This is a genomic window from Streptomyces justiciae, assembly GCF_015163075.1.
Taxonomy (GTDB): domain Bacteria; phylum Actinomycetota; class Actinomycetes; order Streptomycetales; family Streptomycetaceae; genus Streptomyces; species Streptomyces justiciae.
This window is the reverse complement of record NZ_JADDXU010000006.1, coordinates 115344-229622: the sequence shown is the minus strand read 5'-3', so window position 1 is coordinate 229622 and position 114279 is coordinate 115344. Positions and strand designations below refer to the sequence as shown.

Below are 114279 nucleotides of genomic sequence, written 5' to 3'. Positions count from 1 at the left end.
CTCCTCCTCGGGGTAGTGCTTCGCGAAGAACTCGCCCGCCAGCGCCACCGAACGGTCGCACGCGGCCGGCGTCAGCGGGCCGAGGAAGTCGGGGATGTGCAGGTCCAGACAGAGCGTGCCGGTGGTCGCCGTCATCCCCGCCGCCGCAAGCCCTCGTGCCGCACCCGACCAGAGCCGCGCCCGTTGGAAGTGCAGTCTCCCCAACTGGTAGAGCTCACCGCGGAGATGGAGCACCAGCCACTGCGGGGACTGGACTCCCGTCGTCCCGTGCCGCCTGCGGTGGACGGCCATGTTCCGCCCGAGGTCGGTGAGGGTGCGCCGGGAGACGTCGGCGGGGACACCCCGTGCCCGGTGGTACGCGCGCGTGTGCGGCAGCGCCGCGACGAACACGTACGCGGGGAAGATCCGGCGCAGCGCCGCCGGTGCCTCGGCGGTCCGCGCGATCAGCTGCAAGCCGTCGCCGTACTCGACGATCTCCCCCATGTCGCGCACCAGCGCCTCGACGCACTCCGCCACCAGTCGCATCGCTCCGGCGTCGGCCGTCAGCGTCCGCCGCTGGGCGACGAGCGCGTTGATGTCCTCATGGGGTACCGCGAGGTCGAGCAGCACCTCGGCGAGCTCATCGGTGTCCGGCAGCACGCGCCCTCCGGCGAGGAGTACTAGGGGGACGAGGAGTACGTTGGCAGAGAGGAGTGATGATCCCGATGCGTACGGGCAGTGAGCCTACGACCGCGCGCAGTGCGCTGCGGGCCCGGTTCTGGCTGAGCGTGTGGGGGCTGGTCTGGGCGATCTTCGGGACGGCCGCGTTCGCCCTCGCGGGCCGACCCGGGTGGGCCGCCGCCTGCGGGGTGCTCTGGCTGGTCATCACCGTCGATCTGACCCTGATCCTCCGGCACATCCGACAGGGCCCGCACTACCAGCCGGGCCCGGACGTCCCACCGTACCGGCCGGCGGAGCACCGGCCACCGCGCGGGTCGCCGGGGCAGCGGCCGCCGTACGCACGGCCGGAGGACCGGCCTCCGGACCGGCCCGCGCCCTGAGCCGTCACGAGTCGAACCGCGCCGCCTTCAGGTACTGCGGGTTCGGGTCCAGTGCGGCGGCCAGCCGGAAGTGGCGTTTGGCCTGGTCCGGGCGGGCCTGGCGCTCGTAGGTGCGGGCAAGCGCGAAATGCGCGAACGCGTTGTCCGGCTCACGCTCCAGGACGATGGTGAACTCCAGCTCCGCGGGCCGCAGTTGCGCGGCCGCGAAGAAGGCACGCGCGCGCAGCAGGCGGGCGGCGGTGTTCTCGGGGTGCGCGGCGATCACCTGGTCGAGCAGCTTCACCGCGCCCTGCGGGTCCCGTGCGGCGAGCAACTGCTCGGCGGCACGGAAGTCGATGACATGCGTCTCCGGAGTACGTCCGGTCGAACCGCTGGTCTCGGGCACGGCAGAGTCCTTCCCTCACTGGAAGGGTTCAACGCCCGGACGAGGGGCTGCTATTCCTGAGACGCCTGGGACGAACTCCGAGACGCCTGGGACGCGTCACGGGGCGCGCCGGCTCTTCGTACGAGCTCGTCCCATACCTCCGTCACGCGTCGCCGCAGGTCTTCCAGGGGTACGTCGTTGTCGATGACGATGTCCGCGATCTCCCGGCGCTTCTCCCGCGTCGCCTGGGCGGCCATCCGCGCACGTGCGTCGTCCTCGGTCATGCCGCGCAGCCTGACGAGGCGGTCGAGCTGGGTCTCGGGACTGGCGTCGACGACGACCACGACGTCGTAGAGCGGGGCGAGGCCGTTCTCGGTGAGGAGCGGGACGTCATGGACGACGACCGCGTTCTCGTCGGCGGCGGATTCGAGGGCGCGGGAGCGGGCGCCCACCAGGGGGTGGACGATCGAGTTCAGCACGGCGAGCTTCTCGGGGTCGGCGAACACGATCGACCCCAGCTTGGGCCGGTCCAGGCTGCCGTCGGCGGCGAGCACGTCGGCCCCGAAGGCCTCCACGACCGCGGCCAGTCCGGGCGTACCCGGCGCGACGACCTCGCGCGCGATGCGGTCCGCGTCGATCAGCACGGCCCCCCGCTCGACGAGCAGCCGCGACACCTCACTCTTGCCGGCACCGATCCCACCGGTCAGGCCCACCTTCAGCATGAGCCGCAGCTTAGGCGGTGCCGCTGACAACGCACCCCACCGGGCTCAGTTGTCGCCCTCCCGCTCCGCCAGGAAGCGCTCGAACTCGAGCCCGATCTCGTCGGCGGACGGGATGTCGGTCGACTCGGCGAGCATGTTGCCGCGGGTCTCGGCGCCCGCCGCCGCGTCGTACTGGTGCTCGAGGCCCTGGACGAGCGCCACGAGGTCCTCGTCGCCCTCCTGGATCTGGCGGTCGATCTCGGTCTGCGTGCGGTGCGCGTCGGTGCGCAGCGCGTGCGCGATGCCCGGCAGCACCAGACCGGTCGCCGCCGTGATGGCCTCCAGCACGGTCAGGGCCGCGTCCGGGTACGGAGAGCGCGCGATGTAGTGCGGAACGTGCGCGGCGACGCCCAGGACGTCGTGTCCGGCCTCCATGAGCCGGTACTCGACGAGCGACTCGGCGCTGCCGGGGACCTGCGCCTCGTCGAAGGGGCTGCGGTGGCCGGGCACGAGGTCGTTGCGGTTGCCGTGCGGCGTGAGGCCGACGGGGCGGGTGTGCGGGACGCCCATGGGGATGCCGTGGAAGTTCACGGAAAGCCGGACGCCGAGCCGCTCCACGATCTGCTGGACGGCCGCCGCGAAGCGCTCCCACTCCACGTCCGGCTCGGGGCCTGACAGCAGCAGGAAGGGCGCCCCGGTGGCGTCCTGGACGAGTCGCACCTCGATCGAGGGGACCTCGTAGTCGGTCCAGCGGTCGCGCTTGAAGGTGAGCAGCGGACGGCGGGCGCGGTAGTCCACGAGCCGGTCGTGGTCGAAACGGGCCACGACCTGGTGGGGCAGCGAGTCGAGCACCCGGTCGACGATCTGGTCGCCGGTCTCGCCCGCGTCGATGTATCCGTCGAAGTGGTAGAGCATGACAAGGCCGGCCGACTCCTGGGCGAGCGCCATGTCGACGACGGCCAGCCCCTTCGGCTCCCATGCGTACAAACCCTGCGGATCAAGCACAGTGACCGCTCCTCCTCGTGTTCATACGCTTCAACGCCCCCTGGAGCAGGGGCATTCCCACGAGGACACCTGATCAGCCGTCTCTTACGGCCTTTTCATAGGCCGGGGGGAGGGCCAAGGCTTTTAGGGGCGCGGGGAACTGCGCGCCAAGCCCCCACCGGCCTGCACCCGAAGAGCTGGCCCGGGCAGCACTGAGGGACCGCACCTCGAAAGGTACGGCCCCTCAGTTACCGGCTAAGCCTCAGCGAGCCAGCGTTCAGCTCTGGCCACCCGCGAGCTTCTCACGAAGCGCAGCGAGCGCCTCGTCGGAAGCCAGCGCACCGGAGGTGTCCGCACCCTCGGAGGAGTACGAACCGCCACCCGCGGCCGGAGCCGCACCCGCGGCGTCGCCACCCTCGGCGGCAGCAGCGGCGTCGGCCTCGCGGCTCTTGATGACCTGCTGCTGGTGCTGCTCGAAGCGGGTCTGCGCCTCGGCGTACTGGCGCTCCCACTCCTCGCGCTGCTTCTCGTAGCCCTCGAGCCAGTCGTTGGTCTCGGGGTCGAAGCCCTCGGGGTAGATGTAGTTGCCCTGGTCGTCGTAGGACGCGGCCATGCCGTACAGGGTCGGGTCGAACTCGACCGAGGCCGGGTCGGCACCGAAGGACTCGTTGGCCTGCTTCAGCGAGAGGCTGATGCGACGACGCTCGAGGTCGATGTCGATGACCTTGACGAAGATCTCGTCGTTGACCTGGACGACCTGCTCCGGGATCTCCACGTGGCGCTCGGCCAGCTCGGAGATGTGGACCAGACCCTCGATGCCCTCGTCCACGCGGACGAACGCACCGAACGGAACCAGCTTCGTGACCTTACCCGGGACGACCTGGCCGATCTGGTGGGTACGGGCGAACTGCTGCCACGGGTCCTCCTGCGTCGCCTTCAGCGACAGGGAGACACGCTCGCGGTCCATGTCGACGTCGAGGACCTCGACGGTGACTTCCTGGCCGACCTCGACAACCTCGGACGGGTGGTCGATGTGCTTCCAGGACAGCTCGGAGACGTGGACCAGACCGTCGACGCCACCCAGGTCCACGAAGGCACCGAAGTTGACGATCGAGGAGACCACACCGGAACGGACCTGACCCTTCTGGAGGGTCGTGAGGAACGTCTGGCGGACCTCGGACTGGGTCTGCTCCAGCCAGGCACGGCGGGACAGGACCACGTTGTTGCGGTTCTTGTCCAGTTCGATGATCTTCGCCTCGAGCTCCTTGCCCACGTAGGGCTGGAGGTCGCGGACACGGCGCATCTCGACCAGGGAGGCCGGGAGGAAGCCGCGGAGGCCGATGTCGAGGATGAGACCACCCTTGACGACCTCGATGACGGTACCGGTGACGATGCCGTCCTCTTCCTTGATCTTCTCGATGGTGCCCCAGGCACGCTCGTACTGGGCGCGCTTCTTCGAGAGGATCAGGCGGCCTTCCTTGTCCTCCTTCTGGAGAACCAGGGCCTCGATCTCATCGCCCACGGCGACGACCTCGTTGGGGTCGACGTCGTGCTTGATGGAGAGCTCACGGCTCGGGATAACGCCTTCGGTCTTGTAACCGATGTCGAGCAGGACCTCGTCCCGGTCGACCTTCACGATGACGCCGTCGACGATGTCGCCGTCGTTGAAGTACTTGATCGTCTCGTCGATCGCGGCGAGGAAAGCTTCCTCGTTACCGATGTCGTTGACCGCAACCTGCGGGGTGGTGGCGGTGGTCTCGGTGCTGCTCGTCATGTGGGAAAGGGCTCCGGTTACGGACAGAAAGTCGTAGGTACTGCTACGCCGGGAGCCCGTATCGCTCTGATGAAGCCGGACAGCCAAGGAAGCGCCCCACCAGTGACTGGTGATGGCGCCTCGAGAACCGAGGGGACATACAACAGATGCGAGCGCAGCCTGCTACGTCTGAGGTGCGCAGGCCCGCAGCGCAACTTGTAGCATACGGGGGCAGCCGGGCAGGGTCAATGCGCGAAGGCGCACACCCGGGGCGGATCGCCGCATACCCGGCACAAGAACTGTCTCTGGAGGCCACGCAGGCCTGAGACACCTCTTCCGTGACACCCGTGGGGACGGGTTGGAGGGAAGAGTACGACGAGGGAGCCGATCATCCAAGAGCCCACTTCTTCCGAGTCCGCGGCCGAGTCCGACTTCGAACCGGAGGCCACGCGGCGCGACGCGGGAGCCGCCGAGAGCTCCCGGGCCAACCGGGGCTGGTGGGACCGGAACGCCGACGAGTACCAGGTGGAACACGGCACGTTCCTCGGCGACGACCGCTTCGTATGGGGCCCCGAGGGCCTGGACGAGGTGGAGGCCGAGCTGCTCGGTGCGCCGGAGGACCTGAAGGACAGGCGTGTCCTGGAGATCGGGGCCGGCGCGGCCCAGTGCTCGCGCTGGCTGGCCGCGCAGGGCGCCCGCCCGGTCGCGCTCGACATCTCGCACCGCCAGCTCCAGCACGCGCTGCGCATCGGCGGCTCCTTCCCCCTGGTCTGCGCCGACGCCGGCGCCCTCCCCTTCGCGGACGCCTCCTTCGACCTGGCCTGCTCGGCGTACGGGGCGCTGCCCTTCGTCGCCGAGCCGGTGCGGGTCCTGACGGAGGTGCGCCGGGTACTGCGCCCGGGCGGCCGCTTCGTCTTCTCGGTGACCCACCCGATCCGCTGGGCGTTCCCGGACGAGCCGGGCCCGGAGGGGCTGTCGGTGGCCGCCTCGTACTTCGACCGCACGCCGTACGTCGAGCAGGACGAGCAGGGCCGCGCGGTGTACGTCGAGCACCACAGGACGATCGGCGACCGGGTGCGGGACATCGCGGCGTCGGGCTTCCGTCTCGTGGACCTCGTCGAGCCGGAGTGGCCGGCCTGGAACACCTCGGAGTGGGGCGGCTGGTCGCCCCTGCGCGGGAACCTGATCCCGGGGACGGCGATCTTCGTGTGCGTACGAGACTGAGTGCGTGATCCGTTACGACGCCCTGGACTCCCTTCCCGTACGCAGTGCCCTTCCCGGTCTGAACGAGGCCCTGGAGGGGCACGGCACCGCCGTCCTCGTCGCGCCGCCCGGCACCGGCAAGACGACCCTGGTGCCGCTGGCCCTGGCGGGTCTCCTGGACGCCGACGCCCCCGCGCGCCGTGTGCTCGTGGCCGAACCGCGCCGCATCGCCGCCCGCGCCGCCGCCCGGCGGATGGCATGGCTGCTCGGCGAGAAGGCCGGGGAGAGCGTCGGATACACCGTGCGCGGCGAGCGGGTCGTCGGCCGGCACACGCGCGTGGAGGTCGTCACGACCGGTGTGCTGCTCCAGAGGTTGCAGCGGGACCAGGAGCTCACGGGCGTCGACGTGGTGGTGCTGGACGAGTGCCATGAGCGGCATCTGGACGCGGACACGTCCGCCGCCTTCCTGTGGGACGTACGGCAGACCCTGCGGCCAGAGCTGCGGCTGGTGGCCGCGTCGGCGACGACGGACGCCGAGGGGTGGGCGCGGCTGCTGGGCGGGGCGCCGGTCGTCGAGGCGGCGGGGGTCTCGTATCCGGTGGAGGTGGTGTGGGCGCCGCCGGTACGGCCGGTACGGCCGCCGCACGGGATGCGGGTCGATCCGGCGCTGCTGGCGCATGTGGCGTCGGTGGTGCGGCGGGCGTTGGCCGAGCGGGCGGGGGACGTGCTGTGCTTCCTGCCGGGCGTCGGGGAGATCGCGCGGGTGGCCGGGCAGCTCGGCGGCCTGGGTGACGTCGAGGTGCTCCAGGTGCACGGGCGGGCTCCGGCGGCCGTGCAGGACGCGGTGCTGGCTCCCGCGGAGCGGCGGCGGGTGGTTCTGGCGACGTCCGTCGCGGAGTCCTCGCTGACGGTGCCCGGGGTGCGGGTGGTCGTGGACTCCGGGCTGGCTCGGGAGCCTCGGGTGGATCACGCGCGCGGGTTGAGCGCGTTGACGACGGTGCGGGCTTCGCGGGCTGCCGGGCGGCAGCGGGCGGGGCGGGCCGGGCGTGAGGCGCCGGGGGCGGTGTACCGGTGCTGGGCGGAGGCCGAGGACGCGCGTCTGCCTCTGTTTCCGTCGCCGGAGATCAAGGTGGCCGACCTGACGGCGTTCGCGCTCCAGGCGTCCTGCTGGGGCGATCCGGACGCGTCCGGGCTGGCGTTGCTCGATCCGCCGCCGGGTGGGGCGATGGCGGCGGCGCGGGCCGCGCTCGTGGCGGTGGAGGCGGTGGACTCCGTCGGGCGGGCCACGGAGCGGGGGGTGCGGTTGGCTCGGATGGGGGTGCATCCCCGGCTGGGGCGGGCGCTGCTGGACGCGCCGGGGGACGCGGCCGAGGTGGTGGCGCTGTTGTCGGAGGACGTTCCGCGGGAGTACGGCGACGATCTCGCGGCGGCGCTTCGGGCTGCTCGGCGTGGGGGTGACGCCTATGCGGGACAGTGGCGCACGGAGGTACGGCGGCTGCGGGCCGTCTCCACGGGGTTTTCCCACCCGCCCACCCGTGACCCTCTTCCGGTAGGGGTGAACGCCGAGGCCGATGAGGCGAACGGCGCTGAAGAGGCTGACGCCGGGCAGGGCCAGGCTGGGCGGGGGCAGAGCGGCACGCGGCGCGGGCAAGGCGACGCCCAGCGGAGGCAGAGCAACGCCCAGCGCGGGCAAGACGACGTCCAGCCCGGGCGAAGCGGCACCCGGCGGGCGCAAGAGGGCCCCGGGCTGGGGGTGGTGCGTGGCGGGCGGAGTCATGTCGGTGGTGATGAGCGGCTCGTCGGGGTTGTTGCTGCTCTTGCTTTTCCTGAGCGGGTTGCCAAAGCGGACGGTGGTTCCTATCTCATGGCGTCCGGTACTCGGGCCGAGTTGCCGGACGGTTCCGGGCTGCGTGGGGCGCCCTGGATCGCTGTGGCCGTCGCCGATCGGCCCGTCGGGAAGGGGCACGCGCGTGTGCAGCTCGCGGCGGTCGTCGACGAGGAGACGGCGCGGTCGGCCGCGGCCTCGATGTACTCCGAGGCGCAGGAGGTCCACTGGGCCGACGGGGACGTCGTCGCGCGGCGCGTCGAGCGGCTCGGGGCGATCGAGCTGACGTCGCGGCCGCTGAAGGACGCCGACGCCACCCTCGTACGCGAGGCGCTGCTCGAAGGGCTGCGGCAGGAGGGGCTCGGGTTGTTGCGCTGGTCGCCCGAGGCCGGCGTACTGCGGCAGCGGCTCGCCTTTCTGCGGATGCATCTCGGCGAACCTTGGCCCGACGTGTCCGACGACGCGCTCCACGCGCGCGTGGACGAGTGGTTGGAGCCGGAGCTCGGGCGGGCGCGGCGGCGGGGGGATCTGGCGCGGATCGATGCCGGAGAGGGATTGAACCGGCTGCTTCCGTGGGCCTCGGGTGAGGCGGGGCGGCTCGACGAGCTCGCGCCCGAGCGGATCGCGGTGCCGAGCGGGTCCAGGATCCGGATCGACTACTCCGAGCCCGAACAGCCCGTTCTGGCCGTCAAGTTGCAGGAGATGTTCGGGCTGCAGGAGTCCCCGCGGGTCGCCGGGGTGCCCCTGCTCGTCCACCTCCTCTCCCCCGCCGGGCGGCCCGCGGCCGTCACCGCCGACCTCGCCTCCTTCTGGAAGGACGGCTACAAGGGCGTACGGGCGGAGCTGCGCGGCCGGTACCCGAAGCACCCGTGGCCGGAGGACCCGGCGACCGCTGAGCCGACGCGGCACACGAACGCGCGCCTCAGGCGGTGACCGGTTCCGGTTCGTCGGCCGTCGTGGGCACGGGGTCGTCCGGGCGGCGGCTGCGGGCCTCCAGCCACAGGGCGAGGGCGAGGAGCAGCACTGCGAGGGTGAGGAAACCCCAGGGGAGATACGTCGTCATCAGCAGGACCAGCAGGCGGTTGGACTTGACCAGGTCGACCGTGTGCTCGATGTAGTCCTCGCGCATCTTCACGTGGCCGGCGAACGCCGTGACCTTCTCACGGTCGCCCAGGAGGGTGCCGCCGCGGAGTTCCTCCTTGTGGATCTCCTCGCCGTAGACGGGGGCGCCGGTGACGGGCTCGACCCAGAACTTGCGGACCGTGGTGTACCAGCGGGTCATGCCGGTCTTGGCGATCTGCTCGGGGGTGATGCCGGCGACGGGCAGCTTCTTGGGGAACTTCACCTGGGTCCAGGGGATGGTCTGCTCGAAGTAGTAGACCTCCAGGCCGCGGAAGTTCTGCGTCCCCTTGTAGTGGATGGGGTTGCTGGTGCGGGTCTGCGCGTCGAAGTACTCGTAGTCCCGTTTCTCCGTCTGGAAGGGCCACTTGAACTCGATGCCCTCGCGTTTGACCGGGTCGCCGTCGACCATCTCGCCGGTGGCGTGGACGGGGTCCTGGCTGTGGGCGTCGAAGATGTAGCGCTCGGGGATGTAGGCGACCATCTTGCCGTCGGGGTCCTGGGCGTAGGACAGGCTGTCCCAGACGACGACGTCCCGGCCGAGCGTCTTCTCGATCTTCTCCGAGGCCTCCACGTTGCCCTTGAGGGTCTGCACGATGGTGATCTTGGAGACCTTCTTCTCCTGGAGGGAGTTGTCGACGAGGGTGGCGTCCTTGGCCTCCAGGACCATGTCCTGGTACTGGTTCGCCGGGATCTTCGCCAGGCGCGGGAAGGCGTACCAGCGCAGCATCGGGGACAGTGCCGCGAAGAACACGGCGAGGGCGAGCAGGATCAGGCTGGCCTTGCGGCGCATCTCGGCCTCCCTCCCGGGCGGTTACGGGTGTGACGGCACGGTCGTGAGCAGCGGCTTCGGCGATGTCCTGCCGGTCGGCGAGCCCATCGCGGTGATCGTGAACACCAGCGCGAGCGCGACGGCCAGGCCGATCGCGGCGGCGATGAGGGCACGCATGACGGCCTCCCGACCGGATCCCGTGAGCCCGGAACTGATACATCGTCAGGTCCGGCACCGTAGCAACGGGCGGCCGAGATGAGAACACGTTGCACACGACGACGGCGCCCTTCCGGAGAAGGGCGCCGTCGCGGTCGTACGGGAAAGTGCGCGAACTTACGCGCTGGGGCTGGCCGATGGGCTCGGTGACTCGGTCGGCTCGGCGGCCGCCGCCACCGTCAGTTCGACGGTCAGGGACGCGCCGCCCGCGGTGTTGATGCGGAGCAGGAACGTGCCGGTGGTGTCGTCGGCGTACAGCTTCGGCAGCTTCAGCAGGCCGTTCGCGTCCGTCTCCAGGCCCTTCAGGGTGCGTACGGTCTTGCCGTCCGCGTCCTTGAAGTAGGGGCCCTTGGTGTTCTCGGTGGTGTCGTCCGCGGAGGTAATGAGGGTGGCGGTGGCGGCAACGCCGTCCGCGACGGCGCCGTCGTACGTCGCCTTGACCTCGACCTGGTCGGCGAACTCGCCGCCCGGGGTGCAGGTCAGCGCGGTGTCGCTGGTGCGGGCGAGGGTGTCGGCGACGCGCTCGGTGACGGTGGCCTTGTAGTCGAGGCCGGCGACCGCGCGGCCCACGACGGTGGCGCGGACGGTGAGGTCGCCCGTCTTCTCACCGGCCTTCAGCGCGGGCGCGACGGCGACGCCGGAGCTGTTGGTGACGATGGTGGCGACGCTCTCGCCGCCGGTGAAGGTGGTGTCGGTGTCGCCGACGATCGTGAAGCGGATACGGACCTTGCCGACGGCCTTGCCGGCCGAGGTCTCGGCGCGGGTGCTGATCCGCTTGCTGAACGTGTCCCCGGCCTGCGCGGTGAGCTTCGCGGTGCCCGCGTCCTCCAGGTGGTCGACCGTGTCGGTCGGGGTGGGGGTGGGCGTGGGGGTGCCGGGCGTGGACGGGGTGTCCGACGGGGGCGGGCTGCTCGGGGTGGCGGGCGTGCTGGGCGTGTTGGGCGTGTTGGGCGTCGACGGCGGGGTAGGCGACGGCGACGGGCTCGCGGTGTCGTTGTCGTCGCTGCGGTGGCTGGGCAGGCTGCCGGTGCCGTCGGGGATCTCGTGGGTGCCCTTGCGGTAGTACTCCAGCCACGACAGGACCGTGTGCAGGTAGTCCTGGGAGTTGTTGTAGCTGAGGATCGCGCGGTTCATGTCGGCCTGCGCGGACAGGTCCCAGCCGTTGCGGCACAGGTAGTGGCCGGCGGCGAGGGCCGCGTCGTAGATGTTGTTGGGGTCCTTCTTGCCGTCGTCGTTGCCGTCGCGGCCGGCCCACTCCCAGGTGGAGGGGATGAACTGCATGGGGCCGACGGCCTGGTCGTAGGTGCTGTTGCCGTCGTAGACGCCGTTGTCGGTGTCCGGGATGAGGGCGAAGCCGTTGCCGTCGAGCTGGGGGCCGAGGATCGGGTCGATCGTGGTGCCGTCGGCGGTGACGCGGCCGCCGCGGGCCTGGCCGGACTCGACCTTGCCGATGGCGGCGAGGAGCTGCCAGGGCAGGTTGCAGCCGGGCTTGGACTCCTGGAGGGCCGCCGCGGCCTGCTTGTAGGCGTCGAGGACGGTCGCGGGGATGCCGGCCTCGCCGGTGCCGGTAGCGCCGGTGCCGCCGCTGCCCGCGCTCGGGGCGGGGCTGGGGCTGTTGAGGGGCGGCAGGTCCATGTAGAACGGCGAGCCGCCGGTCGCGCCGTCGTCGTCGCTCGCGTCGGGAGTGGGCTGGGCGTCGGCGGTGGTCGATCTGCCGTTGTCGTCGACCGACACACCGGGTGCCTGGGACGCGGACAGTGCCGCGACCGCCGCGGCGGCGACGGTGGTGGCCACCGCCCCCTTGCGCAGCCGCCTGCCGAATTGCGCCGACATAAAGTGAACCCCTCCCGTGGACGCCGAGCGCCCGTCTCCGTCCGACATGCTCGCCATGGTGTGACGATCGACCCGCGGCGCGGGTTGCCCTCGTGGAGCTTTTCCCTGCGTTCTTCTGCTGTTCGGTTCTACTGTTTGGTTCTGCTGTTCGATGTTGCCGTTCGCCCCGCTCCCCGGCGGGGTGACCCAGGCGACCCTACGACAACTTCCTTTGCTCGGGCACCCGTTCGTGCCCGGTTTTCACCAGTTGGCCATACTGGGCCGGTCCGTTTCCTGCCTTGGGAGGCCTCTTGCCGTTCACCCTCAGTCACGCGGCCGCGGTGTTGCCTGTTGTGCGTGCCGACGGAACCGGGCGGGGGCGGCTGGTTCCGGCCGTTCTCGTGGCGGGTTCCTTCGCTCCCGACATGACCTACTTCGCGGCGAGCGCGTTCTCCGAGGCGATGGAATTCGGGGACGTCACGCATTCGTTCCCGGGCGTCTTCACCGTCGACGTGCTCGTCGCGTGGGCGCTGGTGGGGCTCTGGCTGCTGATCCGGGAGCCACTGGTGGCGCTGCTGCCCAGGGCGCGGCAAGGGCGGGTGGCGGCGCTGCTGCGCTGCGGGGCGCCACGCGCGCGTGTACGGCCGGCGCTGGTGGCGCGGTGGTACGTGTCCGCGGCGCTCGGGGCGTTGACGCATGTCGTGTGGGACGCGTTCACGCACCTCGACCGGTGGGGGATGCGGCTGTTCCCGGTGCTGGGCGAGACGATCGCCGGGTCACCGCTGTACTGGTACCTGCAGTACGGCAGTTCGGCGGTGGCCGCGGTGGTGATCGCCGGGTTCGTCGTGTACGCGGTACGGCGGGTGCCGGCGAGCGAGCCGGTGGGCGTGCCCGCGCTGTCGGTGCGCGACCGGTGGTGGGCCGCCGTCGGCATCGGCGGCTGTGTGCTCGTCGCGGCGGTGCAAAGGGCCTCGCGGTGGTGGGCCTACTGGGGGTCCTCCGCGAGGCCGTGGGAGCTGATCCCGACGCTGTGCTTCGGCGTGGGCGCGGGGCTGGTGCTGGGGGTGCTGGGGTACGCCGTGGCGGTCAGGGTGTGGCGTCCGGTCCGGGCGCCTGAACGTGCCGGGCGGGAGCCGAGCCGTCCGGGGCGTCGGTGACGGTGCTGCCGGGGGTCGGGTCGCCGGAAGGGTCGGTGACTGTGCCGACGGTCGCGATGAACACCGTCATGGTCCGCATCGGGCGGGAGCGGGGGACCGCGCTGAGGAGCAGCGCGAGGTAGCCGCGGGCCTGGTCGGCCCAGAGGCGGAGGTCCCTGCGGTGGAGCCAGTCCCTCCGGGTGAGGCGGTGACGGACGTCCGTGGCCGCTCGGCGGAGGGTTGTGGCGAAGTCCGTGGGGATGCGGGGAGTGCTGGCCGCTGCCGAGAAGGGCGGGACGTGCACGGCTGGGGTGGACGCGGTCGCATCGGTGGTCGCCTGCGCCGGAGCCGTCTGGCGGTGGAGCGTGCGTATACCCATGTCCGCATCTTTACGGGCGAGGGGGTGGGGGGCGTCTTGTCGGGGACCACGTGGGTGACGGTCGGGTGGGCGGGGGTTGTTCTCGCCCCCGCCGCCCCTACCAGTCCCCTGACCAGGGGGGTACGCCCCCTGTGCCCCCCTCGCGGCAAGTGAGGGGTTGGGCTGGTGCGGGCGAGTGGGGGCTGGTCGCGCCCGACTCGGCGGAGCCGCACCAGGGGGCTGCGCCGCCTGGGACCCCCTCTCGCGGCACATTGGGGGGCGGGTCGGGGCAGGTTGGGGGGCGGGCTGGTCGATGGGCGAATGCGGGGCGCCGCCGGCCATGAACCCGACCCGTCACGCCGCCCGCATCCCCGCCCCACCGCCGGAGGCTAGTGCGCCGCCGACTCCCAGTCCGGACCCACGCCCACCGAGACGTCCAACGGGGCGCGCAGCTGGACCGCGCCCGCCATCTCCCGGCGGACGATCTCCTCGACGCGGTCGCGCTCGCCGGGGGCGATCTCCAGGACGATTTCGTCGTGAACCTGGAGCAGCATGCGGGAGGTCAGCTCCGCCTCGCTCAGGGCCTTGCCGACGTTGAGCATCGCGATCTTGACGATGTCGGCGGCCGTGCCCTGGATCGGCGCGTTGAGGGCCATCCGCTCGGCGGCCTCGCGGCGCTGGCGGTTGTCGCTGTTGAGGTCGGGGAGGTAGCGGCGGCGGCCGAAGAGGGTCGCCGTGTAGCCCGTCGCCCGCGCCTCGTCGACCACACGGCGCAGATAGTCCTGGACGCCGCCGAAGCGCTCGAAGTACGTGTCCATCAGGGCACGCGCCTCACCCGCCTCGATGTTCAGCTGCTGGGAGAGGCCGAAGGCGGACAGACCGTAGGCGAGCCCGTACGACATGGCCTTGATCTTGCGGCGCATCTCCGCGTCGACGGCGTCGCGCTCGACGGCGAAGACCTGCGAGGCGACCGTGGTGTGCAGGTCCTCGCCGGAGGTGAACGCCTCGATGAGGCCCTCGTCCTCCGACAAGTGGGCCATGACGCGCAGTTCGATCTGGCTGTAGTCGGCCGTCATCAGCGACTCGTAGCCCTCGCCGACCACGAAGCCGCGACGGATGGCCCGGCCCTCGTCCGTGCGCACGGGGATGTTCTGGAGGTTGGGGTCGGTGGACGAGAGCCGTCCCGTGGCGGCGACCGTCTGGTTGAACGTGGTGTGGATACGGCCGTCCGCCGCGATGGTCTTGATCAGGCCCTCGACCGTCACGCGCAGCTTGGCCTGCTCGCGGTGGCGGAGCATGATCACCGGCAGTTCGTTGTCCGTCTGGCCGGCGAGCCAGGCCAGGGCGTCCGCGTCCGTGGTGTAGCCGGTCTTCGTCTTCTTCGTCTTGGGCAGCCCCAGTTCGCCGAAGAGGACTTCCTGGAGCTGCTTGGGCGAGCCCAGGTTGAACTCGTGCCCAGCGGCCGCGTGGGCCTCCTTGACGGCCTGCTGGACGGCGCCCGCGAACATCTGCTCCATGGCTTCCAGATGCGCCCGGTCGGCGGCGATGCCATGCCGCTCCATGCGGGCCAGCAGCGCGGAGGTGGGCAGCTCCATGTCGCGCAGCAGGTCCGCTGCGCCGACCTCGGTCAGCCGGGCCTCGAAGGCCTCGCCGAGGTCGAGGATCGCGCGGGCCTGCACCATGAGGGCCTCGGCCTCGGCGCCGTCGTCCGCGCCGAAGGCGAGCTGGCCGTCGGCCGCGGCGGCGGGCGCGAGCTCCCGGCCGAGATACTCCAGGGACAGGGCGTCCAGGTCGAAGGAGCGGCGGCCCGGCTTGACGAGGTAGGCGGCGAGCGCGGTGTCCATGGAGACGCCCGCGATGCTCCAGCCGTGCTCGGCGAAGACGCGCATCGCGCCCTTGGCGTTGTGGAAGACCTTGGGCCTGGCGGCGTCGGCGAGCCAGCCGGTGAGGGCCCTCTCGTCGGCCTCGTCGAGCTGGGTGGGGTCGAGCCAGGCGGCCGGTCCCCCTGCTGCCGCGAGGGCGATCTCGGCGACCGAGCCGGTGCCGAGGCCCCACGTGTCGACCGTGGCGACGCCGAGGGTCTCGGTGCCGTGCTCGGTGAGCCATGCGGACAGCTCGCCGGTGCCGAGGATCGTGCCGTCGAGTTCCACGCCGGCCGTCACGACCGGTGTCGACTCGGCCTCCTCGGCGCCCGGGTCGACGGCCAGGAGGCGCTCGCGCAGCGAGGGGTTACGGATCTCGAGGGTGTCGAGGATCATCGCGAGCGTCTTGCGGTCGTACGGGGCGCGCTCCAGGTCGGCGACCGTCTTCGGCAGCTCTACGGTGCGGACCATCTCGGTGAGGCGGCGGTTGAGCTTGACCGCCTCCAGGTGCTCGCGCAGGTTCTGCCCGGCCTTGCCCTTGACCTCCTCGACGCGCTCGACGAGGTCCGCGAACGAACCGAACTGGTTGATCCACTTCGCGGCGGTCTTCTCGCCGACGCCGGGGATGCCGGGCAGGTTGTCGGACGGGTCGCCGCGCAGGGCCGCGAAGTCGGGGTACTGGGCGGGGGTCAGGCCGTACTTCTCGAACACCTTCTCCGGGGTGAACCGGGTCAGCTCGGAGACACCCTTCGTGGGGTAGAGCACGGTGGTGTGCTCGCTGACGAGCTGGAAGGAGTCGCGGTCACCGGTGACGATCAGCACCTCGAAGCCGGCGGCCTCGGCCTGGGTGGCGAGCGTGGCGATGATGTCGTCGGCCTCGAAGCCGTCGACCGCGAACCGCGAGACGTGCATCGCGTCCAGCAGCTCGCCGATCAGCTCGACCTGGCCCTTGAACTCGTCCGGGGTCTTGGAGCGGTTGGCCTTGTACTCCGTGAACTCCTCGGAGCGCCAGGTCTTGCGCGACACGTCGAAGGCCACCGCGAAGTGCGTGGGCGCCTCGTCGCGCAGGGTGTTGGCCAGCATCGAGGCGAAGCCGTAGATCGCGTTCGTCGGCTGGCCCGTCGCGGTCGTGAAGTTCTCCGCGGGCAGCGCGAAGAACGCGCGGTACGCCAATGAGTGCCCGTCCATGAGCATCAGGCGCGGGCGGCTGCCGCCGGGACTGTTGTCGGTCTTCTTCGATGCTGTCTCTGCCACGCCCCCGATCCTGCCACGCCCCACTGACAGTCGTGCCACACCGCGGAGGGCCACCACGGACGGCGGGGAGGATCGGGGCGGTGGAGGGGGAGGACGCGGGCGTTGGTTGGGGTGCGGCAGAGGGGCGCGGGTCTTGCCTGGCGTCGTGGGCCTTGCCCGGGGCGGCAACGGAGGCGCGGAATGAACAGCCAGCCCCCACCGGAACTGGCAACCGCAACGGTGGGTCGTAACGCGCGCGAGCCGCCTCAGGGACGGCAGCCACCCGCAAGCGGGCCGCACGGGAAGCCACCGCGCCGAACCGTCGGCGTCCCTCCCCTCTGCCGCACCCCCAGGCGGAGGGCGCCTCACCCCGGTTCTCAGAGCGCCCTCTCCCCGTTGCCCCTTCCGCAACCATTGCTCAATACGCAACCATGGTCTCCGTCCTCCCGCGCCCGGCCCCCTCACTGTCGGTGTTGCGTGCGAGGATCGGAGACGTAGTTCACATGTGCACGCGAAGGAGAGCGCCGCGATGGCAACGAAGCCGCCCAAGGGTGATCCGGTCCAGGACGCTCCGCAGGTCGCCGAGCCGAAGCACGCGGCGGCGGGGCTGCCGGCCGTGGGTCACAGCCTGCGCATCTCGCAGCAGCAGATGGGGCTGAAGCGGACCGCGCTGACGCTGCTGCGGGTCAATCAGAAAGAGGGCTTCGACTGCCCTGGCTGCGCCTGGCCGGAGCCCGAGCACCGGCACACCTTCGAGTTCTGCGAGAACGGCGCGAAGGCCGTGGCCGAGGAGGCCACCCTGCGCCGGGTCACCCCGGAGTTCTTCGCCGCCCACCCCGTCACCGACCTCGCGACGCGCAGCGGCTACTGGCTGGGCCAGCAGGGGCGGCTCACCCACCCCATGTACCTCCCCGAGGGCGGCACGCACTACGAGCCGGTGACCTGGGAGCGCGCCTTCGACATCGTCGCCGAGGAGATCGCCGCCCTCGACTCCCCCGACGAGGCCCTCTTCTACACCTCGGGGCGCACCAGCAACGAGGCCGCGTTCCTGTACCAGCTGTTCGCGCGTGAGCTGGGTACGAACAACCTGCCGGACTGCTCCAACATGTGCCACGAGTCCTCCGGCTCGGCCCTGTCGGAGACCATCGGCATCGGCAAGGGCAGCGTCCTGCTGGAGGACCTCTACAAGGCCGACCTGATCATCGTCGCCGGCCAGAACCCCGGCACCAACCACCCCCGCATGCTCTCCGCCCTGGAGAAGGCCAAGGCGGGCGGCGCGAAGGTCATCAGCGTCAACCCGCTGCCCGAGGCGGGCCTGGAGCGGTTCAAGAACCCGCAGACCGCCCAGGGCATGCTCAAGGGCGCGGCCCTCAACGACCTGTTCCTCCAGATCCGCATCGGCGGCGACCAGGCCCTCTTCCGCCTCCTCAACAAGCTGATCCTGGAGACCGAGGGCGCCGTCGACGAAGCGTTCGTCGCCGAACACACCCACGGCTTCGAGGAGTTCGCCGCGGCCGCCCGCGCCGCCGACTGGGACGAGACGCTCACCGCGACCGGCCTCACGCGCGCGGAGATCGAGGAAGCCCTCTCCATGGTGCTCGCCTCGCAGCGCACCATCGTCTGCTGGGCGATGGGCCTGACCCAGCACAAGCACTCCGTGCCGACCATCCGCGAAGTGGTCAACTTCCTGCTCCTGCGCGGCAACATCGGCCGCCCGGGCGCGGGCGTGTGCCCGGTGCGCGGCCACTCCAACGTGCAGGGCGACCGCACCATGGGCATCTTCGAACGCCCCGCCCCGGCCTTCCTGGACGCCCTGGAGAAGGAGTTCGGCTTCGCGCCCCCGCGCGAGCACGGCTACGACGTCGTACGGGCCATCGAGGCACTGCGCGACGGCAAGGCGAAGGTCTTCTTCGCCATGGGCGGCAACTTCGTCTCCGCCTCCCCCGACACCGACGTCACCGAGGCGGCCATGCGGCGCGCCCGGCTGACCGTGCACGTGTCGACCAAGCTCAACCGCTCGCACGCCGTCACGGGCGCGCGCGCCCTGATCCTGCCCACCCTCGGCCGCACCGAGCGCGACCTCCAGGGCGGCGGCGAGCAGTTCGTGACCGTCGAGGACTCGATGGGCATGGTGCACGCCTCCCAGGGCCGCCTGGAGCCCGCGAGCAGCCACCTGCTGTCCGAGCCCGCCATCGTGGCCCGCCTCGCCCGCCGCGTCCTCGGCGACGCCTCCCGCACCCCTTGGGAGGAGTTCGAGAAGGACTACGCCACGATCCGGGACCGCATCGCGCGCGTGATCCCCGGCTTCGAGGACTTCAACGCGCGCGTGGCCCACCCGGGCGGCTTCGCCCTCCCGCACGCCCCGCGCGACGAGCGCCGCTTCCCGACCGCCACCGGCAAGGCCAACTTCACCGCCGCGCCCGTCGAGTACCCGGCACTCCCCGAGGGCCGGCTGCTGTTGCAGACCCTGCGCTCGCACGACCAGTACAACACCACGATCTACGGCCTCGACGACCGCTACCGCGGCATCAGGAACGGCCGAAGGGTCGTCCTGGTCAACCCCGAGGACGCGGCAAGGCTGAAGCTCGCCGACGGCTCCTACGTGGACCTCGTCAGCGAGTGGAAGGACGGCGTCGAACGCCGGGCCCCCGGCTTCCGCGTCGTGCACTACCCGACCGCGCGCGGCTGCGCGGCCGCCTACTACCCCGAGACCAACGTCCTCGTCCCGCTGGACGCCACCGCGGACACCAGCAACACCCCGGCCAGCAAGTCCGTCGTCGTCCGTCTGGAACAATCGGCCACCGACTGAGCGTTTGCTCAGTCACCTGAGTTCGAGTGAGTGTTCCCGACGAACGGAGCCGGGCCCCATGGGCGAGCAGCAGCACGTGAAGTTCCCGCAAGAGGTCATCGACGAGTACGCCGCGCTCGGAGTGGACCTCCAGGCCCTGTTCTCCGCCGGACACCTCGGCACCCGTATGGGCGTCCAGATCACCGAGGCCTCGGCGGAGAAGGTCGTCGGGACCATGCCCGTGGAGGGCAACACCCAGCCGTACGGGCTGCTGCACGGCGGGGCGTCCGCCGTCCTCGCCGAGACCCTCGGCTCGGTCGGCTCGATGCTGCACGGCGGCAGCTCGAAGATCGCCGTGGGCGTGGACCTGAACTGCACCCACCACCGGGGCGCCCGCTCGGGCCTGGTGACCGGCGTGGCCACGCCCGTGCACCGGGGGCGGTCGACGGCGACGTACGAGATCGTGATCAGCGACGAGGAGGGGCGGCGGGTGTGCACCGCGCGGCTGACCTGTCTGCTGCGGGACGTGAACCCGGGCGACGGCGCCCACGTCGGGGCCACCGCCTGACGGTAGGACCTCTGGCCCCGACCGTGCCACAAGGCCTAGCGTCGGGGCATGCGAACGGGAGGAGTCCCGGTGCTCGGGGCCGGGGTCGGGTTCATGGCGGTCCTGCTGACCCTCGGCGGATGCGGAGGGTCCGGCTCCACCACCGCCACCACCCAAGCCCCGTCCACGGCCACGTCCACGGCCCCGGCAGCGACCACCGCCTCCCCCACACCCCCCGAAGACCTCTGCACCCGCCTCGTCGCTCACTGGTCCCGCGAAGTGCTGGACCAGAACACCTACGGGGACTACCAGTCGATGGGCCTGTCCAACGGCCAGTACGACATCCTCATCAAGGTCGTCGACGCCGCCCGCGCCGAGAAGAAACAGCAAGGCGCCGCGGCCGCCGACCGGTTGATCGACCGTCAGGCACGCAGCGGCTGCGTGCGCTGGTACCGCGACGGCGGTCCCGGCGAGGGGCCCTGGCAGTGAGCGGCGTCGGACCGGTCGAGCCGGGCGAAGGCACACATCCCCGGGACGCCCTGGACACCACCGCCCCGCCCCGGCCGCGCGGCCGCCTCACCGAGCTGTACGACCGCCACCGGCGCGCCACCCTCGCCACTGCGACCGCCACGGCCCTCCTCGCGGGCGGCACCTACCTCTACGCGACCCGGCCCCAGCCTCCGGCACCCCCCGCGCCGCCGTACCCGTCTCAAGTGACGGACCTGCACTACCTCAGCGGCGAGGCCACCCCCGCGGGCGCCGCACCGCACAGCTTCAGCTTCGGAGTGGAGCTGAGCGTGCTCGCCGGCCCACCGGTCACCGTGACCCGCGTGTCACAGCCGTACGCGGGCATGTCGGTGACCTCCACGCCAAAAGCCCCTTTCCGGACGAGTGCGGGGACCAGCCGCAAGGTCGTCATCACCATGCATGTGGCGCAATGCAGAAAAGTGCCATGGAACGCCGGACTCCCTTTCCTTGACGTAACTCTACGTAATACGCGCGCAATAGAAGTTCACAGTTTCATCCTCGGACAGCGATACGCCCAGCACCTGTCAGAGGCCCTACAAGTCGCCTGCAGCAACGGTTCTGGGTAATTACCAAAACCCCTGAGACTCCTGAACAAGTTGCATCGGGTCCTGCGGGTTCTCAGAATGTGGACCGGGCGAATCGGCCTGAATTCCGCTGTTCCACCCACTCAGTACCGCTCTGCATTACGACGTGTCATAACAAGAGCGTCACAGCCTCCGTCAGACCCTCCTCCGGGCTCCCCGCACACGCTTAGAGTCACGCCCAGTCACCGCGCCATGGAATCTCACAACAGACCAGCGCAGAGACTCGGCCGCTTCCAGGGGGGAGCGCCGCGCCAGTGAAAGGACGAATCGTGCGTCAACGTTCGCTCATCACCATCACCGCCGCGCTGGCGGCGGGAGCACTCACCCTCACCGCCTGCGGCTCGCGCGACGACGACGGCGGCTCGGACTCCGGTAGCGGCGGCACCAAGGTCGTCATCGGCGTCGACGCCCCGCTCACGGGCGACCTCTCCGCGCTCGGCCTCGGCATCAAGAACTCCGTCGACCTCGCCGCGAAGACCGCCAACAAGCAGAAGCTCGTCGACGGCGTCACCTTCGAGATCAAGGCCCTCGACGACCAGGCCCAGCCCTCCTCCGGCCAGGCCAACGCGTCGACCCTCGTCGCCGACAAGAGCGTCTACGGTGTCGTCGGCCCGCTGAACTCCTCCGTCGCCGAGTCCATGCAGAAGGTCTTCGACGACGCCAAGCTCGTCGAGATCTCCCCGGCCAACACCGGCCCGGCCCTCACGCAGGGTGTCGACTGGCAGACCAAGAAGGTCCGCACGTACAAGTCGTACTTCCGCACCGCGACCACGGACGCCATCCAGGGCCCGTTCGCCGCGCAGTACGTCTACAACGACGCCAAGAAGAAGAACGTCTTCGTCATCGACGACAAGAAGACCTACGGCGCCGGTCTCGCCGCCACCTTCACCGAGGAGTTCAAGAAGCTCGGTGGCAAGGTCGTCGGCACCGACCACATCGACCCGGACACCAAGGACTTCTCCGCGGTCGCCACCAAGGTCAAGAACTCCGGCGCCGACGTCGTCTACTACGGCGGCGAGTACCCGCAGGCCGGCCCGCTCAGCAAGCAGATCAAGGCCGCCGGCGCCAAGATCCCGCTGGTCGGCGGTGACGGCATCTACGACCCGACCTTCGTCGAGCTGGCCGGCGCCAACAGCGCCGGTGACCTCGCCACCTCCGTCGGCGCCCCGGTCGAGACCCTCGACTCCGCCAAGCAGTTCGTCGCCGACTACAAGGCGGCCGGCTACAAGGAGGAGTACGCGGCCTACGGCGGTTACTCCTACGACGCCGCCTGGGCAATCATCCTGGCCGTGAAGAAGGTCGTCGAGGACAACGACGGCAAGCTGCCGTCCGACGCCCGCGCGAAGATCACCGCCGCCACCCAGAACGTCTCCTTCGACGGTGTGACCGGCAAGGTCTCCTTCGACGAGTACGGTGACGCCACCAACAAGCAGCTCACCGTCTACGCCGTCGAGAACGGTGCCTGGAAGGCCGTCAAGTCCGGTACCTACACCGGCTGACCCACCCCCACCCGCACCACCTGAGCCGCGCGGGGCGCTGTTCCACAGGCGCCCCGCGCGGACTCACATCCGGCCCCGGACACACATCCGGTCACATCCGTCGAACATCCGAAACCTCGGAGGACATGCGGTGAACGAACTGCCGCAGCAGCTGGTCAACGGCCTGCTACTAGGAGCAATGTACGGGCTTGTCGCCATCGGCTACACAATGGTCTACGGCATCGTCCAGCTCATCAACTTCGCCCACGGCGAGATCTTCATGATCGGAGGGTTCGGAGCCCTCACGGTCTATCTGTACGTACTGCCCGACGGCACCACCATGTGGGTCGCACTGCCACTGATGCTCGTGGGAGCCGTCATCGCAGCCGTCCTCGTCGCCGTCGGAGCGGAACGGTTCGCCTACCGCCCCCTGCGCACCGCCCCACGCCTCGCGCCCCTCATCACCGCCATCGGCCTCTCCCTCGCCCTCCAGCAGGCCGTCTGGGCCTGGTACCCCGGCGCCAAGGAGTCCATCAACTTCCCCGAGATCCCGGGCGGACCCTTCGAGATCGGCAGCGTCACCATCCAGACCGGTGACATCTTCCTGTTCATCGCCGCCCCCGTCAGCATGGCGATCCTCGCCTACTTCGTCATGAAGACCCGCACCGGCCGCGGCATGCAGGCCACCGCCCAGGACCCCGACACCGCCAAGCTCATGGGCATCAACACCGACCGCATCATCGTGGTCGCCTTCGCCCTCGGCGCCCTCTTCGCCGCCGTCGGAGCCGTCGCCTACGGCCTCAAGTACGGCCAGGTCCAGTTCCGCATGGGCTTCATCCTCGGCCTCAAGGCCTTCACCGCGGCCGTCCTCGGCGGCATCGGCAACATCTACGGCGCCATGCTCGGCGGCCTCGTCCTCGGCCTCGCCGAGACCATGGCCACCGCCTACATCGCCGACGTCCCCGGCTTCGACCTCCTCGGCGGCCAGTCCTGGGCCAACGTCTGGGCCTTCGTACTCCTCATCCTCGTACTCCTCGTCAGGCCACAAGGCCTGCTCGGCGAGCGCGTCGCGGACAGGGCGTGACACCGATGACGACACAGACCACCAAGACCCCCAGCGCCCCCGCCAGCAAGGACGGCGCCACCAAGGGCCTCATCGGCCTCCCCGAAAACATCGGCCGCGCCCTCGCCACCATCGGCGGCGCCCTCGCCGTCGTCTCCACCTTCCTCGCCTGGACCTGGACCTCCGCCTTCCCCGGCGACCTCACCGTCTACGGCTACCCCGGCGGCCTCCAGGTCCTCGTCCTCATCGGCGGCGCCCTCACCACCCTCTTCGGCCTCGCCTCCTACGGCGTCAAGGGCCTGCGCTGGCTCACCCCCGCCGGCGCCGACGGCGCCATCAAGCTGGCCGCGACCGGCACCTTCGCCACCACCTGGTACACCGTCATCGCGATCAGCGACGAACTCGGCGGCGTCGTCAACCTCGAACCCGGCGGCTTCATCGCCGCGGCCGTCACCCTCGCCGCCTTCCTCGGCGCGTTCTCCCTGCCGTTCGAACGGCCGGAGGAAGAACACATCGACGAGGACGAGACAGTCGGTGAGCGCATCGGCCGCATCTGGCGCCACATCGTGGCCCTCCTGAAGTCGGCCGTCTTCACCCCCAGCCCGGTCCCGGCCCGCAAGCTCCCCGCCTTCGCCGAGATCCTCGTCATCGTCGCCGCCATGGCCGTCGGCCTGACCGTCTTCACCTACGGCATCGGCACCGAGTACGACGAACTCTTCGTCGGCTTCCTCATCACCGTCGGGTTCCTCTTCGCCGCCCTCTCCAAGGCCGGGCTCGTGGCCCGGGTCTCGGCGATCACCGGCCGGCACAGCACCATCACCATGTTCGGCGCGTTCATCGCCGCCGCACTGTTCCCCTTCACCCAGTCCGACGACCAGTACGCGACCATCGGCGTCTACATCCTGATCTTCGCCACCGTCGCCCTCGGCCTGAACATCGTCGTCGGCCTCGCCGGCCTCCTCGACCTCGGATACGTCGCCTTCCTCGGCGTCGGCGCCTACACCGCGGCCATGGTCTCCGGCTCCCCCTCCTCGCCGTTCGACCTCCACCTGCCGTTCTGGCTCTCGGCGCTGCTCGGCGCCGCCGTCGCCATGGTCTTCGGCGTCCTCATCGGCGCCCCCACCCTGCGACTGCGCGGCGACTACCTCGCCATCGTCACCCTCGGCTTCGGTGAGATCTTCCGCATCACCGTCCTCAACATGGACGGCACCTCCGGACCCGACATCACCAACGGCTCCAACGGCATCTCCTCCATCCCGAACCTCGACATCCTCGGATTCGACTTCGGACTGGAACACACCATCCTCGGCTTCACCATCGGCCGATTCGCCAACTACTTCCTGCTGATGCTCCTCATCACGCTCATCGTCGTGGTGGTCTTCAAGCGCAGCAGCGACTCCCGCATCGGCCGCGCCTGGATCGCCATCCGCGAGGACGAGACCGCCGCCCTCGCCATGGGCATCAACGGCTTCCGCGTCAAGCTCATCGCCTTCGCCCTCGGCGCCTCCCTCGCCGGCCTCGCCGGCGCCGTCCAAGCCCACGTCACCTACACCGTGACGCCCGAGCAGTACCAGTTCGCCCACGTCGTCCCGCCCAACTCGGCCTTCCTGCTCGCCGCGGTCGTCCTCGGCGGCATGGGCACCATCGCCGGACCCCTCGTCGGCGCGGCCCTGCTCTACCTCATCCCGGCCAAGCTCCAGTTCCTGGGCGACTACCAGCTCTTCGCCTTCGGCGTCGCGCTCGTCCTCCTCATGCGGTTCCGCCCCGAGGGCCTCATCCCGAACCGGCGCCGCCAGCTCGAATTCCACGAAGAGGCCGAAGCGCCCGCAGTCCTCAGCAAGACAGGGGCCTGACACATGACCACCGACACCACCACCGTCACCGGGACCACCGTCCTCGACGCACGAGGCGTCACCATGCGCTTCGGCGGCCTCACCGCCGTACGCAACGTCGACCTCCAGGTCAACAGCGGCGAGATCGTCGGCCTCATCGGCCCCAACGGCGCCGGCAAGACGACCTTCTTCAACTGCCTCACGGGCCTCTACATCCCCACCGAGGGCGAAGTCCGCTACAAGGGCACGGTCCTGCCCCCCAAGTCCTTCAAGGTCACCGCCGCCGGCATCGCCCGCACCTTCCAGAACATCCGTCTGTTCGCCAACATGACGGTCCTGGAGAACGTGCTCGTCGGCCGCCACACCCGCACCAAGGAAGGCCTGTGGAGCGCCCTGCTCCGCGGCCCCGGCTTCCACAAGGCCGAAGCGGCCTCCCGCGAACGCGCCATGGAACTCCTGGACTTCGTCGGCCTCGCGAACAAGGCCGAACACCTCGCCCGCAACCTCCCCTACGGCGAACAGCGCAAGCTGGAGATCGCACGAGCGCTGGCCAGCGAACCGGGCCTGCTCCTGCTCGACGAGCCCACCGCCGGCATGAACCCCCAGGAGACCCGCGCCACCGAGGAACTGGTCTTCGCCATCCGCGACAAGGGCATCGCCGTACTCGTCATCGAGCACGACATGCGCTTCATCTTCAACCTCTGCGACCGCGTAGCCGTCCTCGTCCAGGGCGAGAAGCTCATCGAAGGCGACAGCGCCACCGTCCAGGGCGACGAACGCGTCATCGCCGCCTACCTCGGCGAACCCTTCGAGGGCACCCCCGGCGACGAAGAAGCAGCCGAAGTCGAAGCAGCCGAAGCCAGCGCCCCCTCGGACGCCACGCCCGGCAAGGAGAACGACCGATGACCGCACTCCTCGAGGTCGAGGACCTCCGCGTCGCCTACGGCAAGATCGAAGCCGTCAAGGGCATCTCCTTCAAGGTCGAAGCAGGCGAAGTCGTCACCCTCATCGGCACCAACGGCGCCGGCAAGACGACCACCCTCCGCACCCTCTCCGGCCTCCTCAAGCCGGTCGGCGGCCAGATCAAGTTCGGCGGCAAATCGCTGAAGAAGGTCCCCGCCCACGACATCGTCTCGCTGGGACTGGCCCACTCCCCCGAGGGCCGGCACATCTTCCCCCGCATGACGATCGAGGACAATCTGCGGCTGGGGGCGTTCCTGAGGAACGACAGGGCCGGCATCGAGAAGGACATCCAGCGCGCCTACGACCTCTTCCCCATCCTGGGCGAACGCCGTAAGCAGGCCGCGGGCACCCTGTCCGGCGGCGAGCAGCAGATGCTGGCAATGGGCCGCGCGCTCATGTCCCAGCCGAAACTGCTCATGCTGGACGAGCCCTCCATGGGCCTCTCCCCCATCATGATGCAGAAGATCATGGCGACGATCGCCGAACTCAAGTCCCAGGGCACGACGATCCTCCTCGTCGAGCAGAACGCCCAGGCGGCCCTCTCCCTGGCCGACCACGGCCACGTGATGGAGATCGGCAAGATCGTCCTGTCCGGCACGGGCCAGGACCTCCTGCACGACGAGTCGGTGCGCAAGGCGTACCTCGGCGAGGACTAGCAGTTCTTTCCGGTACTTCCGGTACGACGAGGCCCGCGCCCCCTGCTGGGGACGCGGGCCTCGGTGCGTGTGCCGGTCGGGCGTCAGCCCTTGGACGCCTTCTTCTCATCGGCGTCCTGGATGACGGCCTCGGCGACCTGCTGCATCGACATACGCCGGTCCATGGACGTCTTCTGGATCCACCGGAACGCGGCGGGCTCGGTCAGCCCGTACTCGGTCTGGAGGATGGACTTGGCACGGTCGACAAGCTTGCGCGTCTCCAGGCGGAGGGTGAGGTCGGCGACCTCCTTCTCCAGCTCCTTGAGCTCGGTGAAGCGGGAAACGGCCATCTCGATGGCAGGCACGACGTCACTCTTGCTGAACGGCTTCACGAGATAAGCCATGGCACCAGCGTCACGAGCCCTCTCCACGAGGTCACGCTGCGAGAAGGCGGTGAGCATGAGGACGGGGGCGATGCGCTCCTCGGCGATCTTCTCGGCGGCGGAGATGCCGTCCATCTTGGGCATCTTCACGTCGAGGATCACGAGGTCCGGCTGGTGCTCACGGGCGAGCTCGATGGCCTGCTCACCGTCACCGGCCTCGCCTACGACGCTGTAGCCCTCTTCCTCCAGCATCTCTTTGAGGTCGAGCCGGATCAGTGCCTCGTCCTCGGCAATGACGACACGGGTCGTCAGCGGAGGCACGTGCGACTTGTCGTCGTCGGGCGCGTCTACGGGCTGGGGCGACTCGGGGGCGGTCACGGGGGCTCCTCGTTCAGGGGCAGGGGTGCTGCTGACAAGAGCGTACCTAGCTGCGATAAGGTAGGTGCACAGCGGGTGACCGCTGACCTTTGTTTTAGAGGAAGCCCCGGTAGTCCAGCGGAAGAGACACGGTGCTCAAACCACCGACAGCGTGGGTTCGAATCCCACCCGGGGCACTTTTCCTTCGATTCGAAGGCTAGCTCAAGAAGCGGATGTTCCTATTCTCGTGAACATCCGCTTTTTGCTGCGTGTTGCCGCGATCACTCGCGCAGGGTGAGCTCATGGAAGAGCACAGCCCTTCGATCCGCGCTCAAGCTGTCGCCCTTATGCGCCAGGGCGTCCCCAATCGCATCGTCGCCGAGCGGCTCAACATTCCTCGCGGGACAGTCGGCTGGTGGCGCAGTGAAGATCGCAAAGCACGCGGCGAAACTTACGAAGCCCCGACGGACTGCCCCCAATGCACGGGACGCCCCTTCGACGAAACTGCGTACGCCTATTTGCTCGGCCTCTACCTCGGTGATGGCCACATCATCTCGAAGCCGAAGCAGCACCACCTGTCCATCTTCTGCAACGCAACCCAGGTCGGCCTGATCGCCGCCGCCGAAGAGGCCATGCGCAAGGTGATGCCTCTCCCCAGCGTCAAGCAGCGTTACAAGCCTGGATGCATCGAGGTGAAGTCGTACACGATGCACTGGACCTGCATGTTCCCCCAGCACGGTCCTGGCAAGAAGCACGAGCGCCCCATCATTCTCGAACCCTGGCAACAGGAGATCGTCGACGCCCACCCCTGGGAGTTCATCCGCGGCCTCATCCACTCCGACGGATGCCGGATCACCAACTGGACGACCCGCCTCGTCGCCGGTGAGCGCAAGCGCTACGAATACCCCCGGTACTTCTTCACCAACGTGTCCGACGACATCCGCCGTCTCTACACCGACACCCTCGACAAACTCGGCATCGAGTGGACGCACTGCACCCGCAATGGAAACCCGTACAACATCTCAGTCGCCAAGAAGGCCTCAGTCGCCCAACTCGACACCCACGTAGGCCCCAAGTACTAGCAACCCAGCCCTACTTGGGACTGTCATCCTCCCCCACATGATGCACCCGCACCAGGTTCGTCGACCCCGCAACCCCGGGCGGCGAACCGGCCGTGATGACCACCACGTCCCCCTTCGCGCACCGCCCGTACTTCAACAGCAGCTCATCCACCTGGTCCACCATCGCGTCTGTCGACTCGACCCTTGGCCCCAGGAACGTCTCCACACCCCACGACAGACTCAACTGCGACCGAGTAGCCGCCTCCGGCGTGAACGCCAGCAACGGAATCGGCGACCGGTACCGCGACAACCGCCTCGCCGTGTCGCCGGACTGGGTGAAGGCCACCAGGAACTTCGCGCCCAGAAAGTCGCCCATCTCCGCCGCCGCCCGAGCCACCGCGCCGCCCTGCGTACGGGGCTTGTTGCGTTCTGTCAGTGGGGGCAGGCCCTTCGCGAGGATGTCCTCCTCCGCTGCCTCCACGATCTTCGCCATCGTCCGGACCGTCTCCACCGCGTACTTGCCCACGCTCGTCTCGCCCGACAGCATCACCGCGTCCGTGCCGTCGATGACCGCGTTGGCGACATCCGACGCCTCCGCCCTCGTCGGCCGGGAATTGTCGATCATCGAGTCCAGCATCTGCGTCGCCACGATCACCGGCTTGGCGTTGCGCTTCGCCAGTTTGATCGCGCGCTTCTGGACGATCGGGACCTGTTCCAGGGGCATCTCCACGCCCAAGTCCCCCCGCGCCACCATGATCCCGTCGAACGCCGCCACGATGTCGTCGATCGCGTCCACCGCCTGCGGCTTCTCCACCTTGGCGATGACGGGCAGCCGGCGTCCCTCCTCGTCCATGATGCGGTGGACGTCCTCGATGTCCCGCCCGGAGCGGACGAAGGACAGGGCGATGACGTCGAAGCCGGTGCGCAGCGCCCAGCGCAGATCGGCCTCGTCCTTCTCCGACAAGGCGGGAACAGACACGGCCACGCCTGGGAGGTTCAATCCCTTGTGGTCGGAGATCACGCCGCCTTCGATGACCGTCGTGTGGACGGCCGGGCCGTCGACGTCCGTGACCTCCAGGCACACCTTGCCGTCGTCGACGAGGATGCGCTCCCCGGGCGTTACGTCGTCCGCCAATCCCGCGTACGTCGTCCCGCACTGCCCCTGGTTGCCCTCCACGCCCTCCTGCACCGTGATGGTGAAGGAGTCGCCGCGTTCAAGGAGTACGGGGCCTTCGGCGAAGCGGCCGAGGCGGATCTTCGGGCCCTGAAGGTCGGCGAGGAGGCCGACGCTGCGGCCGGTTTCGTCGGAGGCCTTGCGGACGTGCTGGTAGCGCTCCTCGTGTTCGGCGTAGCCGCCGTGGCTGAGGTTGAAGCGGGCTACGTCCATTCCGGCTTCGACCAGGGCTTTGATCTGGTCGTATGTGTCGGTGGCGGGGCCCAGGGTGCAGACGATTTTCGCTCGGCGCATGGTTCGACCTTAGGGCTTACCGGCGGGTAGAGAATTGGCCGGACATGACCGCCCAACAACCTTTCGGTGAAGGGGTGTTGACAAGGTTTGAAGTGTGCGACTCACAGTTGCGGCGGGCGCATGGTGAAGCGGGCGTTGACCTGGGCGTAGACGCGTTGGCGTTGGGGTTCGAGGTCGAGGGGGGCCGCGGCGGTGTCTTCGGCGGCGTAGGACATGGAGCGCATGCGGCCGCCGGGTGCGGCGGGGGCGAGGGGTTGGGCGTTCTCCGCGCCGATGTCGGCCAGTTCCACCAGCGCCGACAGTGTCGTCCCTAGTGCCTCCGCGTACTCCTGTGCCCGCTGTACCGCTTCTCGTACGGCCTGTTGGCGTGCCTCGCGGTAGGCGGGTGAGTTGAGGCGCAGGGCCCACCAGGGGCCGTCCACGTGGGTGAGGTCCAAGTCGGCTACGCGGGTGGTGAGTTCACCCAAGGCCGTGAAGTCCGTCAGTTCGGCGGTGATGCGGACGCGGCCGTGGTAGGCGTGGATGCGTTCGCCGCGGCCCTTTTCCTTCAGCTCGGGCGTGATCGAGAAAGATCCCGTCTCCAGTTTCTCCACCGCGTCGCCGTACGTCTTGATGAGGTCGAGGACCGTGGCGTTGCGGCGGGTGAGGTCGTCGAGGGCGGTGCGGCGGTCTTTGCCGCGGGCGGCGACGGTGATGCCGATGCGGGCGATCTCGGGGTCGACTTCGAGGCGTGCTTCGCCGCGGACGGCGATGCGGGGGGCGTCGGGGGTGCCGTAGGGCACGGCCGGTGCGGTGTCCGGGGAGGGTGTGGTCATACGACCCACTCTGTCACTTCTTGGCTGGTTACCGGCGGCTGAGGTCACAGGTTAGGTCACCAGATCGAAACCTCTGGGGTCTATTGCCGTTCGGCATGCTCGGGTCAGAATCTACGCGCGTTGTTGACCGTTCCCCAAGGAGATCGAGACATGCCGTTGAACCGCAGGAAGTTCCTGGAGAAGTCCGCCGTGACCGGAGCCGGGGTCGCGCTGGCGAGTGCCGTGGGGGCTCCTGCGGCGCAGGCGGCGGAGGCCGGGAAGGGGAAGAAGCCGGCGAAGCGGTACTCCCTGACGGTGATGGGCACGACCGACCTGCACGGGCATGTCTTCAACTGGGACTACTTCAAGGACGCGGAGTACTCAGACGCGAAGGGCAACGCGCAGGGTCTGTCGCGTATCTCGACGCTGGTGAACCAGGTCCGTGCGGAGAAGGGGCGGTGCAACACGCTGCTGCTCGACGCGGGTGACACGATCCAGGGCACGCCGCTGACGTACTACTACGCGAAGGTCGATCCGATCACGGCCCCTGGCGGTCCGGTGCACCCGATGGCTGCCGCCATGAACGCCATCGGGTACGACGCGGTCGCGCTCGGCAATCACGAGTTCAACTACGGCATCGAGACGCTGCGGAAGTTCGAGGAGCAGTGTGACTTCCCGCTGCTGGGTGCGAACGCGCTGGACGCGAAGACGCTGAAGCCGGCGTTCCCGCCGTACTTCATCAAGAAGTTCCGGGTGCCGGGTGCGCCGGCGGTGAAGGTGGCGGTGCTCGGGCTCACCAATCCCGGTATCGCGATCTGGGACAAGGCTTATGTCGAGGGCAAGTTGACGTTCCCGGGTCTGGAGGAGCAGGCGGCGAAGTGGGTGCCGAAGCTGCGGTCGATGGGTGCGGATGTCGTCATCGTGTCGGCGCACTCCGGGTCCTCCGGTACGTCCTCCTACGGTGATCAGCTGCCGTACGTCGAGAACTCCGCCGCGCTGGTGGCGCAGCAGGTTCCTGGCATCGACGCGATTCTCGTCGGGCACGCGCACGTGGAGATCCCGGAGTTGAAGGTCACCAACACGGCGACCGGCAAGACCGTCGTGCTGTCCGAGCCGCTGGCGTATGCGGAGCGGCTGTCGCTGTTCGACATCGAGCTGGTCTTCGAGAAGGGCCGGTGGTCGGTGGAGTCCGTGGCCGCTTCCGTGCTCAACTCGAACTCCGTCGCGGACGACCCGAAGATCACGAAGCTGCTGAAGGACGACCACGACATCGTCGTGGAGTACGTCAACCAGGTGGTCGGTACGGCGACTCAGACGTTGACGACGGTCGAGGCGCGGTACAAGGACGCCCCGATCATCGACCTGATCACGAAGGTCCAGGAGGATGTCGTCAAGGCGGCGCTGGCGTCCACGGAGTACGCGTCGCTGCCGGTGATCGCGCAGGCGTCGCCGTTCTCGCGGACCTCGGAGATCCCGGCGGGTGACGTGACCATCCGTGACCTGTCGAGCCTGTACGTGTACGACAACACGCTGGTCGCCAAGCTCATGACGGGGGCGCAGCTGAAGGCGTACCTGGAGTACTCGGCGGAGTACTTCGTGCAGACGGCGGCGGACGCGGTCGTGGACGTCGAGAAGCTGACGAACGCGAACAACCGGCCGGACTACAACTACGACTACGTGTCGGGGCTGTCGTACGACATCGACATCGCGCAGGCGGCGGGTTCGCGGATCAAGAACCTGACGTACAACGGTGCGGCGTTGGACGACGCGCAGCAGTTCGTGTTCGCGGTGAACAACTACCGTGCGAACGGCGGCGGTGCGTTCCCGCATGTGGCGTCGGCGAAGGAGCTGTGGTCGGAGTCGACGGAGATCCGGACGCGGATCGCGGAGTGGGTGACGGCGAAGGGTGTGCTGAACCCGGCTGACTTCGCGTCGGTGGACTGGAAGTTGACGCGGAACGGTACGCCGGTGTTCTAGCAGCCATTCGGCGTGTTGGACTCGTCGCGGACCCGGCCTTGAGGCGGTACGGGTCCGCGACGGCTTTTTTTACCGGGCTTCTGTCAGCGGGGTGAGCGCTGCCGGGGCCTGGCGGGCTTGTGGAATCTGGGCTGTCTGTTCAAGTCCGAAGGTGGTGAAGGCCGTTCGGGTGGGCAGGGGGTAGGGGTCCTTGCCGGTCACGGTGTTGAGGATGGCGGCGCTGCGCCAGGCGGCGAGGCCGAGGTCGGGGGTGCCGACGCCGTGGGTGTGGCGTTCGGCGTTCTGGACGTAGAGGGCGCCGGTGACGGAGGGGTCCATGACGAGCCTGAACTGTTCGTCGACGCGGGGGCGGTCGCGGCTGTCGCGGCGCAGGTAGGGGTCGAGGCCGGCGAGGATGCGGTCGAGGGGGCGTTCGCGGTAGCCGGTGGCGAGGACGACGGCGTCGGTGGTGAGGCGGGAGCGGGTGTTCTGTTCGGTGTGTTCGAGGTGGAGTTCGACCTTGGTGGTGGCGACGCGGCCGGCGGTGCGGACGCGGACGCCGGGGGTGAGGGTGGTGTCGGGCCAGCCGCCGTGCAGGGTGCGCTGGTAGAGCTCGTCGTGGATGGCGGCGATGGTGTCGTTGTCGATGCCCTTGTGGAGTTGCCACTGGGTGGTGACGAGGCGGTCCCGGGTGCTTTCGGCGAGGGCGTGGAAGTAGCGGGTGTAGTCGGGGGTGAAGTGTTCCAGGCCGAGCTTGGAGTACTCCATGGGGGCGAAGGCCTCGGTGCGGCCGAGCCAGTGGAGGCCTTCGCGGCCGGTGGGGCGCTGGCGGAGCAGGTCGAGGAAGATCTCGGCACCGGACTGTCCGAGGCCGATGACGGTGACGTGTTCGGCGGCGGCGAGCATCTTGCGGTGGGCGAGGTAGTCGGCGGCGTGGATGACGGGCACGCCGGCGGCTTCGACGAGGGGTTTGAGGGGTTCGGGGATGTAGGGCTCGGTGCCGACGCCGAGGACGATGTTCTTGGTGTACGTGCGGCCGAGGGCTTCGGCTTCGCCGTCCGTGTCGAGTTGGGTGAAGTCGACCTCGAAGATGTCGCGTTCGGGGTTCCAGCGGACGGCGTCGACCTGGTGGCCGAAGTGGAGGCCGGGGAGGTTCTCGGCGACCCAGCGGCAGTAGGCGTCGTACTCGGCGCGCTGGATGTGGAAGCGCTCGGCGAAGTAGAAGGGGAAGAGCCGTTCTCGGGCCTTGAGGTAGTTGAGGAAGGTCCAGGGGCTGGCGGGGTCGGCGAGGGTCACGAGGTCGGCGAGGAAGGGGACTTGGATTCTCGCGCCGTCGATGAGGAGGCCTGGGTGCCAGTCGAAGGCGGGGCGTTGTTCGTAGAAGGCGGTGTCGAGTTCGGCGAGGGGGTGGGCGAGGGCGGCGAGGGAGAGGTTGAAGGGGCCGATGCCGATGCCGACCAGGTCGCGGGGTGCGGCGGGCTCGTGGGGCGGGGTGGGGGCGGGGGTGGGGCTCATCGGGGGGTGGTTCCTTCCACGAGTTTCAGGAGGGCGGCCAGGTCGTCGGGCCGGGTGTGGGGGTTGAGGAGGGTGGCCTTGAGCCAGAGCCGGCCGTCCATGCGGGCCCGGCCGAGGACGGCGCGGCCGGTGGTGAGGAGGTGCCGGCGGGTGGTGGCGATGTCGTCGTCGGTCGCGTGTGCGGGGCGGAACAGGACGGTGCTGATGGTGGGGCGGTCGTGGAGCTCGAAGCGGGGGTGTGCGTCGACGAGGTCAGCGAACTCGCTTGCCCGGTCGCAGACTTGGTCGACGAGGGCGCCGAGTCCTGTCCGTCCGAGGGTTTTCAGGGTGACGGCGATCTTGAGGACGTCGGGGCGGCGGCTGGTGCGCAGGGAGCGGCCGAGGAGGTCGGGGAGGCCGGCTTCGGTGTCGTCGTCGGCGTTGAGGTAGTCGGCGTGGTGCTGGAGGGCGTCGAGGTCCTGCGGGGTCTTGACCGCGAGGAGGCCGGCGGCGACGGGTTGCCAGCCGAGTTTGTGCAGGTCGAGGGTGACGGTGCCGGCGGCGCTGAGGCCGGTGAGCTTGGGGCGGTGCCGGTCGCTGAAGAGGAGGCCTCCGCCGTATGCCGCGTCGATGTGGAGGCGGGCTCCGTGGGTTTCGCAGACGGCTGCGATCTCGGGGAGGGGGTCGATGAGGCCGGCGTCTGTGGTGCCTGCGGTGGCGGCGACGAGGTGGGGGCCGGGGAGTTCGGTGAGGGCGGCGTCCAGGGCGGCTGGGTCGAGGGTGCCTGCGGGGGCGGGGACGATCACCGGGTCGGGCAGGCCCAGGAGCCAGGCGCTGCGCGGGAGGGAGTGGTGGGCGTTGGCTCCGCAGATCAGGCGGACGGCGGGGCCGAGGGTTTCTCTGGCGAGGAGGAGGGCGAGTTGGTTGGACTCGGTTCCGCCGGTGGTGACGAGACAGTCGGGGGTGGCCGGTGTGGGGGGCGTTTCGCTTGCCCGCGCTGGCGGGGTGCCGCTGCGCCCACCCGTGCCGCCCCAGCGGCACGACTGCCCGCAGCTGTGTGGGTCGTAAATCCAGTCCGCCAGCTTCCGCGTCACCAGTTGCTCCAGTGCGGAAGCTGCCGGTGCCTGGTCCCAGGAGTCGAGGGACGGGTTGAGCACGCTTGCCGCCAGGTCGGCTGCCGCTGCCACCGCCAGCGGCGGGCAATGCAAGTGCGCCGCGCACAGCGGGTCCGCCGGGTCCGCCGAGCCCTCCGTCAGCGCCCGCACGACGTGCCGTAGCGCCTCTGGGTCGCCTTCCTCCGGGAGTACGTCGCCCACAGCCGCCCGTAGCCGACCCGCGACCGCCTCCGGCCCTCCCCCCGGCATCGGTCCCCCGCGAGCCTGCGTGCCCTCGCGCAGGGCGTCCAGGACCGTGTCGAGGAGGGGGCGCAGGGCGTCGGTGGCTGACGCGAGCGGTGGGGTGGTCATGGTGGGTCCTCCCGGGCGCGCTCGGCTGAGGGAGTTCCAGCTTGTACGCGGATGCGTGCTCGCGCCCGAAAAGCCCAACGATCGGAACCCGAAAGGGGGTACGTCCGTGCGGGGGATGTGTGTCGGGGTCCGCGAGCAGGGCTCACGGACCCCGTCGGCTACGCCTGCCTCACCCGCAACGCCCGCCCCAAGTCGTCCAGTTGGTCGGCCAGCTTGCGGCGCAGTGCGGGAATGGGGTCGGCGTCACTCAGACACCGCTCTCCCAAGCGGAGCGTCTCCGCGTCGACGGCGTGGGCCGGGAAGGCCCAGCGGCCGGTGGCGTCGGCGATGGCGGGGCCGCGGCGGGCGGCGAGGGTGACGGCGTCCTCGAAGAAGCGGGGGACGTAGTCGCGTACGAGGTCGGCCTGTTCGGGCTGCCAGAAGCCTTGGGCGTTGGCGATGAACAGGTAGTTGGAGAGGTCGTCGCCCGCGAACATCGCTTCCCACGCCTTGGCCTTGGTGTCGGCGTCGGGCAGGGCGGCGCGGCAGCGGGTGGCGCCTTCCTGGCCGGTGGCGGAGGGGTCGCGGGCGAGTTCGGCGGCGATGGCGGTCTCGTCGGTGGCGCCGAGGACGGCGAGGCGGGCGAGGACGCGCCAGCGCAGTTCGGGGTCGAGTTCGGGGCCGCCGGGGACGGTGCCGTCTGCGAGCCAGGCGGCGATGGTGTCGGGGTGGGCGGCGACGTCGATGAAGTGGCGTACGGCGATGAGGCGCAGGCCGGGGTTGTCGCCGTCCTCGGTGCGGCGGATGAGGTCGCGGCAGAGGGAGGAGAGGGTGGCCAGGGCCGCCGGGCGTTCCTCGGGGGTGGCGTAGCGGTCGGCGACCTGGACGGAGGCGAAGGCGAGGACGCCTTGGACGAGGGCGAGGTCGGTCTCGTGCGGGAGGTGGGCGCGGGCGGCCTCGAGGTAGGCGGTGGGCGGGAGTTCGCCGTCGCGGACGGCGTCGCGCAGGGCGTTCCAGACGACCGCGCGGGTGAGGGGCGAGGGCAGTCCGGACAGGCTCGCGGTGACCGTCTTGAAGGACTCGGTGTCGAAGCGGATCTTGGCGTAGGTGAGGTCGCCGTCGTTGAGGAGCAGCAGGGCGGGGCGTTTGCCGATGGGCAGGGGGCCGTCGGTCTGCGGGATGTCGAGGTCGAGGCGTTCGCGCAGGACGAGGTGGCGGCCTTCGTCCGCGACGTCCTGGTCGTAGAGGCCGACGGCGACGCGGTGGGGGCGGCTGCCCTCGTGTTCGACCTGGAGGGTGTAGGTGCCTTCGTCGCCGGGGGTGATGACGGGCTTGAGGGTGTCGACGCCGGTGGTGCGCAGCCAGGTGTCGGCCCAGGCGTGGACGTCGCGTTCGGTGACGCTCGCGAGGGAGTCGATGAAGTCGGCGAGGGTGGCGTTGGCGAACTTGTGGCGGGCGAAGTGGGTGTTGATGCCGGCGAGGAAGTCCTTCTCGCCGAGCCAGGTCACCAACTGCCGTAGTGCGGAGGCGCCCTTGGCGTAGGAGATGCCGTCGAAGTTGAGCATCGCGGAGGCGGTGTCGGGGACGAGCTCGGGGTCGGGGGCGACGGGGTGGGTGGAGGGGCGCTGGTCGGCGTCGTAGCCCCAGGCCTTGCGGACGACGCCGAAGTCGGTCCAGGTGTCGGTGAAGCGGGTGGCTTCGGTGAGGGTCTGGTAGCCCATGTACTCGGCGAAGGACTCGTTGAGCCAGATGTCGTCCCACCAGCGCAGGGTGACGAGGTCGCCGAACCACATGTGGGCCATCTCGTGGGCGATGACCATGGCGCGGGTCTGGCGTTCGGTGTCGGTGACGGCGGAGCGGTAGATGAACTCGTCGCGGAAGGTGACGAGTCCGGGGTTCTCCATGGCGCCGGCGTTGAACTCGGGGACGAACGCCTGGTCGTAGGAGTCGAAGGGGTAGGGCTCCTCGAACTTCTCGTGGTAGCGGTCGTAGCACTGCTTGGTGATGGTGAGGAGTTCGTCGGCGTCCGCGTCGAGGTGGGGAGCGAGGGAGCGGCGGCAGTGGATGCCGAAGGGCAGGCCGCGGTGTTCGGTGCGGACGGAGTGCCAGGGGCCGGCGGCGACGGCGACGAGGTAGGTGGAGATGAGGGGGGTGGGGGCGGCCTGCCAGCGGCCGTCGCCGAGGGCGGTGGTGATGCCGTTGGCGAGGAACGTCCAGTTCTCGGGGACGGTCGCGGTGATCTCGAAGACGGCCTTGAGGTCGGGCTGGTCGAAGACGGGGAAGACGCGTTGGGCGTCGTCCATGCACAGGTTGGAGTAGAGGTAGGTCTCGCCGTCGGTGGGGTCGGTGAAGCGGTGCATGCCCTCGCCGGTGCGGGAGTAGCGCATGCTCGCGTCGATGTCGAGTTCGTGTTCGCCGGCGGTGAGGTTCTTCAGGGGGAGGCGGTTGCCGTCGAGGGTCTCGGGGTCGAGGAGGTGTCCGTCGAGGGTGGCGGAGCGCAGTTCGGCGGGCTTGACCTCGATGAAGGTGTCCGCGTCCGTGCGCGCGGTGAAGCGGATGACGGTCTTCGAGTCGAAGGTGTCGTCGCCGGTGGTGAGATCGAGGTCGATCGTGTACCGGTGGACGTCGAGGAGGGTGGCACGGGTCTGCGCTTCGTCGCGCGTCAGTACGGACATGCACGACATGCTGCCTGATGGCGGGGTCATGGCACAGGGGCGGATCGGTACGCGGCCTATGTCCGGTCCTGTTCGAGGCTGCCGGTGTGCGCCCCTTGTGCGCGTTGGACGGGGACGCGGGGGTCCGGGTGGGGCAGGGCGGGGCGTGGGGGGCGGCCGGGGGGTTCGGGGCCGTCCTTGACGAGGGCGCGCAGGGCGCGGATCTCCTCTTCGAGGGCGAGCCGGCGGCGGTGGGCGTCGTAGAGGTAGCGGACCTTGGTGCGCAGGGCCCAGGGGTCGATGGGTTTCATGATGAGGTCGGCGACGCCGAGGCCGAAGGCGGTGGCGGTGAGTTCCTGGTCGGGGCCGAAGCCGGTGAGCAGGACGACGGGGATGTGCTGGGTCTGTTCGACGCGGCGCATGTAGCGGACGACGTCGAGGCCGCTGACGCCGGGCATGCGGACGTCGAGGAGGAGCAGGCCGACCTGGCCGCGCAGGACCTGTTTGAGGGCTTCGTCGCCGCTGGTGGCCCGGCCGAGCCGGTAGCCGAGCGGGGCGAGGGCGCTCTCCAGCGCGTACAGCGTGTCCTCGTGGTCGTCGACGATGAGGATCTTGGCATCCGACGGCATGGCCCGACGTCCCTCCCGCATGGGACAACCAGCTTATGTCCGAGGCGCTGACCGTGTGTGCCCGTCAGCTGACAAGGAGTGCACAGCGCAGCATGCCCCTGCGGGAGGCGTTCTGTCACGCCCTGGGGGCGTCCGGCGAGGTCAGTTCGCTGTGGGCGTGGCGCCGTTGGAGGTGGTGTCGGCGATGCGCTCGTGGTGGCGGATGACCTCGGCGATGATGAAATTCAGGAACTTCTCAGCGAAGGCCGGGTCGAGTTTGGTGTTCTCGGCGAGGTTGCGCAGCCGTTCGATCTGGCGGGCCTCGCGGGCCGGGTCGGCGGGCGGGAGCTGGTGCCGGGCCTTGAGGTGGCCGACCTGCTGGGTGGCTTTGAAGCGTTCGGCGAGCATGTGGACGACGGCCGCGTCGATGTTGTCGATGCTGTCGCGCAGCCGGGCGAGTTCCTCGCGCACGGCGGGGTCGACGTCACCGGTACCGGGGTTGCTGGTGGTCATGGGCGTCAACCCTACGGTGCCCTGATGGCGGGGGTGATCGGTGGATCCTCCCTACCGTGCCCCGGTGGCAGGGGTGATCGGCGGATCCTCCCTACCGTGCCCCGGTGGCAGGGGTGATCGGCGGATCCTCCCTACCGTGCCCCGGTGGCAGGGGTGATCGGCGGATCCTCCCTACGGTGCCCAGGTGCCGGGGATGATCGGTGGGTCCTCGGGGTCGGGTACCTGGTCGCTCCAGCCGCCGGGGACGACGCGGCCCTGTTGGGCGCGGAAGCGGACGGGTGGGGTGCCGACGCGGCGGGTGAACAGGCGGGAGAAGTAGGCGGGGTCGTCGTAGCCGACGCGGCGGGCGACGGCGGCGACGGGGAGTTCGGTCGTGGCGAGGAGTTCCTTGGCGCGGCCGAGGCGGATGCCGAGGAGGTAGTCCTTGGGGCTGCACCCGGCGCCGCGGCGGACGGCGGTGCGCAGTTCGGCGAGGGTCATGCCGTGCCGTCCGGCGTGGTCGGCGATGGACAGGGGCAGGCAGGCGTCGCGGGCGAGGGCCTTGAGGAGTTGTTCGCCGTCGGGGGTGAGGTCGGCGCGGGCGCGGCGCAGGGCGACGAGGAGTTCGTGGACGGCGGCGCCGGTCTCGACCTCCAGGAGGGGGTTGTCGCGGCGGGCGGCGCGGGCCATGCGGCCGATGACGGCGCGGGGTGCGGAGGCGTCGGAGAGGGGGACGACGGGGCGGTCGGGTTCGATGTAGCCGAGTTCGGTGTAGGAGGCGGTGGCGGGCCCGGTGAAGTCGACGAAGCCCTCGTCCCAGCCGGTGTCGGGGTCGGGTGCGTAGTGGTGCGGGGTGCCGGGGGTGAGCCAGAGCAGGGCGGGTGCGGTGATGGTCGTACGGCGGCCGTCGGGGTGCTCGTACCAGCCGGTGCCGGTACTGATGACGACGGCGACGTGGTGGTCGAGGACGCGGGGGCCGACGGTGGGCAGGACACCGTACTGGAGGCCGACGCCGAGGCAGACCAGGCCGAGGCGGTGGTGGGCGGGGCCGGGGGTGAAGAACCGCATCCAGGTGTGGTACGTCAACGGGTCCCTCCCTTCGGTCCAAGTCCCGTCGATCTTTGTCCATGGACGGTGATCGGCGCCAGCGGTGAGGGTGGGGCGTATGAGCGAGTTCACGGTGGGGGACGAGGAGTTTCTGCTGGACGGGCGGCCGGTGCGGCTGCTGTCCGGTGCGCTGCACTACTTCCGGGTGCACGAGGCGCAGTGGGGGCACCGGCTGGCGATGCTGCGGGCGATGGGCCTGAACTGCGTCGAGACGTACGTCCCGTGGAACCTGCACGAGCCGCGGCCGGGGGTGTACGAGGACGTGGCGGCCCTGGGCCGGTTCCTGGACGCGGCGCAGGCGGCGGGGCTGTGGGCGATCGTGCGGCCGGGCCCGTACATCTGCGCCGAGTGGGAGAACGGCGGGCTGCCGCACTGGCTGGCGGGGCGGGCGCGGACGAGCGACGAGGTGTACCTGGCGCAGGTGGATCAGTGGTTCGGCCAGTTGCTTCCCGAGGTGGTGTCGCGGCAGGTCGACCGGGGCGGTCCCGTGCTCATGGTGCAGGTGGAGAACGAGTACGGCAGCTACGGCTCGGACGCGCAGTACCTGCGGTGGCTGACCTCGACGATCCGCGAGGCCGGTGTCACGGTTCCGCTGTTCACCTCGGACGGCCCCGAGGACCACATGCTGACCGGCGGCTCGGTGCCCGGCGTCCTGGCCACCGTGAACTTCGGCTCGCAGGCCCGCGAGGCCTTCGAGACGCTGCGCCGGCACCGCGCCGAAGGGCCGTTGATGTGCATGGAGTTCTGGTGCGGCTGGTTCGACCACTGGGGCGCCGATCATGTCGTACGCGATCCGCAGGACGCGGCGGCGGCGCTGCGGGAGATCCTTGAGTGCGGTGCGTCGGTGAATCTGTACATGGCGCACGGCGGGACGAGCTTCGCGGGCTGGGCGGGGGCGAACCGGGGTGGCGGTGATCTGCACGACGGGGTGCTGGAGCCGGATGTGACGTCGTACGACTACGACGCCCCGATCGACGAGTTCGGGCACCCCACGGAGAAGTTCTGGCGCTTCCGCGAGGTGCTGACGGAGTACGCGGACGGCTCGCTGCCCGAACTGCCGTCGCTGCCGCCGCAGTTGGCCCAGGGCGCGGCGGTGGAGCTGGCGGGGTGGGCGCCGTTGCCGGACGTGCTGGAGGCCCGGGGCGGGCCGGGCGTCACCGCCCCCGTCCCGCCCACGTTCGAGGAACTGGACGTGGACCGGGGGCTGGTGCGCTACGAGGTGACCGTGCCGGGGCCGCGGCAGCCCTACCCGTTCCTGGCGCGTGGGCTGCGTGACCTGGCGGTGGTGTACGTCGACGGGGAGCGGGCCGGGGTGCTGACGGAGGAGGACGAGCGGCTGAAGGAGCCGGTCGCCGGGCACGCGCGCGTGGAGCTGTGGGTGGAGTCGCTGGGGCGGGTCAACTACGGGCCGCGCACCGGGGAGTCCAAGGGGATCACCGGGGGGCTGCTGCACGAGCGGCAGTATCTGCACGGGGTACGCGCGCGTGGGCTGCGACTGGACGCCTTGGACGACATCGACGACGTACGGCTGCAAGCTCTTCCCGAGGACGGCTCCCCCGGCCTCTACCGGGGGACCCTCGACGTGCGCGGCGCCGGGGACGCGCTGCTGGAACTGCCGGACTGGACCCGCGGCTTCGTGTGGATCAACGGGTTCAACCTCGGCCGGTACTGGTCCGTGGGCCCGCAGCGGTCGCTGTACGTGCCCGGCCCGGTACTGCGGGAAGGCGTGAACGACGTGTGGGTCCTTGAGCTGGAGCGGGCGGCTTCGGCGCCGTACGTCCGGAGCCGATGACCTCGTAGAGTGGAAACGGGTTCTCGGCGTCTTGGGGGTATGGGCGTGGCGAACGACGGACCGGTCGAGCACGGGTATCCGCATCTGGAGACGGTGCGGGCCGCGATCACCGCGCTGTGGAAACGGCTGTCGTACGACACCGTCCAGACGTTCGCGACCAGTGTGGCCCCGGCCGACGTGGCGTTCTGCGACACCGACGATCTCCATCTGGGGGCGCAGCGGGTGGCGCGCGAGATGGTGCGGCACTACCGGCTGCCCGACGCGCGGATGATCGTCGGGTTCCGTGAGATGACGCATGCGGCGAACGTCGAACTCGCCGCCGGGCCCGAGTACTTCGTCGAACTCAACGACCGGTTCCGGACGCATCGGCGGGACATCGGGGCGGCGCTGGCGCACGAGGTGATGCATGTGTATCTGCACCGCCTCGGGCTGTCCTTCCCGGGGACCCGGGACAACGAGATCCTCACGGACACGGCGGCGACCTATCTGGGTGCCGGGTGGCTGCTGCTGGACGCGTACCGGGAGGACTCCGCGTCCTCGCAGAAGCTGGGGTATCTGACGCCGGAGGAGTTCGGGTACGTCCTCGCCAAGCGGTCGCTGGTGTTCGGGGAGGACCCCTCGGTGTGGTTCACCAGCCCGCAGGGCTACACCGCGTACGTGAAGGGCATGGCGCGGGCGCGGGAGGACGAGCAGCAGCCGCCGTTGACCGCGGCGGGGTGGGCGGGCCGGCGGCGTTACGCGCGGGAGCGGAAGCACGCGGCGGCCGCGCCGGCCGGGGTGCCGTACGCGTTCAGTCCGGACGGGGGCGGCCAGCTGCGGGTGTCCTTTCCCTGCCCGACCTGCCATCAGAAGATCCGGGTGCCGGTACGGGGGCGGATGCGGGCGCGGTGCGGGGTGTGCCGGACGGTGCTGGAGTGCGACACGTGACCGTATTGGCGTGCGACGCGTAGGAGTCCCCGGGGGTGGCTCACCCCGGGGACTTCCTGATGTCGCTCACTACCCCTCGTATCCGCTGACCGCCCGCCGCGGCAGCGCCGCGCACAGCAGCGCGCAGGCCACGAATCCGCCGGTCACCCAGGGCATCGCCGTGGTGAGCGCGTGGGTGAGGCCGTCGTCGGCGTGGGCGAAGAACACCGTGCCGATGATCGCCGCGCCGAGTGCGCCGCCGAACTGCTGGGCGGTGGAGAGGATGCCGGACGCTCCGCCGGCCAGCTCGCCCGGCACCGCGGAGAGCACCACGTTCACCAGCGGTACGACGAGGAAACCGAGCCCGGCGCCCGAGACGACCAGGCCCGGCACCAGCGGCCACGCCCCGGTGTGGGTGTCGGCCGCGCCGGTGACCGCCGCCCACACCCAGCCGAAGCCGCCCGCCATCAGCAGCGCTCCGGCGCCGAGGACCCAGCGCCCGTACTTCGTGGCGAGCGCGTCGGCGGCGGGCGCGGTGAGGAACGCCCCGGCCGAGTAGGCGACGGCGACGAGACCGGCCTGGAGAGGCGAGTAGCCCTGGCCGCCCTGGAGCCAGACGATGAAGACCAGGAAGAAGCCCTGCATCCCGACCGAGCAGACCAGTTGGACCACGACGCCCACGGAGAAGGCGGGTGAGCGGAACGCGCGTCCCGGCAGCAGCGGTGTCGTCCCCGCGCGGCGCCTACGCGCCTCGAACACGGCGAGCCCGACGACCGCGCAGACCCCTGCGGCCAGACACAGCCAGCCCCACAGCGGCCAGCCGTTCTCACGCCCCTGCACGAGCGGCAGCGCGATGGCGACGAGCCCGCCCGCCAGCACGACGCTGCCCAGCACGTCGGGCCGCCCGGCCGACCGCTCCTTGGTCGACGGCACCAGCAGCAGGCCCGCCACGAGCGTCGCGATCGCGATCGGCACGTTCACCAGGAACACCGACCGCCAGCCGAGCCCGAACAGGTCGGCGTCGGTCAGCAGCCCGCCCACCAGCAGCCCGACCGCCGAGGCGAACCCGGCCACCGCGCCGTACATCCCGAAGGCGGCGCCGCGTTCCTTGCCGTGGAACAGCGTCCGGAACGAGCCGAGCACCTGCGGCATCAGCACGGCTGCCATCACCCCCTGCACGGCTCGCGCGGCGATCAGCTGCCCGGGCGTCTGGGCGATCCCGCAGCCGAGACTGGCGAGCCCGAACCCGGCGGTGCCGGCGAGGAAGAGGCCGCGGCGGCCGAAGCGGTCCCCCAGGTGGCCGGAGACGATCAGCGTGGCCGCGAAGCCGAGCAGGTAGGCGGAGATCAGCCATTGCAGGTCGGTGGGTGTGGCGTGCAGGTCGCGGCCGATGGACGGGATCGCGACGTTCACGATCGTCACGTCGAGCAGATCCATCAGGGCGGCGATCATCATGACCGTCGCAGCGGCCCAGCGGCGGGGGTGCGGCGGCTCGGCGGTGGCGGGTGGTGCGGTGGTGACGGACGTGGTCGTCATGGCTGGCTCCCCTGTCTACTCGGCGACCATCGGGATTTATTTCGTTCGGCCTAACGAAAGACTTGCACCGACACCACCCTGATCGCAAGTAGTTAGTTCGACCGAACGAAATTTTTGCTAGCCTGGCTTCATGAGCAGCGACACGGCGAGCGGCCCCGTCCCGAACCTCGAAGGGGCCGTCCCCACTGACGACAAGCGACGCGCCGACACCCTGCTGCGCCTGTTCGCGGCCGGCCGGGAGAACAGCGGGGCGACGGTGATGTTCCACACCGCGGTCGCCGCCCGGCAGGGCCTGAACCCCACGGAGACGAAGGCCCTCGACTTCCTGGAACGGCACGGCCCCCTCACCGCGAAGCAGCTGGCCGAGCTGACCCGCCTGGCCCCCGCGTCCGTCACCGGCCTGCTCGACAGACTGGAGGCCAAGGAGCTGGTGCGCCGGATCAAGCACCCCACGGACAAGCGCCGGGTGCTCGTCGAGCTGAACCGCGAGAAGATCGCGGAGCTCTTCGGGTTCTTCGAGGACTACGCGCGTGAGGTCACCAAGAGGTGCGAGGTGTTCACCACGGAGGAGTTGGAGACCGTGATCCGGTTCCTGGAGGTGATGACGGAGCACCAGCGCGAGGCGGCGGCCCGTCTCGCCGAGTAGGAACTCCTACGCCTCGTGGACCGGCCTAGGCGTTCCTACGCCCCGTAGACCGCCCCCGGCGGCTCGGCTCCCGCCAGCAACTTCCGTACGGTGTCCCCGACTTCGTCCGGAGCCCAGCGGGCGCCCTTGTCGGCGCTCGGACCGGGACGCCAGCCCTCCATGACCGTGACCCGGCCGCCCTCCGTCTCGAAGACCCGCCCGGTGACGCCCTCGCTGGCCGCCGAGCCCAGCCAGACCACGAGCGGCGAGACGTTCTCGGGGGCCATCGCGTCGAACCCGGCCGTGGGCGCCGCCATCGTGTCGGCGAAGGTCCGTTCCGTCATCCGGGTCCGGGCCGCGGGCGCGATCGCGTTGACCTGGACGCCGTAGCGGGCGAGTTCGGCGGCGGCGACCAGCGTCAGCCCGACGATCCCGGCCTTGGCGGCGCTGTAGTTGCCCTGTCCCAGCGAGCCCAACAGCCCGGCCCCGCTACTGGTGTTGACGATCCGGGCCACCGGCGTACGGCCTGCCTTCGCCTCGCTCCTCCAGTGCGCCGCCGCGTGCTTCAGCGGGAGGAAGTGGCCCTTCAGGTGGACCCGCAGCACCGCGTCCCAGTCGTCCTCGTCGAGGTTCAACAGCATCCGGTCGCGCAGGAAACCGGCGTTGTTGACGAGGGTGTCGAGGCGGCCGTACGTCTCCACGGCGGTCGCGATCAGACTCCGCGCGCCTTCGGTCGTCGCGATGTCGCCGCCGTGCGCCACCGCCTCGCCGCCCGCCGCGCGGATCTGCGCCACGACCTGGGCCGCCGGGCTGTCGGGGTCGGGCGTGCCGTCCAGGCCCACACCGAGGTCGTTGACCACGACCCGGGCCCCCTCAGCGGCGAACGCCAGCGCGTGGGCGCGGCCGAGTCCCCGTCCCGCCCCGGTGACGACGACGACCCGGCCCTCGCAGATTCCACTCATCTCACGTCTCCCAGTAGCAGCAGTTCACGTTTCCCTGTGGGCAGTTGCGGCATCCAGGAACAGCGGCCGCTCCCCGCCCCCGTGCACCAGCAGCGAGGCCCCGCTGATGTACGCGGCGGCGTCCGACGCGAGGAACACGGCCGCGGCGCCGACGTCGGACGGCTCGGCCAGGCGCCCGAGCGGGACCGTGCGGGAGACCGCGGCGACCGCCTGCTCGTCGCCGTAGTGCAGGTGGGCGAGTTCGGTGCGGACCATGCCAACGACCAGGGTGTTGACCCGGACGTCCGGCGCCCACTCCACCGCCATCGAACGGGCGAGGTTCTCCAGCCCGGCCTTCGCCGCCCCGTACGCCGCCGATCCGGGCGAGGGGCGGCTGCCGCTGACGCTGCCGACCATGACGACGGAGCCCTGCGCGCGCTTGAGGTGGCCGTACGCGGCGAGGGAAACCGTCAGCGGGGCAAGGAGGTTGAGCTCGATCACGCGCGCGTGCCGTGCCGCGTCCGCGTCGGCGAGCAGCCGGTAGGGGCCGCCGCCCGCGTTGTTGACGAGCACGTCGACGCGGGGCAGGGCGGCGAAGAAGGCGTGCACGGCGTCATGGTCACGGACGTCGAGCGGCATGAACTCCACGCCCTTGACCGGGACTTCGGGCGGGCGGCGGGCGCAGACGACGACTTCGGCGCCCGCCTCCGCGAAGGAGCGCGCGATCCCGGCGCCCACGCCCCGGGTTCCTCCCGTGACGACGGCGACCCTCCCCTTCAGCTCCATTCGCCGCTACCCTCCACCTAACAAACGTTTGGTGGAAAGGTAGCTGATGCTTCCATGGGTGTCTCCACCTCATCCGAGGAAAAAGGGATTCGCGGAAACGGGATCTCCGTCGTCACGGTCGACTTCCCGCCGGTGAACGCCCTTCCGGTGGACGGCTGGTACGCGCTGGCCGACGCCGTGCGCGCCGCCGGCCGTGATCCGGGGACGCGCTGTGTGGTGCTGGCGGCTGAGGGGCGGGGGTTCAACGCGGGCGTCGACATCAAGGAGCTCCAGGCACGGGGCGCGGACGCGCTGGTCGGGGTCAACCGCGGGTGCTTCGAGGCCTTTTCGGCGGTGTACGAGTGCGAGGTCCCGGTGGTCGCGGCCGTGCAGGGCTTCTGTCTGGGCGGCGGGATCGGGCTGGTCGGGAACGCGGACGTGATCGTGGCGAGCGAGGACGCCACCTTCGGGCTGCCCGAGCTGGACCGGGGAGCCCTGGGCGCCGCCACCCATTTGGCCCGGCTGGTCCCCCAACACCTCATGCGCGCCCTGTACTTCACCTCGGGCACCGTCACGGCGGCCGAGCTGCACGCGCACGGCTCGGTGTGGGCGGTCGTACCACGCGAGGAACTGCTCGACACGGCCCTGGGGTTGGCGCGGGAGATCGCCGCGAAGGACGGGGAGCTGCTGCGCCTCGCCAAGGCCGCCATCAACGGCATCGACCCGGTCGACGTCCGCCGCAGCTACCGCTTCGAGCAGGGGTTCACCTTCGAGGCGAGCGTGAGCGGGGTCGCGGACCGGGTGCGGAGCAGGTTCGGGAAGGGTGATTCCTAGGTGTCCGACAAGACCATGACCGCCGCCGAGGCCGTCTCCCGGCTGGAGAGCGGCATGACCCTCGGCATCGGCGGCTGGGGTTCCCGCCGCAAGCCGATGGAGCTGGTGAGAGCACTGCTCCGCACCGAGATCACCGATCTCACCGTCGTCTCGTACGGCGGCCCGGACGTCGGCATGCTCGCCGCCGCCGGACGCCTCCGCAAACTGGTCGCCCCCTTCGTCACCCTCGACTCCATCCCCCTCGAACCCCACTACCGGGCCGCCCGCGAGCGCGGCGCCTTCGAACTCACCGAGATCGACGAGGCGATGTTCATGTGGGGACTGCACGCGGCCGCCAACCGACTGCCGTTTCTGCCAGTGCGGGCCGGCCTCGGCTCGGACGTCATGCGGGTCAACCCCGGCCTGCGGACGGTGACTTCGCCGTACGACGACGGCGAGACGTTCGTCGCCGTGCCCGCCCAGCGCCTCGACGCGGCCCTGGTCCACGTCAACCGCGCCGACCGGCAGGGCAACGGGCAGTACCTGGGCCCGGACCCGTACTTCGACGACCTGTTCTGCGAGGCGGCCGACGCCGCGTACGTCTCCTGTGAACGGGTCGTCGACACGGTCGAGTTCGCGAAGGAGGGGCCACCCCAGTCCTTGCTGCTCAAACGGCACGTGGTGACGGGGGTCGTCGAGGCGCCGGGCGGCGCGCACTTCACATCCTGCGTCCCCGACTACGGCCGCGACGAGGAGGCCCAGCGGGAGTACGCGACCACACCCTGGCCGGAGTTCGCCGCGCAGTACCTCGACGGGAGGACGACATGACCGCGACCCGCGCCGAGTACTGCGTGATCGCCTGCGCCGAGGCCTGGCGCGACGCGGGCGAGATCCTGGCCAGCCCCATGGGCCTGATCCCCTCCGTGGCCGCCCGGCTGGCCCGCCTCACCTTCGCACCGGACCTGCTGCTGACCGACGGCGAGGCGATGATCGTGGACGCCGAGGGCACCGTCGAGGGCTGGTTGCCGTACCGGCAGCATCTGGCCCTGGTCACCGGCGGGCGGCGGCACGTGATGATGGGGGCGAGCCAGCTCGACCGGTACGGCAACCAGAACATCTCCTGCATCGGCGACTGGGAGCGCCCGAAACGGCAGCTGCTGGGCGTGCGGGGAGCCCCCGTCAACACACTGAACAACCCGACGAGTTACTGGGTGCCGAAGCACTCCCGGCGGGTGTTCGTGGAGAAGGTCGACATGGTGTGCGGGGTGGGGTACGACCACGCCGGGTCCGACCCCGTTGTGGGCGCCCGCTTCCACCGCATCCCCCGGGTCGTCTCCGACCTCGGCGTCTTCGACTTCGCGACGCCGGACCACTCGATGCGACTGGCCTCGCTGCACCCCGGGGTGACCGTCGAGCAGGTCACGGAGGCGACGGGCTTCGCGCTCAGCATCCCCTCCGACGTGCCGTACACCCGCGAACCGACCGCTCAGGAACTGAAGTTGATCCGCGAGGTCCTCGACCCGTCCGGCGCCCGCGCCAGGGAGGTCGCCGTCTGATGGACACGGCACTCACCCGGCTCGTCGGGGTCCGCCACCCGATCGTGCAGACCGGCATGGGCTGGGTCGCGGGCCCCCGCCTGGTGTCGGCCACGGCGAACGCGGGCGCGCTGGGCGTCCTCGCCTCGGCGACGATGACGCTGGACCAGCTGCGGGACGCTGTACGGGAGGTCAAGTCCCGTACGGACGCACCTTTCGGCGTGAATCTGCGGGCGGACGCGGCGGACGCCGGGGAGCGGGTGTCGATCATGCTCGACGAGGGCGTTCGGGTCGCCTCCTTCGCCCTCGCCCCCTCCCCTGACCTGATCGCCAGGCTCAAGGCGGCGGACGTCGTGGTCATCCCGTCCGTCGGGGCCCGCCGCCATGCCGAGAAGGTCGCGGCATGGGGAGCGGACGCGGTGCTCGTGCAGGGCGGCGAAGGCGGCGGGCACACCGGCGACGTGGCGACGACCGTGCTGCTCCCCCAGGTCGTCGACGCGGTGGACATCCCGGTCGTCGCGGCGGGCGGCTTCTTCGACGGACGCGGGCTGGTCGCGGCGCTGGCGTACGGGGCGGCGGGCGTGGCGATGGGCACGCGGTTCCTGCTGACGTCGGACTCGACGGTGCCGGACACGGTGAAGGCACGCTATCTCCAGGCGACCGTACGGGACGTGACAGTGACCCGAGCGGTGGACGGGCTACCGCACCGCATGCTCCGCACCGACCTGGTGAACTCCCTCGAAAAGTCCGGACGTTCGAGGCGACTGCTGCACGCGCTGCGCAGGGCGGCCGGCTTCCGCGCCCTCTCCGGGCTCACCTGGCGCCAGCTGCTGCACGACGGCCTCGCCATGAAGCACGGCAAGGAGCTCACCTGGAGCCAGGTGCTGCTCGCCGCCAACACGCCCATGCTGCTCAAGTCGGCGATGGTGGACGGCCGTACGGACCTCGGCGTAATGGCCTCCGGGCAGGTCGCCGGGGTGATCGACGACCTGCCGTCGTGCGCGGAACTGGTGGAGCGGATGATGAAGGAGGCCGACGAGACCCTTCAGGTCCTCAGAGCCGCTCGATGATCGTCACATTGGCTTGTCCGCCGCCCTCGCACATGGTCTGGAGCCCGAACCTCCCGCCCGTGCGCTCCAGTTCATGCAGCAGTGTCGTCATCAGCTTCACGCCGGTCGCGCCCAGGGGATGACCGAGGGCGATGGCGCCTCCGTTGACGTTGACCTTCTCCGGATCGGCGCCCGTCTCCTTCAGCCAGGCCAACACCACCGGCGCGAAAGCCTCGTTGATCTCGACGAGGTCGATGGCGTCGATGGACAGGCCGGTCTTCTTCAGGGCGTGGGCGGTGGCCGGGATGGGCGCGGTGAGCATGCGGATGGGGTCCTCGCCGCGGACGGAGAGGTGGTGGACGCGGGCGCGGGGCGTGAGCCCGTGTTCCCGTACGGCCCGTTCGGAGGCCAGCAGCATCGCCGCCGCGCCGTCGGAGACCTGGGAGGAGCAGGCGGCCGTGATGGTGCCGCCTTCGACGACCGGCTTCAGCCCGGCCATCTTCTCCGGCGAGGTGTCCCGGCGCGGCCCCTCGTCGACGGCGACGTCCCCGTACGCCAGGGTCTCCCGCGTGAAGCGCCCCTCGTCGATCGCCCGTACCGCCCGTTGATGGGAGCGCAGCGCGAACTCCTCCTGGTCCTGCCGGCTGATCCCCCACTTCGCGGCGATCATCTCGGCGCCGACGAACTGGTTCACCGGCTTGCCCGCGTACCGCGCCTGCCAGCCCTCGCTGCCCGCGAACGGCCCCTGCGTCAGCCCGAGCGGCTCGGCGGCCTGCCGGGTGGCGAAGGCGATCGGGATCATCGACATGTTCTGCACGCCACCGGCGACGACGAGGTCCTGCGTCCCGGAGAGCACGCCCTGCGCCGCGAAGTGCACGGCCTGCTGGGAGGAGCCGCACTGCCGGTCCACGGTCACGCCCGGCACCTCCTCGGGCAGCCCGGCCGCGAGCCATGCGGTCCGCCCGATGTCCCCGGCCTGCGGCCCGACCGCGTCCAGACATCCGAAGACGACGTCCTCGACGGCGGCCGGATCGATCCCGGCCCGTTTCACCAGCGCGACGAGCACATGCGCTCCCAGGTCGGCCGGGTGGACCGCGCTCAGTCCTCCCCCGCGCCGCCCGACGGGCGTCCGCACCGCTTCGACGATATAGGCCTCGGCCATGACAACTCCCTTGAACAAAAGGGCACTTGATAGGGGCTATTCGCGTACGGCGATCCCGTCCAGCACCATCGACAGGTACTGCCGGGCGATCTCCTCCGGGCTGTGCTGTCCGCCGGGCCGGTACCAGGACGCGGCGACCCAGACGGTGTCGCGCACGAAGCGGTACGTCAGCCGCATGTCGAGGTCGGCCCGGAAGACCCGGGCGGCGACCCCGCGTTCCAGCGTGGACAGCCATGCCTTCTCGAACCTGCGCTGCGACTCGGCGAGGAAGCCGAACCGCTCCTGCGCGACGAGCTGTTTGCTCTCCTTCTGGTAGATCGCGACGGCGGCGCGGTGCCGGTCGATCTCCCGGAACGACTCGGTGACGAGGGCTTCGAGGGTCTCGCGCGGGTCCAACTCGGCGTCCAGGACAGTGTCGTAGCCCGCCCAGAGCTCGTCGAGGAAGGTCCGCAGGATCTCCTCCAGCATCGACTCCTTGGAGTCGAAGTGGTAGTAGAGGCTGCCCGCGAGCATGCCCGCGTGGTCCGCGATCTTGCGGACGGTGGTGGCGTTGTAGCCCTGCTCGGCGAAGACCTCGGCGGCGGTGTCGAGGAGTTCGCGCCGCCGGGCGGGGGCGGCGGTCACCTGGGGCTTCTTCTTGGTCGGCACGGGTCCATTGTGGTCCTAGGGGTGCTGAGAGCTGACGGCGACGACCTCGCCCGTCAGGTACGACGAGTAGCCCGACGCCAGGAACACGATCACGTTGGCCACCTCCCACGGCTCGGCGTACCGCCCGAACGCCTCCCGTGCGGTCAGCTCCTCCAGAAGCTCCGCCGACGTCACCTTCACGAGGTGCGGGTGCATGGCGAGGCTGGGCGCCACCGCGTTGACGCGCACCCCGAACCCGGCGGCCTCGACCGCCGCGCACCGGGTCAGCGCCATCACCCCGGCCTTCGCGGCGGCGTAGTGCGCCTGCCCGGCCTGGGCGCGCCAGCCGACGACGGAGGAGTTGTTGACGATCACCCCGCCCGTCCCCTGCGCCTTGAGCAGCCGCAGCGCCGCCCGCGTGCACCGGAAGGTCCCGTTCAACGTCACGTCCAGCACCCGCGCCCACTGCTCGTCGCTCATGTCGACGAGGTCCGAAGTCCCGCCGAGCCCCGCGTTGTTGACGACGACGTCGAGCCGTCCGTGCTCCCGCACCGCGGCCTCGAACAGCGCCGTCACCTGCGTCTCGTCGGTGACATCGCACGGAACGGAGGCCACCGCGCCCGGGAACTCCCGGGCCAGCTCGGCCTCGTACTCCTTGAGCCGCCGCGCATGCGCGTCGCTGACGAGCACGCGCGCGCCCTCCTCCAGGAAGCGCCGCGCGGTCGCCCCGCCGATGCCGGCGCCGGCCGCGGCGGTGATGACGGCGGTGCGGCCCTTCAGCAGCCCGTGCCCCGGCTCGTACACCGGACTCTCGACGCCTGTCATGGGGGCACGCTAACCTACCAAACACTTGTTAGGGAAGCGTCGTCGAAGGGCTGGAGCCGATGGATCTCGCCTTCACCGGGGAAGAGGACGCCTTCCGGGCGGAGGCCCGCGCCTGGCTGACGGCCCATGTGCCGCCGGAGCCCCTCCCTTCCCTGGAGACGGCGGAGGGCTTCGCGGCCCACCGCGCGTGGGAGGCCGAACTGGCCGCGGACCGCTGGTCGGTGGTCGACTGGCCGGCGGCGTACGGCGGTCGGGACGCGGGGCTGGTGCGCTGGCTGCTGTTCGAGGAGGAGTACTGGGCGGCGGGCGCGCCGGGCCGGGTCGGGCAGAACGGGATCAGCCTGCTCGCGCCGACGCTCTTCGACCACGGCACGGAGGAGCAGCGGGCGCTGGTGCTGCCGCCGATGGCCCGGGGCGAGGTGGTCTGGGCGCAGGCGTGGTCCGAGCCGGAGGCGGGGTCGGATCTGGCGTCGCTGCGCTCCAAGGCGGTGCGTACGGACGGGGGTTGGCTGCTGAGCGGCCAGAAGACCTGGTCGTCCCGCGCCGCGTTCGCGGACCGCGCCTTCGGTCTGTTCCGCAGCGACCCGGACGCCCCTAAGCCTCATCAGGGCCTGACGTATCTGATGTTCGACCTGCGGGCGCCCGGGGTCACGGTCCGTCCGATCGCCCGTCTCGACGGCAAGCCGGCGTTCGCCGAGCTGTTCCTCGACGAGGTGTTCGTGCCGGACGCGGACGTGATCGGGGAACCGGGTCAGGGCTGGCGGATCGCGATGGCGGCGACGGGCAACGAACGCGGGCTCACGCTCCGCTCCCCCGGCCGCTATCTGGCGGCGGCGCACCGCCTCCACGCCCTGTGGCGCGACCGGGGCAGCCCGGACGCCACGAGGGCACGGGTCGCCGACGCCCTGATCGGCGCCCGCGCCTACCAGTTGTTCACCTACACCGCCGCCTCCCGCTTCCTCGACGGCGTGTCCCTCGGCCCGGAGTCCAGCCTGAACAAGGTCTTCTGGTCCGAGTACGACATCGCACTCACGGAAACGGCCCTCGATCTGCTCGGCCCGGAGGGCGAGTTGGCGGACACGGAGTGGGCGGAGCGGTACGTCTTCGCCCTGGCCGGTCCCATCTACGCGGGGACGAACGAGATCCAGCGGGACATCATCGCCGAGCGTCTGCTGGGCCTGCCGAAGGGGCGACGCTGATGCGGCTCGTGCTCGACGACGAACAGCGGGCGTTCACCGACTCGTTGGAGGCGATGCTGAGCGGCGCGGACACCCCGTCCGTCGTACGGGAGTGGAGTCGCGGCGAGCACGGGAGCGGGCGGGCCCTGTGGGGCCGGCTGGCGTCGGCCGACGTGTTCGCGCTGGCCGCCCCGGAGGAGTACGACGGTGTCGGCGTCCGCCCGGTCGAACTGGCCCTGGCCTTCATGGCGTTGGGACGCCATGTCGTCCCCGGCCCGCTCGTCGAGACGGTCACCGCCGCCGCGCTCCTCCCCACGCCCGACCTCGTCAAGCGACTCGTGTCGGGAGAGACCCTGGCGACGGTGGCGTACGACAGCCCGTACGCGCTCGACGGCGACGCGGCCGACCTCCGTCTCCTCCTCACCCCCGACGGCCTGCACGCCGCCACCGCACATGGCCCGGTACGCCCGTCCCTGGACCCGGCCCGGCGGCTGACGACCCTCACCCCCGGCGACCTGCTCACGGCCGAGCCACCCCTCGCGAAAGCCCTCCTCCTGGCCCGTCTCACCACCGCCGCCCAGGCCCTCGGCGTCGGTCTCGCCCTCCTCGACCGGACCGTCGCCTACGTCAGGCAGCGCACCCAGTTCGGCGTCGCCATCGGCTCCTTCCAGACCGTCAAGCACCAACTGGCCGACGCGAAGACCGCGTTGGAGTTCGCCCGGCCCCTCGTGCTCGCCGCCGCCGTCACCCTGGACCCGGCCGACGTCGCCGCCGCCAAGGTCACGGCATGCGAGACGGCGTACGCGACCGCCCGCACGGCCCTCCAACTCCACGGCGCGATCGGCTACACGGCGGAGTACGACCTCTCCCTGTGGCTGACCAAGGCCCGCGCCCTCCGCACGGCCTGGGGCAGCCCCGAGGAGTGCCGGGACATGGTCCTCAGTGCTGATGGTCGCCGCTGGTGATCTGCCGGTACTCCTCCACCGTCGGCTTCGGGATCTGCGTCTCCGGCCCGAACATCACCCGCGCCAACCGGGCCCGCACCCGCATGGAGGCGGTGACCGGGCGGCGGACGCCGTTGGCGTCGACGAGCGGGCCGATCTCGTAGTGGCCGTTCTGCTCGTGCTGGGTGAGGGTGTGCAACTGCGCCTGCGCGAGGGGCTCGTGGACCTCGACGTACTCGCCGTGCGGCAGCCGCCGGATGATGCCCGACTCCCTGCCGTGCAGCACCTTGTCGCGGTCGCGGCGCTGGAGCCCGAGACAGACCCGTTTGGTGACGACGAAGGCCAGCACCGGCACCACGAAGACGGCGATCCGCACGAACCAGGTGATCGCGTTGATGGACAGATGCAGATGCGTGGCCACGATGTCGTTGCCGCCGCCGATCAGCAGCACCACGTACAGGCTCAGCCAGGCCACGCCGAGGCCGGTGCGCCCGGGGACGTTGCGCGGCCGGTCCAGGATGTGGTGCTCGCGTTTGTCGCCGGTGATCCAGGCCTCGATGAACGGATAGGCGCCGATGGCGGCCAGGATCAGCGGGAAGAGCGAGAAGGGGATGAAGACGCCCAACTGGAGTGTGTGGCCCCAGGCGTTGATCTCCCATCCCGGCATCACCCGGATCAGGCCCTCGGAGAAGCCGAGATACCAGTCCGGCTGGGCGCCGGTGGTGACGAGGTCGGGCCGGTACGGTCCGAAGGCCCACACGGGGTTGATCTGGGCGATGCCGCCCATGAACGCCAGCATGCCGAAGACGAGGAAGAAGAACCCGCCGGCCTTCGCGGTGTACACGGGCAGGAACGGCATGCCGACGACCGTCTTCTCGTCGCGGCCGGGCCCGGGATACTGCGTGTGCTTGTGGTAGAAGACCAGGATCAGGTGCGCGGTCACCAGTCCCAGCATGATCCCGGGCAGCAGCAGGACATGGATGGGGAACAGCCGCGGGATGATGTCGTGCCCCGGGAACTCCCCGCCGAACAGGAAGAACGACAGATACGTGCCGACGATCGGCACGGACAGGATGGCGCCCTGCGCGAAGCGGATGCCGGTGCCGGACAGCAGGTCGTCGGGGAGCGAGTAGCCGGTGAGGCCGGTGATGATGCCGAGCATCAACAGGGTCCAGCCGAACACCCAGTTGACCTCGCGCGGCTTGCGGTAGGCGCCGGTGAAGAACACCCGCATCATGTGCACGAGCATGCCGGTGACGAAGACCAGCGCCGCCCAGTGGTGGATCTGCCGGATGAGCAGCCCGCCGCGCACGTCGAAGCTGATGTCGAGTGTGGACTCGAACGCCCGGGTCATCACGACCCCGTTGAGGGGTTCGTAGGAGCCGTTGTAGACGACCTCGACGCCGCTCGGTTCGAAGAACAGGGTGAGATAGATGCCGGTCAGGATGATGACGATGAAGCTGTAGAGGCAGATCTCGCCGAGCATGAACGACGGATGGTCCGGGAACAGCTTGCGCATGTTGGCCTTGGCCAGCCCGTACAGACCGAGCCGCCCGTCCGCCCAGTCGGCGAGCTTCTCACCACTGCCGGGCGGCGCCGAACTCCGGCCGCCGGCCCGTCCGTTCACCGATCGCGCGCCGTCCATACGTCGTCGCCTCCCGTCGGATCAACCTCAGGGTGGCACGGTCGTACGGCTAAGCCAACGGGGCGAGCAGCCGCGTGAGCGACCGGCGTGAGCCCTCCAGGTCCGCGATCCGCTCCTCGATCCCCTGGAGTTGCTCCAGCAACAGGGGTGTCAGGCAGGGCTCGACCTCGGCGTCGCTGCCGCACACGCAGTCCAGCACCTCACGGATCACCCGGGTGGGCAGCCCGGCGTCCAGGAGGGCCCGGATGCGGCGTACGGTCACCGGCGCGCCGGCGTCGTACACGCGCTGCCCACCCGCGGTGCGCCCGGCATCGAGCAGTCCCTGCTCCTCGTAGTAGCGCAACAGCCGCACGCTCACGCCGGTCTCCCTGGCGAGCTCCCCGATCTTCATGTGACCCCCCTCACAGCCCCTTGAACCTCGCATCCATGTGAGCTCATAGCGTCGCAGCCATGACGAACACCAAGGTATTCCGGCTCGGCGGCGACCTCGAAGTACGGCGGATCGGCTACGGCGCGATGCGGCTGGCGAACGCCCCGCACGAGCGTTCCGGCATGACGGCCCCCATCTGGACCGCGCCCACCGACCGCGCGGAGTCGATCGCCCTGCTGCGCACGGCAGTTGATCTCGGCGTGAACTTCTTCGACACCGCCGACGCCTACGCCCTCGGCGCGAACGAGGAGTTGCTCGCCGAGGCGCTCCAGCCGCACCGCGACGACGTCGTGATCGCGACGAAGGTCGGCGTCCTGCGCCCGAGCCCTGCCGAGTGGATCACCCACGGCCACCCCGCCTATCTGCGCCAGCAGGCCGAGTTGAGCCTGCGCCGGCTGCGCGCCGACCGCCTCGACCTGCTGTACCTGCACCGCATCGACCCCGCCTACCCCCTCGCCGACCAGATCGGCGCGCTCGGGCAGCTCCAGGAGGAGGGCAAGGTGCGGCACATCGGGCTCTCCGAGGTGTCCGTCGCGGAGATCGAGGAGGCCGCGCGCATCGCGCCGATCGCGAGCGTGCAGAACGTGTACAACCTGGCCGAGCGCGGCCACGACCCGGTGATCGACCACACCGCGGAACGGGGGATCGCCTTCGTGCCGTACTTCCCGGTCAGCGGGGGCGATCAGGCGGAGCTGTCCGAGGTCGCCGCGGAACGGGGCGCGACGCCCTCGCAGACCGCGCTGGGCTGGCTGCTGCACCGCGCCCCCAACGTGCTCCCGATCCCGGGGACCTCGTCACCGGTCCACCTGGCGGAGAACACCGGCGCCCTCGAACTCGCCCTCACCGACGATCAGTTCAAGCGCCTGGCGGGATGATCCCCTGCGCCCGCGCGGCCACCAGCCACTTCGGGAACTCGCCGACCAGCTGGTCGTACAGCTCGGCGTCGGACACCTTCCGCGGCTCCGAACCGGCATGGAAGAACCCGGCGTTGTCGACCACCCGCTTGTCCGGGACGGACAGCTCGTCGAGCTTGCGGAGATAGTCGAACTGCTTGCTCCTCGCGTCCCCGAAGCCGATGAACTGCCAGAACAGCGGCAGCCGGGCCGCCTTGCACAGGTACCGTTCCGCGGCGAGCTTGTTGATCGGGCCGCCGTCGGTCTGGAAGACGACGAGGGCGGGTTCCTTGGAGCCGCTGTCGAGGTAGTGGTCGATGACCGCGTCCATCGCCAGGTGGTAGCTGGTCTTGCCCATGTGCCCGAGCCCGGCCACGATCCGGTCGATGCGTCCCTGATGGTCGGCGAGGGCGATCTCGGTCTCGGCGTCGACGTCCGTCGAGAAGAAGACGACCGGGACACTGCCGTCGTCGTCGAGGTGCGCGGACAGCCCCAGCACCCGGTCGGCGAGCGCCTGGACGCTGCCGTCGGCGTAGTACGGCTTCATCGAGCCGGAGTAGTCGACGACGAGGTAGACGGCGGCCCGCAGGCCGTCCAGGCCGTGCTTGCGCAGCGACACCCCGGCGCTCTTGTACAGGCTCACCAGCGCGGGTGCCTTCTCCTCGACCTTGCTGAGGCTGATCGCCGCCATTCGTTCCCCCACCGTCTCTCTGTTCACGGGCATTGGCTATTTTTGTTCGCCGCCGTCCCCACCGGCTCACAGATCGTCCCATCTCCCGAGGAGCCGGCCGTGGAACCCGAGGCCACCGAGTCCGCCGTCACCACCTGCTTCCGCCATCCCAAGGTGGAGTCCCATGTCCGCTGCACCCGCTGTGACCGTTACATATGCCCGGACTGCATGCGCGAGGCGGCGGTCGGTCACCACTGCGTGGAGTGCGTGAAGGAGGGCGCGAAGTCGGTACGGCAGGCCCGCACGGTCGTCGGCGGGCGGGTGTCGGCGGTGCCGCTGGTGACGTACGTACTGATCGGGCTGAACGTGCTCGCGTACGTCGGCGAAGTGGTCCGACCGGCGATCGTCGACCGTTTCGCGATGCTCACCGCGGGCCTGGTGGGCCCGGACGGCGGCCACTACGTCTACCAGTCCTCCTACCCGTCCGACTTCCACGCCGAGGGCCTGGTGGCCGGACAGTGGGAGCGCCTGCTGACCAGCGGCTTCCTGCACCTGGAGCCGACCGAGGGCACCTTCGGGCTGCTGCACATCGTGATGAACATGTTCTCCCTGTGGCAGCTGGGCCGGGCCGTGGAACCGGCGCTGGGCCGAATCCGGTATCTCGGGCTGTACCTCCTCGCCACGGTCGGCGGTTCCGTCACCGAGGCACTGCTCGCCGACCCCGGTACGGAGTCGCTGGGCGCGTCGGGGGCGATCTTCGGCCTCGCGGGGGCCTACTACGTGCTGGCCCGCCGCGCGGGGTCGGACATGCGCGGCGTGAACCGCTTCATGGCGTACATGCTGGTCTGGCTCGTCGGCTCGGCCTTGTTCACGTCCTGGCAGGGCCACCTCGGCGGACTGCTCACCGGCGGCGCCGTCACGCTCGCCTACGCGTACGCTCCCCGGGGGCCGCGACGCGATCTGATCCAGGCGACCGCCTGTCTGGCGCTGCTGGCGCTGCTCGTGGTCCTGACGCTCGTGCGCATCTCGGAGTTGACCCAGTGAGACGTATCGGTGTGCCGCTGCTCGCGGCCGTGCCCGTCGCCATAGCGGCGGGGATCTTCTTCCTGTCCCCCTCGGACTCGTCCGAGGAGCCCGACACCACCTCGCAGTCGGCCGTCGGCGAGGACGGCGAGGCGGCCAAGAACCGCGCCGAGGAGAAACGTTCGGCCGACGACAAGGCCATCGCCGCGCTCCCGCCGGGCCTCGCCGCCCCGGCCAAGAAGGAGCTGGCCCAGCAGATCGTGGCCAGCGCCGAGAACTCCACGCTCGACTGGCGCACCGCCTACGCCTACATCGAGGACATCGGCGACGGCCAGGGCTACACGGCCGGCATCATCGGCTTCTGCACCGGCACCCACGACCTGCTCACCCTGGTCGAGCGCTACACGAAGGACCACCCCGACAACGGCCTCGCCCGCTACCTCCCCGCCCTGCGCGAGGTCGACGGCTCGGACTCCCACGAGGGCCTGGACCCCGGTTTCACCGCGGCGTGGAAGGCGGAGGCGAAGGTCGAGGCGTTCCGCGAGGCCCAGGACGCGGAACGCGACCGCGTCTACTTCGACCCCGCGGTCCGCCTCGCCAAGCTCGACGGCCTGGGCGCGCTGGGCCAGTTCATCTACTACGACGCCATGGTCTTCCACGGCCCCGGCACCAACGCCACCAGCTTCTACGGCCTGCGCGAGAGCGCCATGAAGAAGGCCGACCTGCCCTCCGAGGGCGGCTCCGAGGAGGCCTACCTGGGCGCCTTCCTCGACGTCCGCAAGGCCGCGATGAGGACCCGCAAGGCGGACATCGACACCACCCGCGTCGACACCGCCCAACGCCGCTTCCTGCGCGAGGGCAAGCTGGGGCTGGAGACGCCGTTGACGTGGGCGGTGTACGGCGAGACATACAAGGTGCCGTAGCCAAACGCCCCTAAAGGGGCGCGGGGAACTGCGCGACCAGCCACCACGGACCCGCAGACGCACAACGACCCTCAGTCTCCCCACGCGTCCTTCAACACCCCTTCCGCCGCCTTCCCATGCGGTGTATACGCCAACTTCGCCGGCGTCTCCCCACTGTCCGGCCAGTCATCCCACATCCACCAGCAGACCCCGGCCCACCAACGAAGACCAGTGAAGGTGTCCAGCAACGCCCGGTACGCGGCAGCCTGTTCGGCGTCCCCACTACGTCCGCTGATGTCCCACGCATACGGCGCGGTGGTCGCCCCCCGCTGGCTGACGTACCCCGCCTCGGTGAACAGCACGCGCCGGTCGTGCCGTTCGGCGAACGCGGCGAGTTCCTCGGTGATCGGCCGCCAGGCGCGGCGCAGTTGGCCGACGTCCGTGGTGGGCTTGTCGGTGAGCGGCCAGTAGGCGTCGATGCCGATGACGTCGAGCCGCTTCCAGAAGGGGACCTTCGTGTACTCGTCGTAGTTGGCGGCGTAGGTCAGGGTGCCGTCGTAGCGGTCACGGACGTCCGCGATGGTCCGGGTCCACCCGTCCCGGTCACCGGAGACCCCGGCCAGTTCGGTGCCGACCGCGAACTGCTCGGCGCCGGTGTCCGCCGCGAGGTCGGCGTAGTGGGTGATGAAGCGGCGGTACGAGGTGAACCAGGCGGCCCGGTCGCGGGGGCGGATCTCGGCGCGGTCGCCGTCGCCGGGCAGGTCGACGTGCGGCTTGATCATCACCTGGAGGCCGAGCCGATGCGCACGGCGCACGATCCGGCGCAGGCTCGCGTCGCTCGCGGTCTCCTCGGTGGGGTGCATCTCGGAGTCGCTGCGATGCCGCTGGTACCAGGTGGGCGTGAAGGTGACCCAGCGGGCGCCGGTGGCCTTGATGTCCCGGAGGTAGCGGGGGGCGGCGGGGCTGTCGTAGTCGGTGCGGTACCAGGAGGGCAGGGTGATGCCGCGCATGCCGGCCGCCGGTTTCTTGTGGTCGGAGGCGCCGGTGGTCGTACAGCCCGCGGCGGCGAGGAGGGCCGCCGCCGCTGCCGCGGTGACGACCCTCCTGCTGACGGTGGTCCGCCTCACAGGCTCGTCGGGCTGACGAAGGTGTAGCCCAGGGCCTTGATGCCGTCGACCGTCTCCTTGAGCGGCTGGGTCGGGTAGTACGGGTGGTAGAAGAAGCTGGCGAACCCGTCCCGGACGGCCAGGTTGGCCTTGGCCGAGGCGATCAGGTCGGCGGGCAGCCTCGGCGGGTGGTTGTTGTAGGCGTCGGGTTCGTAGTTGCCGATGTTCTCGGGCAGCACCTTGGTGCCGTAGACGTCCTTCACGACGTACGGGAAGAACTGGCCGATGAACACGTTGGGTCCGGCGGAGTTGCCGCCCAGCGTGCCGGAGAAGTACAGCGAACGCTCCAGGCGGGCCGAGAAGTTGGCGCTGATGGCCTTGTAGTCGGTGGCCGAACCCGCGTAGTGCGGGGTGGTCCACAGCGTCGGCTTCGGCAGTCCGACGGCGGCGAACGCGGCCAGCGCGCTGGTCACCCGGCCCTGCGCGAAGGCGGCGGAGTCCTCGGCGACCGGGCCGTCGTAGACGACGTTGTCCGAGGCGTCGACGTGCGCCCGGTAGAACTCGAAGTCGTCGCCGGTGACGCCGTTGTAGGGGTTGGCGACGTTGCCGTACTGGTGGGTGTAGCCGTGGTCCATCAGGACCGCGCCCCTGGCCAGCATGTACTTCAGGGCGCTGACGACCTGCGGCCGCTGGGCGAGCGTGATCGTCTGCGGGACGCCGTTGTTGTAGGTGCCGTTGGGGTCCTTGTAGACGGGGATGACGTTGATGCCGTACGCGATGTTCTGCGACTTGAGGTAGTCGGCCATCGCGCGCAGCTCGGTCGGGTCCGAGTCGGGGCTGATGTCCTCCAGGCGCAGCAGCGCGCGGTGCCGTTCGGTGGTGGCCGGGGCGAGGGCGTCGAAGAGGAGGTCCTCCAGGACGATGATCCGGTCGCTCTCGGAGACGTAGGCGAAGGGGATCTCACCGATGTAGGTGAGGTTGGAGGAGCGGACCGCCCACCCGAAGGTGTGCCCGTTGGAGGTGTCGAGGCCCTCCGCGAGCCGGGTGACGGCGGGGTAGCCGGGGCCGGTGAGGACGTTGGGGCGCAGCACTCCGCCGTCCTGGCCCGCCGGGATCTTCCGGGTCAGGGCCTGGTTCTTGTACGTCACCTGCGTCACGGTGCCGATCGATCCGCCGTCCTCGTAGTACGACGTCGTCGGGTCCCAGCCGTACTTCTGCGTGAACTGGGCTACGCCCACCGAGTTCGCCATGTTCCAGATGTTGGCGCCCATCCACAGCACGGGCTTGGTCGTGGTGGCGGCGTCCTGGTAGAAGGCGGCCGGGACGGCGTCCGGGATGTCGCAGCAGTAGTAGGTCGAGCCGATGTAGATGACGGCCGTGTACGCGTCGACCATGCCGGCCGTGTACTGCTGGACCGGCTTGGCGGTCACGGTGCCGAAGTGGCCCGCGAGGTTGGCCGCGGCCATGGCGTACAGCTCGCCCAACTGGCCGTAGGGGCCCGCGGTGTCGTAGAGCACGAGGGTGCTCGGGTCGGCCGCGGCGGCGACCTCGGCGTCGGCGGCCCGGAGGAGGGCGGCCTGGCGGGTCACGGTCGTGGCGGTGCGGGCCGGGAAGACCGCGGTGGTCGACAGCGTGGTCGCGGAGGTCTTCGCGGGCGCCTTGTCGTGGCGGGCGTCGTCGGCCTTGAGCTGGGCCTTGGCCCAGCCTTTGAGGTCGACGCGATTCAGTCCGGATTTCCCGCCGATGTTTTCATGGCCATGTCCATGACCTTTTGGCGCGGCCTGGGCGCCGGCGGCCAGGAAAGTGCCGCTCAACAAGGCGGCGATCAGCAGCAGGAGCACGGAAAACTTCGAGATTCCTCGTCGCCGAGGACGGATCATCGGTCTCACGATCATTCCCCCCACTTTGCCTCTTCTTGGCAAAGGTTTTTCCCAACAGGAAGTCACTGATTCTTCTGACCGGCACGAACGGTGTCAATGGGCCGAAGAGTGAATTCCCGGATGCCAGCAGACCCTACTGGAAGATCGGACATGTCCTTTTTCCGAATAGTCTTCTGACTCGCCCTCGACGTCTGCTACGTTCACCTTCGCGCGATGGGGACGCGCTGTGAAATGTGGGGGGACAATGTACGGACGACCCGCCCTGGGGGCTCTGCTGCCCCTGGCAGGGGCGATGGCCGCGCCAGAAGCTGTACCGGGGCTACCTTTGGCCAAAGCCCTACAGGCGACGGCGGGGGCCGGATTTCTGTTCTATTGCCTGACGGCCTGTCTGATATTGCTGGCCCGGATACGACTGCGCCGCCAGGCACAAAGGACGCAGGCCGGCGCCGGGAGCGGTCATGATCACTGAACTGCTCCTGTGGTCGAGCATCACTCTGATCATTATGGCCGGGTGCTACAACACGAGTCTCTTTCTGTTGTCGAGGCGCAGAATTCGCCGCTCCCGGACCGACCGGAGAGACCGGTTCTACGTATTTCTCCTCGCCTGCCTCAACGAGGAGAAAGTGCTTTCTGAAAGCCTGGCGCGGATCACTTCGCTGCCCGCCCGGAATTTCATGGCGCTGGTCATCGACGACGGCTCCGACGACCGCACCTTCCAGATCGCCCGGGCCGCCGATCCGACCCTGGTCCGCGTGCACCGGCGCACCCCGCCGAACTGCCGCAAGGGCAAGGGCGCCGCCCTCAACGACGGGGTCCGCCATCTGCGCGAGTCCGGCCTGCTCGCCGGGCACGACCCGGCGGACGTGGTGCTGTGCGTCGTCGACGCCGACGGACGGCTCGATCCGCACGTCGTGCAGTCGGTCGACCCGTACTTCGACGACCCGAGGACGGGTGCGGTCCAGGTCTGCGTCCGGATGTACAACCGGCACCTCGGGCTGCTCGCCCGTATGCAGGACATGGAGTTCGTCGTCTACGGCGACGTCTTCCAGAGCGCCCGCCGCTACATCGGCAGCGTCGGCATGGGCGGCAACGGGCAGTTCATGCGGCTGTCGGCGCTCGACACCCTGGACGGCGACGGCCCGTGGAGCGACAGCCTCACCGAGGACCTCGACCTCGGCGTACGGCTGATCGCCAAGGGCTGGACCAACCAGCACTGCACCACCGCCGCCGTCTCCCAGCAGGCCGTGCTCAGCCTGCGGCGCCTGATCCGCCAGCGATCCCGCTGGTTCCAGGGCCACTTGCAGTCGGCCGGACTCGTCCCGCTCATCCTCAGGGACGTCCCCACGAAGGCCGCGGTCGACCTGCTGTACCACCTCTCCAGCCCGGTGCTGATCCTGCTCACCTCGCTGCTGCCGCTGTCCTTCCTCGTCGCCTTCGGCGCCACCACCGTGGCCTCCGTCCAGGTCGGACATCCGCTGGTCTCGCCCATGTGGCTGCTCGGCCCGTATCTGCTGTCGTTCACGGCCGCCTACGCGTACGGCTTCGTCTACGCCAAGCGGGAAAGGGAGTTGGGCCTGGTGCGGTCGGTCCTGCTCGCCCATGTCTTCGTCTTCTACGGCTACATCTGGTTCGCGGCCGGCTGGTGGGGCTTCTGGCGGATGCTCACCGGCCAGCGGGGCTGGCTCAAGACGGCACGCACCTGACGACATCCGTACCGCTCGACTGAGGACATTCAGGCCGCGCCAGGTCCCCGCGCGGGTCCTCACCTCACCTCTCATCACCCTCACGTGATCGCTGCGCCGATCACGCATGCCCAAGGGGGGCACCCATGTCCACACCTCCGTCAACCATGCCCGTGCACGCCATGCTGGTGCTCGGCACCCGGCCGGAAGCGATCAAACTGGCGCCCGTGGCGCGGGCGATGGCCGCCGGCCCGCAGTTCGAGCCGGTCGTCGTCACCACCGGCCAGCACCGCGAGATGCTCCACCAGATGCTCGGCATGCTGGGCGTCGACGTCCGCATCGCCCTCGACGTGATGCGCACCCGGCAGCAGCTCTCCGACCTGACCGCCCGCCTTGTCCGGGAACTCGGCACGGTACTGCGGGAGCAGCGGCCGGACCTGGTGGTGGTGCAGGGGGACACCACCACCGCGCTGGCGGGTGCCCTGGCCGCCTTCTACGAGAAGATCCCGGTCGCCCATGTCGAGGCGGGCCTGCGCACCGGCGTCATCGACAACCCGTTCCCGGAGGAGCTCAACCGCAGCCTCATCGGCCGAATCGCCCGCTGGCACTTCGCCCCGACCCCGGCCGCCGCCCGGCATCTCACCGACGAGGGCGTCCCGGACGAGCAGGTGTTCACCACCGGCAACACCGTCATCGACAACCTGCTGTGGGTGCTGGCCGAGGGCAGCGGCACCTCAGCGTTCCGCACCGACGCCAAACGCATCCTGGTGACGCTGCACCGCCGGGAGAACCAGGGTGAGCGGATGCGCGGCATGGGGCGGGCGCTGACCCGGCTCGCGCGGCGCGGGGACGTGGAGATCGTGCTGCCGCTGCACAAGAGTCCGGCCGTACGGGACGCGCTGCTGCCCGAACTCGACGGCCAGCAGGGCGTCTCGCTCGTCGAGCCGCTCGACTACCTGGACTTCGCGGCGACGCTGGCCGAGTGCGACCTCGTCCTCACCGACTCCGGCGGCATCCAGGAGGAGGCCCCGAGCCTCGCCAAGCCCTCGCTGGTACTGCGGACGACGACCGAGCGGCCCGAGGCGGTGGAGGCGGGCGCGGCCCGGCTGATCGGCACGGACCCGGACGCCATCGTGACCTGGGCGGAACGCCTCCTGGACGATCCGGCGGAGTACCGGCGGATGGCGACCGCCGGCAACCCCTTCGGTGACGGCGAGGCCGCGCGCCGCATCCTGGGCCAGCTGGCCGAGGACTTCGCCGCCGATGTCCCGGTCGGGCTGACGGCATCCGGGCCATACTCGACGGCATGACACGCAGGGGCCGCAGCGTCACCGGACTGGCACTGGCTCTCACCCTCGCCGCGATCGTCGCGATCACCGTAAGCCAGTGCCAGGGCGACGACGCCCCGCCCCCCAAGCCGTGGATCGACGGCACCACTCACGGCCGCTGGCTGTCGGTGTTCAACGGCATGGGCGCCAACCACGGCGACGACTCCTCGCTCACCCTGTCCCCCATGGCCGCCGAGGACCCGGGCACCACCCACGCCGGCCTGGTGGTGAGCACGGCCGACTACACGGACGTGCGCTACGAGGCCCGGATGCGGACGCTGAAGCAGCTGCGCTCACCCAAGCCGAACCCGTGGGAAGTGCCGTGGCTGGTCTGGGCGTACACCGACCCGGAGCACTTCTACTACATCACCCTCAAGCCGAACGGCTGGGAACTCGGCAAACGCGACCCCGCCTATCCCGGCGGCCAGCGCTTCCTGGCGACCGGACGGACGAAGTACCCGGTCGGTCCCTGGTACGACGTCCAGGTCGAACAGCGCGGGGCGGCGCTGTCCGTGGCGGTCGACGGCACACCGCTGGTGAAGTACACGGACGCCGAACTGCCGTACAACCAGGGCCGGGTGGGCGCCTACTCGGAGGACGCGACGGTGGAGTTCGCGGGCCTGGAGGCCTCGTCCGGCTGACAAGGGCGACGGCGCAAAAGGCGACGGCGCCTCCCCATCGTCCGGTCGGGGACGAGATGGGCAGGCGCCGTCAGTGTTCCGTACGCCGTTGTACGGGACGTTTTGTGAAGGGCCTTTTGACAGGCCCTTTTTGAGGGTCCGTCAGACCATCAGCGCGCGGTCCGTCGGGCGGATCGGCGCCGGCAGGTCGCTGGTGCCGGTCAGGAACCGGTCGGTGCCGCGGGCGGCCGAACGGCCCTCCGCGATCGCCCACACGATGAGCGACTGACCGCGGCCCGCGTCACCGGCGACGAAGACACCGGGGACGTTGGTCTGGAAGTCGGCGTCGCGGGCGATGTTGCCGCGCTCGTCGAGCTCGAGACCGAACTGGTCCACCAGGCCGTTCTCCCGGTCGGTGCCGGTGAAGCCCATGGCGAGGGTGACCAGCTGGGCGGGGATCTTGCGCTCCGTGCCCGGCTTCGGGGTCAGCTTGCCGTCGATGAACTCGACCTCGGTGAGGTGCAGCCACTGGACGTTGCCGTCCTCGTCGCCCTCGAAGTGGGTGGTGGAGACGGAGTAGACCCGCTCACCGCCCTCCTCGTGCGCCGAGGTGACCTTGTAGAGCATCGGGAACGTCGGCCAGGGCTGGTTGGCGTTCCGCTCGTCGCCCGGGCGGGGCATGATCTCCAGCTGCGTGACCGAGGCCGCGCCCTGGCGGTGGGCGGTGCCCACGCAGTCGGCGCCGGTGTCGCCACCGCCGATGACCACGACGTGCTTGCCCTCGGCGGTGATCGGGGCGGTGACGTAGTCGCCCTCCTGCACCTTGTTGGCCAGGGGCAGGTACTCCATGGCCTGGTAGATGCCCTTGAGCTCGCGGCCCGGGACGGGCAGGTCACGCGCGGTGGTCGCACCGGCGGCGATGACGACGGCGTCGTACCGCTTCTTCAGGTCGGTCGCCTTGAGGTCGCGGCCGATCTCGATGCCGGTGCGGAAGCGGGTGCCCTCCGCACGCATCTGCTCGATGCGGCGGTTGATGTGCCGCTTCTCCATCTTGAACTCGGGGATGCCGTACCGGAGGAGACCACCGATGCGGTCCGCGCGCTCGTACACCGCGACCGTGTGACCGGCCCGGGTGAGCTGCTGCGCGGCGGCGAGGCCGGCCGGTCCTGAGCCGATGACGGCGACGGTCTTGCCGGACAGGCGCTCGGGGATCTGCGGCTCGACGTCACCGCTGTCCCACGCCTTGTCGATGATCGAGACCTCGACGTTCTTGATGGTCACGGCTGGCTGGTTGATGCCGAGCACACACGCCGACTCGCAGGGCGCGGGGCAGAGGCGACCGGTGAACTCCGGGAAGTTGTTGGTCGCGTGCAGCCGCTCGCTGGCGGCCGCCCAGTCCTCGCGGTAGGCGTAGTCGTTCCACTCGGGGATGAGGTTCCCCAGCGGACAGCCGTTGTGGCAGAACGGGATGCCGCAGTCCATGCAGCGGCTGGCCTGCTTGCTGATGATCGGCAGCAGGGAGCCGGGGACGTAGACCTCGTTCCAGTCCTTCAGCCGGACGTCGACGGGGCGGGACTTGGCGACCTCACGGCCGTGGTTCAGGAAGCCCTTCGGGTCAGCCATTGATCGCCGCCTCCATCATCTTCTCGGTGATCTCGGTCTCGGAGAGACCGGCCTGCTCGGCGGCGACCTTGGCGGCGAGCACTGCCTTGTACGTGCTGGGGATGATCTTGCTGAAGCGCTCCACGGACGCGTCCCAGTCGACGAGCAGCTTCTCGGCGACCGTCGAGCCGGTCTCCTCGGCGTGGCGGCGCACCACGTCGTGCAGCCACTGCTTGTCGGTGTCGTCCAGCGCCTCCACGGCGTTCACGTTGCCGACGTTGACGTTGTCCCGGTCGAGGTCGATGACGTACGCGACGCCACCGGACATGCCGGCCGCGAAGTTGCGGCCCGTCTCGCCGAGGACCACCGCGTGGCCGCCGGTCATGTACTCGCAGCCGTGGTCGCCCACGCCCTCCGAGACCACCAGGGCACCGGAGTTGCGGACGCAGAACCGCTCGCCGGTCCGGCCGCGCAGGAAGAGCTCGCCGCCGGTCGCGCCGTACGCGATCGTGTTGCCCGCGATCGTCGAGTACTCGGCGAGGTGGTCGGCGCCCCGGTCGGGACGGACGATCACGCGGCCGCCGGAGAGGCCCTTGCCGACGTAGTCGTTGGCGTCGCCCTCCAGGCGCAGCGTGATGCCGCGCGGGAGGAAGGCGCCGAAGGACTGGCCCGCGGAGCCGGTGAAGGTGATGTCGATGGTGTCGTCGGGCAGGCCCGCGCCGCCGAACTTCTTCGTCACCTCGTGGCCGAGCATGGTGCCGACCGTGCGGTTGATGTTGCGGATGGCGACCTGGGCGCGCACCGGCTGGGCGTCGGTCGCCGAGTCGGCGGCGAGGGCGTCGGCGGCGAGCTTGATGAGCTCGTTGTCGAGCGCCTTCTCCAGGCCGTGGTCCTGCGCGATCAGCTGGTGGCGCACCGCGCCCTCGGCGAGCGCCGGGACGTGGAACAGCGGCTCCAGGTCCAGGCCCTGCGCCTTCCAGTGGTCGACCGCGCGGGTCACGTCGAGGGTCTCGGCGTGGCCGACGGCCTCCTCGATGGAGCGGAAGCCCAGCTCGGCGAGGAGCTCGCGGACCTCCTGAGCGATGAACTGGAAGAAGTTCACCACGTACTCGGCCTTGCCGGAGAACCGGTCCCGGAGGGTCGGGTTCTGGGTGGCGATTCCGACCGGGCAGGTGTCCAGGTGGCAGACGCGCATCATGACGCAGCCGGAGACGACGAGCGGCGCGGTGGCGAAACCGAACTCCTCGGCGCCGAGCAGCGCGGCGATGACGACGTCACGGCCGGTCTTCAGCTGGCCGTCGGTCTGGACGACGATGCGGTCGCGCAGGCCGTTGAGCAGCAGGGTCTGCTGGGTCTCGGCGAGGCCGAGCTCCCAGGGACCGCCGGCGTGCTTCAGCGACGTCAGCGGCGAGGCGCCCGTACCGCCGTCGTGGCCGGAGATGAGCACGACGTCCGCGTGGGCCTTGGAGACACCCGCGGCGACGGTGCCGACGCCGACCTCGGAGACCAGCTTCACGTGAATCCGCGCCTGCGGGTTCGCGTTCTTCAGGTCGTGGATCAGCTGGGCCAGGTCCTCGATGGAGTAGATGTCGTGGTGCGGCGGCGGGGAGATGAGGCCCACGCCCGGCGTCGAGTGACGCGTCTTCGCGACCCACGGGTACACCTTGTGGCCGGGCAGCTGACCGCCCTCACCGGGCTTGGCGCCCTGAGCCATCTTGATCTGGATGTCGTCCGCGTTGACCAGGTACTCGGAGGTCACACCGAAGCGGCCGGAGGCGACCTGCTTGATGGCGGACCGGCGCGCCGGGTCGTACAGGCGGTCCGGGTCCTCGCCGCCCTCACCGGTGTTGGACTTGCCGCCCAGCTGGTTCATCGCGATGGCGAGGGTCTCGTGGGCCTCGCGCGAGATGGAGCCGTAGGACATGGCGCCGGTGGAGAAGCGCTTGACGATCTCGGAGACCGGCTCGACCTCGTCGATGGAGATCGACGGACGGTCCGACTTGAAGCCGAAGAGCCCGCGGAGCGTCATCAGCCGCTCGGACTGCTCGTTCACGCGGTCCGTGTACTTCTTGAAGATGTCGTAGCGGTTCGCACGCGTCGAGTGCTGGAGGCGGAAGACCGTCTCCGGGTCGAACAGGTGCGGCTCGCCCTCACGACGCCACTGGTACTCACCGCCTATCTCCAGCGCGCGGTGCGCGGGAGCGATGCCGGAGGCGGGGTACGCCTTGGCGTGCCGGGCGGCAACCTCCTTGGCGATGACGTCGATGCCGACGCCGCCGATCTTGGAGGCGGTGCCGTTGAAGTACTTCTCGACGAAGGTCTCCTCCAGGCCGACGGCCTCGAAGACCTGGGCGCCGCGGTAGGAGGCGACGGTCGAGATGCCCATCTTCGACATGACCTTCAGAACACCCTTGCCCAGGGCGTAGATCAGGTTCCGGATGGCCTGCTCGGGCTCGATGTCCGAGAGGAAGGTGCCCGCGCGGACGAGGTCCTCGACGGACTCCATCGCCAGGTACGGGTTGACGGCCGCGGCGCCGAAGCCGATCAGCAGGGCGACGTGGTGGACCTCGCGGACGTCACCGGCCTCGACCAGCAGGCCCACCTCGGTGCGCTGCTTGGTGCGGATGAGGTGGTGGTGGACGGCCGCGGTGAGCAGCAGCGACGGGATCGGCGCGTGCTCGGCGTCGGAGTGGCGGTCCGACAGGACGATCAGCCGGGCGCCGTTCTCGATCGCGGCGTCGGCCTCGGCGCAGATCTCCTCGATGCGCGCGGCGAGGGAGTCGCCACCGCCGGAGACCCGGTACAGACCGGACAGCGTCGCGGCCTTGAAGCCGGGCATGTCGCCGTCGGCGTTGATGTGGATGAGCTTGGCCAGCTCGTCATTGTCGATCACCGGGAAGGGCAGGGTGACCGTACGGCAGGAAGCGGCCGTCGGGTCGAGCAGGTTGCCCTGCGGGCCCAGCGAGGAGCGCAGCGAGGTGACGAGCTCCTCGCGGATGGCGTCCAGCGGCGGGTTGGTGACCTGCGCGAACAGCTGGGTGAAGTAGTCGAAGAGCAGCCGCGGACGCTCGGAGAGCGCGGCGATCGGCGAGTCCGTACCCATCGAACCGATGGGCTCGGCACCGGCCTTGGCCATCGGCGCGATGATGACGCGCAGCTCCTCCTCGGTGTAACCGAAGGTCTGCTGGCGGCGGGTGACCGAGGCGTGCGTGTGCACGATGTGCTCGCGCTCGGGCAGGTCGGACAGCTCGATCTCGCCGGCCTCGAGCCACTCCGCGTACGGCTGCTCGGCGGCGAGGGCGGCCTTGATCTCGTCGTCCTCGATGATGCGGTGCTCGGCGGTGTCGACGAGGAACATCTTGCCGGGCTGGAGACGGCCCTTGCGGACGACCTTGGCGGGGTCGATGTCGAGGACGCCGACCTCGGAGCCCAGGACGACGAGACCGTCGTCGGTGACCCAGTAGCGGCCGGGACGCAGACCGTTGCGGTCGAGCACGGCACCGACCTGGGTGCCGTCGGTGAAGGTGACACAGGCCGGGCCGTCCCAGGGCTCCATCATCGTGGAGTGGAACTGGTAGAAGGCGCGCCGGGCCGGGTCCATGGAGTCGTGGTTCTCCCACGCCTCCGGGATCATCATCAGCACCGAGTGCGGCAGCGAACGGCCACCGAGGTGGAGGAGTTCGAGCACCTCGTCGAAGGACGCCGAGTCGGAGGCGTCCGGCGTACAGACGGGGAAGACGCGGTCGAGCGCCTTCTCGTCGTTGCCGAACAGGTCCGAGACGAGCTGCGACTCGCGGGCCACCATCCAGTTGCGGTTGCCCTTGACGGTGTTGATCTCACCGTTGTGCGCGACGAAGCGGTACGGGTGCGCGAGCGGCCACGACGGGAAGGTGTTCGTGGAGAAGCGCGAGTGGACGAGGGCGACGGCCGAGGCGAAGCGGCGGTCGGACAGGTCCGGGAAGAAGGGCTCCAGCTGGCCGGTGGTCAGCATGCCCTTGTGGACGATGGTCCGCGCGGACAGCGACGGGAAGTAGACGTCGACCTCGCGCTCGGCGCGCTTGCGCAGCACGAAAGCCTTGCGGTCGAGCTCGATGCCGGAGCTGGCACCGTCGGCGACGAAGATCTCGCGGAAGACGGGCATGGTCGAGCGGGCGGTGGCGCCGAGCAGCTCGGGCGCGACCGGAACCTCACGCCAGCCGAGGACGGTGAGCCCCTCTTCACCGGCGATCGTCTCGATCCGTGAGACGGCGTCCTCGGTGCCGTCCTCCGGGAGGAAGGCGATACCGACGGCGTAGGCGCCCGCCTCGGGCAGCTCGAAGCCGGCCACCTCACGGAAGAAGGCGTCCGGAACCTGGGTCAGGATGCCCGCGCCGTCACCCGAGTCGGGCTCGGAGCCGGTGGCACCTCGGTGCTCCAGGTTGCGCAGAACCGTGAGCGCCTGCTCGACCAGCGCATGGCTCGCCTCGCCGGTGAGGGTGGCCACGAAACCGACGCCACAGGCGTCCTTTTCGTTGCGGGGGTCGTACATACCCTGCGCAGCAGGGCGAGCATCCATGAAGGACCACTTCTGGCCATTCGCGGAATGCTGGGACGGCTGGCGCGGCGTACGCATCGGCTCTCCCGTCGTCGTCTCAAGTGGCATATCTGCGTGCCGAGGGACGACGTTGGCCCTCTGCGTGTGCGCAAAATTTCGTGCAGGTTACATGATGGAGCGGTTCTCGGGAACCGGATACTCCGTTCCAACATGCGGACGCCACGCGGTGGCGACGGGGGTATCGCGCACGTGGCTTGAAGTGTGTGGGGACCGAACGGGACAGATCGATGTCCGTCGCTCCAGGGGCGAGGCGGGCGGTGTCGCTCACCTCGCGGGTGCGCGGCAGGCGTCATTGCCCACAGCGCTTACGGCTCATGCCCAGTGGTTAAGCATTCGAAACCAGTGAGTAACGGCTACTTATGCGGCCCATCGCATAAGTAGCGGTCGACCTATCCTACGGCCGTTCCGAACAAGCTGCCCAGGGCGTACGTCACACCGGCCGCCGCACCACCGAGAGCGAGCTGTCGCAAACCGCTGAACCACCAGGTCCGCGCCGTCACCTTGGCCACGACGGCACCGCATGCGAAAAGCCCGGCGAGGGCGACGAGAACCGCAGGCCACAAGGCACTCGCCCCCAGCAGATAAGGCAGTACGGGAAGCAGCGCGCCGAGCGCGAAGGCCCCGAAGGACGAGACGGCGGCAACGAGCGGCGAGGGCAGATCCCCCGGGTCGATCCCGAGCTCTTCCCGGGCGTGAATCTCCAGGGCCTGCTCAGGATCACGGGAGAGCTGCTTGGCGACTTCCCGAGCAAGCACCGGCTCAACGCCTCGCGCCTCGTACAGGGCAGCGAGCTCGGCCTCCTCGTCCTGCGGATGCTTGCGCAGCTCCCGCCGCTCGACATCCAGCTCGGCCTCGACGAGCTCACGCTGCGAGGCGACGGAGGTGTACTCACCGGCGGCCATGGAGAAGGCGCCGGCGGCCAGCCCCGCGAGCCCGGTGACCACGATGACCTGCTGCCCGACGGCCCCACCGGCGACACCCGTCATCAGCGCGAGGTTGGAGACCAGCCCATCCATGGCCCCGAAGACCGCCGGCCGCAACCACCCCCCGTTCACATCACGGTGGGTGTGGTTGTCACGGTGCGCCTCGTGCAGCGGCGCCTCGGTCTCGATGATGGCCATCAGGGGTCCCCCAGGGAAGCTAAGCCAAAGCTAACTTTAGACAGATTCTAATTACCGACAACCCGACTGTACGACGAGAAATTCCCGCCCGCCACGAAGGAAAGCCTGGGCTAACCTGCGTCTTTACCCTCGAATGCGCATACGATCGCGGCCCCGCTCAGATGTCGACCGGGTGATGCTGAGGCAGGTGATGCTCGTGTTGTCGCCCCCCGGTGGGACACATCCGCAAAGGCCCCGCGCCCTGTGCGGAGCCCCCGGAGGAGAGGCCGCCGTATGGCATCGATCGCCTGCATCCCCTCGGTCCCGGCACCCGGGAACGCCGCCGAACTCCGCGAACGGGGCCGCGGCGCGCTGCTGGGCCTGGCGGTGGGAGACGCGCTGGGCGCCCCCGCGGAGAACCTGAAACCGTCGGAGATCCGAGCCCGCTGGGGCCGCATCACGGGCTACGTGACCGAGCACCCCTCGGGCACGGACGACACCGAGTACGCGATCTTCTCCGGCCTCCTCCTGGCCCGCCACGGCTCGGCGCTGACGCCGGCGCATGTGGAGGCGGCCTGGCACGAATGGATCGCCGACCGCGAGGAGGGCCCCTTCCGGGGAGCAGGCTTCAGCGAACGAGGCACGCTGGAAAACCTGCGCCGGGGCCTGGCGGCCCCCATCTCCGCCCAGCACCGCCACGCCTGGAGCGACGGCCTGGCGATGCGCGCGGCCCCCTTCGGAGTCTTCGCGTCGGGCCGCCCGGCGGAGGCGGCGCGCCTGGCGGCGATCGACGGCTCAGTGAGCCACGACGGAGAAGGCATCTACGGCGGCCAGGCGGTAGCAGCAGGAGTGGCGGCGGCGATGGCAGGCGCCCCCACGGTGGCGGTGGTCGCCTCGGCCCTGGCGGTGATCCCGGACGACTCCTGGACGGCCCGCTCCCTGCGCCGCGCGGTGGCGGTGGCCCACCGAGGCGAACGAGCGGTCCGCTCCGCGGTGGTGATCGGCGGCTACCCCTGGACCGACCTGGCCCCGGAGGCGGTCGCCCTCGCCTTCGGCGCGTACGCGGCGGCGGACGGCGACTTCGTGGAAGCAGTCCTGACAGCCGTCAACATGGGCCGCGACGCGGACACGACGGCAGCGGTGGCGGGCGCGCTGGCGGGCGCAACGAGGGGAGCGTCCTCGATCCCCACGGAGTGGGCCTCGGCAATCACCCCGGCAAGGGGCAGCTGCCTGCCGTCGATGGCGGGCCATCACGTACTGGACGTGGCGGATCTGCTGACACCGGTCGACGAATACGTACTGGCGGCGGACAGCGACGAGATGGAGGGCGCGAGGTGACACTGGAACACGAGGAGAGAGCACCTCTGGATGCCGCCCCAGACGACTCGCCCGGTCCGGCGCTCGGGGACGAACTCTCACCATCGCCATCCCTCACCCACCCCCTGAAGCCGCCACCTCTCCACGCCGCCCCACATCCCTCAGCCCGTCCGGCGTTCGATGACGAGCCGACACCTCTCGACACCGGTCCACATCTCTCAGCCCGTCCGGCGTTTGAGGACAAGGCCCTTTCAGGGCCGGCGGGGGTCCAGGGGGCGGAGCCCCCTGGCGGGGTCGAAGGGGCAGCGCCCCTGGTGATGGGACGGGTAGGGGCGGCGGGGGCGAAAGAAGCCACCGCCGACACCCCCACCCCAAACCCTCATCGCATCGAAGGCCTCCTCCTGGGCCTCGCCGCAGGCGACGCCGCCGGATGGCCCGCCGCCCGCCACAGAGCCGCCCGCATGCCCGACTGGACCCGCCGTCTCACCCGCGAACTCGACACCTTCGCCGAACACAACGCGACGACCACCCTCCCCGTCCCCATCGCCCTCAACCAACCCCCCGAACCCCTCCGCCTCGGCCCCTCCGACGACGCGGAATGGGCGGCCTTCACCGCGGAAGCCCTCCTCCGCGCAGGCGACGACACCACCCTCCCCGACCTCAGCCGAGACCGCCGTACCAGAGCGGCGATCGACCTCACCTGGACCACCCTCGCCGGCGAAGTGGCCGCCGCAGCGCACCGCGCACCCGAAATCGAGTCCGCCGTACTCCCCCTCCGCGCCCGCATCTCCGTCCGCGCCGGCCTCGGCAACCTCGCCACCGGCCTACGCCCACCCGCGACAGGCCACGACAACCCCCACTACTTCGACGACGCGGCCTGCATCAGAGCCTGCGTCCTGGCCATCACCCACCCCGGCAACCCCCAACTCGCCGCGGACCTCGCCGAGTTCGACGCCCGCTACACCCAGGACGGCGACGGAGTCCACGGCGCCCGAGCCATGGCCGCCGCCCTCTCCCTCGCCCTCACCGGAGCCGACGTACACACCTGCGTCGACGCCGCCCTCACCGAACTCCCGGAGTCCACGGAGATCGGCCGCAACGCCCGCCACGCCCTGGCACTCGCCCGCACCACCCCCACCGCCTTCGCCCTGATCCCCCTCCTGGAACACCAGATCGTCGACCACGTCTACAGCTACGGCATCGCAGCCGCGGAAACGGTCCCGGTGGCCCTCGCCCTGGCGACCGCGGCGAACGGCGACATCGCAGCGGCCGTCCCCGCCGCCGCCTGCCTCTCCCGCGTCGCGGACTCGGCCCCCGCCCTGACCGGCGCCCTCACCGGAGCCCTCACCGGCGGCACCGCCCTCCCACCGACCTGGCGGGACACCTGCCGCACCCTCTCCGGCTGCGCCCTCCCCCGCCTCACCGGCACCGACCTGGTCGAACTCGCCGAACTCCTGGAAGCCACACAACCGCCCCCGCCAGGAGGATGATTCGGTTCATGTCACCCAAACCCCCACAACAAAACCTCTCAGCCAAACCCCCGCAACAGAACCTCTCACCGGACATCCCGTGCCCCACCCTTGAGGACCGCATCACCGGCGCCCTCGTGGGCGCAGCCGTCGGCGACGCGCTGGGCGGCCCGGTGGAGGGCTACTCCCCCGACCAGATCCTGGAACGCCACGCCGGCCGCGTCCACGGCATCGTCGGCCCCTGGAACGGCGACGCCTGGCGCACGGCCCGCCCGATCGCCCCGTACCACAAGGGCGACGGCCACGTCACCGACGACACCTTGATGACACACGCCCTGATCAGGGTCTACGCCACGGTCCGCGACCACCTGGACGCGTACGCCGTCGCCGACCACCTGGTCCCCGACCTGATGACGACCCCCCGCTGGATCCCGGAACTGGAACAGGAGGCCCTCCCCCTCCACCGCATCTTCCTGGCGGAGAAATGGCTGGTCACCCGTCTCCATTACGCCCACGCGGACCCCCGCGAGGCCGGCGTCGGCAACATCGTCAACTGCGGTGCGGCGATGTACATGGCCCCGGTGGGCCTGGTCAACGCGGCGAACCCGAGGGCCGCCTACGCCGAGGCGCTGGACATCGCGGGCGCCCACCAGTCGTCGTACGGCCGCGAGGCGGCGGGAGTCTTCGCGGCAGCCGTGGCGGCGGCCTGCGCACCGGACGCGACCCCGGAGACGGTCGTCGCCCACTGCCTGTCCCTCGCTAAGGACGGCACAAGGACAGCGATCGAGAAGGTCTGCGAGGCAGCGACGCACCACACCACCTTCGAGTCGGCCCTGACCCCCCTCCGCGAGGCGGTCACCCCCTACGACACGGTGGGCCCCGACTACCGCAACCCCTCCCTCGGCGCCCGCCGCCCCTCCCGCCTCCACGCGATCGAGGAACTCCCCATCGCCCTGGGCATGTTGCTCGTCGCGGACGGCGACTACCGCGACGCGGTCCTGGGCGCCGTGAACTACGGCCGCGACTGCGACTCCATCGCGACGATGGCCGGCGCGATCGCCGGCGCGCTGGGCTCCCCGGTCCCGGAGACCTGGTCCAAGACGGTCGCGGAGGCCAGCCGCCTGGACCTCTGGGAACCCGCGAGGACGCTCACCGAGGTGACCCGCGAGATCCACGACCACGACATCCACCGCCGTCGGGCCCACGAGGCCGCGTTCACGGAGATCGGAGGCCTGAGATGCTCCGACTGACCTGGGTCCAACCGGAAGACCTCCTGGGCCACGAACTCCACCAGGCAGCCCTGGACGGCAGGGAACCCGTGGTGATCGCCGCGAGATGGAAGGCAGCGGGCGGCATGGAGGCCCCCTTGAGAGCAGGCGCCTCCCCAAATCCCCCGTCCCGCTACCTACGCCAACTGGCAAAGGACTTGCTGGACGAACTGGCGGACCTACCAAGCAGATTGACGGACCAGGAACCCACAGACCTGACAAAGATCAAGGCACTGTGCCCATCCTGGCCGGACGCCTCCCAGCAGTCGTGCCGCTGGGACGACGCCCACCCAAGCAGCGGCACCCATCCGCCTACGCAGCTGCGGGCAGTCGTGCCGCAGGGCGGCACGGGTGGGCGCAGCGGCACCCCGCCAGCGCGGGCAAGCGAAACCCCGTCACCCCAGCCCCCACCCCCCGCAGCCTACGAAGCAGCCTGGCTAGGCCGAGCAGTTGGCTGCCTCCTAGGCAAACCAGTAGAGAAGCTCCCCCTCGAAGCCATCCGCCAGCTGGCCAAGTCCACCGGCAACTGGCCCCTCACCACCTACTTCACCGCGAAGGGCGTCCCCCCGGACCTCCTCACCGCACACCCCTGGAACCGCCGCTCAGCCCCCACCTCCCTCGCCGAGAACATCGACGGCATGCCCGAGGACGACGACCTCAACTACCCCCTCCTCAACCTCCTCCTGCTCCAACGCCACACCAAAAGCTTCACCCCCACCGACGTGGCCACCCTCTGGCTGGACGAACTCCCAGCAGGCCGCACCTTCACAGCCGAACGCATCGCCTACCGCAACCTCCTCCTCGGCCTGGAACCCCCGCACACCGCCCGCCACCGCAACCCCTTCAGAGAATGGATCGGCGCCCTGATCCGCGCCGACGTCCACGGCTGGACCAACCCCGGCGACCCGGCCGCCGCGGCGGAACAGGCCCACCGGGACGCCACCCTCACCCACACCGCGAACGGCGTCTACGCGGCGATGTTCACGGCGGCGACAATCGCCACCGCGACGACCGGCACCCACGACATCCACACCTGCCTACGCACCGGCCTGACCGTCGTACCCCCAGACTCCCGCCTGGCAAGAGCGATCCGGCAAGCGATCCAACTCGCCCAGGAAACCCGCGACTTCAACAAGGTCGTGGACGAACTCCACGCCACCCACTCCCCCACCCATCACTGGGTCCACGCGATCCCCAACACCGCCCTGATCGCCGCCGCCCTCACCCACGCGAACGGCGACTTCACCGCCTCCATCTGCAAGGCGGTGAGCGGCGGTTGGGACACCGACTCCAACGGCGCGACGGCCGGCAGCATCGCCGCCCTCCTGACCGGCACCCCGGCAGCCCTCCCCGACCGCTGGACGGCCCCGCTGAAGAACCGACTCGCCACGTCCGTCGGCGACTTCGACGGCACCGGCTTCGACGCCCTGGCCCACCTGACCCACCTGGAGGCTTCCCGCCCATGACGCACATCGCCGTACTAGGCAGCACGAACATGGACCTCGTGGCCTACGTCGAGAAGGCCCCGCAGCGCGGAGAGACGGTCACCGGCCGCGAGTTCCGTACGATCCCCGGCGGCAAGGGCGCCAACCAGGCGATCGCCGCCGCCCGCGCCGGCGCCACCGTCTCGATGATCGGCGCGGTCGGCAACGACCCCTACGGCACCCAGCTCCGCTCCACCCTCGAACACTCCGGCGTCGACACCGACCATCTCCGCACCGTCGAGGGCCCGTCCGGCACCGCGCACATCGTCGTCGACGACGAGGGCGGCAACGCGATCGTCGTGATCCCCGCCGCGAACGGCACCGTCGACCACCTCGCCCCCGGCGACGAGGGCCTGATCGCCTCCGCCGACGCGCTGCTGCTCCAGCTGGAGATCCCGATGGCGGCCGTCGTGGCCGGTGCCGAGGCGGCCCGCGCGCACGGCGTCCGGACGATCCTCACGCCCGCCCCCGCGCAGCCCCTGCCGCCCGAACTCCTCGCCGTCACCGACCTGTTGCTCCCCAACGAGTACGAGGCGACCACCCTCACCGGCCTCTCCGACCCGATCGCGGCGGCCCGGGCCCTCCTGGACCAGGTACCGGCGGTCGTCGTCACGCTCGGCGCGGCGGGCAGCCTGTATGTGGCCCGCGACGGTGCCGACCCCCTCGCCGTGCCCGCTCCGCCGGTCACCGCCGTGGACTCGACCGGCGCGGGAGACACCTTCGCCGGCACCCTCGCGGTCGCGCTCAGCGAGGAACGCCCGATCCGCGAGGCCCTGCACTGGGCGGCAGCGGCGGCGGCGCTGTCGGTGCAGCGGCCGGGCGCGTCGGCGTCGATGCCGTACCGCTCCGAGATCGAGAAGCAGCACAACGCATGACCGGCACCCCACCCCCCACCGCCCCGCTCTCCGGCCTCCGCGTCCTCGACCTGGCCACCCTCTTCGCCGGCCCGCTCGCCGCCACCCTGCTCGGCGACTTCGGCGCGGAGGTCGTCAAGGTCGAGCACCCCACCAAGCCTGACCCCTCCCGTGGCCACGGCCCGTCCAAGGACGGCGTCGGCCTGTGGTGGAAGGTGCTCGGCCGCAACAAGCGCACGATCACCCTGGACCTCTCCAAGCCGGGCGGCCGGGCCACCCTCCTGCGCCTCGCCGCCACCGCCGACGTGATCATCGAGAACTTCCGCCCCGGCACCCTGGAGAAGTGGGACCTGAGCTGGGACGAGCTCTCCGCGGCCAACCCCCGGCTGATCCTCACCCGCGTCACCGCCTTCGGCCAGTTCGGCCCGCACGCCCACCGCCCCGGCTTCGGCACCCTCGCCGAGGCGATGAGCGGCTTCGCCGCCATCACCGGCGAACCGGACGCGCCCCCGACGCTGCCGCCCTTCGGCCTCGCCGACTCCATCGCGGGCCTGGCCACGGCGTACGCCGTCATGACGGCACTCGCGGCCCGCGACCGCACCGGCGCGGGCCAGGTCGTCGACATGGCGATCATCGAGCCGATCCTCACCGTCCTCGGCCCCCAGCCCACCTGGTACGACCAGCTCGGCTACGTGCAGCGTCGCACCGGCAACCGCTCCGCCAACAACGCCCCCCGCAACACCTACCGCACCGCGGACGGCAGTTGGGTCGCCGTCTCGACCTCCGCCCAGTCGATCGCGGAACGCGTGATGCGCCTGGTGGGTCGCGAGGACCTCATCGACGAACCGTGGTTCGCGACCGGCGCCGACCGCGCCCGCCACGCCGACGTCCTGGACGAGGCGGTCGGCACCTGGATCGCCGAACGCTCCCGTACGGAGGTGCTGGCGGCCTTCGAGAAAGCGGAGGCCGCCGTGGCGCCCATCCAGGACGTCCGGGACGTGATGACCGACCCGCAGTACGCGGCCCTCGACACCATCACCACCCTCCCCGACCCCGAACTCGGCCCGCTCCGCATGCAGAACGTCCTCTTCCGCCTCTCCGCCACCCCCGGCGCGATCCACTGGGCGGGCCGCCCGCACGGCGCCGACACGGACACCGTCCTCACCGAACTGGGCCTGACGGACGATGAGTTGGCGGCGCTGCGCGCGGAGGGCGCCGTATGACCACACCGCTGACGTGGTTGTACGCCCCCGGCGACCGCCCGCACGTCGTGGCGAAGGCGCTGGCGGCCGGCGCCGACGTCGTCGTGGTCGACCTGGAGGACGCGGTCGCCCCGCACCGCAAGGCCTACGCCCGCGACGCCACCGCCGAACTCCTCACCGAACGGCACCCCGTGCCGGTGCACGTCCGCGTCAACGCCCTGGACGGCCCGCTCGCGGCGGCGGACCTGAAGGCGGTGGCCGCCCTCCCGGGCCTGTCCGGCCTCCGCCTGCCCAAGGTGACGGGACCGCAGCAGATCACCGCCATCGCCGAACGCACCGCCCCCGCCGACGGCGGCGCACCCGCCCTCTTCGCCCTCCTGGAGTCGGCCCTCGGCATCGAACACGCCCACGCCATCGCCACGGCCCACCCCTCCCTGCGCGGCATCGCCCTCGGCGAGGCGGACCTACGGGCGGACCTGGGCGTACGGGAGGACGCGGGCCTCGACTGGTCCCGCTCCCGCGTGATCGTGGCGGCGCGCGCCGCGCACCTCCCGTCCCCGCCGCAGTCGGTCCACCCCGACATCCGCGACCTGGAGGGCCTCGCCGCCTCCTGCGCCCACGGCCGCACCCTGGGCTTCCTGGGCCGGGCGGCCATCCACCCCCGCCAGCTCCCGATCATCGAACGCGCCTACCTCCCGACCCCGGCGGAGATCGAGAAGGCGGAGACGATCGTGAAGGCGGCGACGACGGAACAGGGCGCCCAGGCACTACCGGACGGCAGCTTCATCGACGCGGCGGTGGTGGCAATGGCACAGCGCACTCTGCTACTCGCCCACCGAACCTGACGGCCTTCTCTTTTCCGCCGCGACGGCGAGCACCCCCGCGGCGCGCTCCGGCGGTGCCGAACTCACCGGAACCCGCCGCCGCACACGACGAAGGGCGCCCGGTAGTCTCCGGGCGCCCTCATCGTCGTACGACCGACCGTCAGCCTTTCTTCGCCGACTCGGCCTCGTCCTTGACGTCCTCCGTGGATTCCGTGGCCTCCTCGGACGAGTCGGCCTCGGCCTTCTCACCCGCCTCGGCCTCACCGGCCTCCTCGGCCTCACCGTCGGGGACACCGGGCTCGACGACCTCTTCGCGGCCCGGGCGCTTCTTCGCCGAGATCACGATGTAGGCGACCGCCAGCAGGAACACGATCAGCGCGGTCCAGTTGTTCAGGCGCAGGCCCAGGATGTGGTGGGCGTCGTCGACGCGGAGGTACTCGATCCAGAACCGGCCCACGCAGTACGCGGCGACGTACAGCGCGAACGCCCGCCCGTGCCCGAGCTTGAAGCGGCGGTCGGCCCAGATGACGAGCAGCGCGACGCCGATGCACCACAGGGACTCGTACAGGAACGTCGGGTGGTAGGTGCCCGGGACCCGGCCGTCCGTCGAGGACGTGATCTTCAGGGCCCAGGGGAGGTCGGTCTCCCGGCCGTACAGCTCCTGGTTGAACCAGTTGCCCCAGCGTCCGATGGCCTGCGCGAAGGCGATGCCGGGGGCGATGGCGTCGGCGTAGGCCGGCAGCGGGATGCCCCGGCGGCGGCAGCCGATCCAGGCGCCCACCGCACCGAGCGCGATCGCGCCCCAGATGCCGAGGCCGCCCTCCCAGATCTTGAAGGAGTCCACCCAGTCACGGCCCTCGCTGAAGTACAGCTCGTAGTCCGTGATCACGTGGTAGAGCCGGCCGCCGATGAGGCCGAAGGGCACCGCCCAGACCGCGATGTCGGCCACCGTGCCGGCGCGGCCGCCGCGGGCGATCCAGCGCTTGTTGCCGAGCCAGACCGCGACGAAGACGCCGATGATGATGCAGAACGCGTAGCCGCGCAGCGGGATGGGACCGAGGTGGATCACCCCGCGCGACGGGCTGGGAATGTAGGCAAGTTCCATGGCAGGACCGACGCTACCGTGCCGGGCGCCGCGGACGGCAGGCAGCCCGGCTACGGCTCCATAACGGGAGGGTCGGAATCTCTCTTACCCCCCGTTACCCTTTGGCCGCCTCTTGCACCTGCTGCTTCAGCTTCGCCGGGGTCATCGTCTGGTCCTGGTAGATGTTCTTGCCGTTGAGGATGACGGTCGGGGTGCCGCTGAACCCGCCGTTACGGAAGGCGGCCGCGGACTTGGCGACCCAGCTGTTGTGGGTGCCCTTCTCGACACACGTCCGGAACGTCGTCGTGTCCAGGCCGTCGACCTTCTTCGCCAGCTCGATGAGCTTGTCGTTCTTGGCGTAGGCGTCGTCCGTCTCCGCGGGCTGGTTCTCGTACAGCACGTCGTGGTACGCCGTGAACTTGCCGGCGTCCTGGGCGCAGGCCGCGGCGTTGGCCGCGTTGCGGGAGCCGGTGCCGCCCATGTTGCCGTCGATGATCGTCGCGAGGTGGTAGTCGACCTTCAGCTGGCCGGCGCCGGTCAGCTCATGGATGGTCGAGCGGTAGGCGTCCTCGAAGGACTTGCAGGCCGGGCAGCGGAAGTCCTCCCACACCGTGAGCGTGGACTTGGCTTCGGCCTTGCCGACCGGGATGGCGAGCTGGTCGTCGCCGTTGGCGCCCGAGGGCGCCACGACCGGGCCCGCGGAGTCGCTGCCGTCGTCCTTGCCCGAGTTGGCGGCGACGATGCCGATCACCGCCGCGAGGCCCAGGACACACAGGACGCTCGCGCTCACGATCAGCGTCCGCCGTCGCCTCTCCGCGGCCTTCTGCTTCTCACGCTCGACCGCCAGCCGCTCGCGGGCGGTGCGCTTTCCCTCACGGTTCTTCTCGCTCACACCCCGGAAACGAACCGGGGAGGCGCAGCGCGCCTCCCCGGTCCCAGGTCCACCCGTTCGAGTGACCTGTGCGAAACGTCCGGACTTGTTACGCCTGTCCGCGCACGCCCTTCGCCAGGTCACCGGCGAGTTCGCGGACGGCCTCGACGCCGGCCTTGTCGTCCGGCGCGTCCAGCATCCGCTTCACGAAGGCCGAACCGACGATCACGCCGTCGGCGAAGCCGGCCACCTCGGCGGCCTGCGCCGCGTTGGAGACGCCGAGCCCGACACAGACCGGCAGGTCGCCGCCGACGGCACGGGTGCGCTCGACCAGGTCCTGCGCCTGCGCGCCCACCGACTCACGGGTGCCGGTGACGCCCATCAGCGAGGCGGCGTACACGAACCCGCTGCCCGCCGCGGTGATCTGCGCGAGCCGCTCGTCCTTGCTGCTCGGCGCCACGACGAAGACGGTCGCGAGGCCGTGCTTCTCGGCGTGCTCCCTCCACAGCGCCGACTCCTGCACCGGCAGGTCGGGCAGGATGCACCCGGCGCCCCCCGCCTCCGCGAGCTCGGCGGTGAAGCGCTCGACGCCGTAGCGGTCGATCGGGTTCCAGTACGTCATCACGAGCACCGGCTTCCCGGTGGCCTCGTACGCCTCCTTGACCGTCCGCATGACGTCGGCGATCTTGACGCCGCCGCGCAGGGCGATGTCGTCGGCGGTCTGAATGACGGGACCGTCGAGGACGGGGTCGCTGTGCGGCAGGCCCACCTCGACGACGTCGGCACCGCCGTCGAAGACGGCCTTGATCGCCTCGATGCCGCCGTCCACGGTCGGGAACCCGGCCGGGAGGTAGGCGATGAGCGCGGACCGGCCCTCGGCCTTGGCACCGGCGAGGGTGTCGGTCAGCAGCTGAATGTTCCCGCTCACTTGGCGTCCCCCTCGATCTCGGCGAGGTCGGCGGCGTCGGCCGCGACCTCGGCGTCGGTGTCGTACAGGCCGAAGTAGCGCGCGGCCGTGTCCATGTCCTTGTCGCCACGGCCGGACAGGTTGACGATGATCAGCCCGTCCTTGCCGAGCTCCTTGCCGACCTCCAGGGCACCGGCCAGCGCGTGGGCGCTCTCGATGGCCGGGATGATGCCCTCGGTGCGGGACAGCAGACGCAGGGCCTGCATGGCCGCGTCGTCGGTGACCGCGCGGTACTCGCCGCGGCCGGAGTCCTTGAGGTAGGAGTGCTCGGGGCCGATGCCCGGGTAGTCCAGACCGGCCGAGATCGAGTACGGCTCGGTGATCTGGCCCTCCTCGTCCTGGAGGACGTAGGAACGGGAGCCGTGCAGGATGCCGGGCTCGCCCGCGGTCAGGGTCGCCGCGTGCTCGCCGGTCTCCACGCCGTGCCCGGCCGGCTCGCAGCCGATGAGGCGTACGCCGGTGTCCGGGATGAAGGCGTGGAACAGGCCGATGGCGTTGGAGCCGCCGCCGACACAGGCGATCGCCGCGTCGGGGAGCCGGCCGGCCCGCTCCAGGATCTGGCGGCGGGCCTCGACGCCGATGACGCGGTGGAAGTCGCGGACCATCGCCGGGAAGGGGTGCGGTCCTGCGACCGTACCGAAGAGGTAGTGGGTGTGGTCGACGTTGGCGACCCAGTCGCGGAAGGCCTCGTTGATCGCGTCCTTGAGGGTGCGCGAGCCCGACTTCACGGCGATGACCTCGGCGCCGAGCATGCGCATCCGGGCCACGTTGAGGGCTTGGCGCTGGGTGTCGATCTCGCCCATGTAGATCGTGCACTCGAGGCCGAACAGCGCGCAGGCGGTGGCGGTGGCCACGCCGTGCTGACCGGCACCGGTCTCGGCGATCACCCGGGTCTTGCCCATGCGCTTGGTGAGCAGCGCCTGGCCGAGCACGTTGTTGATCTTGTGGGAGCCGGTGTGGTTCAGGTCTTCCCGCTTGAGGAAGATCCTTGCGCCACCGGCGTGTTCGGCGAACCTCGGCACCTCGGTGAGGGAGCTGGGGCGGCCGGTGTAGTGGACCAGCAGGTCGTCGAGCTCGCGGGCGAACTCGGGGTCGTGCTTGGCCTTGTCGTACTCGACGGCGACCTCGTCCACGGCGGCGACGAGGGCCTCCGGGATGAACTTGCCGCCGAAGTCGCCGAAGTAGCCTTCGGCGGTCGGTACTTGACCCTGGGGGTCGGGGATGAAGAACTCGCTGGGCATGCCAAACCTCACGGTGAGTGCGTGGAAAAGACACTATTCGCCGTGGGGGCGGGGAGGGTCAGTTGGCTGCGGACCGGATGTGGCTGGTCGCGCAGTTCCCCGCGCCCCTTAGGTTGGCTGCTGCCATCGCATGCCGTTCACTTGCCCCGGCTCATCTCCGATCACGTACCGCACCCGGCGGCCGTGGACCCTGCGTGCCGGCGCGCGGCAACCCCGCGGGCGGCAGCCGCGCGCGAGGCGGGCGTACCGGTCCACGGTCGTCAGGGTCAGCGAGAGAGTCATCGGGACCAAGCCTAGCGAATGATCAACCGCGGCCGTGGCGCAATGCGGGATGTGCGCCCGCTGCCACCAGGTCCGCCACTGCCGTCTTCGGGTCCTTGCCCGTCACCAGGGACTCGCCGACCAGGACCGCGTCGGCGCCGGCGTTGGCGTAGGCGATGAGGTCGTGGGGGCCGCGGACGCCGGACTCGGCGACCTTGACGACGTGGTCGGGGATCTCGGGGGCGACGCGCTCGAAGGTGCCGCGGTCGACCTCGAGGGTCTTGAGGTTGCGGGCGTTGACGCCGATGATCTTCGCGCCGGCGTCCACGGCACGCTCGACCTCGTCCTCGTCGTGGACCTCGACGAGCGGGGTGAGTCCGATGGACTCCGCGCGCTCGATGAGGGACTCCAGGGCGGGCTGCTCTAGGGCGGCCACGATCAGCAGGGCGAGGTCGGCGCCGTACGCCCGGGCCTCCCACAGCTGGTACGACGTGACGATGAAGTCCTTGCGCAGGACCGGGATGTCCACGCGCGCGCGGACGGCCTCCAGGTCGGCCAGCGAGCCGCCGAAGCGGCGCTGTTCGGTGAGGACGGAGATGACGGCGGCGCCGCCCGCCTCGTAGTCGGCGGCGAGGCCCGCCGGGTCGGCGATCGCGGCCAGCGCACCCTTGGAGGGGCTGGACCGCTTGACCTCGCAGATGACCTTGACGCCGTCGCCGCGCAGTGCGGCCACGCCGTCCTTCGCCGCGGGAGCCTTCGCCGCGCGCTCCTTGAGCTCGTCGAGGCTGACGCGCGCCTGCCGCTCCGCGAGGTCGGCACGGACTCCGTCGATGATCTCGTCGAGCACACTCACGCGAGCGGCCCCCTTCCAGACGGTTGACAGTTCCAGCGACCGGTGAGAAAAGGCGGTCACTGCGATGGTATCCGCAGGAGGGCTTAGGCCTCGCATCCGGTTGACGCCGGTCCCACTACCTGGACGTTCACCAATTGATCAAGGATGCAGCCAGCCACCGAACGGCAGGTTCCGGACAACAGTGAAGACCAGCAGCAACGTGCCCAGCGTCCACAGGTGCGGCGGGCCGAGATCGACGCGCATCGGCCGCCCGCGCGCCGCGCGGACCACCCAGACGGTCCACAGCACGGCGAACCCCAGATAGCCGAGCACGGCCACGGCGTTGTCCTGGAGCGCCGCCATGACGTCCCCGTGGACGAAGGCGTGCGCGCTGCGCAGTCCGCCGCAGCCGGGGCAGTACAGGCCGGTGTAGTGCAGGAGCGGGCAGACGGGGTAGTGGCCGGGTTCGTTGGGGTCCACCGCGGCCACGTAGGCGAAGGCTCCGGCGACGGCCGCGAGGACGCCGGCGGGCACGGCCAGGCGGCCCAGCACGCGCGTGTGGGTCAGCACCCTCTGGCTGTCGGCGTTCACGCCTCGCATTGTGCCCCGCGGGACCCCGGACGCGCGTGAGGGGCGGCCCCGGCGCTTCCGCCGGTCCGCCCCTCCACGAGGTGGCTGCTGTCGCCTTCAGCCCTTGGCGCTCGCGGGCTCCGGCTGCGAGGCGAGGAGGTCCTTGTGGGCGTCCTTCGGCTGGCCCATGCCCATCGCGCTCATGATCCAGCCGACGATGCCGCCGATGACCACGATCGCCATGCCGGCCCAGAAGCCTGCGGGCTGGGCCATCACCATGAAGGCGCCCGCGACGCAGAAACCGATGAAGGCGATAGTGACACCGGTCCAGGCGGCCGGGGTGTGACCGTGGCTGCTGCCCGCCATGACTTGCTCCTCGTTGCTGTATTCGTGTCTGAGCCGGACGCTCGGAGACCATTCTTCCGCACGTGTACGGGAGAGGTGAGCAGGGGTGGCCCTAGCGGGTCAACGGGGGTGAGTGGACCCACCCAAGGGGCGCGGGGAACTGCGCGACCAGCCACGGACGGCCCGCACCCGAAAACGGGCCCTCCCCAGCGGAGCGCTACGCCCCCGTCGGATCCTCGCCCCGATCCAACGCCTTCCACATCTCCTCAGGCCGCTCAGGATCAACGGCCTTCGCCCGCCGAACCGCCCGAGGCGCCCCGTTCCTCTCGTAACGCCCGGACATCGCGGGCCACATCCGCCCGTACCGCAACGCCAGCAACCCGGCCAGCAGAATCAACGCCCCGCCGGCGACCGCGACGTACGGCCACGCGGTATGGCTGAGGCCATCGACCGTGGCGGCCGCGTCCCCGGAGGCGGACGCCGCCTGTTCGTCGAGCGCCGAGCTGTCGGACACGCCGAGCAGCGCCGCGACGACGATGCCGACGCCCGAGAGGGCCAGCAGCGCGGCGACCGCGAAGCGGCCCACCTTGCGGACGGCGAAGACGGCGACGAGCGCGGCGAGGCCCACTATGGCGAGCGCCGCGGGGACGCCCGTGACGTCGCTGCCCTTGGCGGTCAGCGGGAAGTCGCCGCCGGCCACCGTCGCGGTGCCCGACGACCACTGTTGACGGGTTGCGAGCAGCGCCACGGCCGCGCCGAGGGCACCGGCCAGCAGAGCTACGGCGAGGCTGAGGCGGCCGGCCCTGGCGGGCCCTGCGGCTTCGGAACGAGGGAGAGGAACAGCAGTCACGTACTCCACTATCGCCCGAACCCCGGGCGAACCGTCACCCGGGGTTCCTATGAGAAGCGCCCTATTGCCCGAGCCGGTTCGCCGTGTGCACCGCGCGCAGCACCGCCGCCGCCTTGTTGCGGCACTCGGTGTCCTCGGCGACCGGGTCGGAGTCGGCGACGATCCCGGCGCCCGCCTGGACGTACGCCGTACCGCCTCTGAGCAGGGCCGTTCGGATGGCGATGGCCGTGTCGGAGTCGCCCGCGAAGTCGAGGTAGCCGACGCAGCCGCCGTACAACCCGCGTCGGGACGGCTCGAGTTCGTCGATGATCTGCATCGCGCGGGGCTTCGGGGCGCCGGAGAGGGTGCCGGCCGGGAAGCAGGCCGTGAGGACGTCGAAGGCCGTGCGGCCCTCCGCCACCTTTCCGGTGACCGTCGAGACGATGTGCATCACGTGCGAGTACCGCTCGACGGACATGAAGTCGACGACCTCGACGGAGCCCGGTTCGCAGACCCGCCCCAGGTCGTTGCGGCCGAGGTCGACCAGCATCAGGTGCTCGGCGCGCTCCTTGGGGTCGGCGAGCAGTTCGTCGGCGAGGGCCTGGTCCTCCTGCGGGGTGGCCCCGCGCCAGCGGGTGCCGGCGATGGGGTGGACCATGGCCCGCCCGTCCTCGACCTTGACCAGGGCTTCCGGACTGGATCCCACGACGTCGAATCCGTCGAAGCGGAACAGGTACATGTACGGGGAGGGGTTGGTGGCCCTCAGGACCCGGTAGACGTCCAACGCGCTTGCCGTGCACGGTGTTTCGAAGCGCTGGGAGGGGACGACCTGGAAGGCCTCGCCCGCGCGGATGCGCTCCTTGATGTCCTCGACGGCCGCCTGGAAGTCCTCGCCGCCCCACAGGGCGGTGTACTCGGGGAGTTCGGAGGGCGGGAGGACGGCGGGCGGCTGGGCGACCGCGCGGGACAGGTCCGCCTCCATGGCGTCCAGACGGGCCACCGCGTCGGCGTAGGCCTCGTCGACGCCGGTGTCGAGGTCGTTGTGGTTGATCGCGTTGGCGATCAGCAGGACCGAGCCCTCCCAGTGGTCCATGACGGCGAGGTCGCTGGTGAGGAGCATGGTGAGCTCGGGCAGCTGGAGGTCGTCGCGCTCGCCCGGGCCGATCTTCTCCAGGCGGCGGACGATGTCGTAGCCGAGATAGCCGACCATGCCGCCGGTGAAGGGCGGCATGCCTTCCTGGTGCGGGGTGTGCAGGGCCTCGATGGTGGCGCGCAGGGCGGCGAGCGGGTCGCCGTCGACGGGGACGCCGACGGGCGGGGCACCGAGCCAGTGGGCCTGCCCGTCGCGCGCGGTGAGCGTGGCCGCTGATCGGACGCCCACGAAGGAGTAGCGGGACCAGGAGCGGCCGTTCTCCGCGGACTCCAGCAGGAAGGTGCCGGGGCGCTCGGCGGCGAGCTTGCGGTAGAGCGCGACCGGGGTGTCGCCGTCGGCGAGGAGCTTGCGCGTGACCGGGATGACACGCCGGTCGGTGGCGAGCTTGCGGAAGGTCTCGAGGTCCATGGCGGCTGACCCTACTGATCCGAGGCGGGGACACCCGAATCGGCGTCCTTGAGCAGCACGTCGGCGTCGAAGCAGGTGCGCGCGCCGGTGTGGCAGGCGGCGCCGACCTGGTCGACCTTGACCAGCACGGTGTCGGCGTCGCAGTCGAGCGCGACCGACTTGACCCACTGGAAGTGGCCGGAGGTGTCGCCCTTGACCCAGTACTCCTGGCGGCTGCGCGACCAGTAGGTGCAGCGGCCGGTGGTCAGCGTGCGGTGCAGCGCCTCGTCGTCCATCCAGCCGAGCATCAGCACCTCACCGGTGTCGTACTGCTGGGCGATGGCGGGGACGAGCCCGTCGGCGCTGCGCTTGAGACGCGCGGCGATCTCCGGGTCGAGGCTGGTGGGCTGGGGCGTGCTGGTCATGAGTGCCATTGTGCCGCGCGCCGCTGACAGTTCCGGCGTGGTGTCCACTGGGCGGACCCACTACGCGGTCGTAGGCTGACGGCATGTCGACTTTCGCCAAGCGTGAACGACTTCTGCTCGCCGATCTCCTGGAAACCGCCGGTCCCGAGGCGCCCACCCTGTGCGAGGGCTGGCAGACTCGGGACCTCGCCGCGCACGTGGTGGTGCGCGAGCGCCGCCCGGACGCCTCCGCCGGTCTCCTCATCAAGCAGCTCTCCGCCCGCCTGGACAAGGCGATGGAGGAGTTCACGGCCAAGCCGTACGAGGAGCTCATCCAGCTCATCCGGACCGGCCCGCCGCGCTTCTCGCCGTTCCAGCTCAAGCAGCTCGACGAGGCGTCCAACACGATCGAGTTCTACGTCCACACCGAGGACGTCCGCCGGGCCCAGGAGGACTGGACGCCCCGCGAGCTCGACCCCGTCTTCCAGGACGCCCTGTGGTCCCGCCTGGAGCGCACCGCCCGGCTGATGGGCCGCGGTGTCCCCACCGGCCTGGTGCTGCGCCGCCCCGACGGCCAGACGGCGGTCGCCCACCGCGGCACGCCGGTCGTGACGGTGACGGGCGAGCCGTCGGAGCTGCTGCTGTTCCTGTACGGCCGCAAGAACGCCGCCAAGGTGGACCTGGACGGCGAGAAGGACGCCATCGCCAAGCTGCACGAGGGCAAGCAGCTCGGGATCTAGGAGTCACTTGGGGAGCTCGGCGCGGCGCAGGTCCCGTACCAGCAGGGCGACGACCCCGCCGAGCCCGCACACCGCCGCGCTGACGACGAACACCGGCCCCGTGCCCCACGCCCCGATGGCCGCGGCGGACAGCGGCATGCTCAGCGGCGCGAAGCCCAGGCTGACCAGTCCGGAGACGGCCGTGACACGGCCCAGGTAGGCGGCGTCCGCCTGAGTCTGGAGCAGCGCCCCGCACATCGCGCCGCTGAGCCCGGCGAGCAGCCCGACCAGCAGCGCGGTGCCGACGGCGGCGACGAGACTCGGCACGAACGCCAGCGCCCCGATCGCGACGGAGCCCGCGAGGATGGCGTACGCCGCGACCTGCCCGGCATGCGGCAGCCGCCCGCGCACGGTGAGAAGCAGGGAGGCGGCCCCCGCGCCGACGCCGAACCCGGCGAGCACGGCCCCCATGCCGGAGGCACCCCAGCCGCGTTCGTCGGCGAGCAGCGTCAGACCGACGTTGAGCGGCCCGACGAACCCGAGGTCCCCGAGCGCGATGGCCAGCATCAGCGGGGCGAGGACACGGTGCCGCCGGATGTAGCGCAGCCCGCTGACGAGGTCGCTCCAGGCGGTACCGCGAGGGTTGTCACCGGCCTTGTCGTCAGCGGGCAGCTCCCCCACCCGTACGGACACGAGCAGCGGCACCGACACCGCAATCAGCAGCCCGGCCAGCCCGAACGCGGCCGCCGCCCCGCCCACCGCCACCCCGAGTCCGCCGAGCGGTCCCCCGACGACGCTCGCGAACCGGATCGCCAGGCCCCGCATGCCCTGCACGCGCGCGAGCTGGTCGCGTGACGTCACGCGCGCGGGGAGGGCGCCCACGGCCGGCATGAACACCGCGTCGACGGTGCCGAAGACGAACGCCAGCGCGGCCAGCGACCACAGCCCGGGGCTGGTGAGGAACAGCAGCGCCGCCACCGCGAGGACGGCCGCGCAGCGCACCACGTCGCTGCCGATGACGACCCGGCGCGGCCCGAGCCGGTCGGCGATGACTCCCCCGCCGAGCATCAGCACCGCCCGCGGCAGCGCGCTCACGGACATCACGAGCCCGGCCTGCGAGGGGCTGCCCGCCTGGACGGCGGCCCAGGACAGGGCGATGTAGTACACGCTGTCGCCGACCATGGAGGAGGTGTAGGCGGCGAGCCAGCGCAGGACGTTGCCGTCGCGGTGGGCGGGGCGGGCGGTGGCAGCGGGCGGGGCGATGAGCGTGGCGGGCACGGACCAGGTCCTCTCAGGCGCGGAACGGGAAGGCGTACGTGTGCACCGCGACGTTCTCGCGGCCCTCGGTGTCGCCGACGGTCTCGGCGGCCCGGCCCAGCTCGTCGTACTTGTGCAGGAGCGCGAGCATCTCCTTGTTCAGCTCGGCCAGTTCGTCCGCCGTGAGGCGGAGCGCCGACTCGGACGACTCGGCCCTGCGGTTCCACGCCTCGCTCCAGTGCGCGCGTTCGTCGAGCCAGCGCCGGTACATGTCCATGCGCTGCTCGGCGAAGAGCCTGCTGGCCGCCGTGTGCGCGGCCGCCTCCTCGGGGGCGGCGCTGAAGTCCTCGTGGTGGATGCTGACGCCGTCCGAGGCGAGCTGCCACCACCGCTCCCTGCCGTCCGCGCTCTGCGGCTCGGCCTCCTCGATGAGCCCGAACTCGGCGAGCTTGCGCAGGTGGTAGCTGACCAGCGAGACGGCCTCGTCGACCTGCTCGGCGAGCTGTGAGGCGGTGGCGACCCGCATCAGCGTGAGGTTCCGGCACAGCCTCATCCGCAGCGGGTGAGCGAGCGCCTTCAGCGTCCCCACATCCGTGATCCGCCGGTCCCGCTCTTTTCCTGTCATGACCCCACCGTAGATGCGAAAGAAAAGTTGCGCAACATATTTTGCGCAACTTCTCTTTCGCATCAACCCATGAGTAAGCCCCGACCACCAGGCGGCCGGGGCTTACTTCATCCCTTGCGAACCGTCACCTCACCGGATGCCCAGCCCCCCGCAACGCGTCCTTCACCTCACCGATCCGCAGATCACCGAAGTGGAACACCGACGCCGCCAGCACCGCGTCCGCCCCCGACTCGATCGCCGGCGCGAAGTCGGCCAGCTTGCCGGCGCCGCCCGACGCGATCACCGGAACCGTCACGTGCTTGCGGACGGCGGCGATCATCTCCAGGTCGTAGCCGTCCTTCGTGCCGTCCGCGTCCATCGAGTTGAGCAGGATCTCCCCCGCCCCCAGCTCGGCGGCCCGGTGCGCCCACTCGACGGCGTCGATGCCGGTGCCCTTGCGGCCACCGTGGGTGGTGACCTCGAAGGTGCCTTCCGGAGTGCGGCGCGCGTCCACCGACAGCACCAGCACCTGCCGCCCGAACCGCTCGGCGATCTCGCGGATGAGATCAGGGCGCGCGATGGCGGCGGTGTTCACACCGACCTTGTCCGCGCCGGCCCGCAGCAGCTTGTCCACGTCCTCGGCGGTGCGCACACCGCCGCCGACCGTGAGCGGGATGAAGACCTGCTCGGCCGTGCGGCGCACCACGTCGTACGTGGTCTCGCGGTTGCCGGACGACGCGGTGATGTCCAGGAACGTCAGCTCGTCGGCGCCCTCGGCGTCGTACACCTTGGCCATCTCGACGGGGTCACCCGCGTCGCGCAGGTTCTGGAAGTTGACGCCCTTGACGACCCGGCCGTTGTCCACGTCCAGGCAGGGGATGACTCGGACCGCCAGGGTCATGAGTTCACGGCTCCTCTGAATGCCTCTACTTCGACTTCGACGAGGATGCGCGGGTCGACGAAGCCCTCCACGACGAGGAGGGTCGAGACCGGACGCACCGCGTCGAAGAGCTCCTTGTGCGCGCGGCCCACGTCGTCCACGTCCCGCGCATGGGTCAGATACATCCGCGTACGGATCACGGACCCGGCGTCGAGGCCGAACTCGCCGATCGCCTCGATCGCCGTACCGAAGGCGACCCTGGCCTGCTCGTACGGATCACCCTCGCCGTACAGCACGGAGCCCTTGAAGGACGTCGTGCCGCCGACCAGCACCCGGTCGCCCGCCGCGACGGCGCGTGCGAAACCGAAGGACTCTTCCCAGGGACTCCCGCTCTGCACCCGCCGTACGGCATCAGTCATCAGGACACAGCCTCCAAGGCCTCTTCCAGCGTGAACGCCTTCGCGTACAGGGCCTTCCCGACGATGGAGCCCTCGACACCGAGGGGTACCAGCTCGGCGATGGCACGGAGGTCGTCCAGCGACGACACGCCGCCCGACGCCACGACCGGCCGGTCCGTCGCCGCGCAGACGTTGCGCAGCAGCTCCAGGTTGGGGCCCTGGAGCGTGCCGTCCTTGGCGATGTCGGTGACGACGTACCGGGCGCAGCCCTCCTTGTCGAGGCGCTCCAGCGCCTCGTAGAGGTCGCCGCCCTCACTGGTCCAGCCGCGGCCCTTGAGGGTCGTACCGCGTACGTCGAGACCGACCGCGATCTTGTCGCCGTGCTCGGCGATGACCTTGGCGACCCACTCCGGGCTCTCCAGGGCGGCGGTGCCGAGGTTGACGCGGGTGCAGCCGGTGGCGAGGGCCGCCGCGAGCGAGGCGTCGTCGCGGATGCCGCCGGACAGCTCGACCTTGATGTCCATGGCCTCGGTGACCTGGCGGACCAGGTCCCGGTTGTCGCCGGTGCCGAAGGCGGCGTCCAGGTCGACCAGGTGCAGCCACTCGGCGCCCGCCGCCTGCCAGGCGAGGGCGGCCTCGAGGGGGGAGCCGTACGAGGTCTCCGTGCCGGACTCGCCGTGCACGAGGCGGACGGCCTGGCCGTCGCGGACGTCGACGGCGGGGAGAAGCTCAAGCTTGGGAGCCATCAGAGGGTTCCGATCCAGTTGTTCAGCAGCTGCGCTCCGGCGTCGCCGGACTTCTCGGGGTGGAACTGCGTGGCCCACAGGGCGCCGTTCTCCACGGCGGCCACGAACGGCTTGCCGTGCGTCGACCAGGTGACCTTCGGCGGGGTCATCGCCTCGTTGAGCGTCTCCAGCGACCAGTCGTGGACGGCGTAGGAGTGCACGAAGTAGAAGCGGGCGTCCGCGTCCAGGCCCGCGAACAGCTCGGAGCCGGCCGGCGCGTCCACGGTGTTCCAGCCCATGTGGGGCACGATGTCGGCCTGCAACGGCTCGACCGAGCCGGGCCACTCGTCGAGGCCCTCGGTCTCCACGCCGTGCTCGATGCCGCGCGCGAAGAGGATCTGCATGCCGACGCAGATCCCCATGACCGGGCGCCCGCCGGACAGCCGGCGGTCGATGATCCAGTCGCCGCGCGCCTCGCGCAGGCCCTTCATGCAGGCGGCGAAGGCGCCGACGCCCGGCACCAGCAGCCCGTCGGCGTTCATCGCCTTGTCGAAGTCACGCGTTATCTCGACGTCGGCCCCGGTGCGCGCGAGGGCACGCTCGGCGGAGCGGACGTTCCCGAAGCCGTAGTCGAAGACGACGACCTTCTTGCCACTGACGGCGCTCAACTCCACACCTCCAGCCTCATGACACCGGCGACGAGACACATCGCGGCGCCGATGGAGAGCAGCACGACGAGCTGCCTCGGCATCCCCTGCTTGACGAAGGAGATGATCCCGCCGACCAGGAAGAGGCCGAGGACGATCAGGACGGTGGACAGCCCGTTCACAGCGCGCCCTTCGTGGAGGGGAGGATGCCGGCCGCGCGCGGGTCCCGCTCGGACGCGTAGCGCAGCGCCCGTGCGAGCGCCTTGAACTGGCACTCCACGATGTGGTGCGCGTTGCGCCCGTACGGCACGTGCACGTGCAGGGCGATCTGCGCCTGGGCGACGAAGGACTCCAGGATGTGCCGGGTCATGGTGGTGTCGTACTCGCCGATCATCGGCGCCATGTTCTCGGGCTCGGTGTGCACGAGGTAGGGGCGGCCGGACAGGTCGACGGTGACCTGGGCGAGCGACTCGTCCAGCGGGACCGTGCAGTTGCCGAAGCGGTAGATGCCGACCTTGTCGCCGAGCGCCTGCTTGAAGGCGGCGCCGAGGGCGAGGGCGGTGTCCTCGATGGTGTGGTGCGAGTCGATGTGCAGGTCGCCCTCGGTCTTCACGGTCAGGTCGAACAGACCGTGCCGGCCGAGCTGGTCGAGCATGTGGTCGTAGAAGCCGACCCCGGTCGACACATCGACCTTGCCGCTGCCGTCGAGATCGATCTCGACGAGCACCGAGGTCTCCTTGGTGACCCTTTCCACCCGTCCTACGCGGCTCATGCGCTCTGCTCCTTCTTCAGTTCACGGACCGCGTCGAGGAACGCGTCGTTCTCTTCGGGGGTTCCGGCGGACACCCGCAGCCACCCCGGGATGCCGTTGTCCCGGACCAGGACACCCCGGTCGAGGATCTTCTGCCAGGCCGCGTGGGAGCCGCCCTCGTCGTCGAAGCGCCCGAACTGCACGAAGTTCGCGTCGGACTCCACGACCTCGTACCCGGCCGCCCGCAGCTCGCTCACCAGCCGGTCCCGCTCAGTCTTCAGCTGCTCGACGTACTTCAGCAGCGTGTCGGTGTGCTCCAGGGCGGCCAGGGCGGTCGCCTGGGTGACGGCCGACAGGTGGTAGGGCAGCCGTACGAGCTGTACGGCGTCCACCACCGCCGGGTGCGCGGCGAGGTAGCCGAGGCGCAGGCCCGCCGCGCCGAAGGCCTTCGACATGGTCCGCGAGATGACGAGCTGGGGCCGTCCCTCGATGAGCGGCAGCAGCGAGTCGCCGTGGCTGAACTCGACGTACGCCTCGTCGACCACGACCATCGACGGCTTCGCCGCCTGCGCGGCCTCGTACAGCGCGAGGACCGTCTCCGGCGGGACCGCGTTGCCGGTCGGGTTGTTGGGGGTGGTGACGAAGACGACGTCCGGCTTGGCGTCGGCGATCGCCCGCACGGCCGCTTCGACGTCGATGGTGAAGTCCTCGTTGCGGGGACCGGAGATCCAGCCCGTGCCCGTGCCGCGCGCGATCAGGCCGTGCATCGAGTACGACGGCTCGAAGCCGATCGCCGTCCGGCCGGGGCCGCCGAAGGTCTGGAGCAGTTGCTGGATGACCTCGTTGGAGCCGTTGGCGGCCCACACGTTGGCCAGGCCCACCTCGTGACCGGACGTGTCCGTCAGGTACTTGGCGAGCTGGGTGCGCAGCTCGACCGCGTCGCGGTCCGGGTAGCGGTTGAGGTCGCGCGCGGCCGCACGGACCCGCTCGGCGATGCGCTCGACCAGCGGCTCGGGCAGCGGGTACGGGTTCTCGTTGGTGTTCAGCCGTACGGGGACGTCCAACTGGGGCGCGCCATAAGGGGACTTGCCGCGCAGCTCGTCCCGTACGGGGAGATCGTCGATTCCGAAGCTCACTTGCTCTCAGGCACCTTCCAACCGAACCTTGCCTTGATCGCCGCGCCGTGCGCGGGCAGGTCCTCCGCCTCCGCCAGCGTGACCACGTGGTGCGCCACGTCCGCGAGCGCGTCCTTCGTGTAGTCGACGATGTGGATGCCGCGCAGGAAGGACTGGACGGAGAGCCCGGAGGAGTGGCAGGCGCACCCGCCGGTGGGCAGGACGTGGTTGGACCCGGCGGCGTAGTCGCCGAGCGAGACCGGCGCCCAGGGCCCGATGAAGATCGCGCCCGCGTTGGTCACCCGCTCGGCGATCGCGGCGGCGTCGGCGGTCTGGATCTCCAGGTGCTCGGCGCCGTAGGCGTTGACGACCCGGAGGCCCTCCTCGACGCCGTCGACGAGGACGATCGCCGACTGCTTGCCCTCCAGGGCCGGGCGGATCCGCTCGTCGATGTGCTTGCTGGCCGCGACCTGCGGCTCCAGCTCCTTCTCGACCGCGTCCGCCAGCTCGACGGAGTCGGTGACCAGGACGGCGGCGGCGAGCGGGTCGTGCTCGGCCTGACTGATCAGGTCGGAGGCGACGTGCACCGGGTCGGCGGTGGCGTCCGCGAGGACCGCGATCTCGGTCGGGCCGGCCTCGGCGTCGATGCCGATCTTGCCGGTGAAGTAGCGCTTGGCGGCGGCGACCCAGATGTTGCCGGGGCCGGTCACCATGGGGGCGGGCGGGCAGGACTCGGTGCCGTACGCGAACATCGCGACGGCGGTCGCGCCACCGGCGGCGTACACCTCGTCGACGCCGAGCAGCGCGCACGCGGCGAGGATCGTCGGGTGCGGAAGGCCGCCGAAGTCGGCCTGCGCCGGGGAGGCGAGGGCGAGGGAAGGGACGCCGGCCTCCTGGGCCGGGACCACGTTCATGATCACGGACGACGGGTAGACGGCGCGCCCGCCGGGCGCGTACAGCCCGACGCGGTCGACCGGCACCCACTTCTCGGTGACGGTGCCGCCGGGCACGACCTGGGTCGTGTGGGTGCTGCGGCGCTGCTCGCGGTGGACGAGTCGGGCGCGCCGGATGGACTCCTCCAGGGCCGCGCGGACGGCCGGGTCGAGGTTCTCCAGTGCGTCGCTGATGGCCTGGGCCGGGACCCGTACGGATTCCAGCCGGACCCCGTCGAACTTCTCCGCGAAGTCGATCAGCGCCGCGTCGCCCCGATGATGCACGGCCTCGCAGATCGGACGCACCTTCTCCAGGGCGGCCTGAACGTCGAAGTCGGCTCGGGGCAGCAGGTCGCGCAGGGCGGGGCCCTCGGGGAGGGCGTCGCCGCGCAGATCGATTCGGGAGATCACAGACCCAATTCTCTCAGACCACGGTTCGGCGTCGTTCGGGCATTCCAATGGCTGATACGCGCCCTGATACGCAACCCGGAAGATCCCCTTCACGTCCTGTGCTTCGGGGGTGACCCAGCGGGCATGACCGGGGGTGCGCACACACGTTTGGAGGAGTGGTGACCGAGGGGGACCCGCCGGACGATCTGACGCCTGCCGAGGTCGGCATGTGGCAGGCCTTCCGCAACGGCAGTGTGTACGACCTGAGCAGCGGCGACGCGGTCGTCGACGATCCGCACGGCGGGCACCCGTGGGGCCCGGAGCGGACCGTGCGGGCCCGCATCGTGTGCTGGCTGCTGCTGGACGGGCCGCCCGCGCTGGCCGGCCGGGTGTCGTCGCTGAAGCTGGCCGGCGTGCAGATCAGCGGCGCGCTGGAGCTGGCGGGCGGCATCGTGGTGCCGTACGTGGAGCTGAAGGGCTGCCGGTTCGAGCGGGACGTCCTGCTGCCGGAGGCCCGTTTCACCACCCTGCGCCTGGTGGACTGCTCGGTGCCGCGCCTGGAGGCGGCCCGCGTGCACACCGAGGGCGATCTGCATCTGCCCCGCTGCCGGTTCCACAACGGCGTACGGCTGACCGACGCGCACATCGGCACCGATCTGCTGCTCAACCAGGCGATCGTCTATCGGGACCGCAGCGGTCGTTCGATCGCCGCCGACGGCATGACCGTGGGGCAGGATCTGCAGGCCGAGCTCCTTGAGTCGCACGGCGAGCTGAGCCTGCGCAGCGCCAAGATCGGTGTCTCGCTGAGCCTGCGCGGCGCGAAGCTGGCCAACCCCTACACGCGGCTCGCGCTCAACGCGCCGCAGCTGACCGTCGGCCGCTCGATGTACCTGACGCCGGCGGGCGTCGGCAGCCAGCTGCTGAGCGGGGCCACCCCGGCGCAGGGCACGCGCATCCAGCGGTTCACCTGCCGGGGCGGGCTGCGCCTCGACGACGGCCGGTTCGGGGACGCGGTCGACTTCGAGAAGGCGCGCTTCACCCTCGCCGACGACCAGGAGGTGTCGCTGCGCCGCATCCAGACGCCCGAGCTGCGCTTCCTCGGGCAGGCACCCGCGCGCGGCAGGGTCGTGCTGTCGGGGGCGCGGGTGGTGAACCTGATGGACCGCACCGACAGCTGGCCGGGCCCGGGCCGGCTGCACATGGGCGGCTTCGCCTACGAGAACCTGGTGCCGAGGGGCCCGTTCCCGCTGGAGGAGCGGCTGGCGTGGGTGACCGCCGCGACCGCCGAGTACAACCCGGAGCCGTACGAGCGGCTGGCGACCGTGCTGCGGGCCGGCGGCGAGGACGAGGACGCGCGCGAGGTGCTGCTCGCCAAGCAGCGCCGCCGCCGCGAGACGCTGCCGCCGGCCGCCAAGCTGTGGGGGTACGCGCAGGACTGGACGGTCGCCTACGGCTACCGGCCGGGGCGGGCGCTGGTGTGGATGGCGGTGCTGTGGGCGGCGGGCTCGCTGGCCTTCGCGCACGCCGACCATCCGCCGCTCAAGGGCGGCGAGGGCCCGCACTGGAACGCCACCCTGTTCGCCCTCGACCTGCTCCTGCCGGTCATCGACCTCGGCCAGGTCGGCTTCTGGCAGCTGCGCGGCGGCTGGCAGTGGCTGGCGGCGGCGATGATCCTGCTGGGCTGGATCCTGGCGACGACGGTGGCGGCGGGGGCCACGCGGCTGCTGAGACGCAATTAGCGTGCCGTTGCGGGGACAGCGATCGAACAGTTGTTGAACAGTAACCTTTTTACGCGCTCTTGACCTGCCGCCGTACAACTTTCCGCACTTTGCACGGAACCTCTGGCGCTTCCGCGACCTGCGGCTTTTCAATGGTCGACACCATGGCTCTGCTGCCCCCGTTCGTCCGCTCCTCCCGGACGGCCAGGACCGTCGAGCACCCGCCTGTCGCGCTGCCGGCCGACGACGAGGTGCTCCTCGACGCGCCCGACGACCGGCTCGGCCCCGCGCTCGTGGCCGCGGGGCAGGGATCGTACGAGGTGGCGGCCGCCCTGCTCGCCGGCACCCGCGCGGCCGCCGCCTGGGAACACCGCGACCGGTACGTCGTACGCCTGGCCTCCTTCGCGTCCGCCCGCCCCGAGTGGTTCGAGTCGTGGCGTACGGCCGCTCCGCGCGACCCCGACCTGCTCGTGGTCGGCGCCCAGCTCGCCGTGACCCGCGTCTGGGGATCGCCCGCGCGGGAGGAGCTGCTGCGCGAGGTGAGCCCGCTGATCACGGCCGCCGCGCGCGGGGACGGCCGCGATCCGGTGCCGTGGCGGATCGCGCTGGACCACGCGCACGGCTCGCGCGCCGGGCACAAGTACTTCGAGGAGCTGTGGGAGGCGGCGATCCGCCGCGCCCCGCACCACTACGGCTGCCATGCCGCCGCCCTGCGCTATCTGGCCGAGAGCTGGCACGGCTCGCACCGGGAGTGCTTCGACTTCGCGGAGACGGCCGCGCAGGACGCCCCGGCCGACTCCCTCGTCCAGGCCCTGCCGACCCGGGCGGCGCTCGCCTATCTGACCGACGGCTGCGGCCCGGACGTACCCCGGGCCCGGCTGGACGCGGCGGCGGACCGGGCGATCGCGCTGTCGGCGCGGTTCCCGGCGGCGGACCCGTGGCCGGCCGAGATGCGCAACAAGCTGACGTACGTCCTCGCGCTCCTTGACCGCCGCTCGGACGCCCTGGAGCAGCTGCGCCGGATCGGCCCGTACGCCACGTCGTTCCCTTGGGAGCTGGTCTCCGACGACCCGCTGGGCCGGTTTCTGGAACTGCGGGAGGAGATCCGGCTCCGGTCGGCCTCCGGCCATCCACGGAGTGAGCACCGCGGACGTGCACACTCCCGCGACCATTAGGCTTTTGCGCCGTGACCACCGTCCGGCTCCCGCTCTTCCCCCTGAACTCGGTGCTGTTCCCGGGGTTGGTGCTCCCGTTGAACGTCTTCGAGGAGCGCTACCGCGCCATGATGCGCGAACTTCTGAAGACCCCCGAGGACGAACCGCGCCGCTTCGCCGTCGTCGCGATCCGCGACGGCCACGAGGTGGCGGCGAGCGAGCCCGGCATGCCCGATCCCACGTCCGTGCCCGAACGCGGCCCGGCGGCGGGCTTCGGCACCGATCCCGCCAAGGCCTTCCACGGCACCGGCTGCATCGCGGACGCGGCGACGATCAGGGAGCGTGCCGACGGCACGTTCGAGGTCCTGGCGACCGGCACGACCCGGGTGAAGCTGCTGTCCGTGGACGCGTCGGGCCCGTATCTCGTCGCGGAACTGGAAGAGCTCCCGGAGGAGCGGGGCGAGGAGGCCGGCGCCCTGGCCGAAGGCGTCCTGAGGGCCTTCCGCGCGTACCAGAAACGCCTGGCGGGCGCCCGCGAACGCTCCCTCACCTCCGGCTCGGAGCTGCCGGACGAACCGGCGGTCGTCTCCTACCTCGTCGCGGCGGCGATGATGCTCGACACCCCCACCAAGCAACGCCTCCTCCAGGCCCCGGACACCGCGTCCCGGCTGCGCGACGAGCTGAAACTCCTTCGCTCGGAGACGGCGATCATCCGTAACCTGCCGTCGTTGCCGGCGTCGGACCTGACGCGCGGCCCGACGAGTCTGAACTGAGTCCGAGGGACGACCGATGGCGAAGAAGCCCAAGAAGCAGGCACAGCAGACAGGCGGCACCCCCGCGACGGTGGCCTTGACGGCGGCGGGAGCGGAATACACGGTCCACGCCTACGACCACGACCCCAACCACCCCTCCTACGGCGAGGAGGCGGCCGAGGCGATGGGCGTGTCTCCCGAGCGCGTCTTCAAGACCCTCGTCGCGGACGTGGACGGCACGCTCACGGTGGCGGTGGTCCCGGTGGCGGGCCAGCTGGACCTGAAGGCCCTGGCGGCGGCGGTGAACGGCAAGCGGGCGGCCATGGCAGACCCAACCCTCGCCGAACGCACGACGGGCTACGTCAGGGGCGGCATCTCCCCCTTGGGCCAGCGCAAAAAGCTCCCGACGGTCCTGGACGCGTCGGCGTCCGCCCACCCCACGATCTGCGTCTCGGCGGGCCGCAGAGGCCTGGAGGTCGAACTCGCCCCGGAGGACCTGACCAAACTCACGGACGCGGTACTGGCCCCCATCGGCCGCGCCTGACCCCTCGACGCGGGCCCGTTCCTCGGTTAAGTACGAGGAACATGTCGAAAAAAACCCGAAAGCGAAAGTGGCGCACAAAGAAGGGCCGCTCAAACCACGGCAGGCGCCCGGCGTAGGGGCTTACCCATCCATGCAGCGGCACCCGTTTGCCCGCGTAGCTGCGGGCAGTCGTGCCGCAGGGCGGCACGGGTGGGCGCAGCGGCACCCCGCCGGCGCGGGCGAGCTGAACCCACCCCCGCCCAGCCCCCACCCCATGCACCTCACGAGCTACGCCTGCGGCTTCGCCCCATACGGCCCCGCCCCATACGCCGGCACCTCAGGATCCCGCGGCCCGAACAACCCCGTAAGCCCCAGGTGCACCAACAGCGCCCCCAAAGACCACGCCAGCAACGCCCCCTTCGCCCCCAGTTTCAGCGGCGCCGAGAACGTCACCCCCTTGCCCACGGACTTCGCATGGGCCAGCACATCCTGCGCCGGCCCGAGCCACACCCCGACCCGCCACGCCAGCAACGACCCGAGCAGCCCCCCGACCCCGAGCGCCACCACCAACGGCACACCCCCACGCCGCCGCAGCAGGAACACGACGACCGCGCTCACCACCCCGAACGCCAGCCCGAGCAGCGCGAACGTCCCGTCGACGCCGACCGCCTGCTCCCCCTCGGTGTCCTTGAGGTAGACGATCCACCGCTTCTCGACGACGTCCCCGACCAGCGGCACATGCGGCGCCAGCCACCACCACAGCACCCCCAGCAGCAGCCCACCCAGCGCCACCGCCACCGTGATCACGGCGGCTTCCCGCAGTTCGGTCTTCATTCCGGGACCGTCCTGTTCGTACAGGCTTCCGGGCCCACCGGCACCGTACGGCGGCGGCGCCTGCCAGGCCTGGTGCGGAGAGGGGTCGCTCGGCGGCGGAGGAGGAGTCAGTGGTGCGGTCACCCTGACATCGTGCCAGGCCCGCCTGTGCGGCGCGTCACCGGACGGCCGCCCGACGGTACGCCCAGGTGGCGACGCCGAGCGAGACGACCCCGACCGCTCCGCAGACGGCCAGGTCACCGAGGACGAACGCCCAGTCGGGATGCGGCCCGAAGGTCCGCGCGAAGGCTTCGACGCCGTACGTCGAGGGCAGCAGGTCCCGCAGGAACCGCACCCCCTCCGGCATCCGGTCGGCCGGCAGGACGCCCAGCAGCAGCGCCGCGGACATGCCCAACTGGCCGAGCACGGTCGCCAGTTCCGGCCGCGGCGCGAGCAGCCCGAAGGCGGCGCCGAGCCCGGCCAGCGCAGCGCCCGCGAGCGGGATCACCGCGACGAGCACCCACAGATGCGCCATCGGCAGCCCGAACAGCACGCAGCCGAACACCGCTGTCACGACGGTCCCGGGCACAGTGAAGGAGGCGTACGCCCCCGCCGCCCCCAGCACCACCGCCGCGGGCGGCACCGGCAGCGTCGCGTAGTGGTCAAGGCCTCCGCTCGCCCGCAGCTGCCCGAAGTACTGCGCGAGCAGGTTCAGCGCGACGAACGCCACGACGAGCACCGCGGAGCCCGCGACCACGGCCTGCGCCTCGGCCCCGCCGTCCACGACCCCGCGCATCAGGATCATGATCCCGACGGACTGGAAGGTCGCCACGAACAGCAGCGGGATGCGCGCGACCCGGGCCCGGGACAGCTGGGCCCGGTAGACGGCCACGAGCGCCGGCCACAGCCGCGCACGCGGCCCGAGCTCGGCCGCGTCCCGGTCCGTCTCCTCGACGGCCAGGGCGCTGCCCGGCAGCACCTCGGCGGGTACGACACTCACGTGGCGCTGCTCCCTTTCACCCACGGGGTCACCGATACGTTCGCCCTGTTCCGTCTCCGTACGGATGCTACGGCCCGCTCGCTCAAGCCCGACTCAAGAGCCTTCAAAGCGTTCACGCCTTCACCAGCCCCTGCCGCGCCGCCCCGCCGAGCGCCAGGTACACGTCCTCCAGGCTGGGCGTGGCGAGCGTGAAGTCGTCGAGGGCGGCGAAGGCGGCGCCGCCGGTGACGGTGGCGACGACCGCGCGGGCCTCTTCAGGCGCGAGCCGGAGCGTCCAGCGGCGTCCGGCCTCGACGGCCCGGTCGTGCAGCGCGGCGACCTCGGGGACGTGCAGCGGAGCGGCCTCGCGCCACACCAAGTCGACGCGAACCTCTCCGGCGACCTGTTCCTTGAGCCCGACGGGGGTGTCGCAGGCGATCACCCGCCCGCGGTCGAGGACCGCGACCCGGTCGAGGACGGTCTCGGCCTCGATGACGTTGTGGGTGACGAGCAGGACGGTCGTGCCGCGTTCGGCCCGGCGCCGGTCCACGGCCGCCCACACGGCCCGCCGCGCCACCGGGTCCATGCCGGTGGTCGGCTCGTCGAGCACGAGCAGCGGCCGCTCCCCGACCAGCGCGGCGGCGAAGCACGCCAGCCGCCGCTGACCGCCGGACAGCTTCTTGATCGCCCGCCCGGCGAGCGGCGCGAGCCCCAGTTCGTCGAGTACGGCGTCCCGCTCGGCCCTGGCCTCACGCGCCTCCAGGCCGCGCAGCCGTCCGGTGGTCTCGGCGGCGAGGGAGACGGTGAGTTCGTCGAGGGCGGTGGACTCCTGGCCGAGGTAGGCGAGGATGCGCGCGGCCCGCTCCGGGTGGCGCACGATGTCGTGCCCGAGGATCTCGACCGTGCCGCTGTCGGGCCGCATCAGGCCGGTCAGCTGGCGTACGAGGGTGGACTTGCCGGCGCCGTTCGGCCCGAGCAGCCCGAAGATCTCACCGCGGCGGATGTCGAGTCGTACGTCGTCGGTGGCCCGCACCTCGGGCGTCGCGGGAACCCCGCGCCTGCCCCGTACCGCGGGATAGGTCTTGGTCAGTCCGCGCACCGCGCACACGACATCGTCGCCATGCCGAAGTGCCTGTCCCGCGCGCGTACTCACAAGGCACGAGACTACGGGGTCGGGAACCTCCGCTCGCCCTGGGGGCGGCGTATGTGCCGTTTCACTCCCCCGCGGGCGCGTGCTCCGCGGCCGTGCGTACGTCGATCTCGCGCCAGAACCCGGCCCTGATGGCGTACCGGTCGTGCTCGTCGATCTGGTCGTCCTTGTGGGCGAGCAGCCCGAAGCGGGCGGCGTAGCGCAGCAGCTCCCCGTCGATGCGGTGCGGGATGCGCGGGTACATCCCGGAGAGCTTCTGGAGGTGGCTCTGGTCGCCGAGGCGTTCCATCCAGCGTCGGGCGAAGACCTGCCCCACCTCGTAGGGGTCGCCTCCGACGGTCGTGATGTCCTCCTCCCGGTCGGCCCAGCGCTGCTCGGCGGTGGTGAGCTGCGCGAGCGTGGGCATCGAGGCGACCTCGGGCGGTTCGGCGGAGCCGCCGGGCCGGTCGACCCAGCCCTTGTCGGAGGACCAGCGCAGGGTGGCGTTGGCAGGCTGCTGCGGCTGGACGCCCGGGGCGCGCAGGGCGGCCAGATCCTTGGGGGTGGGCACGCCCTTGGGCGCGGGCACCCGCTCCTGGGTGCCGTTCTCGGACGCGGCGGCCGGGGCGTGCTCGCTCTCGTCGGCGGAGCGCTCGGCGGCCGCGGCGAGCGCGGAGTCGGGCAGCGGCGCGGAGAGGATCGCGGCGATCTCGGGCCGGGGCGCGGGCGGCGGCGCGCAGATCCCGCCGAGCTCCTTGGCGCGGACAGCCTTGGTGATCCACGTACGGTCCAGGACGCGTCGTTCGTCGGCCTCGGCGACGAGGTCCTCGGACTGGTTGTAGTCGCCGTCGGCGGCCTGCACGGCCCACAGGTGGACGGCGACGCCGTGCTCCTTGGCGGCCATCATGCCCGGCAGCAGGTCGCCGTCGCCGGTGACCAGGACGATGTCGGAGCAGGCGCGGTTGCGGGCCAGCTCGGTGAGCTCGGCGTGCATGGCGGCGTCGACGCCCTTCTGGGCCCAGCGTCCGTCGCTGCGGGTCAGGGCGCCGAGCCGGACAGTGACCCGGGGCATCACGCGCAGCCGGCGGTGTTCGGGCTGGGGGACGCGGTCGGGGGCGCCGTCGAACCAGTAGATGCGCAGCAGCGGCCGCTCGGTGTCCGACTCGGCGCGGTCGCGCAGGCCTTGGATGAGGGCGGCGTGGTCGACGGTGATCCGGGATCGGGAAGGTTCCCCGGCAAGGAGGGAGGCGGCCGCCCCCAGCAGATAGCCGGCGTCCACCAGGACGATGCAGCGGTCCACGCGACTCACCCTCTTCCCGGGAGGTTTGCTTCGGGCTTCCTTCGAGTCTGCCCGACCGCGCGGAGGTTAACGGCCGGAACTCGATCTTCGGCGTGGCGTTTCGGTGCATCGCCGGGCGACATCCCCTGTCACACACGGTAATTATCCGAAATGCGTTCTTTGTCAGCCTATGTGAATCTGGTCGCGGCCCTGGCCCCTAGATCCCCCTCAGGAGGCAGATCACCATGGCCAAGAACAAGAACCGTGACCGTAAGCAGCCGCAGTCCGAGCGTGGTCAGCAGCAGGCCCAGCAGTCCTCGATGGAGGCGCAGGCCGAGCAGCGCATGACCCAGGTGACTCCGGGTGACATGGCCCGCAAGGGCAAGCAGAAGCGCTTCGGTCACAACTGACATCTGCATAACGGGTTGTTGAGACCCAGGCACACGGAGAGGGCGCATCCGGACCACGGATGCGCCCTCTCGACGTACGGCTAACGGCTAACCCGCGAGGCAGGACGGGCCGAGCAGCACCTTCAGGTCGCCGAAGAGCGCCGGGTCCGGCTTCACCCGGTGCCGGTCCAGGCGCAGGACCGTGGTCTTGGTCGGGCCCTGGAGCTTGATCCGGACCTCGCTCTCGCCCTTGTGGTGGCTGAGGATCTCGCCGAGGCGGCTGACCATCGGCGGGGTGACCCGGGTCGCCGGGATGGTGAGGATCACCGGCGCGTTGGTGCCCGCGTTCGACAGATCGGGGACCTGGAGTTCCATGGCAACGAGACGGGGCACGTCCTCGCGCTTGTCGAGGCGGCCCTTGACGAACACCACGGCGTCCTCGACGAGTTGGGTCGACACCAGCTGGTAGGTGGCCGGGAAGAACATGCACTCGATGGAGCCGGCGAGGTCCTCGACGGTGGCGATCGCCCAGGCGTTGCCCTGCTTGGTCATCTTGCGCTGCAGACCGGAGATGATGCCGCCGATGGTGACGACCGCGCCGTCCGCGTGCTCACCTCCGGTGAGCTGGGCGATGCCCGCGTCGGCCTTGTCGGACAGCACGTGCTCCAGGCCGAAGAGCGGGTGGTCGGAGACGTACAGACCGAGCATCTCCCGCTCCTGGGCGAGGAGATAGGTCTTGTCCCACTCGTCGGTGGTGAACTCGACGTCGAGTCCGAAGCCGGGTTCGCTGCTCTCCTCCTCGCCCATGCCGCCGAAGAGGTCGAACTGTCCCTCGGCCTCCTTGCGCTTGACCGCGACCACGTTGTCGATCATCGGCTCGAAGTGCGCGGTGAGGCCCTTGCGGGTGTGGCCGAGGGTGTCGAAGGCGCCCGCCTTGATCAGCGACTCGGTGGTGCGCTTGTTGCAGGCGACCGCCTCGACCTTGTCGAGGTAGTCGGGGAACGAGGCGTACTTCCCCTTGGCCTTGCGGCTCTTGATGATCGACTCGACCACGTTGGTGCCGACGTTGCGCACGGCCTCCAGGCCGAAGAGGATCACGTCGTCGCCCTGGGCGGCGAAGTTGTGCACCGACTCGTTGACGTTCGGCGGGAGCACCTTGATGCCCATGCGACGGCACTCGTTGAGGTAGACGGCCGACTTGTCCTTGTCGTCCTTCACCGAGGTCAGCAGCGCGGCCATGTACTCGGCGGGGTGGTTGGCCTTGAGGTAGGCCGTCCAGTACGAGACCAGGCCGTACGCGGCGGAGTGCGCCTTGTTGAAGGCGTAGCCGGCGAAGGGGACCAGCACGTCCCACAGCGCCTGGATCGCCTCGTCGCTGTAGCCGTTCTTCTTGGCGCCCGCCTGGAAGATGGTGAAGTTCTTCGCCAGTTCGTCGGGCTTCTTCTTGCCCATCACTCGGCGGAGGATGTCGGCCTCGCCGAGCGAGTAGCCGGCGATGATCTGCGCGGCCTTCTGCACCTGCTCCTGGTAGACGATCAGGCCGTAGGTGACCGCGAGGACCTCTTCGAGCGGCTCCTCCAGCTCCGGGTGGATCGGGGTGATCTCCTGGAGCTTGTTCTTGCGCAGCGCGTAGTTGGTGTGCGAGTCCATGCCCATCGGGCCCGGGCGGTACAGCGCGGAGACGGCGGAGATGTCTTCGAAGTTGTCGGGCTTCATCAGGCGCAGCAGCGAGCGCATGGGGCCGCCGTCGAACTGGAAGACGCCGAGGGTGTCGCCGCGCTGGAGGAGTTCGAAGGTCGTCGGGTCGTCCAGCGGCAGCGCCAGCAGGTCGATGTCGATGCCCTTGTTGGACTTCACCATCTTGACGGCGTCGTCCATGATCGTCAGGTTGCGCAGGCCGAGGAAGTCCATCTTCAGCAGGCCGAGCGACTCACAACTCGGGTAGTCCCACTGCGTGATGGTCACGCCGTCGGTGTGGCGCACCCAGACGGGCACGTGCTCGGTGATGGTCTCGCTGGACATGATCACGCCGGCGGCGTGCACACCCATCTGCCGGACCAGGCCCTCGACGCCCTTGGCGGTGTCGATGACCTTCTTCACGTCCGGTTCGTTCTCGTACATCCCGCGGACCTCGCCCGCCTCGCTGTAGCGCGGGTGCGAGGGGTCGGTGATGCCGTTGAGGTCGATGCCCTTGCCGAGGACGTCGGCGGGCATGGCCTTGGTGATGCGGTCGCCCATCGCGTACGGGTAGCCCAGCACGCGCGCGGAGTCCTTGATCGCGTTCTTGGCCTTGATCTTGCCGTAGGTGCCGATCATGGCGACCTTGTCGGCGCCGTATTTCTCCGTCACGTACCTGATCACCTCGACGCGCCTGCGCTCGTCGAAGTCGATGTCGACGTCGGGCATGGAGATGCGCTCGGGGTTGAGGAACCGCTCGAAGATCAGGCCGTGCGGGATCGGGTCGAGGTCGGTGATGCCCATGGCGTAGGCGACGATCGAGCCGGCCGCGGAGCCTCGCCCTGGGCCGACCGCGATGCCGTTGTTCTTGGCCCACATGATGAAGTCGGCGACGACGAGGAAGTAGCCGGGGAAGCCCATCGAGATGATGACGTCCATCTCGTAGTCGGCCTGCTTCTGGCGGTCCTCGGGGATGCCGCCCGGGTAGCGGCGCTCCATGCCGCGGCGGACCTCCTCCTTGAACCAGGTGACCTCGGTGTAGCCCTCGGGGATGTCGAACTTCGGCATGAGGTTCTTGGCCTCGAACATGCCGGTGGTGTCGACCTGCTCGGCGACCAGGAGGGTGTTGCGGCAGCCCTCCTGCCAGGCGTCGGAGGAGTCGACGGCGTACATCTCGTCCGTGGACTTCAGGTAGTAGCCGGTGCCGTCGAACTTGAAGCGGTCCGGGTCGGAGAGGTTCTTGCCGGTCTGGATGCAGAGCAGGGCGTCGTGCGCCGTCGCCTCGTGCGCGTACGTGTAGTGCGAGTCGTTCGTCACCAGCGGCGGGATGCCGAGCTTCTTGCCGATGTCGAGGAGGCCGTCGCGGACCCGGCGCTCGATCTCGATGCCGTGGTCCATCAGCTCCAGGAAGTAGCGGTCCTTGCCGAAGATGTCCTGGTACTCGGCGGCCGACTTCAGGGCCTCGTCGTACTGGCCGAGGCGCAGGCGGGTCTGGAGCTCGCCGGAGGGGCAGCCGGTGGAGGCGATGAGGCCCTCGGACCACTGGGAGATGGTCTCCTTGTCCATCCGGGGCCACTTCTGCAGCCAGCCCTCGGCGTACGCGTCCGAGGAGAGCCGGAAGAGGTTGTGCAGACCGGTGACGTTGGACGCCCAGATCGTCTTGTGGGTGTAACCACCGGAACCCGAGACGTCGTCCCGCTTCTGGTGCGGCTGGCCCCACTGGATCTTGCGCTTGTTGCGCCGGGACTCGGGGGCGACATAGGCCTCGATGCCGATGATCGGGGTGACCCCGGCCTTCTTCGCGGAATGGAAGAAGTCGTACGCCCCGTGGAGGTTGCCGTGGTCCGACATGGCGATATGGGTCATGCCCATCTCGTTGCACGCGTCGAACATGTCCTTCAGCCGCGCGGCACCGTCCAGCAGGGAGTACTGGGTGTGGACGTGCAGGTGCGTGAACGGCGGCTTCGACACGGTTTGGCCTCCAGGGAAAACAGTCGGCGACGGGCTGGCGCACAGTTCGGGGGACAGCTCGGAAGTCTATGCCTCGGGACTGACACTCCGGGGGCCGCCCCGCGTACCTTCACAGCGAGGGATTCCGCGGGCACTTTCGTCCGCTCCCGCCCGTTGAGACGACAGAAACGCTGTCGTACACATGCACCAGGAGGCACCCCGCGATGTCGGTACCGCAGCTCAACGACGAGCCTCGCGGCGAGGAGATCCTCGCCGTCTTCGACACCGCCTTCGGCGAGCTCCTGGCCGCCGACCCGGCCGCGTTCCGCGTGAAGTTCCGCAAGATGGCGGCCTCGGCGTTCGCGTTCTACCGGGGCACGGCGTGCCTCTTCTACCACGACCTCGACGCCGAGAAGCGGGGCGGCCCGTACCTGGACGAGCGCACCTCGCGCGTGTGGATCCACGGCGACCTGCACGCCGAGAACTTCGGCACGTACATGGACGCCACCGGCCGGCTGATCTTCAACGTCAACGACTTCGACGAGGCGTACGTCGGCCCCTTCACGTGGGACCTCAAGCGCTTCTCCGCCTCGATCGCCCTGATCGGCTACGCGAAGGCGCTCAGCGACGAGCAGATCACCGAGCTGGTGCGTGTCTACGCGGGCGCGTACCGCGAGCGCGTCCACGCCCTGGCGACCGGCGCCAAGAGCGACGAGGTGCCGCCGTTCACGCTGGACACCGCCGAGGGCCCGCTCCTGGACGCGCTGCGTGACGCCCGCTCGCTGACCCGCTTCGGGCTGCTGGACTCGATGACCGAGATCCGGGACTTCGAGCGCCGGTTCGCCCCGGGCGGCGGCTCCATCGAGCTGGACGCGGCCACGCGGTACAAGGTGCTGGCCGCCTTCGACGGCTACCTGGAGACCCTGCCGGACGCGTCGCTGGCCCGCCCGGACTCCTACCGCGTGAAGGACGTCGTCGGCCGCCGCGGGATCGGCATCGGGTCGGCGGGACTCCCGTCGTACAACATCCTCCTGGAGGGCCACAGCGACGCGTTGGAGAACGACGTCGTGATCTACATCAAGCAGGCCCAGACCCCGGCCGTCTCCCGGCACATCACCGACCCGGCGATCCGTGACTACTTCCAGCACGAGGGGCACCGCACGGTGATCTCCCAGCGCGCCCTCCAGGCCCACGCCGACCCGTGGCTGGGCTGGACCGAGCTGGACGGCGCGGGGCAGTTGGTCGCCGAGGTCTCGCCGTACGCCGTGGATCTCGACTGGGGTGACATCGACGACACCGAGGAGATCGCGGCGGTCGTCGCCGACCTCGGCCGGGCCACGGCCACCAT

The 114279-nt window shown here is 70.4% G+C and carries 103 protein-coding genes and 1 tRNA gene (2 of these 104 running past the window's edge); 45 read left to right on the top strand and 59 right to left on the bottom strand.

Annotated elements, in window-relative coordinates; genetic code table 11:
• Positions 1-639, bottom strand: the 5' portion of a protein-coding gene (locus IQ210_RS18905; protein WP_194080209.1) for an acyltransferase domain-containing protein. It extends 303 nt beyond the left edge of the window; only the first 639 of its 942 coding nucleotides appear in the window; the start codon lies at positions 637-639; its stop codon lies beyond the left edge, outside the window.
• A gap of 56 nt (positions 640-695) precedes the next feature.
• Between IQ210_RS18905 and IQ210_RS18900 the strand changes: the two genes are divergently transcribed.
• On the top strand, positions 696-1040 hold the full coding sequence (locus IQ210_RS18900; protein ID WP_228047982.1) for a DUF6343 family protein: 345 nt from the start codon (positions 696-698) through the stop codon (positions 1038-1040).
• A gap of 4 nt (positions 1041-1044) precedes the next feature.
• On the opposite strand, the gene IQ210_RS18895 is transcribed toward IQ210_RS18900, so the two are convergent.
• The 4 genes from IQ210_RS18895 to rpsA form a co-directional block, all read right to left on the bottom strand.
• Positions 1045-1425 carry a tetratricopeptide repeat protein gene (locus tag IQ210_RS18895; RefSeq protein WP_194080207.1) on the bottom strand — a complete coding sequence of 127 codons (381 nt, stop codon included), beginning with the start codon at positions 1423-1425 and terminating at the stop codon, positions 1045-1047.
• Between the two features lie 50 nt (positions 1426-1475).
• The gene (coaE, locus tag IQ210_RS18890) at positions 1476-2126 is read right to left on the bottom strand and encodes a dephospho-CoA kinase (RefSeq protein ID WP_194080206.1); all 651 of its coding nucleotides are present in this window, start codon (positions 2124-2126) and stop codon (positions 1476-1478) included.
• Positions 2127-2171: 45 nt separating this feature from the next.
• Positions 2172-3110: a PAC2 family protein gene (locus IQ210_RS18885; protein WP_194080205.1), complete on the bottom strand. Its 939-nt coding sequence runs from the start codon at positions 3108-3110 to the stop codon at positions 2172-2174.
• Between the two features lie 256 nt (positions 3111-3366).
• Positions 3367-4863 carry a 30S ribosomal protein S1 gene (gene rpsA / locus IQ210_RS18880; protein ID WP_031166273.1) on the bottom strand — a complete coding sequence of 499 codons (1497 nt, stop codon included), beginning with the start codon at positions 4861-4863 and terminating at the stop codon, positions 3367-3369.
• Positions 4864-5229: 366 nt separating this feature from the next.
• Between rpsA and IQ210_RS18875 the strand changes: the two genes are divergently transcribed.
• Both IQ210_RS18875 and IQ210_RS18870 read left to right on the top strand, forming a co-directional pair.
• Positions 5230-6066, top strand: a complete 837-nt coding sequence (locus IQ210_RS18875) for a class I SAM-dependent methyltransferase (RefSeq protein ID WP_194080463.1) — start codon at positions 5230-5232, stop codon at positions 6064-6066.
• 4 nt (positions 6067-6070) lie between these two features.
• The gene (locus tag IQ210_RS18870; RefSeq protein ID WP_194080204.1) at positions 6071-8803 is read left to right on the top strand and encodes an ATP-dependent RNA helicase; all 2733 of its coding nucleotides are present in this window, start codon (positions 6071-6073) and stop codon (positions 8801-8803) included.
• On the opposite strand, the gene IQ210_RS18865 is transcribed toward IQ210_RS18870, so the two are convergent.
• From IQ210_RS18865 to IQ210_RS18855, 3 genes are all read right to left on the bottom strand, one after another.
• A complete protein-coding gene (locus IQ210_RS18865; protein WP_194080203.1) occupies positions 8793-9782 on the bottom strand; it encodes a DUF3068 domain-containing protein in 990 nt (329 codons plus the stop codon). The two genes, IQ210_RS18870 and IQ210_RS18865, sit on opposite strands and share 11 nt — an antisense overlap.
• A gap of 21 nt (positions 9783-9803) precedes the next feature.
• Entirely contained in the window at positions 9804-9938 is a 135-nt protein-coding gene (locus IQ210_RS18860) for an SPW_0924 family protein (RefSeq protein ID WP_194080202.1), read from the bottom strand.
• A 156-nt stretch (positions 9939-10094) separates the two neighbouring features.
• On the bottom strand, positions 10095-11810 hold the full coding sequence (locus tag IQ210_RS18855; protein ID WP_194080201.1) for a lytic transglycosylase domain-containing protein: 1716 nt from the start codon (positions 11808-11810) through the stop codon (positions 10095-10097).
• Positions 11811-12100: 290 nt separating this feature from the next.
• On the opposite strand from IQ210_RS18855, the gene IQ210_RS18850 reads away from it, so the two are divergent.
• Positions 12101-12946 (top strand): DUF4184 family protein, encoded by an 846-nt coding sequence (locus IQ210_RS18850; protein ID WP_194080200.1) that lies wholly within the window; start codon positions 12101-12103, stop codon positions 12944-12946.
• Here the strand turns inward: IQ210_RS18850 and IQ210_RS18845 are convergent.
• Positions 12876-13304: a hypothetical protein gene (locus IQ210_RS18845; RefSeq protein ID WP_194080199.1), complete on the bottom strand. Its 429-nt coding sequence runs from the start codon at positions 13302-13304 to the stop codon at positions 12876-12878. The genes IQ210_RS18850 and IQ210_RS18845 overlap by 71 nt on opposite strands.
• Positions 13305-13672: 368 nt before the next feature.
• On the bottom strand, positions 13673-16399 hold the full coding sequence (gene polA, locus IQ210_RS18840) for a DNA polymerase I (protein ID WP_194080198.1): 2727 nt from the start codon (positions 16397-16399) through the stop codon (positions 13673-13675).
• Between the two features lie 508 nt (positions 16400-16907).
• On the opposite strand from polA, the gene IQ210_RS18835 reads away from it, so the two are divergent.
• From IQ210_RS18835 to IQ210_RS18795, 9 genes are all read left to right on the top strand, one after another.
• Positions 16908-19187, top strand: a complete 2280-nt coding sequence (locus IQ210_RS18835; RefSeq protein WP_194080197.1) for an FdhF/YdeP family oxidoreductase — start codon at positions 16908-16910, stop codon at positions 19185-19187.
• 58 nt (positions 19188-19245) lie between these two features.
• Positions 19246-19734, top strand: a complete 489-nt coding sequence (locus IQ210_RS18830) for a PaaI family thioesterase (protein ID WP_194080196.1) — start codon at positions 19246-19248, stop codon at positions 19732-19734.
• A gap of 48 nt (positions 19735-19782) precedes the next feature.
• The gene (locus IQ210_RS18825) at positions 19783-20202 is read left to right on the top strand and encodes a hypothetical protein (protein WP_228047981.1); all 420 of its coding nucleotides are present in this window, start codon (positions 19783-19785) and stop codon (positions 20200-20202) included.
• The gene (locus tag IQ210_RS47250) at positions 20199-20807 is read left to right on the top strand and encodes a Tat pathway signal sequence domain protein (protein ID WP_322656385.1); all 609 of its coding nucleotides are present in this window, start codon (positions 20199-20201) and stop codon (positions 20805-20807) included. The genes IQ210_RS18825 and IQ210_RS47250 overlap by 4 nt, the downstream gene beginning before the upstream one ends.
• A 287-nt stretch (positions 20808-21094) precedes the next feature.
• Positions 21095-22324 carry a branched-chain amino acid ABC transporter substrate-binding protein gene (locus IQ210_RS18815; RefSeq protein ID WP_194080194.1) on the top strand — a complete coding sequence of 410 codons (1230 nt, stop codon included), beginning with the start codon at positions 21095-21097 and terminating at the stop codon, positions 22322-22324.
• 130 nt (positions 22325-22454) lie between these two features.
• The gene (locus IQ210_RS18810; protein WP_194080193.1) at positions 22455-23387 is read left to right on the top strand and encodes a branched-chain amino acid ABC transporter permease; all 933 of its coding nucleotides are present in this window, start codon (positions 22455-22457) and stop codon (positions 23385-23387) included.
• Positions 23388-23392: 5 nt separating this feature from the next.
• Positions 23393-25219, top strand: coding sequence for a branched-chain amino acid ABC transporter permease (locus IQ210_RS18805; RefSeq protein ID WP_194080192.1), 1827 nt, complete (start codon positions 23393-23395; stop codon positions 25217-25219).
• A gap of 3 nt (positions 25220-25222) precedes the next feature.
• Positions 25223-26104, top strand: a complete 882-nt coding sequence (locus IQ210_RS18800; protein ID WP_194080191.1) for an ABC transporter ATP-binding protein — start codon at positions 25223-25225, stop codon at positions 26102-26104.
• Positions 26101-26817 carry an ABC transporter ATP-binding protein gene (locus IQ210_RS18795; protein ID WP_194080190.1) on the top strand — a complete coding sequence of 239 codons (717 nt, stop codon included), beginning with the start codon at positions 26101-26103 and terminating at the stop codon, positions 26815-26817. Before IQ210_RS18800 ends, IQ210_RS18795 begins: the two co-directional genes overlap by 4 nt.
• Before the next feature lie 83 nt (positions 26818-26900).
• Here IQ210_RS18795 and IQ210_RS18790 read toward each other — a convergent pair whose 3' ends face one another.
• Positions 26901-27557: an ANTAR domain-containing response regulator gene (locus IQ210_RS18790; RefSeq protein ID WP_059197437.1), complete on the bottom strand. Its 657-nt coding sequence runs from the start codon at positions 27555-27557 to the stop codon at positions 26901-26903.
• Positions 27558-27660: 103 nt separating this feature from the next.
• Between IQ210_RS18790 and IQ210_RS18785 the strand changes: the two genes are divergently transcribed.
• Both IQ210_RS18785 and IQ210_RS18780 read left to right on the top strand, forming a co-directional pair.
• A tRNA-Leu gene (locus IQ210_RS18785) sits at positions 27661-27733 on the top strand.
• A 105-nt stretch (positions 27734-27838) separates the two neighbouring features.
• Positions 27839-28618, top strand: a complete 780-nt coding sequence (locus tag IQ210_RS18780) for a helix-turn-helix domain-containing protein (protein WP_194080189.1) — start codon at positions 27839-27841, stop codon at positions 28616-28618.
• 10 nt (positions 28619-28628) lie between these two features.
• Here IQ210_RS18780 and pyk read toward each other — a convergent pair whose 3' ends face one another.
• The gene (pyk, locus tag IQ210_RS18775) at positions 28629-30065 is read right to left on the bottom strand and encodes a pyruvate kinase (protein ID WP_194080188.1); all 1437 of its coding nucleotides are present in this window, start codon (positions 30063-30065) and stop codon (positions 28629-28631) included.
• Between the two features lie 101 nt (positions 30066-30166).
• The gene (locus IQ210_RS18770; RefSeq protein ID WP_194080187.1) at positions 30167-30880 is read right to left on the bottom strand and encodes an SIMPL domain-containing protein; all 714 of its coding nucleotides are present in this window, start codon (positions 30878-30880) and stop codon (positions 30167-30169) included.
• A 150-nt stretch (positions 30881-31030) separates the two neighbouring features.
• On the opposite strand from IQ210_RS18770, the gene IQ210_RS18765 reads away from it, so the two are divergent.
• Positions 31031-32836, top strand: coding sequence for a bifunctional metallophosphatase/5'-nucleotidase (locus tag IQ210_RS18765; RefSeq protein WP_194080186.1), 1806 nt, complete (start codon positions 31031-31033; stop codon positions 32834-32836).
• Positions 32837-32905: 69 nt separating this feature from the next.
• On the opposite strand, the gene IQ210_RS18760 is transcribed toward IQ210_RS18765, so the two are convergent.
• The 6 genes from IQ210_RS18760 to IQ210_RS18735 form a co-directional block, all read right to left on the bottom strand.
• A complete protein-coding gene (locus IQ210_RS18760) occupies positions 32906-34330 on the bottom strand; it encodes a lysine N(6)-hydroxylase/L-ornithine N(5)-oxygenase family protein (protein ID WP_194080185.1) in 1425 nt (474 codons plus the stop codon).
• Positions 34327-35775 carry a pyridoxal phosphate-dependent decarboxylase family protein gene (locus IQ210_RS18755; RefSeq protein ID WP_194080184.1) on the bottom strand — a complete coding sequence of 483 codons (1449 nt, stop codon included), beginning with the start codon at positions 35773-35775 and terminating at the stop codon, positions 34327-34329. Before IQ210_RS18755 ends, IQ210_RS18760 begins: the two co-directional genes overlap by 4 nt.
• 158 nt (positions 35776-35933) lie before the next feature.
• On the bottom strand, positions 35934-38429 hold the full coding sequence (gene pepN, locus IQ210_RS18750) for an aminopeptidase N (protein ID WP_194080183.1): 2496 nt from the start codon (positions 38427-38429) through the stop codon (positions 35934-35936).
• Between the two features lie 56 nt (positions 38430-38485).
• Complete coding sequence (locus IQ210_RS18745) at positions 38486-39037, bottom strand: response regulator (RefSeq protein WP_194080182.1); 552 nt, start codon at positions 39035-39037, stop codon at positions 38486-38488.
• Between the two features lie 141 nt (positions 39038-39178).
• Positions 39179-39529: a chorismate mutase gene (locus IQ210_RS18740; RefSeq protein ID WP_194080181.1), complete on the bottom strand. Its 351-nt coding sequence runs from the start codon at positions 39527-39529 to the stop codon at positions 39179-39181.
• 171 nt (positions 39530-39700) lie between these two features.
• Entirely contained in the window at positions 39701-40576 is an 876-nt protein-coding gene (locus tag IQ210_RS18735) for a helix-turn-helix domain-containing protein (RefSeq protein ID WP_194080461.1), read from the bottom strand.
• 97 nt (positions 40577-40673) lie between these two features.
• Between IQ210_RS18735 and IQ210_RS18730 the strand changes: the two genes are divergently transcribed.
• Positions 40674-42407, top strand: coding sequence for a glycoside hydrolase family 35 protein (locus tag IQ210_RS18730; protein ID WP_194080180.1), 1734 nt, complete (start codon positions 40674-40676; stop codon positions 42405-42407).
• Between the two features lie 45 nt (positions 42408-42452).
• Positions 42453-43334, top strand: coding sequence for a hypothetical protein (locus tag IQ210_RS18725; RefSeq protein WP_194080179.1), 882 nt, complete (start codon positions 42453-42455; stop codon positions 43332-43334).
• 69 nt (positions 43335-43403) lie between these two features.
• On the opposite strand, the gene IQ210_RS18720 is transcribed toward IQ210_RS18725, so the two are convergent.
• Complete coding sequence (locus IQ210_RS18720; RefSeq protein ID WP_194080178.1) at positions 43404-44849, bottom strand: MFS transporter; 1446 nt, start codon at positions 44847-44849, stop codon at positions 43404-43406.
• 130 nt (positions 44850-44979) lie between these two features.
• Between IQ210_RS18720 and IQ210_RS18715 the strand changes: the two genes are divergently transcribed.
• Complete coding sequence (locus tag IQ210_RS18715) at positions 44980-45495, top strand: MarR family winged helix-turn-helix transcriptional regulator (protein ID WP_194080177.1); 516 nt, start codon at positions 44980-44982, stop codon at positions 45493-45495.
• 35 nt (positions 45496-45530) lie between these two features.
• On the opposite strand, the gene IQ210_RS18710 is transcribed toward IQ210_RS18715, so the two are convergent.
• Both IQ210_RS18710 and IQ210_RS18705 read right to left on the bottom strand, forming a co-directional pair.
• Entirely contained in the window at positions 45531-46436 is a 906-nt protein-coding gene (locus tag IQ210_RS18710) for an SDR family oxidoreductase (RefSeq protein ID WP_194080176.1), read from the bottom strand.
• A 24-nt stretch (positions 46437-46460) separates the two neighbouring features.
• Positions 46461-47201, bottom strand: a complete 741-nt coding sequence (locus IQ210_RS18705; RefSeq protein WP_194080175.1) for an SDR family oxidoreductase — start codon at positions 47199-47201, stop codon at positions 46461-46463.
• A 54-nt stretch (positions 47202-47255) separates the two neighbouring features.
• Here IQ210_RS18705 and IQ210_RS18700 point away from each other — a divergent pair, with 54 nt between their 5' ends.
• Genes IQ210_RS18700 through IQ210_RS18685 form a run of 4 tightly spaced genes read left to right on the top strand, consistent with a single transcriptional unit; the run spans position 47256 to position 50598 of the window.
• Positions 47256-48014: an enoyl-CoA hydratase family protein gene (locus IQ210_RS18700; protein WP_194080174.1), complete on the top strand. Its 759-nt coding sequence runs from the start codon at positions 47256-47258 to the stop codon at positions 48012-48014.
• Positions 48015-48821, top strand: a complete 807-nt coding sequence (locus IQ210_RS18695) for a CoA transferase subunit A (protein ID WP_194080173.1) — start codon at positions 48015-48017, stop codon at positions 48819-48821.
• On the top strand, positions 48818-49549 hold the full coding sequence (locus IQ210_RS18690; RefSeq protein ID WP_194080172.1) for a CoA-transferase subunit beta: 732 nt from the start codon (positions 48818-48820) through the stop codon (positions 49547-49549). The genes IQ210_RS18695 and IQ210_RS18690 overlap by 4 nt, the downstream gene beginning before the upstream one ends.
• Positions 49549-50598 (top strand): NAD(P)H-dependent flavin oxidoreductase, encoded by a 1050-nt coding sequence (locus IQ210_RS18685; protein ID WP_194080171.1) that lies wholly within the window; start codon positions 49549-49551, stop codon positions 50596-50598. Before IQ210_RS18690 ends, IQ210_RS18685 begins: the two co-directional genes overlap by 1 nt.
• Here the strand turns inward: IQ210_RS18685 and IQ210_RS18680 are convergent.
• Genes IQ210_RS18680 through IQ210_RS18670 form a run of 3 tightly spaced genes read right to left on the bottom strand, consistent with a single transcriptional unit; the run spans position 50582 to position 53191 of the window.
• The gene (locus IQ210_RS18680) at positions 50582-51739 is read right to left on the bottom strand and encodes an acetyl-CoA C-acetyltransferase (protein WP_194080170.1); all 1158 of its coding nucleotides are present in this window, start codon (positions 51737-51739) and stop codon (positions 50582-50584) included. The two genes, IQ210_RS18685 and IQ210_RS18680, sit on opposite strands and share 17 nt — an antisense overlap.
• A 36-nt stretch (positions 51740-51775) precedes the next feature.
• Entirely contained in the window at positions 51776-52387 is a 612-nt protein-coding gene (locus tag IQ210_RS18675; RefSeq protein WP_194080169.1) for a TetR/AcrR family transcriptional regulator, read from the bottom strand.
• Between the two features lie 15 nt (positions 52388-52402).
• Complete coding sequence (locus tag IQ210_RS18670) at positions 52403-53191, bottom strand: SDR family oxidoreductase (protein ID WP_194080168.1); 789 nt, start codon at positions 53189-53191, stop codon at positions 52403-52405.
• A 59-nt stretch (positions 53192-53250) separates the two neighbouring features.
• On the opposite strand from IQ210_RS18670, the gene IQ210_RS18665 reads away from it, so the two are divergent.
• Positions 53251-54390, top strand: a complete 1140-nt coding sequence (locus tag IQ210_RS18665; protein WP_194080167.1) for an acyl-CoA dehydrogenase family protein — start codon at positions 53251-53253, stop codon at positions 54388-54390.
• Complete coding sequence (locus IQ210_RS18660) at positions 54390-55334, top strand: acyl-CoA dehydrogenase family protein (protein WP_194080166.1); 945 nt, start codon at positions 54390-54392, stop codon at positions 55332-55334. Before IQ210_RS18665 ends, IQ210_RS18660 begins: the two co-directional genes overlap by 1 nt.
• On the opposite strand, the gene qcrB is transcribed toward IQ210_RS18660, so the two are convergent.
• Both qcrB and IQ210_RS18650 read right to left on the bottom strand, forming a co-directional pair.
• Positions 55309-56958, bottom strand: coding sequence for a cytochrome bc1 complex cytochrome b subunit (qcrB, locus tag IQ210_RS18655; RefSeq protein ID WP_194080165.1), 1650 nt, complete (start codon positions 56956-56958; stop codon positions 55309-55311). The genes IQ210_RS18660 and qcrB overlap by 26 nt on opposite strands.
• 49 nt (positions 56959-57007) lie before the next feature.
• Positions 57008-57349, bottom strand: a complete 342-nt coding sequence (locus IQ210_RS18650) for a MerR family transcriptional regulator (RefSeq protein WP_194080164.1) — start codon at positions 57347-57349, stop codon at positions 57008-57010.
• Between the two features lie 59 nt (positions 57350-57408).
• Here IQ210_RS18650 and IQ210_RS18645 point away from each other — a divergent pair, with 59 nt between their 5' ends.
• A complete protein-coding gene (locus tag IQ210_RS18645) occupies positions 57409-58263 on the top strand; it encodes an aldo/keto reductase (RefSeq protein ID WP_194080163.1) in 855 nt (284 codons plus the stop codon).
• Here the strand turns inward: IQ210_RS18645 and IQ210_RS18640 are convergent.
• A complete protein-coding gene (locus tag IQ210_RS18640; protein ID WP_194080460.1) occupies positions 58244-58972 on the bottom strand; it encodes a vWA domain-containing protein in 729 nt (242 codons plus the stop codon). The two genes, IQ210_RS18645 and IQ210_RS18640, sit on opposite strands and share 20 nt — an antisense overlap.
• Positions 58973-59071: 99 nt before the next feature.
• Between IQ210_RS18640 and IQ210_RS18635 the strand changes: the two genes are divergently transcribed.
• Together IQ210_RS18635 and IQ210_RS18630 are read left to right on the top strand one after the other, a co-directional pair.
• Positions 59072-59995 (top strand): rhomboid family intramembrane serine protease, encoded by a 924-nt coding sequence (locus IQ210_RS18635; RefSeq protein WP_194080162.1) that lies wholly within the window; start codon positions 59072-59074, stop codon positions 59993-59995.
• Positions 59992-60897 (top strand): chitosanase, encoded by a 906-nt coding sequence (locus IQ210_RS18630; protein ID WP_194080161.1) that lies wholly within the window; start codon positions 59992-59994, stop codon positions 60895-60897. The genes IQ210_RS18635 and IQ210_RS18630 overlap by 4 nt, the downstream gene beginning before the upstream one ends.
• Positions 60898-60968: 71 nt before the next feature.
• Here the strand turns inward: IQ210_RS18630 and IQ210_RS18625 are convergent, their stop codons facing one another.
• A complete protein-coding gene (locus IQ210_RS18625; protein WP_194080160.1) occupies positions 60969-62003 on the bottom strand; it encodes a glycoside hydrolase family 113 in 1035 nt (344 codons plus the stop codon).
• Positions 62000-63823, bottom strand: a complete 1824-nt coding sequence (locus IQ210_RS18620) for a polysaccharide deacetylase family protein (protein ID WP_322656384.1) — start codon at positions 63821-63823, stop codon at positions 62000-62002. The genes IQ210_RS18625 and IQ210_RS18620 overlap by 4 nt, the downstream gene beginning before the upstream one ends.
• A 497-nt stretch (positions 63824-64320) precedes the next feature.
• Here IQ210_RS18620 and IQ210_RS18615 point away from each other — a divergent pair, with 497 nt between their 5' ends.
• From IQ210_RS18615 to IQ210_RS18605, 3 genes are all read left to right on the top strand, one after another.
• A complete protein-coding gene (locus tag IQ210_RS18615) occupies positions 64321-65565 on the top strand; it encodes a glycosyltransferase family 2 protein (RefSeq protein ID WP_194080158.1) in 1245 nt (414 codons plus the stop codon).
• A 125-nt stretch (positions 65566-65690) separates the two neighbouring features.
• Positions 65691-66854: a non-hydrolyzing UDP-N-acetylglucosamine 2-epimerase gene (wecB, locus tag IQ210_RS18610; RefSeq protein ID WP_228047978.1), complete on the top strand. Its 1164-nt coding sequence runs from the start codon at positions 65691-65693 to the stop codon at positions 66852-66854.
• Positions 66851-67513: a LamG domain-containing protein gene (locus IQ210_RS18605; protein WP_194080157.1), complete on the top strand. Its 663-nt coding sequence runs from the start codon at positions 66851-66853 to the stop codon at positions 67511-67513. The genes wecB and IQ210_RS18605 overlap by 4 nt, the downstream gene beginning before the upstream one ends.
• 141 nt (positions 67514-67654) lie before the next feature.
• Here the strand turns inward: IQ210_RS18605 and IQ210_RS18600 are convergent, their stop codons facing one another.
• The 3 genes from IQ210_RS18600 to IQ210_RS18590 all read right to left on the bottom strand — a co-directional run bounded on the left by IQ210_RS18600 (position 67655) and on the right by IQ210_RS18590 (position 74809).
• Complete coding sequence (locus IQ210_RS18600) at positions 67655-69115, bottom strand: glutamate synthase subunit beta (protein WP_194080156.1); 1461 nt, start codon at positions 69113-69115, stop codon at positions 67655-67657.
• Positions 69108-73706, bottom strand: a complete 4599-nt coding sequence (gene gltB, locus IQ210_RS18595; RefSeq protein ID WP_194080155.1) for a glutamate synthase large subunit — start codon at positions 73704-73706, stop codon at positions 69108-69110. The genes IQ210_RS18600 and gltB overlap by 8 nt, the downstream gene beginning before the upstream one ends.
• A gap of 371 nt (positions 73707-74077) precedes the next feature.
• Complete coding sequence (locus IQ210_RS18590; protein WP_194080154.1) at positions 74078-74809, bottom strand: VIT1/CCC1 transporter family protein; 732 nt, start codon at positions 74807-74809, stop codon at positions 74078-74080.
• A 273-nt stretch (positions 74810-75082) separates the two neighbouring features.
• Between IQ210_RS18590 and IQ210_RS18585 the strand changes: the two genes are divergently transcribed.
• The 7 genes from IQ210_RS18585 to IQ210_RS18555 all read left to right on the top strand — a co-directional run bounded on the left by IQ210_RS18585 (position 75083) and on the right by IQ210_RS18555 (position 83227).
• A complete protein-coding gene (locus IQ210_RS18585) occupies positions 75083-76126 on the top strand; it encodes an ADP-ribosylglycohydrolase family protein (RefSeq protein ID WP_194080153.1) in 1044 nt (347 codons plus the stop codon).
• 296 nt (positions 76127-76422) lie between these two features.
• The gene (locus IQ210_RS18580) at positions 76423-77595 is read left to right on the top strand and encodes an ADP-ribosylglycohydrolase family protein (protein ID WP_194080152.1); all 1173 of its coding nucleotides are present in this window, start codon (positions 76423-76425) and stop codon (positions 77593-77595) included.
• Positions 77596-77603: 8 nt separating this feature from the next.
• The gene (locus tag IQ210_RS18575; RefSeq protein ID WP_194080151.1) at positions 77604-78824 is read left to right on the top strand and encodes an ADP-ribosylglycohydrolase family protein; all 1221 of its coding nucleotides are present in this window, start codon (positions 77604-77606) and stop codon (positions 78822-78824) included.
• Complete coding sequence (locus IQ210_RS18570; RefSeq protein WP_194080150.1) at positions 78812-80308, top strand: ADP-ribosylglycohydrolase family protein; 1497 nt, start codon at positions 78812-78814, stop codon at positions 80306-80308. The genes IQ210_RS18575 and IQ210_RS18570 overlap by 13 nt, the downstream gene beginning before the upstream one ends.
• Positions 80305-81201 (top strand): ribokinase, encoded by an 897-nt coding sequence (gene rbsK / locus IQ210_RS18565; protein ID WP_194080149.1) that lies wholly within the window; start codon positions 80305-80307, stop codon positions 81199-81201. Before IQ210_RS18570 ends, rbsK begins: the two co-directional genes overlap by 4 nt.
• On the top strand, positions 81198-82403 hold the full coding sequence (locus IQ210_RS18560; RefSeq protein WP_194080148.1) for a CaiB/BaiF CoA transferase family protein: 1206 nt from the start codon (positions 81198-81200) through the stop codon (positions 82401-82403). The genes rbsK and IQ210_RS18560 overlap by 4 nt, the downstream gene beginning before the upstream one ends.
• Positions 82400-83227 carry an HpcH/HpaI aldolase/citrate lyase family protein gene (locus IQ210_RS18555; RefSeq protein WP_194080147.1) on the top strand — a complete coding sequence of 276 codons (828 nt, stop codon included), beginning with the start codon at positions 82400-82402 and terminating at the stop codon, positions 83225-83227. Before IQ210_RS18560 ends, IQ210_RS18555 begins: the two co-directional genes overlap by 4 nt.
• A 139-nt stretch (positions 83228-83366) precedes the next feature.
• Here the strand turns inward: IQ210_RS18555 and lgt are convergent, their stop codons facing one another.
• The 11 genes from lgt to hisI all read right to left on the bottom strand — a co-directional run bounded on the left by lgt (position 83367) and on the right by hisI (position 92171).
• Positions 83367-84311, bottom strand: coding sequence for a prolipoprotein diacylglyceryl transferase (lgt, locus tag IQ210_RS18550; RefSeq protein ID WP_194080146.1), 945 nt, complete (start codon positions 84309-84311; stop codon positions 83367-83369).
• A 94-nt stretch (positions 84312-84405) separates the two neighbouring features.
• A complete protein-coding gene (locus IQ210_RS18545; RefSeq protein WP_194080145.1) occupies positions 84406-85182 on the bottom strand; it encodes a DsbA family protein in 777 nt (258 codons plus the stop codon).
• An 88-nt stretch (positions 85183-85270) separates the two neighbouring features.
• Entirely contained in the window at positions 85271-86089 is an 819-nt protein-coding gene (gene trpA / locus IQ210_RS18540; protein ID WP_194080144.1) for a tryptophan synthase subunit alpha, read from the bottom strand.
• Positions 86086-87369, bottom strand: a complete 1284-nt coding sequence (trpB, locus tag IQ210_RS18535; RefSeq protein WP_126271347.1) for a tryptophan synthase subunit beta — start codon at positions 87367-87369, stop codon at positions 86086-86088. Before trpB ends, trpA begins: the two co-directional genes overlap by 4 nt.
• A gap of 108 nt (positions 87370-87477) precedes the next feature.
• Positions 87478-87651: a tryptophan biosynthesis modulator TrpM gene (gene trpM, locus IQ210_RS48490; RefSeq protein WP_407699709.1), complete on the bottom strand. Its 174-nt coding sequence runs from the start codon at positions 87649-87651 to the stop codon at positions 87478-87480.
• 22 nt (positions 87652-87673) lie between these two features.
• Entirely contained in the window at positions 87674-88483 is an 810-nt protein-coding gene (gene trpC, locus IQ210_RS18530; protein WP_194080143.1) for an indole-3-glycerol phosphate synthase TrpC, read from the bottom strand.
• Between the two features lie 138 nt (positions 88484-88621).
• Entirely contained in the window at positions 88622-89062 is a 441-nt protein-coding gene (locus tag IQ210_RS18525; protein WP_194080142.1) for a DUF2752 domain-containing protein, read from the bottom strand.
• 87 nt (positions 89063-89149) lie between these two features.
• On the bottom strand, positions 89150-89398 hold the full coding sequence (locus IQ210_RS18520) for an HGxxPAAW family protein (protein WP_194080141.1): 249 nt from the start codon (positions 89396-89398) through the stop codon (positions 89150-89152).
• Positions 89399-89594: 196 nt separating this feature from the next.
• Positions 89595-90236 carry a TIGR02234 family membrane protein gene (locus IQ210_RS18515; protein WP_194080140.1) on the bottom strand — a complete coding sequence of 214 codons (642 nt, stop codon included), beginning with the start codon at positions 90234-90236 and terminating at the stop codon, positions 89595-89597.
• A 52-nt stretch (positions 90237-90288) separates the two neighbouring features.
• Positions 90289-91767, bottom strand: a complete 1479-nt coding sequence (locus IQ210_RS18510; RefSeq protein ID WP_194080139.1) for an anthranilate synthase component I — start codon at positions 91765-91767, stop codon at positions 90289-90291.
• A gap of 11 nt (positions 91768-91778) precedes the next feature.
• A complete protein-coding gene (hisI, locus tag IQ210_RS18505; RefSeq protein ID WP_194080138.1) occupies positions 91779-92171 on the bottom strand; it encodes a phosphoribosyl-AMP cyclohydrolase in 393 nt (130 codons plus the stop codon).
• Between the two features lie 83 nt (positions 92172-92254).
• Here hisI and IQ210_RS18500 point away from each other — a divergent pair, with 83 nt between their 5' ends.
• Entirely contained in the window at positions 92255-92890 is a 636-nt protein-coding gene (locus IQ210_RS18500) for a TIGR03085 family metal-binding protein (RefSeq protein ID WP_194080137.1), read from the top strand.
• A 3-nt stretch (positions 92891-92893) separates the two neighbouring features.
• On the opposite strand, the gene IQ210_RS18495 is transcribed toward IQ210_RS18500, so the two are convergent.
• From IQ210_RS18495 to hisD, 10 genes are all read right to left on the bottom strand, one after another.
• A complete protein-coding gene (locus IQ210_RS18495) occupies positions 92894-94147 on the bottom strand; it encodes an MFS transporter (protein WP_194080136.1) in 1254 nt (417 codons plus the stop codon).
• Between the two features lie 13 nt (positions 94148-94160).
• Positions 94161-94751, bottom strand: a complete 591-nt coding sequence (locus IQ210_RS18490; RefSeq protein WP_194080135.1) for a winged helix-turn-helix domain-containing protein — start codon at positions 94749-94751, stop codon at positions 94161-94163.
• 124 nt (positions 94752-94875) lie between these two features.
• Positions 94876-95631: an imidazole glycerol phosphate synthase subunit HisF gene (gene hisF, locus IQ210_RS18485; protein ID WP_194080134.1), complete on the bottom strand. Its 756-nt coding sequence runs from the start codon at positions 95629-95631 to the stop codon at positions 94876-94878.
• Positions 95628-96032, bottom strand: coding sequence for a RidA family protein (locus IQ210_RS18480; protein ID WP_194080458.1), 405 nt, complete (start codon positions 96030-96032; stop codon positions 95628-95630). Before IQ210_RS18480 ends, hisF begins: the two co-directional genes overlap by 4 nt.
• Complete coding sequence (gene priA, locus IQ210_RS18475; protein WP_194080133.1) at positions 96029-96754, bottom strand: bifunctional 1-(5-phosphoribosyl)-5-((5-phosphoribosylamino)methylideneamino)imidazole-4-carboxamide isomerase/phosphoribosylanthranilate isomerase PriA; 726 nt, start codon at positions 96752-96754, stop codon at positions 96029-96031. Before priA ends, IQ210_RS18480 begins: the two co-directional genes overlap by 4 nt.
• Positions 96754-97401, bottom strand: a complete 648-nt coding sequence (gene hisH / locus IQ210_RS18470) for an imidazole glycerol phosphate synthase subunit HisH (RefSeq protein ID WP_228047977.1) — start codon at positions 97399-97401, stop codon at positions 96754-96756. The genes priA and hisH overlap by 1 nt, the downstream gene beginning before the upstream one ends.
• Positions 97398-97562 carry a hypothetical protein gene (locus tag IQ210_RS18465; RefSeq protein ID WP_194080131.1) on the bottom strand — a complete coding sequence of 55 codons (165 nt, stop codon included), beginning with the start codon at positions 97560-97562 and terminating at the stop codon, positions 97398-97400. The genes hisH and IQ210_RS18465 overlap by 4 nt, the downstream gene beginning before the upstream one ends.
• A complete protein-coding gene (gene hisB, locus IQ210_RS18460) occupies positions 97559-98152 on the bottom strand; it encodes an imidazoleglycerol-phosphate dehydratase HisB (protein ID WP_030932889.1) in 594 nt (197 codons plus the stop codon). The genes IQ210_RS18465 and hisB overlap by 4 nt, the downstream gene beginning before the upstream one ends.
• Positions 98149-99267: a histidinol-phosphate transaminase gene (locus tag IQ210_RS18455; RefSeq protein WP_194080130.1), complete on the bottom strand. Its 1119-nt coding sequence runs from the start codon at positions 99265-99267 to the stop codon at positions 98149-98151. Before IQ210_RS18455 ends, hisB begins: the two co-directional genes overlap by 4 nt.
• On the bottom strand, positions 99264-100589 hold the full coding sequence (gene hisD / locus IQ210_RS18450; RefSeq protein ID WP_194080129.1) for a histidinol dehydrogenase: 1326 nt from the start codon (positions 100587-100589) through the stop codon (positions 99264-99266). Before hisD ends, IQ210_RS18455 begins: the two co-directional genes overlap by 4 nt.
• Before the next feature lie 158 nt (positions 100590-100747).
• Between hisD and IQ210_RS18445 the strand changes: the two genes are divergently transcribed.
• The 4 genes from IQ210_RS18445 to ybaK all read left to right on the top strand — a co-directional run bounded on the left by IQ210_RS18445 (position 100748) and on the right by ybaK (position 104736).
• Positions 100748-102307, top strand: coding sequence for an oxidoreductase (locus IQ210_RS18445; RefSeq protein WP_407699708.1), 1560 nt, complete (start codon positions 100748-100750; stop codon positions 102305-102307).
• Between the two features lie 131 nt (positions 102308-102438).
• On the top strand, positions 102439-103461 hold the full coding sequence (locus IQ210_RS18440; RefSeq protein ID WP_194080127.1) for a hypothetical protein: 1023 nt from the start codon (positions 102439-102441) through the stop codon (positions 103459-103461).
• An 11-nt stretch (positions 103462-103472) separates the two neighbouring features.
• The gene (locus tag IQ210_RS18435) at positions 103473-104213 is read left to right on the top strand and encodes an LON peptidase substrate-binding domain-containing protein (RefSeq protein ID WP_194080126.1); all 741 of its coding nucleotides are present in this window, start codon (positions 103473-103475) and stop codon (positions 104211-104213) included.
• Between the two features lie 16 nt (positions 104214-104229).
• Entirely contained in the window at positions 104230-104736 is a 507-nt protein-coding gene (ybaK, locus tag IQ210_RS18430; RefSeq protein ID WP_194080125.1) for a Cys-tRNA(Pro) deacylase, read from the top strand.
• A gap of 267 nt (positions 104737-105003) precedes the next feature.
• On the opposite strand, the gene IQ210_RS18425 is transcribed toward ybaK, so the two are convergent.
• From IQ210_RS18425 to IQ210_RS18410, 4 genes are all read right to left on the bottom strand, one after another.
• The gene (locus tag IQ210_RS18425) at positions 105004-105672 is read right to left on the bottom strand and encodes an AAA family ATPase (protein ID WP_194080124.1); all 669 of its coding nucleotides are present in this window, start codon (positions 105670-105672) and stop codon (positions 105004-105006) included.
• Between the two features lie 34 nt (positions 105673-105706).
• Entirely contained in the window at positions 105707-106528 is an 822-nt protein-coding gene (locus IQ210_RS18420) for an ABC transporter permease (RefSeq protein ID WP_194080123.1), read from the bottom strand.
• 112 nt (positions 106529-106640) lie between these two features.
• Positions 106641-107615, bottom strand: a complete 975-nt coding sequence (locus tag IQ210_RS18415) for an ABC transporter ATP-binding protein (RefSeq protein WP_194080457.1) — start codon at positions 107613-107615, stop codon at positions 106641-106643.
• A 106-nt stretch (positions 107616-107721) separates the two neighbouring features.
• The gene (locus IQ210_RS18410; RefSeq protein WP_194080122.1) at positions 107722-108936 is read right to left on the bottom strand and encodes an NYN domain-containing protein; all 1215 of its coding nucleotides are present in this window, start codon (positions 108934-108936) and stop codon (positions 107722-107724) included.
• A gap of 224 nt (positions 108937-109160) precedes the next feature.
• On the opposite strand from IQ210_RS18410, the gene IQ210_RS18405 reads away from it, so the two are divergent.
• A complete protein-coding gene (locus tag IQ210_RS18405) occupies positions 109161-109325 on the top strand; it encodes a hypothetical protein (RefSeq protein WP_165951132.1) in 165 nt (54 codons plus the stop codon).
• An 87-nt stretch (positions 109326-109412) separates the two neighbouring features.
• Here IQ210_RS18405 and dnaE read toward each other — a convergent pair whose 3' ends face one another.
• On the bottom strand, positions 109413-112952 hold the full coding sequence (gene dnaE / locus IQ210_RS18400; protein ID WP_194080121.1) for a DNA polymerase III subunit alpha: 3540 nt from the start codon (positions 112950-112952) through the stop codon (positions 109413-109415).
• Positions 112953-113155: 203 nt separating this feature from the next.
• Between dnaE and IQ210_RS18395 the strand changes: the two genes are divergently transcribed.
• A protein-coding gene (locus tag IQ210_RS18395) for a DUF2252 domain-containing protein (protein ID WP_194080120.1) crosses the window boundary here: on the top strand, positions 113156-114279 show its 5' portion. 202 nt of this gene lie beyond the right edge of the window; 1124 of the gene's 1326 nt are visible here — the first part of the coding sequence; the start codon lies at positions 113156-113158; its stop codon lies beyond the right edge, outside the window.

Bases quoted from the DNA above. Each gene is read 5' to 3' on its own strand.
- IQ210_RS18520 (WP_194080141.1), bottom strand. From the start codon at position 89,398: ATGGCGGGCAGCAGCCACGGTCACACCCCGGCCGCCTGGACCGGTGTC.
- hisF (WP_194080134.1), bottom strand. From the start codon at position 95,631: ATGACCCTGGCGGTCCGAGTCATCCCCTGCCTGGACGTGGACAACGGC.
- IQ210_RS18555 (WP_194080147.1), top strand. From the start codon at position 82,400: ATGACCACACCGCTGACGTGGTTGTACGCCCCCGGCGACCGCCCGCAC.
- IQ210_RS18680 (WP_194080170.1), bottom strand. From the start codon at position 51,739: ATGGCCGAGGCCTATATCGTCGAAGCGGTGCGGACGCCCGTCGGGCGG.
- IQ210_RS18405 (WP_165951132.1), top strand. From the start codon at position 109,161: ATGGCCAAGAACAAGAACCGTGACCGTAAGCAGCCGCAGTCCGAGCGT.
- IQ210_RS18600 (WP_194080156.1), bottom strand. From the start codon at position 69,115: ATGGCTGACCCGAAGGGCTTCCTGAACCACGGCCGTGAGGTCGCCAAG.
- IQ210_RS18500 (WP_194080137.1), top strand. From the start codon at position 92,255: ATGTCGACTTTCGCCAAGCGTGAACGACTTCTGCTCGCCGATCTCCTG.
- IQ210_RS18570 (WP_194080150.1), top strand. From the start codon at position 78,812: ATGCTCCGACTGACCTGGGTCCAACCGGAAGACCTCCTGGGCCACGAA.
- IQ210_RS18730 (WP_194080180.1), top strand. From the start codon at position 40,674: ATGAGCGAGTTCACGGTGGGGGACGAGGAGTTTCTGCTGGACGGGCGG.
- IQ210_RS18860 (WP_194080202.1), bottom strand. From the start codon at position 9,938: ATGCGTGCCCTCATCGCCGCCGCGATCGGCCTGGCCGTCGCGCTCGCG.
- IQ210_RS18735 (WP_194080461.1), bottom strand. From the start codon at position 40,576: ATGCGGTTCTTCACCCCCGGCCCCGCCCACCACCGCCTCGGCCTGGTC.
- IQ210_RS18510 (WP_194080139.1), bottom strand. From the start codon at position 91,767: ATGGACCTCGAGACCTTCCGCAAGCTCGCCACCGACCGGCGTGTCATC.
- IQ210_RS18440 (WP_194080127.1), top strand. From the start codon at position 102,439: ATGGTCGACACCATGGCTCTGCTGCCCCCGTTCGTCCGCTCCTCCCGG.
- pepN (WP_194080183.1), bottom strand. From the start codon at position 38,429: ATGTCCGTACTGACGCGCGACGAAGCGCAGACCCGTGCCACCCTCCTC.
- IQ210_RS18835 (WP_194080197.1), top strand. From the start codon at position 16,908: ATGGCAACGAAGCCGCCCAAGGGTGATCCGGTCCAGGACGCTCCGCAG.
- IQ210_RS18825 (WP_228047981.1), top strand. From the start codon at position 19,783: ATGCGAACGGGAGGAGTCCCGGTGCTCGGGGCCGGGGTCGGGTTCATG.
- ybaK (WP_194080125.1), top strand. From the start codon at position 104,230: ATGGCGAAGAAGCCCAAGAAGCAGGCACAGCAGACAGGCGGCACCCCC.
- IQ210_RS18800 (WP_194080191.1), top strand. From the start codon at position 25,223: ATGACCACCGACACCACCACCGTCACCGGGACCACCGTCCTCGACGCA.
- priA (WP_194080133.1), bottom strand. From the start codon at position 96,754: ATGGCTCCCAAGCTTGAGCTTCTCCCCGCCGTCGACGTCCGCGACGGC.
- IQ210_RS18715 (WP_194080177.1), top strand. From the start codon at position 44,980: ATGAGCAGCGACACGGCGAGCGGCCCCGTCCCGAACCTCGAAGGGGCC.
- IQ210_RS18795 (WP_194080190.1), top strand. From the start codon at position 26,101: ATGACCGCACTCCTCGAGGTCGAGGACCTCCGCGTCGCCTACGGCAAG.
- trpM (WP_407699709.1), bottom strand. From the start codon at position 87,651: ATGACTCTCTCGCTGACCCTGACGACCGTGGACCGGTACGCCCGCCTC.
- IQ210_RS18665 (WP_194080167.1), top strand. From the start codon at position 53,251: ATGGATCTCGCCTTCACCGGGGAAGAGGACGCCTTCCGGGCGGAGGCC.
- IQ210_RS18765 (WP_194080186.1), top strand. From the start codon at position 31,031: ATGCCGTTGAACCGCAGGAAGTTCCTGGAGAAGTCCGCCGTGACCGGA.
- lgt (WP_194080146.1), bottom strand. From the start codon at position 84,311: ATGGAACTTGCCTACATTCCCAGCCCGTCGCGCGGGGTGATCCACCTC.
- IQ210_RS18575 (WP_194080151.1), top strand. From the start codon at position 77,604: ATGTCACCCAAACCCCCACAACAAAACCTCTCAGCCAAACCCCCGCAA.
- IQ210_RS18830 (WP_194080196.1), top strand. From the start codon at position 19,246: ATGGGCGAGCAGCAGCACGTGAAGTTCCCGCAAGAGGTCATCGACGAG.
- IQ210_RS18705 (WP_194080175.1), bottom strand. From the start codon at position 47,201: ATGGAGCTGAAGGGGAGGGTCGCCGTCGTCACGGGAGGAACCCGGGGC.
- IQ210_RS18780 (WP_194080189.1), top strand. From the start codon at position 27,839: ATGGAAGAGCACAGCCCTTCGATCCGCGCTCAAGCTGTCGCCCTTATG.
- IQ210_RS18740 (WP_194080181.1), bottom strand. From the start codon at position 39,529: ATGACCACCAGCAACCCCGGTACCGGTGACGTCGACCCCGCCGTGCGC.
- IQ210_RS18720 (WP_194080178.1), bottom strand. From the start codon at position 44,849: ATGACGACCACGTCCGTCACCACCGCACCACCCGCCACCGCCGAGCCG.
- IQ210_RS18900 (WP_228047982.1), top strand. From the start codon at position 696: ATGATCCCGATGCGTACGGGCAGTGAGCCTACGACCGCGCGCAGTGCG.
- pyk (WP_194080188.1), bottom strand. From the start codon at position 30,065: ATGCGCCGAGCGAAAATCGTCTGCACCCTGGGCCCCGCCACCGACACA.
- IQ210_RS18605 (WP_194080157.1), top strand. From the start codon at position 66,851: ATGACACGCAGGGGCCGCAGCGTCACCGGACTGGCACTGGCTCTCACC.
- IQ210_RS18755 (WP_194080184.1), bottom strand. From the start codon at position 35,775: ATGACCACCCCACCGCTCGCGTCAGCCACCGACGCCCTGCGCCCCCTC.
- IQ210_RS18615 (WP_194080158.1), top strand. From the start codon at position 64,321: ATGATCACTGAACTGCTCCTGTGGTCGAGCATCACTCTGATCATTATG.
- IQ210_RS18710 (WP_194080176.1), bottom strand. From the start codon at position 46,436: ATGAGTGGAATCTGCGAGGGCCGGGTCGTCGTCGTCACCGGGGCGGGA.
- IQ210_RS18745 (WP_194080182.1), bottom strand. From the start codon at position 39,037: ATGCCGTCGGATGCCAAGATCCTCATCGTCGACGACCACGAGGACACG.
- IQ210_RS18685 (WP_194080171.1), top strand. From the start codon at position 49,549: ATGGACACGGCACTCACCCGGCTCGTCGGGGTCCGCCACCCGATCGTG.
- IQ210_RS18700 (WP_194080174.1), top strand. From the start codon at position 47,256: ATGGGTGTCTCCACCTCATCCGAGGAAAAAGGGATTCGCGGAAACGGG.
- wecB (WP_228047978.1), top strand. From the start codon at position 65,691: ATGTCCACACCTCCGTCAACCATGCCCGTGCACGCCATGCTGGTGCTC.
- IQ210_RS18580 (WP_194080152.1), top strand. From the start codon at position 76,423: ATGGGACGGGTAGGGGCGGCGGGGGCGAAAGAAGCCACCGCCGACACC.
- IQ210_RS18845 (WP_194080199.1), bottom strand. From the start codon at position 13,304: ATGGGTATACGCACGCTCCACCGCCAGACGGCTCCGGCGCAGGCGACC.
- IQ210_RS18640 (WP_194080460.1), bottom strand. From the start codon at position 58,972: ATGGCGGCGATCAGCCTCAGCAAGGTCGAGGAGAAGGCACCCGCGCTG.
- IQ210_RS18590 (WP_194080154.1), bottom strand. From the start codon at position 74,809: ATGGCCATCATCGAGACCGAGGCGCCGCTGCACGAGGCGCACCGTGAC.
- IQ210_RS18770 (WP_194080187.1), bottom strand. From the start codon at position 30,880: ATGACCACACCCTCCCCGGACACCGCACCGGCCGTGCCCTACGGCACC.
- trpB (WP_126271347.1), bottom strand. From the start codon at position 87,369: ATGCCCAGCGAGTTCTTCATCCCCGACCCCCAGGGTCAAGTACCGACC.
- IQ210_RS18670 (WP_194080168.1), bottom strand. From the start codon at position 53,191: ATGACAGGCGTCGAGAGTCCGGTGTACGAGCCGGGGCACGGGCTGCTG.
- IQ210_RS18490 (WP_194080135.1), bottom strand. From the start codon at position 94,751: ATGACAGGAAAAGAGCGGGACCGGCGGATCACGGATGTGGGGACGCTG.
- gltB (WP_194080155.1), bottom strand. From the start codon at position 73,706: ATGCGTACGCCGCGCCAGCCGTCCCAGCATTCCGCGAATGGCCAGAAG.
- IQ210_RS18585 (WP_194080153.1), top strand. From the start codon at position 75,083: ATGGCATCGATCGCCTGCATCCCCTCGGTCCCGGCACCCGGGAACGCC.
- IQ210_RS18760 (WP_194080185.1), bottom strand. From the start codon at position 34,330: ATGAGCCCCACCCCCGCCCCCACCCCGCCCCACGAGCCCGCCGCACCC.
- coaE (WP_194080206.1), bottom strand. From the start codon at position 2,126: ATGCTGAAGGTGGGCCTGACCGGTGGGATCGGTGCCGGCAAGAGTGAG.
- IQ210_RS18805 (WP_194080192.1), top strand. From the start codon at position 23,393: ATGACGACACAGACCACCAAGACCCCCAGCGCCCCCGCCAGCAAGGAC.
- IQ210_RS18865 (WP_194080203.1), bottom strand. From the start codon at position 9,782: ATGCGCCGCAAGGCCAGCCTGATCCTGCTCGCCCTCGCCGTGTTCTTC.
- IQ210_RS18660 (WP_194080166.1), top strand. From the start codon at position 54,390: ATGCGGCTCGTGCTCGACGACGAACAGCGGGCGTTCACCGACTCGTTG.
- rbsK (WP_194080149.1), top strand. From the start codon at position 80,305: ATGACGCACATCGCCGTACTAGGCAGCACGAACATGGACCTCGTGGCC.
- hisI (WP_194080138.1), bottom strand. From the start codon at position 92,171: ATGACCAGCACGCCCCAGCCCACCAGCCTCGACCCGGAGATCGCCGCG.
- hisB (WP_030932889.1), bottom strand. From the start codon at position 98,152: ATGAGCCGCGTAGGACGGGTGGAAAGGGTCACCAAGGAGACCTCGGTG.
- qcrB (WP_194080165.1), bottom strand. From the start codon at position 56,958: ATGGACGGCGCGCGATCGGTGAACGGACGGGCCGGCGGCCGGAGTTCG.
- IQ210_RS18560 (WP_194080148.1), top strand. From the start codon at position 81,198: ATGACCGGCACCCCACCCCCCACCGCCCCGCTCTCCGGCCTCCGCGTC.
- IQ210_RS18645 (WP_194080163.1), top strand. From the start codon at position 57,409: ATGACGAACACCAAGGTATTCCGGCTCGGCGGCGACCTCGAAGTACGG.
- IQ210_RS18650 (WP_194080164.1), bottom strand. From the start codon at position 57,349: ATGAAGATCGGGGAGCTCGCCAGGGAGACCGGCGTGAGCGTGCGGCTG.
- IQ210_RS18525 (WP_194080142.1), bottom strand. From the start codon at position 89,062: ATGCGAGGCGTGAACGCCGACAGCCAGAGGGTGCTGACCCACACGCGC.
- IQ210_RS18855 (WP_194080201.1), bottom strand. From the start codon at position 11,810: ATGTCGGCGCAATTCGGCAGGCGGCTGCGCAAGGGGGCGGTGGCCACC.
- rpsA (WP_031166273.1), bottom strand. From the start codon at position 4,863: ATGACGAGCAGCACCGAGACCACCGCCACCACCCCGCAGGTTGCGGTC.
- IQ210_RS18690 (WP_194080172.1), top strand. From the start codon at position 48,818: ATGACCGCGACCCGCGCCGAGTACTGCGTGATCGCCTGCGCCGAGGCC.